This window comes from Paenibacillus amylolyticus (assembly GCF_047302515.1).
GTDB lineage: Bacteria > Bacillota > Bacilli > Paenibacillales > Paenibacillaceae > Paenibacillus > Paenibacillus amylolyticus_G.
In genome coordinates, this window is sequence record NZ_CP168019.1 from 4955993 (window position 1) to 5071335 (window position 115343).

At 46.5% G+C, this 115343-nt stretch carries 95 protein-coding genes, 3 rRNA genes, 1 pseudogene and 2 riboswitches (2 of these 101 running past the window's edge); of the genes and pseudogenes, 30 read left to right on the forward strand and 69 right to left on the reverse strand.

Annotated elements, in window-relative coordinates; all coding sequences use genetic code 11:
- The 4 genes from ACDJ59_RS21580 to ACDJ59_RS21595 form a co-directional block, all read right to left on the reverse strand.
- Window positions 1-1265, reverse strand: the 5' portion of a protein-coding gene (locus ACDJ59_RS21580; protein ID WP_413405654.1) for an ABC transporter ATP-binding protein. Its footprint begins 307 nt before the window's first position; the window shows 1265 of its 1572 coding nt (coding positions 1-1265); its start codon is at window positions 1263-1265; the stop codon falls past the left edge of the window.
- Entirely contained in the window at window positions 1266-1859 is a 594-nt protein-coding gene (locus ACDJ59_RS21585) for an ECF transporter S component (protein WP_036672660.1), read from the reverse strand.
- A gap of 352 nt (window positions 1860-2211) precedes the next feature.
- A riboswitch (TPP riboswitch) is annotated at window positions 2212-2322 on the reverse strand.
- 172 nt (window positions 2323-2494) lie between these two features.
- Window positions 2495-3163 carry a pectate lyase gene (locus tag ACDJ59_RS21590; protein ID WP_413405656.1) on the reverse strand — a complete coding sequence of 223 codons (669 nt, stop codon included), beginning with the start codon at window positions 3161-3163 and terminating at the stop codon, window positions 2495-2497.
- Between the two features lie 350 nt (window positions 3164-3513).
- A complete protein-coding gene (locus ACDJ59_RS21595; RefSeq protein ID WP_036606150.1) occupies window positions 3514-4389 on the reverse strand; it encodes a radical SAM/SPASM domain-containing protein in 876 nt (291 codons plus the stop codon).
- A gap of 217 nt (window positions 4390-4606) precedes the next feature.
- Window positions 4607-4709: riboswitch (TPP riboswitch) on the forward strand.
- Between the two features lie 158 nt (window positions 4710-4867).
- Here ACDJ59_RS21595 and ACDJ59_RS21600 point away from each other — a divergent pair.
- From ACDJ59_RS21600 to ACDJ59_RS21630, 7 genes are all read left to right on the forward strand, one after another.
- Window positions 4868-5632 carry an ABC transporter ATP-binding protein gene (locus ACDJ59_RS21600; protein WP_413405658.1) on the forward strand — a complete coding sequence of 255 codons (765 nt, stop codon included), beginning with the start codon at window positions 4868-4870 and terminating at the stop codon, window positions 5630-5632.
- On the forward strand, window positions 5622-6440 hold the full coding sequence (locus ACDJ59_RS21605; protein WP_413405660.1) for an ABC transporter permease: 819 nt from the start codon (window positions 5622-5624) through the stop codon (window positions 6438-6440). Before ACDJ59_RS21600 ends, ACDJ59_RS21605 begins: the two co-directional genes overlap by 11 nt.
- A 53-nt stretch (window positions 6441-6493) precedes the next feature.
- Window positions 6494-7567, forward strand: coding sequence for an ABC transporter substrate-binding protein (locus ACDJ59_RS21610; protein ID WP_413405662.1), 1074 nt, complete (start codon window positions 6494-6496; stop codon window positions 7565-7567).
- Window positions 7568-7733: 166 nt separating this feature from the next.
- Window positions 7734-8546, forward strand: coding sequence for a hydroxyethylthiazole kinase (gene thiM, locus ACDJ59_RS21615; RefSeq protein WP_413405664.1), 813 nt, complete (start codon window positions 7734-7736; stop codon window positions 8544-8546).
- Window positions 8543-9355, forward strand: a complete 813-nt coding sequence (thiD, locus tag ACDJ59_RS21620) for a bifunctional hydroxymethylpyrimidine kinase/phosphomethylpyrimidine kinase (RefSeq protein WP_047841697.1) — start codon at window positions 8543-8545, stop codon at window positions 9353-9355. Before thiM ends, thiD begins: the two co-directional genes overlap by 4 nt.
- Window positions 9355-10020: a thiamine phosphate synthase gene (gene thiE, locus ACDJ59_RS21625; protein ID WP_413405666.1), complete on the forward strand. Its 666-nt coding sequence runs from the start codon at window positions 9355-9357 to the stop codon at window positions 10018-10020. The genes thiD and thiE overlap by 1 nt, the downstream gene beginning before the upstream one ends.
- 320 nt (window positions 10021-10340) lie before the next feature.
- A complete protein-coding gene (locus ACDJ59_RS21630; protein ID WP_413405668.1) occupies window positions 10341-11084 on the forward strand; it encodes a MerR family transcriptional regulator in 744 nt (247 codons plus the stop codon).
- Between the two features lie 539 nt (window positions 11085-11623).
- Here ACDJ59_RS21630 and ACDJ59_RS21635 read toward each other — a convergent pair.
- The 9 genes from ACDJ59_RS21635 to ACDJ59_RS21675 form a co-directional block, all read right to left on the reverse strand.
- Window positions 11624-12106 carry a hypothetical protein gene (locus tag ACDJ59_RS21635; protein ID WP_413405670.1) on the reverse strand — a complete coding sequence of 161 codons (483 nt, stop codon included), beginning with the start codon at window positions 12104-12106 and terminating at the stop codon, window positions 11624-11626.
- Window positions 12107-12422: 316 nt separating this feature from the next.
- The gene (locus ACDJ59_RS21640) at window positions 12423-13079 is read right to left on the reverse strand and encodes a deoxynucleoside kinase (protein ID WP_036672670.1); all 657 of its coding nucleotides are present in this window, start codon (window positions 13077-13079) and stop codon (window positions 12423-12425) included.
- Window positions 13076-13699 (reverse strand): deoxynucleoside kinase, encoded by a 624-nt coding sequence (locus ACDJ59_RS21645; RefSeq protein WP_413405673.1) that lies wholly within the window; start codon window positions 13697-13699, stop codon window positions 13076-13078. The genes ACDJ59_RS21640 and ACDJ59_RS21645 overlap by 4 nt, the downstream gene beginning before the upstream one ends.
- A gap of 212 nt (window positions 13700-13911) precedes the next feature.
- Window positions 13912-14028: ribosomal RNA gene (gene rrf, locus ACDJ59_RS21650) — 5S ribosomal RNA — on the reverse strand.
- Window positions 14029-14107: 79 nt separating this feature from the next.
- Window positions 14108-17033, reverse strand: a 23S ribosomal RNA gene (locus ACDJ59_RS21655).
- 306 nt (window positions 17034-17339) lie between these two features.
- A 16S ribosomal RNA gene (locus ACDJ59_RS21660) occupies window positions 17340-18892 on the reverse strand.
- The 16S, 23S and 5S rRNA genes sit together here, the layout of an rRNA operon.
- A 702-nt stretch (window positions 18893-19594) precedes the next feature.
- Window positions 19595-20770, reverse strand: a complete 1176-nt coding sequence (locus ACDJ59_RS21665) for a YhgE/Pip domain-containing protein (protein WP_413405675.1) — start codon at window positions 20768-20770, stop codon at window positions 19595-19597.
- Between the two features lie 80 nt (window positions 20771-20850).
- Window positions 20851-21282: a MarR family winged helix-turn-helix transcriptional regulator gene (locus ACDJ59_RS21670; protein WP_413405677.1), complete on the reverse strand. Its 432-nt coding sequence runs from the start codon at window positions 21280-21282 to the stop codon at window positions 20851-20853.
- Between the two features lie 165 nt (window positions 21283-21447).
- Complete coding sequence (locus tag ACDJ59_RS21675; protein ID WP_074093608.1) at window positions 21448-21615, reverse strand: DUF3934 family protein; 168 nt, start codon at window positions 21613-21615, stop codon at window positions 21448-21450.
- Between the two features lie 312 nt (window positions 21616-21927).
- On the opposite strand from ACDJ59_RS21675, the gene licT reads away from it, so the two are divergent.
- The 3 genes from licT to ACDJ59_RS21690 all read left to right on the forward strand — a co-directional run bounded on the left by licT (window position 21928) and on the right by ACDJ59_RS21690 (window position 26320).
- On the forward strand, window positions 21928-22788 hold the full coding sequence (licT, locus tag ACDJ59_RS21680; protein ID WP_413405679.1) for a BglG family transcription antiterminator LicT: 861 nt from the start codon (window positions 21928-21930) through the stop codon (window positions 22786-22788).
- 184 nt (window positions 22789-22972) lie between these two features.
- Window positions 22973-24868: a beta-glucoside-specific PTS transporter subunit IIABC gene (locus tag ACDJ59_RS21685; RefSeq protein WP_413405681.1), complete on the forward strand. Its 1896-nt coding sequence runs from the start codon at window positions 22973-22975 to the stop codon at window positions 24866-24868.
- A gap of 42 nt (window positions 24869-24910) precedes the next feature.
- Entirely contained in the window at window positions 24911-26320 is a 1410-nt protein-coding gene (locus ACDJ59_RS21690; protein ID WP_074093605.1) for a glycoside hydrolase family 1 protein, read from the forward strand.
- 101 nt (window positions 26321-26421) lie between these two features.
- Here ACDJ59_RS21690 and ACDJ59_RS21695 read toward each other — a convergent pair whose 3' ends face one another.
- The 3 genes from ACDJ59_RS21695 to ACDJ59_RS21705 all read right to left on the reverse strand — a co-directional run bounded on the left by ACDJ59_RS21695 (window position 26422) and on the right by ACDJ59_RS21705 (window position 28837).
- Window positions 26422-27642 (reverse strand): MFS transporter, encoded by a 1221-nt coding sequence (locus tag ACDJ59_RS21695; RefSeq protein ID WP_413405684.1) that lies wholly within the window; start codon window positions 27640-27642, stop codon window positions 26422-26424.
- Window positions 27643-27674: 32 nt separating this feature from the next.
- On the reverse strand, window positions 27675-28274 hold the full coding sequence (locus ACDJ59_RS21700; protein WP_413409885.1) for a TetR/AcrR family transcriptional regulator: 600 nt from the start codon (window positions 28272-28274) through the stop codon (window positions 27675-27677).
- Between the two features lie 146 nt (window positions 28275-28420).
- On the reverse strand, window positions 28421-28837 hold the full coding sequence (locus ACDJ59_RS21705) for a VOC family protein (RefSeq protein WP_047840603.1): 417 nt from the start codon (window positions 28835-28837) through the stop codon (window positions 28421-28423).
- A 281-nt stretch (window positions 28838-29118) separates the two neighbouring features.
- Between ACDJ59_RS21705 and ACDJ59_RS21710 the strand changes: the two are divergent.
- A pseudogene (locus ACDJ59_RS21710) lies at window positions 29119-29876 on the forward strand (class I SAM-dependent methyltransferase).
- A gap of 110 nt (window positions 29877-29986) precedes the next feature.
- On the opposite strand, the gene ACDJ59_RS21715 reads toward ACDJ59_RS21710, so the two are convergent.
- Complete coding sequence (locus tag ACDJ59_RS21715; RefSeq protein WP_413405686.1) at window positions 29987-32074, reverse strand: penicillin-binding transpeptidase domain-containing protein; 2088 nt, start codon at window positions 32072-32074, stop codon at window positions 29987-29989.
- 177 nt (window positions 32075-32251) lie between these two features.
- Here ACDJ59_RS21715 and ACDJ59_RS21720 point away from each other — a divergent pair, with 177 nt between their 5' ends.
- Entirely contained in the window at window positions 32252-32656 is a 405-nt protein-coding gene (locus ACDJ59_RS21720; protein WP_047840578.1) for a CBS domain-containing protein, read from the forward strand.
- Window positions 32657-32757: 101 nt separating this feature from the next.
- On the opposite strand, the gene ACDJ59_RS21725 is transcribed toward ACDJ59_RS21720, so the two are convergent.
- The 3 genes from ACDJ59_RS21725 to ACDJ59_RS21735 are packed head-to-tail and all read right to left on the reverse strand — an operon-like array spanning window position 32758 to window position 34146.
- On the reverse strand, window positions 32758-33198 hold the full coding sequence (locus ACDJ59_RS21725) for a hypothetical protein (RefSeq protein ID WP_413405688.1): 441 nt from the start codon (window positions 33196-33198) through the stop codon (window positions 32758-32760).
- Window positions 33195-33644 carry an SMI1/KNR4 family protein gene (locus ACDJ59_RS21730; RefSeq protein WP_036605971.1) on the reverse strand — a complete coding sequence of 150 codons (450 nt, stop codon included), beginning with the start codon at window positions 33642-33644 and terminating at the stop codon, window positions 33195-33197. Before ACDJ59_RS21730 ends, ACDJ59_RS21725 begins: the two co-directional genes overlap by 4 nt.
- Before the next feature lie 25 nt (window positions 33645-33669).
- Entirely contained in the window at window positions 33670-34146 is a 477-nt protein-coding gene (locus tag ACDJ59_RS21735) for a GyrI-like domain-containing protein (RefSeq protein WP_413405691.1), read from the reverse strand.
- A 345-nt stretch (window positions 34147-34491) separates the two neighbouring features.
- Between ACDJ59_RS21735 and ACDJ59_RS21740 the strand changes: the two genes are divergently transcribed.
- The 3 genes from ACDJ59_RS21740 to ACDJ59_RS21750 all read left to right on the forward strand — a co-directional run bounded on the left by ACDJ59_RS21740 (window position 34492) and on the right by ACDJ59_RS21750 (window position 37196).
- Window positions 34492-35094, forward strand: a complete 603-nt coding sequence (locus tag ACDJ59_RS21740; RefSeq protein ID WP_413405694.1) for a hypothetical protein — start codon at window positions 34492-34494, stop codon at window positions 35092-35094.
- Between the two features lie 204 nt (window positions 35095-35298).
- On the forward strand, window positions 35299-36450 hold the full coding sequence (locus ACDJ59_RS21745; protein WP_413405696.1) for a CAP domain-containing protein: 1152 nt from the start codon (window positions 35299-35301) through the stop codon (window positions 36448-36450).
- Window positions 36402-37196, forward strand: a complete 795-nt coding sequence (locus tag ACDJ59_RS21750; protein ID WP_413405698.1) for an S-layer homology domain-containing protein — start codon at window positions 36402-36404, stop codon at window positions 37194-37196. The genes ACDJ59_RS21745 and ACDJ59_RS21750 overlap by 49 nt, the downstream gene beginning before the upstream one ends.
- Before the next feature lie 143 nt (window positions 37197-37339).
- Here the strand turns inward: ACDJ59_RS21750 and ACDJ59_RS21755 are convergent, their stop codons facing one another.
- The 6 genes from ACDJ59_RS21755 to ACDJ59_RS21780 all read right to left on the reverse strand — a co-directional run bounded on the left by ACDJ59_RS21755 (window position 37340) and on the right by ACDJ59_RS21780 (window position 41953).
- Window positions 37340-38326 carry a phosphotransferase enzyme family protein gene (locus ACDJ59_RS21755; RefSeq protein WP_413405700.1) on the reverse strand — a complete coding sequence of 329 codons (987 nt, stop codon included), beginning with the start codon at window positions 38324-38326 and terminating at the stop codon, window positions 37340-37342.
- Between the two features lie 408 nt (window positions 38327-38734).
- A complete protein-coding gene (locus ACDJ59_RS21760) occupies window positions 38735-39283 on the reverse strand; it encodes a hypothetical protein (protein ID WP_413405702.1) in 549 nt (182 codons plus the stop codon).
- Window positions 39284-39287: 4 nt separating this feature from the next.
- Window positions 39288-39611: a hypothetical protein gene (locus ACDJ59_RS21765; RefSeq protein WP_413405704.1), complete on the reverse strand. Its 324-nt coding sequence runs from the start codon at window positions 39609-39611 to the stop codon at window positions 39288-39290.
- A complete protein-coding gene (locus ACDJ59_RS21770; protein WP_413405706.1) occupies window positions 39608-40870 on the reverse strand; it encodes a glycosyltransferase family 39 protein in 1263 nt (420 codons plus the stop codon). The genes ACDJ59_RS21765 and ACDJ59_RS21770 overlap by 4 nt, the downstream gene beginning before the upstream one ends.
- 198 nt (window positions 40871-41068) lie before the next feature.
- A complete protein-coding gene (locus ACDJ59_RS21775; protein ID WP_413405708.1) occupies window positions 41069-41278 on the reverse strand; it encodes a helix-turn-helix domain-containing protein in 210 nt (69 codons plus the stop codon).
- Window positions 41279-41566: 288 nt separating this feature from the next.
- The gene (locus ACDJ59_RS21780; protein ID WP_413405710.1) at window positions 41567-41953 is read right to left on the reverse strand and encodes an iron chaperone; all 387 of its coding nucleotides are present in this window, start codon (window positions 41951-41953) and stop codon (window positions 41567-41569) included.
- Window positions 41954-42137: 184 nt separating this feature from the next.
- On the opposite strand from ACDJ59_RS21780, the gene ACDJ59_RS21785 reads away from it, so the two are divergent.
- Window positions 42138-42458 carry an ArsR/SmtB family transcription factor gene (locus ACDJ59_RS21785; RefSeq protein WP_036605985.1) on the forward strand — a complete coding sequence of 107 codons (321 nt, stop codon included), beginning with the start codon at window positions 42138-42140 and terminating at the stop codon, window positions 42456-42458.
- Window positions 42459-42557: 99 nt separating this feature from the next.
- Entirely contained in the window at window positions 42558-43640 is a 1083-nt protein-coding gene (locus tag ACDJ59_RS21790) for a saccharopine dehydrogenase (protein ID WP_413405712.1), read from the forward strand.
- Window positions 43641-43755: 115 nt separating this feature from the next.
- Here the strand turns inward: ACDJ59_RS21790 and ACDJ59_RS21795 are convergent, their stop codons facing one another.
- The gene (locus ACDJ59_RS21795; RefSeq protein WP_339197102.1) at window positions 43756-44418 is read right to left on the reverse strand and encodes a SprT family zinc-dependent metalloprotease; all 663 of its coding nucleotides are present in this window, start codon (window positions 44416-44418) and stop codon (window positions 43756-43758) included.
- 148 nt (window positions 44419-44566) lie between these two features.
- On the opposite strand from ACDJ59_RS21795, the gene ACDJ59_RS21800 reads away from it, so the two are divergent.
- Complete coding sequence (locus tag ACDJ59_RS21800) at window positions 44567-45322, forward strand: GNAT family N-acetyltransferase (RefSeq protein ID WP_413405714.1); 756 nt, start codon at window positions 44567-44569, stop codon at window positions 45320-45322.
- 185 nt (window positions 45323-45507) lie between these two features.
- Here the strand turns inward: ACDJ59_RS21800 and ACDJ59_RS21805 are convergent, their stop codons facing one another.
- The 4 genes from ACDJ59_RS21805 to ACDJ59_RS21820 all read right to left on the reverse strand — a co-directional run bounded on the left by ACDJ59_RS21805 (window position 45508) and on the right by ACDJ59_RS21820 (window position 50854).
- Window positions 45508-47886, reverse strand: a complete 2379-nt coding sequence (locus tag ACDJ59_RS21805; RefSeq protein ID WP_413405716.1) for a GH36-type glycosyl hydrolase domain-containing protein — start codon at window positions 47884-47886, stop codon at window positions 45508-45510.
- Between the two features lie 129 nt (window positions 47887-48015).
- Window positions 48016-48435, reverse strand: a complete 420-nt coding sequence (locus ACDJ59_RS21810) for an ester cyclase (protein WP_413405718.1) — start codon at window positions 48433-48435, stop codon at window positions 48016-48018.
- A 264-nt stretch (window positions 48436-48699) separates the two neighbouring features.
- Window positions 48700-49695, reverse strand: coding sequence for a hypothetical protein (locus ACDJ59_RS21815; protein WP_413405721.1), 996 nt, complete (start codon window positions 49693-49695; stop codon window positions 48700-48702).
- Between the two features lie 256 nt (window positions 49696-49951).
- Entirely contained in the window at window positions 49952-50854 is a 903-nt protein-coding gene (locus ACDJ59_RS21820; protein WP_413405723.1) for an SDR family oxidoreductase, read from the reverse strand.
- 351 nt (window positions 50855-51205) lie between these two features.
- Between ACDJ59_RS21820 and ACDJ59_RS21825 the strand changes: the two genes are divergently transcribed.
- Window positions 51206-52210: a MerR family transcriptional regulator gene (locus ACDJ59_RS21825; protein WP_413405725.1), complete on the forward strand. Its 1005-nt coding sequence runs from the start codon at window positions 51206-51208 to the stop codon at window positions 52208-52210.
- Between the two features lie 26 nt (window positions 52211-52236).
- Here ACDJ59_RS21825 and ACDJ59_RS21830 read toward each other — a convergent pair whose 3' ends face one another.
- The 5 genes from ACDJ59_RS21830 to ACDJ59_RS21850 all read right to left on the reverse strand — a co-directional run bounded on the left by ACDJ59_RS21830 (window position 52237) and on the right by ACDJ59_RS21850 (window position 59680).
- Complete coding sequence (locus tag ACDJ59_RS21830) at window positions 52237-53766, reverse strand: alpha/beta hydrolase family protein (protein WP_413405727.1); 1530 nt, start codon at window positions 53764-53766, stop codon at window positions 52237-52239.
- 182 nt (window positions 53767-53948) lie between these two features.
- On the reverse strand, window positions 53949-55328 hold the full coding sequence (locus ACDJ59_RS21835; RefSeq protein WP_413405729.1) for an amino acid permease: 1380 nt from the start codon (window positions 55326-55328) through the stop codon (window positions 53949-53951).
- Between the two features lie 333 nt (window positions 55329-55661).
- Complete coding sequence (locus ACDJ59_RS21840) at window positions 55662-57014, reverse strand: sensor histidine kinase (protein ID WP_413405731.1); 1353 nt, start codon at window positions 57012-57014, stop codon at window positions 55662-55664.
- On the reverse strand, window positions 57011-57685 hold the full coding sequence (locus ACDJ59_RS21845; protein ID WP_036605998.1) for a response regulator transcription factor: 675 nt from the start codon (window positions 57683-57685) through the stop codon (window positions 57011-57013). Before ACDJ59_RS21845 ends, ACDJ59_RS21840 begins: the two co-directional genes overlap by 4 nt.
- Window positions 57686-57739: 54 nt before the next feature.
- Window positions 57740-59680, reverse strand: a complete 1941-nt coding sequence (locus tag ACDJ59_RS21850) for a serine hydrolase domain-containing protein (protein ID WP_413405733.1) — start codon at window positions 59678-59680, stop codon at window positions 57740-57742.
- A 201-nt stretch (window positions 59681-59881) separates the two neighbouring features.
- Between ACDJ59_RS21850 and ACDJ59_RS21855 the strand changes: the two genes are divergently transcribed.
- Both ACDJ59_RS21855 and ACDJ59_RS21860 read left to right on the forward strand, forming a co-directional pair.
- The gene (locus tag ACDJ59_RS21855; RefSeq protein WP_413405735.1) at window positions 59882-60247 is read left to right on the forward strand and encodes a DUF6713 family protein; all 366 of its coding nucleotides are present in this window, start codon (window positions 59882-59884) and stop codon (window positions 60245-60247) included.
- Window positions 60248-60372: 125 nt separating this feature from the next.
- Window positions 60373-61311 (forward strand): DUF4003 family protein, encoded by a 939-nt coding sequence (locus tag ACDJ59_RS21860; protein ID WP_413409886.1) that lies wholly within the window; start codon window positions 60373-60375, stop codon window positions 61309-61311.
- A 127-nt stretch (window positions 61312-61438) separates the two neighbouring features.
- Here the strand turns inward: ACDJ59_RS21860 and ACDJ59_RS21865 are convergent, their stop codons facing one another.
- The 14 genes from ACDJ59_RS21865 to ACDJ59_RS21930 form a co-directional block, all read right to left on the reverse strand.
- A complete protein-coding gene (locus ACDJ59_RS21865) occupies window positions 61439-64789 on the reverse strand; it encodes an ATP-binding protein (protein WP_413405737.1) in 3351 nt (1116 codons plus the stop codon).
- Window positions 64790-64878: 89 nt separating this feature from the next.
- Entirely contained in the window at window positions 64879-65838 is a 960-nt protein-coding gene (locus ACDJ59_RS21870; RefSeq protein ID WP_413405739.1) for a substrate-binding periplasmic protein, read from the reverse strand.
- A 2-nt stretch (window positions 65839-65840) separates the two neighbouring features.
- On the reverse strand, window positions 65841-66056 hold the full coding sequence (locus tag ACDJ59_RS21875; protein WP_017690588.1) for a hypothetical protein: 216 nt from the start codon (window positions 66054-66056) through the stop codon (window positions 65841-65843).
- 48 nt (window positions 66057-66104) lie between these two features.
- Window positions 66105-66836, reverse strand: a complete 732-nt coding sequence (locus tag ACDJ59_RS21880; protein ID WP_413405742.1) for a hypothetical protein — start codon at window positions 66834-66836, stop codon at window positions 66105-66107.
- A gap of 37 nt (window positions 66837-66873) precedes the next feature.
- Complete coding sequence (locus ACDJ59_RS21885) at window positions 66874-67617, reverse strand: SDR family oxidoreductase (protein ID WP_413405744.1); 744 nt, start codon at window positions 67615-67617, stop codon at window positions 66874-66876.
- A complete protein-coding gene (locus ACDJ59_RS21890; protein ID WP_083684981.1) occupies window positions 67614-67919 on the reverse strand; it encodes a phosphopantetheine-binding protein in 306 nt (101 codons plus the stop codon). Before ACDJ59_RS21890 ends, ACDJ59_RS21885 begins: the two co-directional genes overlap by 4 nt.
- A 37-nt stretch (window positions 67920-67956) precedes the next feature.
- Window positions 67957-70419 (reverse strand): beta-ketoacyl synthase N-terminal-like domain-containing protein, encoded by a 2463-nt coding sequence (locus ACDJ59_RS21895; protein ID WP_413405746.1) that lies wholly within the window; start codon window positions 70417-70419, stop codon window positions 67957-67959.
- A 16-nt stretch (window positions 70420-70435) separates the two neighbouring features.
- Window positions 70436-71272 carry a GNAT family N-acetyltransferase gene (locus ACDJ59_RS21900; RefSeq protein WP_413405748.1) on the reverse strand — a complete coding sequence of 279 codons (837 nt, stop codon included), beginning with the start codon at window positions 71270-71272 and terminating at the stop codon, window positions 70436-70438.
- Window positions 71273-71279: 7 nt separating this feature from the next.
- Window positions 71280-72584 (reverse strand): dicarboxylate/amino acid:cation symporter, encoded by a 1305-nt coding sequence (locus ACDJ59_RS21905; protein ID WP_413405751.1) that lies wholly within the window; start codon window positions 72582-72584, stop codon window positions 71280-71282.
- A gap of 168 nt (window positions 72585-72752) precedes the next feature.
- The gene (locus ACDJ59_RS21910; RefSeq protein WP_413405753.1) at window positions 72753-73121 is read right to left on the reverse strand and encodes a hypothetical protein; all 369 of its coding nucleotides are present in this window, start codon (window positions 73119-73121) and stop codon (window positions 72753-72755) included.
- Between the two features lie 101 nt (window positions 73122-73222).
- Window positions 73223-76141: an NHLP bacteriocin export ABC transporter permease/ATPase subunit gene (locus ACDJ59_RS21915; RefSeq protein ID WP_413405755.1), complete on the reverse strand. Its 2919-nt coding sequence runs from the start codon at window positions 76139-76141 to the stop codon at window positions 73223-73225.
- 25 nt (window positions 76142-76166) lie between these two features.
- Window positions 76167-78323 carry an NHLP family bacteriocin export ABC transporter peptidase/permease/ATPase subunit gene (locus ACDJ59_RS21920; RefSeq protein ID WP_413405757.1) on the reverse strand — a complete coding sequence of 719 codons (2157 nt, stop codon included), beginning with the start codon at window positions 78321-78323 and terminating at the stop codon, window positions 76167-76169.
- Between the two features lie 43 nt (window positions 78324-78366).
- Window positions 78367-79326 carry an NHLP bacteriocin system secretion protein gene (locus ACDJ59_RS21925; RefSeq protein ID WP_413405759.1) on the reverse strand — a complete coding sequence of 320 codons (960 nt, stop codon included), beginning with the start codon at window positions 79324-79326 and terminating at the stop codon, window positions 78367-78369.
- Entirely contained in the window at window positions 79319-80539 is a 1221-nt protein-coding gene (locus ACDJ59_RS21930) for an ABC transporter substrate-binding protein (protein WP_413405761.1), read from the reverse strand. The genes ACDJ59_RS21925 and ACDJ59_RS21930 overlap by 8 nt, the downstream gene beginning before the upstream one ends.
- A 257-nt stretch (window positions 80540-80796) precedes the next feature.
- On the opposite strand from ACDJ59_RS21930, the gene ACDJ59_RS21935 reads away from it, so the two are divergent.
- Entirely contained in the window at window positions 80797-81516 is a 720-nt protein-coding gene (locus ACDJ59_RS21935; protein WP_413405763.1) for a response regulator transcription factor, read from the forward strand.
- 100 nt (window positions 81517-81616) lie between these two features.
- Here ACDJ59_RS21935 and ACDJ59_RS21940 read toward each other — a convergent pair whose 3' ends face one another.
- From ACDJ59_RS21940 to ACDJ59_RS21950, 3 genes are all read right to left on the reverse strand, one after another.
- Complete coding sequence (locus tag ACDJ59_RS21940) at window positions 81617-82606, reverse strand: phosphotransferase (protein WP_413405765.1); 990 nt, start codon at window positions 82604-82606, stop codon at window positions 81617-81619.
- A 132-nt stretch (window positions 82607-82738) separates the two neighbouring features.
- Window positions 82739-84463, reverse strand: a complete 1725-nt coding sequence (locus ACDJ59_RS21945) for a SulP family inorganic anion transporter (protein ID WP_413405767.1) — start codon at window positions 84461-84463, stop codon at window positions 82739-82741.
- 167 nt (window positions 84464-84630) lie between these two features.
- A complete protein-coding gene (locus ACDJ59_RS21950; protein WP_017690603.1) occupies window positions 84631-84960 on the reverse strand; it encodes an ArsR/SmtB family transcription factor in 330 nt (109 codons plus the stop codon).
- 123 nt (window positions 84961-85083) lie between these two features.
- Between ACDJ59_RS21950 and ACDJ59_RS21955 the strand changes: the two genes are divergently transcribed.
- Window positions 85084-85218 (forward strand): hypothetical protein, encoded by a 135-nt coding sequence (locus tag ACDJ59_RS21955; RefSeq protein WP_413405769.1) that lies wholly within the window; start codon window positions 85084-85086, stop codon window positions 85216-85218.
- 155 nt (window positions 85219-85373) lie between these two features.
- Here the strand turns inward: ACDJ59_RS21955 and ACDJ59_RS21960 are convergent, their stop codons facing one another.
- The 9 genes from ACDJ59_RS21960 to ACDJ59_RS22000 form a co-directional block, all read right to left on the reverse strand.
- The gene (locus ACDJ59_RS21960) at window positions 85374-86951 is read right to left on the reverse strand and encodes a glycoside hydrolase family 43 protein (RefSeq protein ID WP_413405771.1); all 1578 of its coding nucleotides are present in this window, start codon (window positions 86949-86951) and stop codon (window positions 85374-85376) included.
- Window positions 86948-87847, reverse strand: a complete 900-nt coding sequence (locus ACDJ59_RS21965) for a carbohydrate ABC transporter permease (RefSeq protein WP_017690606.1) — start codon at window positions 87845-87847, stop codon at window positions 86948-86950. The genes ACDJ59_RS21960 and ACDJ59_RS21965 overlap by 4 nt, the downstream gene beginning before the upstream one ends.
- A 15-nt stretch (window positions 87848-87862) precedes the next feature.
- Window positions 87863-88837 (reverse strand): ABC transporter permease, encoded by a 975-nt coding sequence (locus ACDJ59_RS21970; protein WP_036606005.1) that lies wholly within the window; start codon window positions 88835-88837, stop codon window positions 87863-87865.
- Between the two features lie 136 nt (window positions 88838-88973).
- The gene (locus ACDJ59_RS21975; protein WP_206537064.1) at window positions 88974-90647 is read right to left on the reverse strand and encodes an extracellular solute-binding protein; all 1674 of its coding nucleotides are present in this window, start codon (window positions 90645-90647) and stop codon (window positions 88974-88976) included.
- A 175-nt stretch (window positions 90648-90822) separates the two neighbouring features.
- Window positions 90823-92397, reverse strand: coding sequence for a response regulator transcription factor (locus tag ACDJ59_RS21980; protein WP_413405774.1), 1575 nt, complete (start codon window positions 92395-92397; stop codon window positions 90823-90825).
- 11 nt (window positions 92398-92408) lie between these two features.
- On the reverse strand, window positions 92409-94211 hold the full coding sequence (locus ACDJ59_RS21985; RefSeq protein ID WP_413405776.1) for a cache domain-containing sensor histidine kinase: 1803 nt from the start codon (window positions 94209-94211) through the stop codon (window positions 92409-92411).
- 200 nt (window positions 94212-94411) lie between these two features.
- Entirely contained in the window at window positions 94412-95260 is an 849-nt protein-coding gene (locus tag ACDJ59_RS21990) for a GNAT family N-acetyltransferase (protein ID WP_413405778.1), read from the reverse strand.
- A 210-nt stretch (window positions 95261-95470) separates the two neighbouring features.
- Window positions 95471-97651 (reverse strand): 1,3-beta-galactosyl-N-acetylhexosamine phosphorylase, encoded by a 2181-nt coding sequence (gene gnpA / locus ACDJ59_RS21995; protein ID WP_413405781.1) that lies wholly within the window; start codon window positions 97649-97651, stop codon window positions 95471-95473.
- A gap of 13 nt (window positions 97652-97664) precedes the next feature.
- On the reverse strand, window positions 97665-98684 hold the full coding sequence (locus ACDJ59_RS22000) for a glycoside hydrolase family 88/105 protein (protein ID WP_413405783.1): 1020 nt from the start codon (window positions 98682-98684) through the stop codon (window positions 97665-97667).
- Between the two features lie 171 nt (window positions 98685-98855).
- Between ACDJ59_RS22000 and ACDJ59_RS22005 the strand changes: the two genes are divergently transcribed.
- The 3 genes from ACDJ59_RS22005 (at window position 98856) to ACDJ59_RS22015 (ending at window position 104170) form a co-directional block, all read left to right on the forward strand.
- Window positions 98856-99803 carry a helix-turn-helix domain-containing protein gene (locus ACDJ59_RS22005; RefSeq protein ID WP_413405786.1) on the forward strand — a complete coding sequence of 316 codons (948 nt, stop codon included), beginning with the start codon at window positions 98856-98858 and terminating at the stop codon, window positions 99801-99803.
- 120 nt (window positions 99804-99923) lie between these two features.
- The gene (locus tag ACDJ59_RS22010; protein WP_413405788.1) at window positions 99924-103055 is read left to right on the forward strand and encodes an ATP-binding protein; all 3132 of its coding nucleotides are present in this window, start codon (window positions 99924-99926) and stop codon (window positions 103053-103055) included.
- The gene (locus ACDJ59_RS22015; RefSeq protein ID WP_413405790.1) at window positions 103052-104170 is read left to right on the forward strand and encodes a response regulator; all 1119 of its coding nucleotides are present in this window, start codon (window positions 103052-103054) and stop codon (window positions 104168-104170) included. Before ACDJ59_RS22010 ends, ACDJ59_RS22015 begins: the two co-directional genes overlap by 4 nt.
- A gap of 117 nt (window positions 104171-104287) precedes the next feature.
- Here ACDJ59_RS22015 and ACDJ59_RS22020 read toward each other — a convergent pair whose 3' ends face one another.
- The 3 genes from ACDJ59_RS22020 to ACDJ59_RS22030 form a co-directional block, all read right to left on the reverse strand.
- Window positions 104288-105469: a DUF4317 domain-containing protein gene (locus tag ACDJ59_RS22020; RefSeq protein WP_036668338.1), complete on the reverse strand. Its 1182-nt coding sequence runs from the start codon at window positions 105467-105469 to the stop codon at window positions 104288-104290.
- 222 nt (window positions 105470-105691) lie between these two features.
- Complete coding sequence (locus tag ACDJ59_RS22025) at window positions 105692-106399, reverse strand: DNA alkylation repair protein (RefSeq protein ID WP_413405792.1); 708 nt, start codon at window positions 106397-106399, stop codon at window positions 105692-105694.
- 331 nt (window positions 106400-106730) lie between these two features.
- Window positions 106731-106859: a hypothetical protein gene (locus tag ACDJ59_RS22030; protein WP_413405794.1), complete on the reverse strand. Its 129-nt coding sequence runs from the start codon at window positions 106857-106859 to the stop codon at window positions 106731-106733.
- Window positions 106860-106916: 57 nt separating this feature from the next.
- On the opposite strand from ACDJ59_RS22030, the gene ACDJ59_RS22035 reads away from it, so the two are divergent.
- Window positions 106917-108080 (forward strand): glycoside hydrolase family 27 protein, encoded by a 1164-nt coding sequence (locus ACDJ59_RS22035; protein WP_413405796.1) that lies wholly within the window; start codon window positions 106917-106919, stop codon window positions 108078-108080.
- A 206-nt stretch (window positions 108081-108286) separates the two neighbouring features.
- Here ACDJ59_RS22035 and ACDJ59_RS22040 read toward each other — a convergent pair whose 3' ends face one another.
- A complete protein-coding gene (locus ACDJ59_RS22040; RefSeq protein WP_413405798.1) occupies window positions 108287-109096 on the reverse strand; it encodes an AraC family transcriptional regulator in 810 nt (269 codons plus the stop codon).
- A gap of 81 nt (window positions 109097-109177) precedes the next feature.
- Here ACDJ59_RS22040 and ACDJ59_RS22045 point away from each other — a divergent pair, with 81 nt between their 5' ends.
- Window positions 109178-110713: a carboxylesterase/lipase family protein gene (locus tag ACDJ59_RS22045; protein ID WP_413405800.1), complete on the forward strand. Its 1536-nt coding sequence runs from the start codon at window positions 109178-109180 to the stop codon at window positions 110711-110713.
- Window positions 110714-110907: 194 nt separating this feature from the next.
- On the opposite strand, the gene ACDJ59_RS22050 is transcribed toward ACDJ59_RS22045, so the two are convergent.
- On the reverse strand, window positions 110908-112251 hold the full coding sequence (locus tag ACDJ59_RS22050; protein WP_413405802.1) for a histidine kinase dimerization/phospho-acceptor domain-containing protein: 1344 nt from the start codon (window positions 112249-112251) through the stop codon (window positions 110908-110910).
- Entirely contained in the window at window positions 112244-112936 is a 693-nt protein-coding gene (locus tag ACDJ59_RS22055) for a response regulator transcription factor (protein WP_100526352.1), read from the reverse strand. The genes ACDJ59_RS22050 and ACDJ59_RS22055 overlap by 8 nt, the downstream gene beginning before the upstream one ends.
- A 159-nt stretch (window positions 112937-113095) precedes the next feature.
- Here ACDJ59_RS22055 and ACDJ59_RS22060 point away from each other — a divergent pair, with 159 nt between their 5' ends.
- On the forward strand, window positions 113096-113857 hold the full coding sequence (locus ACDJ59_RS22060; protein WP_413405805.1) for a TVP38/TMEM64 family protein: 762 nt from the start codon (window positions 113096-113098) through the stop codon (window positions 113855-113857).
- A 44-nt stretch (window positions 113858-113901) separates the two neighbouring features.
- Window positions 113902-114480, forward strand: a complete 579-nt coding sequence (locus ACDJ59_RS22065; RefSeq protein WP_413405807.1) for a GNAT family N-acetyltransferase — start codon at window positions 113902-113904, stop codon at window positions 114478-114480.
- Between the two features lie 190 nt (window positions 114481-114670).
- Here the strand turns inward: ACDJ59_RS22065 and ACDJ59_RS22070 are convergent, their stop codons facing one another.
- A protein-coding gene (locus tag ACDJ59_RS22070; RefSeq protein ID WP_413405809.1) for a cobalamin-independent methionine synthase II family protein crosses the window boundary here: on the reverse strand, window positions 114671-115343 show its 3' portion. Its footprint extends 494 nt past the window's final position; the window shows 673 of its 1167 coding nt (coding positions 495-1167); its start codon lies beyond the right edge, outside the window; the stop codon is at window positions 114671-114673.

Sequence of the window (115343 nt, forward strand, 5' to 3'; positions counted from 1 at the left end):
TTCAACATATGATCAGTCCTGGCAAGTCTTTCTTCCGTTGTAAGCCTGCCCCCCAGCAATGAGAATTCCACTTCTTCCGCGACGGTGTTGGTCACAAATTGAAACTCCGGGTTCTGAAATACAAACGCAATTCGATCTGCAAGCTGCTCCGTTTTGCCAGAAGGCTGACCGTCCACCTCATAAAGACCTGTTGTTTTCAGAATATTCATCAGAGATAACAACAATGAACTCTTGCCAGCTCCATTGGCTCCGACAATACCAATCCAGTCTCCATGCCATACCTTGGCCTGCTCCACCTGAATGAAGGGTGTTTTCCCACGCCATCCGGTGAACTGTTGCAAGTCCAGTGCAGGCAGATAAGCGGGTGATACAGGTGATAAGGATGAGACGTGAGATATGGGGGATATACCCGTTGTATCGGATAAGCCAGACGATTGCTGTGCTTCCAAACTTGAGATGCCGTGGTCCACACACACTTGAAGCTCTCCAGAAGTACTTCCCTCTTCTTCCTTAGCTGCCTGCTCGTGCTCATCCCACACACCCGGATACCAGATTCCATAAGCCTTCAGCTTGCCCCGTTCATCTGTAAATACCTGCTGTGCTGGCCCATCTGCCACAATCTTTCCTTCAGTTGATAACACAATGATGCGATCGACCATATCCACAATCTTGTTTATTTTGTGTTCCACGATGATGATTGTTTTGTCACTGGCGATTCGTTTGACGGTATCCCACACCTGGGAAGTCCCCTCATCATCCAGCAGTGCAGTGGGTTCATCCAAAAACAATACCTCCGGGTCCATGGCAAGCATCGAAGCAATCGCAAGACGCTGCTTCATCCCCTGAGACATGGACTGGATTAATACACGATTCTGTTCAAAGGATAACCCCACTTGTTTCAGATAATATTCAATCAGAGCAGGCATCTCTTCACGCAGAATATTTCGGTTTTCCAGAACAAATGCGATCTCTTCATCCGTAAAGGACATACAGAACTGGGTATCCGGATCTTGAAAGACCACTCCTGCTTTGGCGGGAACCTGAATATCATCACATTTCATCGGAATCTCAACCGAACGTGGTATCAGACCGCTCAAAATTTGCAATAACGTCGATTTACCGGAGCCACTTGGGCCAAGCAGCAGCACTTTCTCTCCTTGACGCACAGAAAGAGACAAGCCTTGAAATACCAAGGCTTTCTCTCCCGGGAACTTGCATCTTAGATTTGTGACACTTACCGCTTGCGAATTCCCTTCCCCGTTCATCTAATCCAGCGCCTCATAATCTTGTTTGGATACCGGTCTGAGCGAACGCGTTACACCGGTTAGTTCCAATGCTTTGGCGAGATAATAAGCGAACACTCCTGCAATCAAGATGCTTCCGATGAAGCGGAATCCGATAAATAACGTATAGTTCCAGGCCGAGAGTGAATCAATATACCCGTACTGATAATCCAGCAAAAGCGAAGCCGCTGCGGCTCCTATGGCTGCAAGACAGGTGACAAACAGATTGGTTTTGCGATACAAAAATGCGGCGAAGAATATCTCGGCTCCCAATCCTTGCAACAGACCGTATACAAGTGTGGACATGCCCCATTCACTACCCAGAAAAGCACTTACCGTTGAAGCCGCAACTTCGGCAAGAATAGCCACGCCTGGTTTACGAATGATAACAAAAGCAAACGTGCCCGCCATAAACCACATGCCGTAGATCATCTGCTCCGCATGAACGCCAAATGGTTTCATCAGGTCATATGTAGGTCCCCATATCTTGTAAATCACCCCAAACACTACTGCGATCACGATGGTTACCAGAATATCCGTTAGTTTCAATCGCTTGTTGCCTGCTGTTGTTGCCATGTTCTCTACGTCCTTCCTTTGTTCCCTGTGGGGATTGTAAAAGTGTGTGTTCAAAAAGACTGGTTTTCAGTACCAAGATGATGGGATGAATTCCATATTCGATGCTGATGATGCCGTCAGGCATCCTTCGTAATCAAAAGCAGACTTTTTGAACAACCTCTAAAAATAAACGAAAAAGCCTCCCCGGTTCCGGGAAGGCCTTACGTACAGTGTACAATCCTCACAATGATGTATTGGATGGATGTCGAAAATACGGAATATCAACCAGCACCCCTCCGCCCTGGCAGATACACCACCACAGTTTATAGAGGTCTGTTGTTCATCCACGTTCATTCCCACAATTCACCCTTACATATCGCAAATCCATGTTCTCTACGCTGGCATTACCCAGATCAGATGTACGGTCAGCGGCACAAGGCCACTCTCTCAGCCCAACTTCATTGAGCTCCCGGTTCACTTATTTCATTGCTTCTAATGTACATCAGATGGGTATTTGTGGCAATGGTCTCTACAAAAATCAAAAGTTGGCATAGGGAAAGGCATCCCCCTGGATGCCTTTTGGACATACTTCACGATGTGAAATGGCTACCTTATCCGTACACGCCTTCAATCCGTATTCCAAGGTATCCCTGTTCTTAATATTGCGTGTTCCCAGACTGGCTCGTTTTCCCTGAAGCAAACCCCTTGAACAACGTTGGTACTTTGGAATAACGGGTATTCGTAATTTTCCCTTGTGATGTGCTGCTGTCTGTACGCAAAATCGAATCTTTCACATTGGAAATGTTGGAGTTATCCAGCGTCATGTTAACCGCGAAGGAAGTTCCACCATTTTGACGAACCAGCTTGCCAATATCGTCTGCACGGAAATTTTTGATGTTAATTGTTCCAGCTGCATTCATCTGGAACACTTTATCATAAGCCTTATACGCTGCCCCACCGGTAATGTTAACCGTTCCGGCAGACTTCAATGTCAGAGCATCCTCGCCTACGTCCTCCCAGACTACATTCGATATATTACAGTTACCATAACAGTGAACACCATCAGCAGCTGGTGATCCAATGTTTACGTTTTTGAGCGTGGCCCCTGCCTCCAGACGGAAGACTGGCTTCTGATTTTCTGCTTGAGATCCGTCGCCCAGTGTGGAAGGATTGGCTACAAATGTTTTACCTTGGCCGTCATAGGTCGTGCCCTTTGGAACCACAATGGTTGAATTTACAACGGTAGGTGCAGCCGCAGCCGGAACGGCACCAAATATAGAAGCAACCAAACCAGCGGACAGCAACAACGTCAACATTTTTTTCATAACTTTATTCCTCCCTTATTCTCTCGTTTTTTTGGTAGCATACAAGCCTCGGCTTGTATTGGAAGTTCGTCAGAGGTGCACCTCTGTCCGACCCACAACCTAATCCTACCAAATAAGGAAGGAAAATAGAATAATCATTAGATCAGATATATCATGACATCGCACAATCCCTGTCATATTGGCATTTTTTGCATGCCAGGTCCCTCAAACAATATGCTGATATCAACCTCTGGTATGCTCATTTGTAACGTATGTACCCCTCACTTTAATCCCCGGTAACAAAGAAAGACCACTACATTTGTCTCCAAATGTGTGATCTTGAATGTCTTCTGGCTTGCTGATATAAGATATCAGGCTCCAAATCTCTGACGATAACCGCACTTTCTACACAACTCTTCTACAGCTTCCCGCTTGGAGAAGCCATATACCAGATTGTTCGCTCGCTCACCCTCAATAATCTCCGAGAATGACTTCTCGTGCACATTACCCAGGTTAATCACACCCTCGCCATCGAGACAGCATGGAACCACCGTTCCATCTACAAGCACAGCTGCCTGACCGCGAAGTGCATGGCAGAAGCCTTTGCCGTCATCTTCAGGTGCATCCAGGCTTGGCCACTGGAACTCATGGTCCTGATTCAGGTATACATTCGGGGCAATTTTGACCCCGCTGCCTGGAACTACTTTTTCCTCAATGCGGAAGTCCAGATTGAATTCACGTTCCAATACTTCAAGGGTCTCCCGATTTCGATTCATCTGAGCATTTGTGAAGTTATCCTGCGTCAGATTCCACAACCGAAATGAGATGATGACATTGTGCTTAACGGCCTCGTGTACAAAGGACAAAATATGACGCAGGTATCCGTCACGGTCTGTTGAACCTTCATGCCCATCGAAGCTGTGCAGGGAGAAATTCATCTGCCGCAGCGCCGGTTTGCCAAGCAATTTATGCTGAGTCTTGGGCAGCAGTGTACCATTCGTTGTAATGTTCACCTTGAGTCCCTTCTCATGTGCGGAATCGAGCAACAGATCTATTTTGGGATGCAACAAGGGTTCACCTTTGACATGTAGATAAATATGATTGGTGTGTGGTTTAACTTGATCCAGTATATTGTTGAAGACTTCAGGGTCAATGAATCCTTTGGCACGCTGTGTCTGCGGACAGAAGCTGCATGCCAGATTGCAGATACTCGTGATCTCAATATATACTTTTTTGAACGTTTTCAACTCGGGTCCCCATTCTGCTTCGGAGGGAGAACAATCCCGCCTGCATTTGTGATCCGGCCAATATGCGCCACCACTATTATATCGGGTTAGGGAGCCCAGGTAAATTGTTCAGTTGTTCGGGTCTGACTCCAAGTTCATCTCAAGAATTCTATCATGCTGCCTCTTTACAGTTCATGTTCGAGTGATATATGCTGAACACACAACTGCATATCTTGAACTTTTGCACTAGGGGAGCCTTGCGGCTGAGACGAATATGACTATTCGGACCCTTTGAACCTGATCTGGACCATACCAGCGGAGGGAAGTGGAGCGGCCTTTTAGTAAGCGGAATTTTTTCATGTATGTGAAGATAAATTGCGGATTTAACTTACAGACCCACTCATTTCTCCGGAAATGGGTGGGTCTTTTTTGTTCCTTTTGCAGAGTATAGGATGCCGTTGTTATTCCAGCAGTCTGACATCAAGGGGGTGAGGATCAGATGAGAAACCATGTAACCATTGAGAACGTTAGCTTCGCTTTTCCTGAAAAAAAGGATTCACCCGTGCTCGCCAATGTGTCGCTTCAGGTCCAACAAGGAGAATTTGTCTCGCTCATTGGCTCCAGCGGATCAGGTAAAAGCACACTCTTCAAGCTGCTCGCAGGCTTGCATGAGCCAACCGTTGGCACCATCGATATAGCTGATGTACCACAAGGACAACGGCTCGGACGAGTCGCTTATATGCCGCAGAAAGATCTGCTGTTATCCTGGCGTACCGTCATGGAGAACTGCATGCTGCCTTCTGAGCTGGCACCAGGCCGACAGGACAAGGACAAGTTACGGGCCAACATCCTAGCTGGGTTGGCAAGGTTCGGCCTGTCGGGTTATGAACAGGCCTATCCAGATGAATTGTCCGGTGGCATGCGGCAGCGGGTGGCATTGCTTCGTACCTTGCTTACAGGCGGGCAGCTCATGTTGCTGGATGAACCCTTCGGTGCACTCGACGCTTTAACCAAACGAGAAATGCATCGCTGGTTGCTGGAGCTGTGGGAGGGCTTTGGCCAAACCGTGCTGTTCATTACACATGACATCGAAGAAGCCCTGCTGTTAAGTGACCGTATCATTCTGTTAACTCCTGGGGGACAAGGTCAGCAGTTGCGGGAGATGACAGTTCCTTTACCACGCCCAAGGCATTCGGACATGATCTACGAACTGGCTCTCGTGCAGATGAGGCAACAACTGGAGGAACAATTGCATGCAAAATGATAGAGCTGAGGTTAGCGTTTGGACGTGGTGTTCAAAGTGGTTTTCCCAATATGGTTTGTTTATTCTGCTCATGTTCTTATTACTGGCGATCTGGGAAGTGATTGTGCGTATGGGATGGGTGCCTTCCTTCATCATTCCTGCACCCACGGCCATCGCAGGCTCACTTGTTGAGCATCGTCATCTGCTGTTGACCATCCATCTGCCTGCTACCTTTATGGAGGTTGTTGTTGGTTTTGTCTTATCCATAGTGACTGGAATTACGCTAGCAACAGGCATGCATATGAACCGATCGATTGAAAAGGCCTTGTATCCCTTCATCGTGATCAGTCAGACCATACCGCTGATTGCTCTGTCCCCCGTATTTATCTTGTGGTTTGGTTACACGTTGTGGAGCAAAGTTGCGGTGGTGTTCTTAATCGCATTCTTCCCCATTGTGGTCAGTACCTACGATGGACTCCGCCAAGGCGATCCGGAGCAGCGTGAACTGCTGCTCACCATGGGCGCCAGCAAGTGGGATATTTTTCGCAAACTCCAGGTTCCACTGGCACTTCCCTCTTTTTTCTCGGGGCTAAAGATGTCTGTGGTGTACTGCGTGGTTGGGGCAACGATTGGCGAATGGCTCGGTGGCAGCAAAGGTCTAGGGTACTTCAGCCGTCGTATGTCCAGCAACATGAACACGGATGCGATGTTTGCAGCCATTTTGCTGTTATCCCTGCTTGGGATCGTTTTGTTTGTACTAATTGCCTGGCTGGAGAAACGGTTTAGCTTACGGCGTCATGGTCATGGAGGCAAAAGAAAAGTTGGATAATACTTAGACAGAAATTAGATGTAAACAAAACGATGAAATGAGGAACTTCATTTATGAATAACAAAGGTATATACTCCCTGCTTCCCATCGTGCTCATTAGCCTTTTGCTGATCGTCAGTGGATGCAGCACCACGAATACCAGCAAAAACACACCAACAACAGACTCTGCAACCAACGAACAACAAACTGACAAGTCTGCAACCGAGCCAGCATCAAACGCCAAAGATAAACTGTCCATCATGCTCGACTGGTACCCGAATGCAGTACATTCCTTCATCTACGTTGCTCAAGAAAAAGGATACTTTGCAGATCAAGGTCTCGATGTCGAAATTCAGATGCCTGCGGATACCAATGATTCACTCAAACTTGTTGCTGCCGAAAAAATTGATCTGGCTCTAAGCTACCAGCCCCAAATCTTGCTCGCACGTGGCGAGAACATTCCTGTACGTTCCATTGCTGCTGTTGTTCGCCACCCACTTGTGCATCTGTTGACCGAAGCAAATGGCAACGTGAGCTCACCCAAAGATCTTGAAGGAAAAACTGTTGGTTATTCCTCAATTCCTCTGTATGAAGCGATGGTGCGTACGATGATCAGCCACGATGGTGGAAACCCAGATAACATGAATCTGGTTGACGTTGGGTTCGATCTGATTCCTTCGCTGGCTTCCGGACAGGCAGATGCGGTTATGGGTGGTTTTATTAACCATGAACAATTGATTTTGGAGAAAGAAGGACATGCCATGAAATCGATTAACCCCGTCGATTATGGTGTGCCTGATTATTATGAATTGGTCCTGACCGCAAGTGAAGCTGGCATTGAAGCAAAAAAAGACCAACTTACCCGGTTCGTCAAAGCGGCCCAGGAAGGACAGAAATATGTAACGGAGCATCCAGAAGAAGCCTTGAATATTCTGCTCGCTCATGAGAATGAAACGTCTCCGCTTGACCCGGAGATCGAAACCAAAAGCCTGGCGATTCTGCTACCACTCATGAATGAAGAAGGCCAACCGTTTGGTCAGCAGGAAATGGAGTCGTGGGAAAATGTACGTACATGGCTCGTTGAACAGGATTTGATTCCTGAATCGGTGAAAGCCGAGGATGCTTTTATTCATCTGCAAGGAAAGTAAATGATTTAGATTTTACATTTCTGCTTTTCCCGCATTAATGCATCTGGCTGTTGTTAGACTCTGCGCCCCAACTCAACAAGGAGACTCATATCCTATTATTCTGCTGAGTGACCCTTCATACCGGTCTTTTACCGATGGGGTTACTTCAAAACAAGGAGGAATTTATATGTCTTATCTGGAACGTGTTCGTACGCAAAATCCGCTGGTACACAATATCACCAACCTTGTCGTGGCTCCCTTCACAGCCAATGGCCTGCTTGCACTAGGTGCGTCCCCTTTTATGGCCTATGCTCATGAAGAGGTCGCTGATGTCGCCAAGATGTCAGGAGCTGTAGTACTCAACATTGGTACTCTCGATGACAAAGTCGTTCAGGCAATCCGTCTGGCAGGCCAATCGGCTAATGCGCATCACGTGCCTGTGGTGCTTGATCCGGTTGGAGCTGGCGCAACCACATATCGCACGGAAACCGTGCAAATGCTCGTTCGTGAACTTCGTCTCACAGTACTGCGCGGCAATGTGGCGGAGGTCGCCAATGTCATCGGTGAGAGTTGGAGTATCAAAGGTGTGGATGCAGGATCAGGTGAGGGCGACCGAATCGGCATTGCGGAGCGGGCAGCGCATAAACTTGGCTGTGTCGTGGTCATTACCGGAAAAGAAGATATCATTACTGATGGACAATCCACATTCCTCACGAGTAATGGTCATGCCCTGCTCACTCAGGTCACAGGTGCTGGCTGTCTGCTCAGTTCGGTGATTGGTGCTTTTACAGCCATAGCGGAATCAGGAGCCGATCTTATAGGCAGTATTGTTGAAGCGCTCGCGTTTTATGGTGTAGCAGCTGAACTGGCGGCAGAGCGGACAGCTCATCAGGGGCCGGGCAGCTTCCAGATTGAATTGTTGAATCAATTGGCACAAGTAACACCAGACCTCTTGGCAGAACGCGCACAGATCCGTCAGATCCGTGGAGGTGCAGTATGAGTATTGCTCAAGCGCTAACCATTGCAGGCTCCGATAACGGGGGCGGCGCAGGCATTCAGGCCGATTTGAAAACATTCCAAGAACTTGGTGTATACGGCATGACCGTTATCACCGCTATTGCTGCCCAAAATACAACAGGTGTGCAGGGCGTTTTTCCCATCCCTTACGATGGCATTGCCCAGCAATTGGACTCGACCGGCGAAGACTTTCAACCAACCGCAACGAAGACCGGCATGTTATATAGTGCCGAGATTATTCGTCTAGTGGCTGAGAAATGGCAGCAATACCGTTGGTCAAATCTGGTCATCGACCCTGTGATGGTAGCCAAAGGTGGCGCCCCCCTTCTCCAGCAGGAAGCTGTAAAGGCGTTGGTTACGGATCTGTTGCCCCATGCCCTGATCACAACACCCAATATTCCGGAAGCGGAACTGCTTACCGGGATGTCTATCACCAATCTGAGCCAGCGGGAAGAAGCCGCAAGACGGATTGTACAGATGGGCTCGACGTATGCTTTGGTCAAAGGTGGTCATGATGAAGGAAGTGGCATGATCGTGGATGTGCTCTACGATGGGCAGTCTTTTCATTATCTGGAGAATGTTCGTGTGGTAACACGTCATACACACGGAACAGGCTGTACATACTCTGCTGCCATCACCGCAGAGTTAGCCAAGGGTTCACCTGTTCTGGCTGCCGTTACGACCGCGCGAGCATTCATTCAGGCAGCCATCGAAGATGAGCTGGGGATTGGGGCCGGACATGGGCCGACAAATCATTTTGCGTATCAGCGCAGACAGCGGGGTGAGCAGTGATGCGCCCTTGGGATGCAGAAGCGGTACGACGCGCAATGCAGGTGTATTTGGTGATGGGCAGCGTCAATATAACGCAAGACCCGGTGGAAGTGCTGCGCCAGGCCATTGCTGGCGGCATTACGCTGTTCCAGTTCCGTGAAAAGGGAACTGGCGCCCTGGCTCACGAAGCTCGCATAACGCTTGCGATGCGGCTTCGCGAGGTGTGCAGCCAGCACGGGGTCCCGTTCATCGTGAACGATGATGTGGAGCTGGCTGTAGCGGTGGAGGCCGACGGCGTGCATGTCGGCCAGGAGGATGCGGACGCGTTGCTAGTACGCGCCCGCATTGGAGATGGGCGGATGCTTGGCGTATCCGCCCACTCTGTGGATGAGGCGCGCCGTGCCGTGCAGGCGGGCGCCGACTATCTTGGCGTCGGGCCCATGTACCCGACGCGCTCCAAAGCGGATGCCCACGCTGTGCTGGGCCCCGCAGGGGTGGCGGAACTGCGCGCCGCATGCATCGCAGTTCCGATTGTGGGTATCGGCGGCATTACGCCCGATACCACGGCCGCCGTGATGGCGGCTGGAGCCGACGGCGTAGCCGTCATCTCCGCCATCGCGGGCGCGGCCGACGTGCGCGCAGCGGCTGCGCAGTTCGCTGCGGCAGTGCGCGGGATGCAGGCGTAGCCCTGCTCTCCCTGCACTGCCAGCCCCGTGGGCTGCACCGAACATGGTGCAGCCACAACCATTCGACCTCCTCTCCATAACAGAGGAGCCTCAAAACACCCCCGCGGCGCGGCAGCCACCCATGTCTTCGACTTAGAAGCGCATCCGCTACCCTACAGTGACTGAATGACACAATAATTTCATCACATCTATTCACATCCAGTCATCAATCCATGATCAAGATGCAGCTTCTATGCTCGCATCTTGTTTTTTTCATTTTCAACGGTTGACTCTCACGTAACGTGACACTGTACAATCGGTGTTGTAAGGAGGTTTCACACATGGCCATGAAGGTAAAAGAAGTTACCGAGCTTGCCTCGATCAGTGTGCGCACACTGCATCACTATGATGAGATCGGACTATTAACCCCGGACGAAGTGACTTCTGCCGGGTATCGATTATATTCAGATGCCAACCTGGAACGGTTGCAGCAGATTTTGTTTTTCAAGGAACTCGACTTCTCTCTGAAGGAGATCAAAAACATTATAACCGACCCCTCCTTCAATCCAGAAGAAGCACTAAACATGCATCGACTTATTCTATTGGAGAAGCGACAACGCTTGGACCAAATGATTGCTACCATTGATAGAACGGTTTTACACGTGAGAGGAGAAATTAAAATGACGGCCAAAGAACAATTCGAAGGATTTGATTTTAGCCAGAATCCGTATGAACAAGAAGCGCGGGAACGTTGGGGAGACCATGCCGTCGATCACGCAAATCAGAAGCTGCACAGTAAATCAACCACAGATCAGAAGGCTCTATCCGATCAAATGAACGAAATCTACAAACATCTGGCTTCACTTCGTCACATAGAACCAGCATCTGAGGAGGCACAGGCAGGCATCAAAGAGTGGTTCACTTGGCTAAACCAAATGGGAAGCTACTCACCTGAAGCCTTTAGAGGACTTGGTCAGATGTACGTGGACGATGAACGCTTCACGCGTAATATTGATCAGTTTGGCGATGGTTTGGCAGTATTTATGAGAGATGCTATGGCTGTATTTGCTGACCAAAACAAATAATATAGCCCTGTCTTCAACCACATACAGTATTATTCAACTCTCATTGCCGTCAGATGTGGACTGTAAACGATAGTCTGGAAGTTACCCCCTTTCCTGTAAAAAATATTCTCGTCATCAGCTTTATTCGCTGTAAATGACCATTCGGATATTTAAACCTACCTCCTGGGGTGACCCTATCTTTCTTGTAATTAACATTTACTCGGGTTATGTGGTAAGTAATTTAAATCGATCCGAATTGTTGCAAAAGTTATGAGCAATATCCCACCCCCTACCTGGTGAATACACAAAAGGGACGTACACCCTCAGGCGTATCGTCCCTTTTATGTATGCAAGTAACTCAGCCGCAATGTGAACATGCCTAACTGCTGCTCACTCTGAGTACTTTATAAATATCTTCTAAAGTTAATGCTCGTTACTACGTTTTTATTCTGCTCCCAGTCCTTCGATATAACCTTTTCACAAGTGCTTAGGATGATGAGCATTAAGTTTCTTCTGTCAAACGTTCTTCATTTTGCTGCCAGCGTCCACCGTCTATCCGATTAAGCTCTTGGCGCATGATCCGATGAAGATGCATCCGTAGCTAGACTCGTTCTCGCCATCCGGCCAGGAATCTGCCATGCAGACACAATCGCAAGCGCAATAAATAACAAATCAATCGGTTGGCTGAAATACTCCTGGAAGGTTTCCACAAACGCACTGATCATCTCGCTATCAAACACAAGTTCCATCACGCTTACATCACCAAACAGTTCGGAAGTAAAATATACCACCGTCAGATATTTCCCCAGCAAAATGCCGACGAGTGCAAACAGTACGGCAATAATCTTATGTACCGTTGCAATTTGTTTATTGGAGAACAACACAACTGCGTAACCCGTGAGCGCTCCAATCAAAATCGCAATTAATCCCACCTCATACTCGGTCATTGCAGCAATAGCTGCCCATACGATGCCTCCCAGAATGGCTGCAATTAAGCCACCAATAATCGGCATACCGATTTTAACTCCTTGTTTCTCTTCCACGTTGTCTTTCCCTCCTGAGTCATGCATATGCTTCTTTTCCAGAATTCACCTTTCCTATGAAACCACAAAAAGACCTATTATTCAACATTTTTCTACTTTTGGTGACCATGTATTTATATAATAGAAAGCATCCATTTCCTTATTCGCTCGAATATATCATTTTAGTTTTGTCTACAACCATCTCATAATCATTCCCTTGGCACATAAAAAAACATCCCTCCAACAGCATAATAGCCGTATAAGGGATGTTGTCCATATCTGTATCATAGATATAACCAATGTAACCCAGAAAATACATTGGAAAACTCGCTCTATCTTACCTTTGCACTTCCTTGGAAGGCTGAATGACAGCTGCAATCTGTGCCAAAATGGCATCCACCGATGCCGGATCATGCACATCATACTCATCAATGTTCAGACGCAGCACAGGGCAAGCTGTAAACTGATCAATCCACACGGAATAGCGCTCGTGCATATGCTCCCAGTACGAACGATCCGTCTGAATCTCCATCTCACGTCCGCGTTCCGTAATACGGTTTAAAATCGAAGGCAGACTGCCTTCCAGATAGATCAGCACATCTGGATGTGGGAAATACGGTGTCATTACCATTGCTTCAAATAAACTGCTGTATGTCTCGAAATCAGTAGCAGACATGGTTCCTTGATCTGCATGCATTTGTGCAAAAATGCCCGTATCTTCATAGATGGAACGATCCTGTACGAATCCCCCACCTAGTTCAAAAATCTTTTTCTGTTCCTTGAAGCGCTCTGCCAGAAAATAAATCTGCAGATGGAAGCTCCAACGCTCGAAGTCATGATAGAACTTCTCCAAATATGGATTATGATCAACTTGTTCCAGAGAAGTCTTGAAATTCAAACGCTGTGCAAGCGCAGCCGTTAACGTGGATTTACCCACTCCAACCGTACCTGCTACCGTAATTAATGCATTCGTTGGAATGCCATAGTTATTCATATGATATACTCCTTTACCTGATTAACAATTTGCCTGAAGTGTTCAGGATGTTCCACAAAGTCGAGTTGCTCTGCATTAACCTTAATGATTGCTGGCGGATTTGAGCTATTTGCCAGATAGTCCATGCCTGTTTTGTAATCGGTGATCAGTTGTTCCATATATGCCGGGTCCATATCCTGCTCAAATGAGCGTCCACGCTTGTTAATGCGGTACATCAACGTATCGAGTTCAGCTTCAATATAGAGCACCAGGTTGGGCTTTGGCAGATCATCTGTTAACAGATGATAGATTTGACGATATTTATCCCGTTTCGTTCCCTTTAAGGTACGATCGGCAAAAATCATATTTTTATAGATATGATAGTCTGAAATGACTGGGGTATTCTGCTCTACATAATGAACGCCCGTGTCTTCCAGTTGTTTAAACCGATTACACAGAAAAAACATTTCCAATTGGAAACTCCACTCGTCGATATCCTGATAAAAGGAAGCCAGAAATGGATTCTCTTCTACGATTTCTTTAACTAACGGAAGATTCAATTCATGGGAAAGCATCGTTGCCAGCGTTGTTTTCCCCGCTCCGATCGGACCTTCCACGGCAATAAACGGGGCTGATTTCATCGTGTTCACTGTTCCTCCTCGTACTTATGCGTGTTTCCGTTTTCTATATAGACCTCACCTATTGTATCACAGCTTTAAGGATTGGAACGCCAGTATTTTATGTATATAACAAGTTAAATCTGAACTAAGGATTACATTAAATGAATTACATTAAATGAATTACATTAAAATAAAAAAGACACACTCGATATCATCAAGTGTGTCTTCCTATTGCTTGGCGGCGTCCTACTCTCCCAGGACCCTGCGGTCCAAGTACCATCGGCGCTAGAGGGCTTAACGGTCGTGTTCGGGATGGGTACGTGTGGAACCCCTCCGCCATCGCCACCAAACGCATAGCTTAGCTTACATTTCAGAGATCGTTCTCTGAAAACTAGATTCGAAACGAAACATGCGAATTACAACTTGCTATTGGATAAGCCCTCGACCGATTAGTACTGGTCAGCTCCATGCATTGCTGCACTTCCACCCCCAGCCTATCTACCTCGTCGTCTTCAAGGGGTCTTACATACTGGGAAATCTCATCTTGAGGGGGGCTTCACGCTTAGATGCTTTCAGCGTTTATCCCGTCCGTACATAGCTACCCAGCGGTGCTCCTGGCGGAACAACTGGTACACCAGCGGTACGTCCATCCCGGTCCTCTCGTACTAAGGACAGCTCCTCTCAAATTTCCTACGCCCACGACAGATAGGGACCGAACTGTCTCACGACGTTCTGAACCCAGCTCGCGTACCGCTTTAATGGGCGAACAGCCCAACCCTTGGGACCTACTTCAGCCCCAGGATGCGATGAGCCGACATCGAGGTGCCAAACCTCCCCGTCGATGTGGACTCTTGGGGGAGATAAGCCTGTTATCCCCAGGGTAGCTTTTATCCGTTGAGCGATGGCCCTTCCATGCGGTACCACCGGATCACTAAGCCCGACTTTCGTCCCTGCTCGACTTGTAGGTCTCGCAGTCAAGCTCCCTTATGCCTTTGCACTCTTCGAATGATTTCCAACCATTCTGAGGGAACCTTTGGGCGCCTCCGTTACTCTTTAGGAGGCGACCGCCCCAGTCAAACTGCCCACCTGACACTGTCCCCGCACCGGATTACGGTACCAGGTTAGAACCTAGATACGATCAGGGTGGTATCCCAACGTTGCCTCCACACAAGCTGGCGCTCATGCTTCAAAGGCTCCCACCTATCCTGTACAGATCGTACCCAAATTCAATATCAAGCTGCAGTAAAGCTCCATGGGGTCTTTCCGTCTTGTCGCGGGTAACCTGCATCTTCACAGGTATTAAAATTTCACCGGATCTCTCGTTGAGACAGCGCCCAAGTCGTTACGCCATTCGTGCGGGTCAGAATTTACCTGACAAGGAATTTCGCTACCTTAGGACCGTTATAGTTACGGCCGCCGTTTACTGGGGCTTCGGTTCACAGCTTCGGATTGCTCCTAACCACTCCCCTTAACCTTCCAGCACCGGGCAGGCGTCAGCCCGTATACTTCGCCTTACGGCTTCGCACAGACCTGTGTTTTTGCTAAACAGTCGCTTGGGCCTTTTCACTGCGGCCCCCTCGTGCTATTCACACTACCGGGGCACCCCTTCTCCCGAAGTTACGGGGTCATTTTGCCGAGTTCCTTAACGAGAGTTCTTCCGCGCGCCTTAGAATACTCTTCTCGCCTACCTGTGTCGGTTTGCGGTACGGGCACCTTCACCTGGCTAGAGGCTTTTCTTGGCAGTGTGAGATCATGACCTTCGCTACTATAATTTTCGCTCCCCATCACAGCTCAGCCTTACAATGTGCGGATTTGCCTACACATCAGCCTCACTGCTTAGACGGACATCCATCAGTCCGCGTCACTACCCTACTGCGTCCCCCCATTGCTCATAACGGCTTACGGTGGTACAGGAATTTCGACCTGTTGTCCTTCGACTACGCCTTTCGGCCTCGCCTTAGGTCCCGACTTACCCTGAGCGGACGAGCCTTCCTCAGGAACCCTTAGGCTTTCGGCGGATCAGATTCTCACTGATCTTTTCGTTACTCATACCGGCATTCTCACTTGTATAATGTCCAGCGCTCCTTACGGTACACCTTCAACCCTTATACAACGCTCCCCTACCCCTGATGCAAAGCATCAAGCCATAGCTTCGGTGGTGTGTTTAGCCCCGTTACATTTTCGGCGCAGAGTCACTCGACCAGTGAGCTATTACGCACTCTTTCAATGGTGGCTGCTTCTAAGCCAACATCCTGGTTGTCTGTGCAACTCCACATCCTTTCCCACTTAACACACACTTGGGGACCTTAGCTGATGGTCTGGGCTGTTTCCCTTTTGACAATGGATCTTAGCACTCACTGTCTGACTCCCGGAAGTAAGTCTATGGCATTCGGAGTTTGACTGAGCTTGGTAACCCTTGCGGGCCCCGCACCCAATCAGTGCTCTACCTCCACGACTCTGTTTTCCGAGGCTAGCCCTAAAGCTATTTCGGGGAGAACCAGCTATCTCCGAGTTCGATTGGAATTTCTCCGCTACCCCCACCTCATCCCCGCATTTTTCAACATGCGTGGGTTCGGGCCTCCAGTGCGTGTTACCGCACCTTCACCCTGGACAGGGGTAGATCACCCGGTTTCGGGTCTACGTCCACGTACTAAGTCGCCCTATTCAGACTCGCTTTCGCTGCGGCTCCGGCTCTTCACCTTAACCTTGCACGGGAACGTAACTCGCCGGTTCATTCTACAAAAGGCACGCCATCACCCCTAAAACGGGCTCTGACTTTTTGTAAGCACACGGTTTCAGGTTCTATTTCACTCCCCTTCCGGGGTGCTTTTCACCTTTCCCTCACGGTACTGCTTCACTATCGGTCGCTAGGAAGTATTTAGCCTTGGCAGATGGTCCTGCCGGATTCATACGGGGTTTCACGTGCCCCGCACTACTCGGGATCCGTCTCGGAGGGAACCAACTTTCAACTACAGGGCTTTTACCTTCTTTGGCGGGCCTTTCCAGACCTCTTCGCTTAACCGGTTCCTTTGTAACTCCATGTGAGACGTCCCACAACCCCAAAGAGCAAGCTCTTTGGTTTGGGCTTCTCCGCGTTCGCTCGCCGCTACTGACGGAATCACTATTGTTTTCTCTTCCTCAGGGTACTTAGATGTTTCAGTTCCCCTGGTATGCCTCTGCATAACCTATGTATTCAGTTATGAGTAACTGGAAATTACCCCAGCTGGGTTTCCCCATTCGGACACCCCCGGATCAAAGCTTGCTTACAGCTCCCCGAGGCAGTTTCGTTGTTCGCCACGTCCTTCATCGGCTCCTAGCGCCTAGGCATCCTCCGTGTGCTCTTAGTAGCTTAACCTCGTGCTCCGGTTTCGACTGCTCGCTTCCCTTGTTTTGCTTGCGCAAAGCCAAAAGTCGCTCCCATTCGATACCATCGTACGTGCAATCTACCGTTTTTATTGAAACTTGTTTAACACAAGTTCAGCTAAAAAGGAATGTTCTAATTCGCGTTTGTTTCGTTTCGATATCTAGTTTTCAAAGAACAAGCTCCATGCAAAAGCAAGCTGTTTGAGAGTTTGAGCTCTCAAAACTGAGCAACGAGTGAGTGTTTTGCAGCTAAGCTGCTTATTTGAATGTTTCCGTTGCAGGAAACGATTCTCCATAGAAAGGAGGTGATCCAGCCGCACCTTCCGATACGGCTACCTTGTTACGACTTCACCCCAATCATCTATCCCACCTTCGGCGGCTGGCTCCTTGCGGTTACCCCACCGACTTCGGGTGTTATAAACTCTCGTGGTGTGACGGGCGGTGTGTACAAGACCCGGGAACGTATTCACCGCGGCATGCTGATCCGCGATTACTAGCAATTCCGACTTCATGCAGGCGAGTTGCAGCCTGCAATCCGAACTGAGACCGGCTTTGTTGGGATTGGCTCCATCTCGCGATTTCGCAGCCCGTTGTACCGGCCATTGTAGTACGTGTGTAGCCCAGGTCATAAGGGGCATGATGATTTGACGTCATCCCCACCTTCCTCCGGTTTGTCACCGGCAGTCTATCTAGAGTGCCCACCCGAAGTGCTGGCAACTAAATATAAGGGTTGCGCTCGTTGCGGGACTTAACCCAACATCTCACGACACGAGCTGACGACAACCATGCACCACCTGTCTCCTCTGTCCCGAAGGAAAGATACATCTCTGCATCGATCAGAGGGATGTCAAGACCTGGTAAGGTTCTTCGCGTTGCTTCGAATTAAACCACATACTCCACTGCTTGTGCGGGTCCCCGTCAATTCCTTTGAGTTTCAGTCTTGCGACCGTACTCCCCAGGCGGAGTGCTTAATGTGTTAACTTCGGCACCAAGGGTATCGAAACCCCTAACACCTAGCACTCATCGTTTACGGCGTGGACTACCAGGGTATCTAATCCTGTTTGCTCCCCACGCTTTCGCGCCTCAGCGTCAGTTACAGCCCAGAGAGTCGCCTTCGCCACTGGTGTTCCTCCACATATCTACGCATTTCACCGCTACACGTGGAATTCCACTCTCCTCTTCTGCACTCAAGTCACCCAGTTTCCAGTGCGATCCGGGGTTGAGCCCCGGGATTAAACACCAGACTTAAATGACCGCCTGCGCGCGCTTTACGCCCAATAATTCCGGACAACGCTTGCCCCCTACGTATTACCGCGGCTGCTGGCACGTAGTTAGCCGGGGCTTTCTTCTCAGGTACCGTCACCTTGAGAGCAGTTACTCTCCCAAGCGTTCTTCCCTGGCAACAGAGCTTTACGATCCGAAAACCTTCATCACTCACGCGGCATTGCTCCGTCAGGCTTTCGCCCATTGCGGAAGATTCCCTACTGCTGCCTCCCGTAGGAGTCTGGGCCGTGTCTCAGTCCCAGTGTGGCCGATCACCCTCTCAGGTCGGCTACGCATCGTCGCCTTGGTGAGCCGTTACCTCACCAACTAGCTAATGCGCCGCAGGCCCATCCCCAAGTGACAGATTGCTCCGTCTTTCCAGTTCTCTTCAGGCGAAGAAAACAATTATTCGGTATTAGCTACCGTTTCCGGTAGTTGTCCCAAACTTGAGGGCAGGTTGCCTACGTGTTACTCACCCGTCCGCCGCTAACTATCAGAGAAGCAAGCTTCTCTTCAAGTCCGCTCGACTTGCATGTATTAGGCATGCCGCCAGCGTTCGTCCTGAGCCAGGATCAAACTCTCCAATAAAGTATTGAAAAGAGCGATAAGCTCATTTTGAATCTGACGAGATTAAAAATCTCATTTGTGCTCCAGTCGATCCAAGCCAAGGCTTGTTTCAAACTTTTGCGTTCATTCTGCAAGCAGAATGTTTACTCACTCGTTGTTCAGTTTTCAAAGATCAAACTTATTTCGTTACCGAATGTCGTTCTCTTCAGCAACTCTTATATAATATCATGTCCGAACCAACTTTGCAAGCTCTTTTTTCAAGTTTCTTTCGAAGCTTATTTCATTCGCTTGCCGCACCAGTGTTAAACCATGTTTTCTTGGCCGGATTAATAATATATCACGTATAGATATTAATTACAATACTTAATTTAATAAAATTCATTTACCACAAATCAACTACCTTTACTGTGTTGCTCTCCTCTATCCCAGAGTAAAGTTTATTATAGCTTAAATGACATTCTTTCCATTCATACATCGCAATACATGTCTAATTGATTTTAAACTTATTAGCCTACATCTCCTCTCATATAATTTAGCTTCATTAATATGCTCAATTTAAGTTGTCCTTTTATCAAGGTCATGCAAGATTACTGGGGGCACTGTAAGTTACCACGAGTATAAGTAGAAGTATTATAGAAGATACACAAAAAAAGTGATGCACGCATATAACCATACGTGAACCACTTTCTTGTGTGTTATTACATTATAAATAGAAGGAAACTCTTAATGTTGTGCCTGTGCTGATGCTGGAGGCGTCATCGTCATTTGTCCATTACCTGCTTTTTGCATGCCAACTCGCAGCAACGTAATTGCCCATGTAATAATCGAGATCAACAGAAGATGAACCATGTATCCCCCCACTGCTTCTCCACTATAGATCAAACGCATAAATCCCTGTACCCCATTTGAAGCGGGCAGAAAGTTACCGATATAACGGTAGAATGGCGCCAGCATCTCGGCTGGAATGATATTTCCTGCTGTCATCAACTGGAGTGGAACCATCGCTACATTAAATAGAGGGCCTGCATTGCCAAACAGGGCAAAACTCATTTGTGTAAAACAGATACAAGCCAGACTCACCAGCACATGATACACATACAAAGCGCCGAAGGAGCTCGCAACATCTGTGAACTGAAGAGCTACTGTATCCACAATTAGGGGAACAATCAAAGCTATACACAATAACAGCAATTGCCGTCCCCAGAAGATTTCCCATTTGGAATGGGTACGCTTCATGATATTCGACGTAATATTAAACTGAATATTCATAGTCATCGAAGCAATATAGGTGATAAAACCCAGAATCATGGGCAGCATCGATGTTGCAAAATCACTCACGCTGTTCGTTTTATTAATTTCAGCCTTCACAGGCCCTTCATTCATCTTTGCCATCGCTTGTCCAATAGCTGCACTCAGTTCATCGCTGTTTATACTATCGTTATTGAGTGTCACTTGAACCTTGGATTCCAGAATCCCTTGACCCATTTGTGCAGTCATTCCGGTCGCAGCATGTTCCACAATGGATTTGGCTACATCGGCATTTCCCTGATTGATATAAAAGGGTAAGCTCGCCTCTGTGCCTCCTGCAATCTGGTCAGTGAATCCTTCCGGAATAACAATAACCATCGCATAGTTACCTGCATTCATCTGTTGCTCAGCTTCCTCGGCAGAACCCAGTACATTGACATGGAAAGGCGCGAGCGTTTCAATCTGCTTCTGCACCTCTTTTCCCTGTGTCCCGTCTTCGTTCACCAGAGCAACTTGAAGTTGATCCACTCTCTCCGTGGCTTGATGATAACCCGTCATCCAGATCACAACAAATAACAGCGGAACAATCAATGCAAAAACCAATCCTATTTTTGTCTGTGGCACTTTAAGAAAATCTTTGAAACTTTTCATTCGTTCACGACTCCCGTTAGTTAAAATTAAAATAATTGCACTACATATATATGCACATGCACATATTTGGCCAAAAAAATTTATTTCATCTTTTCATAGATGCGATTCATCACATTCATGAATGCTTCAAGCTCTTCAGGAGAACATTCGGCGAGTGCCTCTTGCTCTTGCTGTTTTGCTTTTGGTGTCAGATCGTTATTCATTTCCAGTCCTTCCGCAGTCAAACAAAGCAATACCGCTCTGCGGTCCTGTGGATCTTCTTCTCTTGTCACCAGACCTTTGCGAATCAACTTGTCTATAATTTTGCCTACAGTTGTCTGGTCCCGCACTGTTAATTCAGCCAGTTTTTTCTGTGATATATGGCTTCCAGCCTTGCTCAATTCATTCAGAACTGCAAATTGTTCCGGAGTAATATCCTGTTCACTCAGATTTCTGGTTGTTGTTTTTTTGTATGCCAGATACGTCCGTGACAGAATCTGTCCAAGTGGATTTTTATCCATATTAACAGGCATGCTGATGCTCCTTTCTCTATATAGTAGCACTACCATCTAATTTGCGTAAGCTCTATATTATTACCATATTTACATCACTGTCAATTTAATTTTTTATCTTTTCAAGCAAAAAGAGACCCACCCGTTAGTCAGGCAGCTCTCTCCTCTGGCATCGTCAAGCCATACTTACTCGGGCTTGCCACTTGAAGTTTCGGTATCGTCCTTCTTCTTTGTGCCTTTACTTTTATAAGGCTTCGGTGCACTTTTCGCCCGGTTAGCAGCGGCTTGCCAACGGTTCCAGCCTTTTTTACCCGTACCACGGCCGGTGCCGCCTTTTCCTTTTGCATTGCTCATGTTATCACTCCAATAATCCTGTATATGCTTAAAAATGACCGTCCTCGGTAACTTATTATGCAACCCAGCCCATCTAATTCACTTCCAGCATTTCTTATTATACCAAAAATCCACGTCTTTACGTCCATTTCCATAAATCATTGTATTGTTATTCTGTTATGAAAGCGGTATAGTGGACATAATTGAAAGAGGAAGCTGCGTCTTCTTCGGGATTGTTACTGGTAAGCAGGCGATACCCAAACCAAGGCTGTCTATTAAGCCTTAGTTTGGGTTTTTTGTTTTTATTACGACCAATTGAGGTGAAACACATATATGATCATCCGTCAGATTTTTAACAACAATGTCATCCGGGCTAAGAACCAGGTTGGTCACGAATTTGTTGTCATTGGCAACGGTCTTGGCTTCAAAAAGAAAAACGGACAGCCTGTGGATGAGGATAAAATCGAAAAAACCTTTGTGCTGAAATCGGATAAAATACCGCAAAAACTAATCGATCTGATTGGGGAAACGTCTGTTGAATATTTGAAGTTAGCAGACGAAATTGTGGGCCATGCCAAACAGGAAATGGGCGATATTTTTAGTGATAATATCTATATATCATTGATCGATCATATTCAGTTTGCCATTACCCGGTACCGTAAATCCGTCGGGCTGAAAAATTCCCTTTTGTGGCAGATCAAGAAGTTTTACAAGAAGGAGTTTGGGATTGGCATGAACGCGGTGGAGCTGATCCAGGAACAATTCGGCATCCAAATGGATGAACATGAGGCCAGCTTTATTGCGATGCATTTTGTAAACGCTCGTCAAGATGCTCAAGGCATGAAACAAACCGTTGAAATCACTGAAATTATTGATGATATCTTCAACATTGTGACCAACCATCACCACATCGCCTTGGATGAAAATTCATTTAATTATTCCCGGTTTATTACCCATCTTCAATATTTTGTGCAGAGAATGTTGAGTAATGAACAGGAGCAATTTGCTTCAGGAGATAACTTTCTGTATGAGCAAGTGAAAGACAAATACAGCAACGCTTTTGAGTGCACACAGCGGATCAATCAGTACCTTGAGGAAAGGTTTGAAAGTGCCCTGTCCATTGATGAAAAGGTGTACTTGACGATCCATATTCAACGTGTCACTTCCCGTAACGAGTTGCTGGACACGGAATAAAAAAAGCTTGCAAACGATTTCGGCGTCATATATAGTAGGTCTCACAACTTAACGACAAGGATTGTTACTGCTAAAGCAGGCGATACCTAAATGATTGGCAACAGGTCATCTTTCCGATGATCATAGCCATTCGTTTAGGTATTTTTTTGTTTTCAGGCAATCTTACCAACAAAGGAGAATGAACATGGATCATAAAAAAATGGGGGATGACATCGTTCGTCTCGTCGGCGGAGAAGCCAATATCAACGGTCTTGTCCACTGTGCGACCCGGCTGAGATTCGACCTGAAAGATTCGAAAAAGGCCGAACGCGAAACGCTTGAAAAACACGATGGCATTATTACCGTTGTCGAAAGCGGCGGCCAGTTCCAGGTGGTCATCGGTAGTAACGTGGCTCATGTATATGCGGAGATTATGAAAAACCGGGATTTCGGAGGAGATTCCTCCTCATCGGCTGAGTCCACAGGGGAAAAAACCTCGCTAATATCCAAAGTTTTTGAAATTATATCCGGAAGTTTCTCGCCGTTAATCCCGGCTATGGCAGGATCAGGTATGCTAAAAGCTTTGCTGACTGTCCTGACCATGCTCGGATGGATGTCGGATACAAGTGACACATACTTGATTTTATCCGCTGCCGGCAACGCTGTATTTTATTTCTTGCCCATCTTCCTTGGCATCACACTGGGTATGAAGCTGAAAGCCAATCCTTATGTAGCTGGCGTAATTGGTGCCGCTCTGATGGAACCGAGCTTCACCGGGCTGATGGATAAGGGCTCAGATGTATCGTTCCTGGGTATCCCGGTTGTCATGATGAATTATTCAGCCAGCGTATTCCCAATCTTCATATCGATCAGCATCTACGCTGTTCTCGATAAGTTACTCAAGAAAATCATTTTGAAAGACCTGCAATTGTTCCTTGTACCAATGATTGCTTTGATGATTATGGTTCCTCTGTCCGCAATGGCCTTTGGACCATTTGGCACCACGGTAGGTGACTGGATCTCCTCCGGCGTAACTTGGCTCATTGGTGTCAGCGGTATATTATCAGGGGTTGTACTGGGTGGATTCATGACCTTCATGGTTGTGTTCGGACTCCACTGGGGCTTTACTCCAATCACGATACAGAATATCGGGGTTGGCGGCGATCCAATTGAAGCCATGGCTGCTGCAGCTGTATTTGCACAAATCGGTGTAGCCTTCGGTATTTTCCTGAAAGCCAAAAAGAACAAAACCCTGCGTACTCTTGCTGGCTCAACCAGCCTTACAGGTTTACTTGCAGGAGTCACTGAACCAATTGTATATGGTCTGATCCTGCGTTATAAACGTGTGATTCCTATCGTGGTTATCGCAGGTGCGATCGGCGGTGCCATCAATGGTCACTTTGGTGTTAAAATGACTGCTTATGTGTTCCACAATATATTTGCCATTCCTGTCTATACACCAACGGTTGTCTACGTAATTGCGATTGCCTGCTCCTTTGCGGTAGCTGCGGTATTAACCGTGATGTTCGGTTATGAAAGCAAAACCAAAGATACAGTTTCCGAGACAAACGAATCTGTCTCCACATCGGCTGAAAGTACACCAGCAGAACTTCCTGTCGTACTTGAGACTAAAACAACGGAGATCAAGAAAGAACAAATTTATAGCCCACTCACAGGTACGGCCGTAGCACTAAGTACCATTAACGACCCCGCCTTTTCGACTGGTGCTATGGGCAAAGGTTTGGCGATTGTCCCTGAGATTGGAGAAGTTGTCGCTCCGGTAGATGGTGTTATCACTTCCCTCTTCCCGACAGGACATGCCATTGGATTAACCACAAACGCAGGAACGGAAATCCTGATTCATGTTGGCATCAACACAGTAGCGCTAAAGGGAAAACACTTCTCTCCTGTCGTTCAAGAAGGTGATATCGTAAGACAGGGCGATCTGTTGATCCAGTTTGACATCGATAAGATCAAGGAAGCCGGATACGAAACCGTAACACCTGTCATTGTCACTCTAACGCAACAAGAAGTGGATGTGTTCGAAACAACTCAGGCACAGGTACAGAAAAATGATGTCCTGCTGACTCTCGTAGTCTGACCCAACTTATATTATACGAATTCAATTTAGGAGGAACTAACTATGAAACATACTCAACTGAAACCATTTCCTAAAGATTTTTTCTGGGGAGGTTCAACCTCTGCCTATCAGATTGAGGGAGCCTGGAATGAAGATGGTAAAGGCCCTTCTGTCATCGACATGGGGAATCATGTGGAAGGCGTAACCGACTTCAAGGTAACCAGTGATCACTATCATATGTACAAAGAAGATGTGGCGTTGCTCGCCGAAATGGGCTTCAAAGCCTACCGTTTCTCCATCGCATGGACACGCATCTATCCGCAAGGAGCGGGTGAGGTGAATCCGAAGGGACTCGCCTTTTACGATTCTCTCATTAATGAGTTAATTAAATACGGTATTGAACCCATTGTGACGATGTATCACTTCGATCTTCCTTATGCGCTTGAAGAAAAAGGCGGCTGGTCTAACCGAGCAACGATTGATGCTTTTGAACAATATGCCAAGACCCTATATGAGAACTACGGAGATCGGGTTAAATATTGGCTGACCATCAACGAACAAAATATGCTAATCCTGCATCCTGGCTCTCTGGGTACACTGGATACAACACTAGTTGATCCGCAAAAAACACTATATCAGCAAAATCACCACATGCTGGTTGCTCAAGCTAAAGCTATGGTACTGTGTCATGAAATGCTGCCTGAAGCCAAGATTGGCCCAGCTCCTAATATCGGTGTAATTTACCCGGCGAGCTCCAAACCAGAAGACACACTCGCGGCTGATAACTATGCTGCCATTCGTAACTGGCTCTATCTCGATATGGCGGTATATGGACGTTATAATCATATTGCCTGGAGTTATCTCGAAGAGAAAGGATATACGCCTGTCATTGAAGACGGAGATATGGACATCCTGGCTCAAGGAAACCCTGACTTTATTGCGTTTAACTACTACACTTCCCAAACGGTTGGTGAAAGTCTAAACGATGGTAATGACTTCTCCCATACAGGAGACCAGCATGAAATCGTAGGTGAACCGGGCGCATATAGAGGATCTGTGAATCCCAATCTGCAAAAAACGGAGTTTGGCTGGGAAATTGATCCCGTGGGCTTCCGCTCTACCCTGCGCCAGATCTACTCTCGTTATCATCTGCCATTGATTGTAACGGAAAACGGTCTGGGTGCTTTTGATAAACTAGAGGAAGGCGACGTGGTTAACGATCCATATCGTATTGAATTCTTCAATAAACATATCGAACAGATTCAACTGGCGATTACAGACGGCGTGGATGTATTTGGCTTCTGCCCTTGGTCTGCGATTGACCTGGTCAGCACACATCAAGGGTCGAGCAAACGTTATGGATTCATCTATGTGGATCGTGAGGAATTCGATATTAAGGAATTGAGACGTATCCGCAAACAAAGTTTCCACTGGTATCAAAAACTGATTGAAACGAATGGAGAAATTCGTTAATACACGTACTATTAAAAAAGTCGACTGCACATGAAACATGTGTAGTCGACTTTTTTGGTGTTGATGCATTGATGTGGAAGCTTTCTTTTCCAATTATAAAATTACATTTCAGCCTTCGGTTGTTTTACCGCTTTGGCCCCTCTAATTACCCGTAGGGATAAAAGGAAACAGATCGCCAGAACGGCAGCTGCTGAAACATAAGGATAGTTAATATTCACATCGAACAATGCTCCAGCTACGATTGGACCTGCGATATTCCCCAAGCTGGTGTACGCCGAGTTCAGTCCGGCCACAAAGCCCTGTTGTTCTTGTGCCAGTTTGGACATCTGTGTACTGATCGCTGGACGTAAAATATCCATACCCAGAAAGACGATAAACGTTACGACAAGAATCATCCAGTACGTACTTACAAACAAGGTCAACAGTACAAATACGGCTACAAATAACAGACAGACTGAAATGACCATCTTTTCACCAAATCGATTGAGCAACCAACCGATCAGGGATACTTGCACAACCGCACCCGCGATGGAGCCAAATGTAATAATAAATGCAATGTCTTTGGTCGTGAAGCCAAACTTGTGATCCACAAATAGTGAAAATACCGTCTCATAGTTCGCCAGACCAAATGCCATAACAAACACAATAATCAAGCTGAAAAAGTACGGTTCACGGTACGAATTCAGCAATTGGGATACCATACCCGGAGCTTTGACCTTCGTTAAACCAGGGATAGGTTTACTTTGTTCTCCTGTACTTCGTGCAGATTCCGGCAGAATAATTAATGTAATGATGGATGCCAGCAAACCGGCAATCCCAGCGGCGTAGAACGGAATTCGAATGCCAAAGTCCGCAATGTATCCACCAATTCCCGGACCGATGATAAATCCGGTTGTAATGGCTGCATTAATCAAGCCCATACCTTTACCGCGTTCTTCCTCTGTTGTAATATCTGCGGTGTAAGCCATAACTGCCGGGAAGATCATCGCCGCACCAATACCACCAAGCATCCGCGCTGCGAAGAGCAAGACTGGTGCATTGACCGCACCAAACATAAACTCGGATACGGCAAAGATCAGCATGCCGCCAACGATAATTTTTTTACGTCCCCAAGTATCCGACCAACGACCCGCAAGCGGGGAGAACAGAAACTGGGTGAAGGAAAAAGCCGCTACCAGCAATCCAACCGTGAATCCGGTGATATGCAGTAGATCCATATACGCAGGCATGATCGGTACAACCAGACCAATACCCGTAAAAACGAGAAAAATATTAAACATTAACAGCAGCAGTGCGCCCCTGTTCCGTGTTAGTAATGCCATGATTCCATCCTCCGTAGTTGTCAAAATGTTGCTTAAGCTTTATCGTTTGCAATCCCGTGCAAGAATACACTAGCGGCCTGACGATATAGAGCGAGAGCCTGATCAGGCTCCATCCCCCGTGACATCTGACTAAGACCAATAATGGTACTCTCCAATATGAGCGCAAGATTATCTACATTGTCTGCTTTGAACTCACCGCTCTCAATGCCTTGCTCTATCATTTGTTTATTAAATTGAATATGCCGCTCAAACATTAAGGAGATCCGCTCCTCAATATCATTTTCTTTCTTTTCCCCTGTGAAGAACTCATCAGCTGCCTTCGTCAGCGGGTGATTCATATCGTCCAGAACTAATTGTTCCGCCAAACCATAAATTTTCTCCGTGGAGGTGTGATAGAGATGTTCTTTGGCCGCCCAGCTCTCTTCCCACTCCCGATCCCACTCATCGATTAGATAGAGGAACAGACCTTCCTTACTTTTAAAATGGTAATATATATTGCCTTTGCTGCTGCCCGTCGCAGCTACAATATCCTCAATGGACGTTGCTTTATAACCTTTTTGTACAAAAAGGGCTTTGGAAGCATCCGCAAGTTTCTTCTTGGTCTGCTCGGTTTGAAGTTGCTTTTTATTCATATTCATTCCATTTCACTCCGTCCCATGCATACTGAACATTCGTTCTGTATTTTAACAGATGCACCCAATATAAGCAATGAAAAAGGTACGAATGACAAAAAGAACCTTCCTATTAATCTAGGAAGGCTCTAGTTATTTTCATTTTATTACTCTGAAGGAAAAGCGCTGAGATCCATATAGGAAACTTCCCACAGGTGATCATCCAGATCCTGAAAACTCCATCCGTACATAAATCCGTGATCCTGTGGTTCGTTGGATGGCTTCCCTCCTGCATCGAGGGCAGCTTGTACAATCACATCCACCTGCTCACGGCTATCTACAGACAGGGCAACGATGACTTCGGTTGTATCGGCAGCATTGGAGATTTTTTTCGAAATGAAGGATTGGAAACGTTCCTCCACCAGAAGCATGGCGTAAATATTTTCCCCGATGATCATACAAGTAGCAGACTCGTCTGTAAAATTGGCGTCAAACTCAAATCCCACCTTGGTAAAAAACTCAACGGATTTCTTCAAATCTTGAACAGGTAAATTGACAAAAATCTGCTTAGCACGAATAGCCACCATCGATCACCTCGAACTCATAGAATAGATTCCACCTCAAAATAACACCTCGCGTATACGCTGTCAATTGAATATAATTAGTGATATTCCAACTTGTGAGGTGACATGGATGTTGCTCCGAATGGTTCGAAGTAATTAGTCGTCGGGCTGGGTCAAAACGCGTACCAGCTATCAAGGGATACGTCTGTCCAATTTGATCCTATTCGACCATATACACGAGAACGATTTGGCACAACTCTCTTGTCCTGTTCAAACAAACTCACATTGGAGGAAATATGAAAATGAAAAACAAAATAAATTATGCTGATTTTTATGAACGCGTAGGCCGGACGAATGGCTGGAACTTCAGCTCCATGAACCTTGTCTCGGAGAACATCGGATGGAACTTCTATGATGAAGTTGTTCGCCATACGCGAACGTCCGATCTGTTGCTGGATATTGGAACAGGTGGTGGAGAAGCTATTCTTTCCATTGCGGAAGATGCCTTATTACTGGTGGGAATTGATCTCGCTCAAGGAATGATTGAGACCGCACAGCATAATCTTCAGACTACGGGCGGTCATTCCAATGTACGCTTTCTTCATATGGACGCAGAAAAACTGGCTTTTCTCCTGATCAGTTCTTTAATGTAGTATCTTCCAGACACTCTGTATTCTCTGCTTCAGAAGTATTTAGGGTTCTTGCTCAGGGTGGGATATTTCTAACCCAGCAGGTCAGCGAACATGATAAATCCAACCTTTCAGAAGCTTTTGGCCGTGGACAGAGCCTTGGCATTCAACCTGGTACATTGATGGAACGATACAAGCATGAACTTCAAATAGCAGGTTTCCGTGACATTCAGACCCGTGAATATAATGTGGTGGAGCATTACGCTACACCCGAAGATTTGATGTTTCTCCTAACCCATGCACCCATCATTCCCGATTTCGGAAAGGTAGACACTGACTTCGAGCGTTTCCAGCAGTTTGTGAATGAACATCACGACGAGAAGGGCATTCATACCAACTCGGCACGCTTCATGATTACTGCTCGGAAATAAATGATCCCATATTGAATAAAATGAAACAATAAAGACCCGGTCACATGTGAGAACCAAAACATGGTGACCGGGTCTTTATATTATGCTTTCGAGGCTATATTAAATCGGATTTACTGCGTAATCTCCAACTTTTCCAAAAAAGGTTTTAATTTATCCACGACATAATGGCTTCCACCTCGGCCGTTCACCTCTTCAATTACAGCGGATAACAGGAAGGTCGGAGAATCGGTATCAAACACTACGAAAAATCCATTTTCCTGCCCCTTCTCTCCCTTTTTTGCTTTCAGCTCCGCAGTTCCCGTCTTGCCCGCGAGTCCTCCAGGAATTGAATTCAAGGTGTGGGCCGTACCTCCCTGCCGGGAAACAACTTCTCCCAAAGCATCCTTAACCGTATTTGCGGCTTCCGGAGTAATAATTACCTCAGGGTCAGTGCTTTCTTTTCCCTCGATCAGAACAGGTTTCACCAGTTTCCCTTCATTAATAAAAGGTGTAAATGACGACGCCAGATGAATTGGGGACATTAACATCTCCCCTTGCCCGTAGGACGTATCAGCGAGTAACACCTCAGACGACAGATCCAGATGTGCTTCATTGGCATATTGGCTTGACTTCAGATACAATTCATCCAGTCCAAAGTTATCGCCAAAACCAAATTTCTGGATCCCATCAATAAACTTGGCGCTGCCCATCTCGATCGCTTCCATGGCAAAGTAAATATTGTCCGAGTACACCAGAGCATCGACCATATTAACCGGGGATAAACTCTTCACACGCTTAACATAATAACCGCCCCAACTATCATCTTTACGCCATTGCAAGCCAGAGATATCATGGGTTTTGTCTGCTGTGGTCACCTTCTCCACCAGTCCCGCTGCGGCTGTAATCGCTTTGAAGGTTGATCCTGGTGCATACCGGGTAGTGACTCTGTTGATAAAAGGAAGCTTCTCATTCGCCGAATAAGCATCCCATTCTGCCTGAGTAAGTCCTGTAACCATCTTGTTCGGGTTATAGGAAGGCGCACTGACTAACGCCAGCAGGTTTCCGTCCGTCGGATCCATCAGAACCATTGCACCGGCATCTCCACCACTGGATAATGTCTGATACAATTTCTTTTGTTGTTTGGAGCTAATCGTCAGCTGAACATTCTGTCCATCTACAGCATCCTTACGAATAAGCTCAGAACGGGAGTTACCGGATTCATCTGTGATTTCAATCAGACCACCACGTTCACCACGCAGCTGCTTCTCCATGGACTGCTCCAAACCCGCTTTGCCAATCCAATCTTCTGCGCGATAATATCCTTCCGTATCCTTATCCAGATCTTCCTTAGTGGCTTTGCGCACGTATCCAATCAGGTGTGCAGCCGCATTGCCGAGTGGATAATAGCGGATTTCCTTGCTTTGCATCGTAACCCCGCTTAAAGATTCTGGTACGTCAAACTCCTCCGTTGAACCAATCGGGACAAAATACTCCGGCTTCACCCATGTCTGCGCAAGCGCCTTCTGAATGGCATCTTCCGAAACCTGATAATGGCTCGCGATTCGGGCAATCATCTGGTCCGGGTTATCACCAAGTTTCTCAGGTACAATGCCCCATTCATTCATCGTACCCTTGGTAGCGAGCGGCAAACCATCACGATCCACAATGTCTCCACGATCCGGGAACAGTGTCCTCACTCGTACCTTACTGCCCTTAACCATGTCATTCAGGATCAGTGAAGGCTGCCAGTTAATTTGCCAGTTTTTCCCGCCGTCCTCAAGCTCGTGCCGGACCAGTTTCAATGTATGCGTCTCACTGACTTCACCTAAAAAAGTTGTCAGTTGCAGGTTGTAATCCACCTCATACATATCCGGGTTTTGTTTCTCTGCATCGGTCTTACTGCCATCGGAAGTCGTTTCGGCAACATCCACAGGTTTAACCGCCACCTTGACGGTGGATACTTCCATACCCGAATAGATCGCATTGTATTTCTCAACAAATTGTTCCTTGTTCATGCCCGACTCTTGCAGCGAAGCAGGTGTCATCAAGGTGTACAACTGGTCAAATTCTTTTTTTTGCAGATGCTCTATGTATTGATTCACGGTAGTCTGGGGTTTGGCCTCTGCTTCTTTGTTATTCTGCATGTATAGATACATTCCGATTCCACCTGCAAACAAGATGGGCAGCAGTCCGTACATTAATTTACGTTTGGATTTCATGGTTACATCACCTCTAATATACACTATAGATTTCCAGAGCCATTTAAACAATGAAACAAATCTGACGAATTTATCATTAAAAATAGCCGAAAGCTCACATAATATGTTTAAATAAGGAGAGTGAGATTACATACTAAAGCTTTTTTGCTATGCAAAAGGCTGAAAAGGAGCCCGATGATGGAAATCAGCTATTTTTTACTCCCCAAAGCCGAAGTGGCCTATATCAAGTCTACCGCTTCCATGAAAGATGCTATTGAGCAATTGGAATCGCAACACTACACCGCCATTCCCGTGATTGACCAGGATGGAAAATATGTTGCTACCCTGTCCGAAGGCGATTTGTTATGGAAAATGCGAAATACACCCGGATTGACTTTTGATACGATGGATCAGGTTCAGGTCCATGAGATTAACAATCGGGTATATAATGAATGTGTATTCATTGAGGCTGAAATGGAGGATATGCTGACACTTGCAGCAGACCAAAATTTTGTGCCCGTGGTGGATGTCGATCGTGTCTTCCTCGGTATTATCCGTCGTAAGGATATTATTGAATACTATACGCGTAACATTTCGGATTAGATGAAGCCAAACATCCCGTAATAATCGAAAGGGTACTCCTGTGGTCATATTTTGGCCAAACCGGGGTGCCCTTTTTGTTTCATGGTCTGGTCGGAATCATTCTACTTGCGCTTAGCCCGCTCATCAATGTAATAACTCAACACGTCCCTCGGGCTTCCCTGAAATGCACGCTCTCTGCCGAACTCATACGCCTGATGCAAATACGAATACGCCTCGTCATGCTGTTCAAGTCTCATGCAGATCATGCCGAGATCGATCAACGGACTCGTACTTCTATCCGAACTCCGCGTACTTAACGATATCTCAGCCCACGGCTTCGCCAGTCCATACTGCTTCAGATCGATATGTGCATTCGCATGACAGGATGCAATCCAGCTTGCAATCTCCCATTCCATCTTCGGCTCGGGCAACATGCCCCATGCCTGATCATAATAGACAAGTGCTTGTTCATGCTGCTGCGTCTCATCCAGCACATTACCGGCTTCTACCGTTTCTACAATTTGTCGCTCCAGTTCGGCATGTTCCGGTGTCAGATCTTTCATTGCACCGTCTCCTCCTCCAGGACGAAATACCACTCCAGAAAAGCATTGAAATCAGCCCACTGCGGCTCACTCTCGCCATTAAGAAACCGTTCAATCGATTCACCCAGTTCCACCAGTACCACTTCTCCCGTCTGACGGTTGTAGAAAAATCCACCTTCACCTTCAAAACTGTCCAGTGGAATATACGCCTCGGGAAGTCCCAGTGTAAGCTGTGCTACATCCATGTCTTCCATATATACGGTGTTCTCCATAAACCAGCAGATCTGATACAACTCCTGATGCCTGCTGTAGAAAGTTGGTCCATCCTCTGCATGTAGATAAAATTGTGCAAAATCCGATTGAAGATCAATACCAAGCTTCCGCAATGCTTCTTCGTAGGCTGCTGGAACATCTTCATGCCACCAGCCTTGCTCCTGACAATGATCAATCACTTTATTGGATAACATCGCAGACCTCCTAATTCAATTTTGCTCACACAGATTTTACAGGTATCCAGACTTGGGGAGGTGTGCCATCACCTTTGTACACTTCAAGTTCTGGAATCCCTGCATGCTGATATGAAGTGGAAGGAAACCACTCTGTCATAATATAGTGCCACAACCGTTGTATCGCTTCCGGCTCTAGTTCATCAGCTTCAAATACGACCCAATGGGACGCAGGAAGTTCGATGGACACCAAACCTTCAGGCACATCACCTGAGTAAGAGGTAGCAATCCAATACTCCATTTGATTATCCTTCAGCTCTCTCTGATCTACACAGATGCCCACCAGACCGGGAATAGCTCCGTTATTGAACCCGTTTAAACGTTCCTCAATGCCGTCTGCCAAAGCATCCTGCCACATCTTAGGAATTTCTATTAAATTCTCACCATCCACACAAGAGAACGTTCGTTTGATGCCCACAAAGGTAAGAGACTGTTGTTCGATCACATGTTCATTCACATTCATTAGATGGACTCCTCTCCGAGAGCGATATGGGGCACGGTTCTCCATGACCCATTCATGAAAACATTGTCCCATACATGATATATACCTCCGATATGTCCTACAGTTACTGTATCAAAAGAGCAGAACGATTGGAAATAGCGCCGGTGCTCCTGTTCATATGAAAGTAGCAGGAACAGAAGTAGACGTGCGATTCATGACTTAAAAGAATATTTACCTACCATTCGTTCCTGCTCGATGTTGGGAGATAGACATACTGGGTTCTTCCCGCCCTTCATTTCCTTATTCTGGTGCAACTTTCTCCCTACTCGTTCGTCTAACTACTGACCAACAACTAAGGAGATGACTATGCGAATAACTTGCAGCCCCGGTTTCCCAGGAAGCATGATTGGATCGATTGATCTTCAGCCATTGAAGTATTACAGCGCACCATCCATGAACAGCAAGATCACAGATTATGTTGACCCCGAACTCATTACCATCCCCTATGTAGAAGATCCGGAATTCGGATTACACTTCGACGCCATGAAGGTTATGAACGGAACTTATAAAGATGAAATGCATGTGAGCTATGATGTAGAGTTTACGATTGATGTAGATAAACAAGGATATATTACGCAATTTGAACATACGTTCCAGCTAGAACGTTATCTGGATCTGGTTCGCACACAGTCCTATAAAGTAATCAAGACAAACTGGCGCGGACAAACATTTCACGTGATGACGTACAGTTACCTGGAGGAAGTCATTCATCCGAAAAATGTTCTTTTTAAATGTAACCTCGCAGAAGACGTTTTTGTGGTAGGTGAACTTGTCTCCAATCGCTCAGATGAAAGTGCAACTGAGCACGGTATCAGGGATCTGCATTTCCGTGCATTAATCTCGGCACGAGATGACTTGTACCCATTAGATTATATGTGTGAGCCTGATTTCGACCTGAGTCTCGACTAAAAAGTAGATACATATGTAGAAAGAGCATAAGCTGTCCCCAATCAGCGGGGTGGCCTGTGCTCTTTTTTTAACAAATGAACCACCGACCCCCTAACTTAAACACCTTCCTTCACACGCTTGGCCTTATGCTACTCATGCCTGGTCCTAAGCAAAATCAGCAGGGCGATCTTGTTCTTGATCCTACCTTGAATCGTCAAGCCCAGCATGGGGCTGTTGTGGTCTCCACGGGTGGATACCTGTCCCACTCTCCGAAACAGCCAGGAGATATGCCAAAAGGATTTCTTTGACATCGGTTCAAAGTCTGCCAGCAGCTCCAATCTGTATGTTACCAGCAGTGCCAACAATAACATCCTGACAAAAAGCATTCAGGCCTACATGAATGATTCAGATGCCTCCAATATTGATCGACTCGGTCATCGGCGCTGGATTTTGAGTCCACAACTGCAACGAATCGGATTTGGACTCGCCACTCGTAGTGAAGCAGGCAAGACATATGATCAGTACTATAGTGCCATGCAGGTATTTGATAAAAGCAGAACGGGGGGAACTTCGTTCAACTACAGCCTGTTCCCGAATCAGGGAGCTTTTCCAATCGAAGCCTTTGGCAGTACACAGGCCTGGTCTGTTCAACTGAATACAGATGTATTTGCGAAGCCATCACTGTCTGAGGTACAGGTCGAGATGACCAGGACTTCCGATCAACGTACATGGACCTTTAATGCCAAGAATCAGAACAGTGGCTTTCCAACCGGTTATTACAACGTGGACCCTGCGGATAAACAATGGTTTAATCAGGCCTATTTCAATGTAGAGACAGGTGGATATGGATATGGTTACGCCATCATATTCCGTCCCGACGATGTGCAATTGTTAAAAAACGGCGATACGTTCAACATTCGAATTACAGGTCTGCAAAAGAAAAACGGTACAGCAGCGGAAATCTCATACTCCACACGTTTCTTCCATGTGGACGGTGTTCAAGATACAACGCTTACCCGCATAACGCCAGGACAACCAAACCTGAAAGTCCGAGTAGGAGAACAGATTGATCTGCCTTCAATCACTGCCGTGAATGATAACGGAACATCCTATGTTCCACAGTCTAACGTTTCCTTCACCACGACGTCAGATCGCATCGCCATCAAGGATGGAAAAGTCATTGGACTTCAGAACGGTAAAGCTGAAATTCGGATTCGTTTTGAAGGGAAAGAAGCGTTTGTCTCTGTTACGGTAACGGGAATTCCCCAATTAACTGTGTCCATACACATTGGGCGAAAGATGCCATTCAATGGGCCGTTCAACAGGAGATGGTCAGTGGATACGAGGATGGAACGTTCAAACCCAACAATCAGGTGAGTGAAGCCGAATTCCTCTCCATGTTATTTAAGCTGTATGCGAATTCCCATGTCATTCAGAGCATCGATGCTGTAGAGGGACAAGCTATCAAAGGAGACATCTGGAGTGATCGTTATTATACCTATGCTTCCGCGTTGAATCTGAAACTGGATGCCAGCAAACAGAATCCGAAGCTGCGCAATCATGCCTTGAACCGAACAGAAGTAGCCGTAATCGTGGCGGGGCTTGGCGGTAAAAATTATACCCAGGATGAAGATGCCATCCGGTATCTGCTGAACATGGGATACTCTTCAGGCAAAACCGCAGCTACGGTGCAAGGTTATGCGGGACAAGAATCCTTGACCCGGGCAGAGGCCGTTGTTTTTCTCCAGAACCTGAAGGAAAAAGGCTTCGAACTTTGGAGCAGACCGAAGAATGCCACTGAAGCTACCGAGAATGAAAAGAACGGCGGACTACCGGATCAGACCATGAAAGCAGTATACTCCGCCGATCACACACTGGTCCTTCAAGGTACGTTCCCGGCGTATGCCAACCAGACGATGCCAATTAAAATTCATGGTCCTTCGCCTGCTGTAGAGCACATCCAGACGCAACAGGTTACAACAGATGCCTATGGCAATTTTAAACTAACGCTAAGTAACCTTGATGTAAAGGAACTTAACCTCTATGTGGACGTGCGCGAAGATTATTCCTACTGGATCAGTGTAGAAGCAGGGCGTACTGCAATAAGTGATTATACCGAGTAACATGTAAAAACCAGCTTAGGAATTCTACATTGAATTCCCAGCTGGTTTGTTTGTTATGAGGACTGATTCTGGTATGAGACATGACATACGTTCCAATGTTCAGTGTTCAATTATTGGTGGATATAACTTTTTAAGTGTAGACTTTAAATCGGATGACCGAATTGCTCTGCCTTTTCTGTCATTATCCTCGCTAACCTCGCTCTTAGTCCGCTCATCCACTCCGGCTCATGTGACCACTGCTCTGCAACAGATCGAAGCATACGCACATAGCCGTACAAGTTGGCAAAACGGCGACAAGCGGGGAACATACTCTCCAGATCATAACGTTCTCCCGCCTTGGACCAATACCCGTTCAGGAACAATTGTTTCTTCTGCTCCCATTGTTCAGGCTCGATCTCCTCACGTAAACTATCCAGACTCTGTTCCACGTCCATTGCGTACCAGTGATACATCGAGTCATCAAAATCAATGGCATAACAAGACTGGCTACCTTCGTCATAGAAGACATTGTCCAGTTCAAAATCGTAGTGGATGAGACCGAAATTTTGCTGGGTTATCGGCCAAGTCGCAAAATACGTTTGAAGAAACTCCACCTCATTCAAAGCAGCCGTTTCACCAGGAAAACCCTTCAGGATCTCCTGCATCCAATCCAAAACATCCGTATAGGTCCAACGTTTCTCCTTCTGCTCAGGCATGAATGCGCGTGATAGATGATGCAGCTCACCCAATGCCTGACCATAGCTGTACAGGATGGAGTCATTTAAATTGATGCTTCCTAACTGCGATCCGGGGACTCGCTTGAATACGGAAGCATAGTACGTTCCCCATGGGGTGTAAGCCTCTACGAGTTCTGTCCCTGAATGAGAAGGTACAGCCTCCATGGCTCCATACTGATTCGTTCGAAGATAACGTAGGAAATCCAATTCCGCGCTAAGGTTGATTTGATTTTTTTCCTCTACCGGGGCAAAACGAAGTAATCTCACTTCTCCCTGATCTCTGAACGGATACATGGCATTGGAGGATATACGATAATACTGAAACATATCCAGCGACTCAGGATCATAACTCCAATTATTTAAAATCATCTCGGCAAGATCATTATGTTGAAATAAATATTTTAATTTTAACATGGGCATTTCTCCTTTTTGATCGTTTTATGGGCATTGCTTGTAGCCATTGAATACCTATTTTTGCGCGCAAAAAGCCGCAGGCTATGCCTGCGGCTTTTAAAAATTCTGAGTGTATGAGAATTTGCACAAGCAAATAATCCTCGCATACGCCAGAAAAATTGAGCAGTTATATCCCTATATATCGGCAGATCTCAGATCGACTGAGAAACTGGATGTGTCCCACGCTGCATTTGAATGATCTGCCGGAATTATTCAGTTTATGCTTACCTTCATTGTAGTAGTGATAGAACATACCATCTTAGACCGTCGTTTCATGACGCTCACTCCCTTCAAAAAAACCAGTTGTTACCATAATAGCCGATAAGCCAAATGTAAGCAATTACAAAATGACGATAATCTCATCATTTTTTACTGGACAACCATCACACGTTCCACCGTCTCGGTGTTGTCCTTATACCACACCATCACGATGTTTTCTTTTTGAAGATCAGACACTTGAATGGACCAATTCGCACGTGGGCTGGAATTGCCCGAACCCGGCGTTCCCATGCCTTCAGTGATAGCAACATCATCACCTATATTCAATTTCATCTCCATTCCGGTATCCTTCCACTCCATGCTTGGAGATGAGGTATCTTGCACCTCAAGTAACGCCAGCGTAACTGTGTTTCCATTCACGGAGATGACTCTACCAGTAATGTCGGCATTCATCATCCCCTGCGTCATGCCAGGACTGCCTGTTCGATCATTCATGCCCGCGGTGCCTCTTCCACCTCTCGGTGTTCCTCCATTCATGCCCAGTCCGCCACCATTCGGCATACCGCCACCGTTCATGCCTTGTGCAGAACCGGTCTTGGTAATATTCTGGGCGGTTATCACATCACAGGCCGTAAGCATAACCGAGCACACTAGCAAAAGGAGTATTGTAACCGATGTAAAATATTTATTTTTTCGCATATGATCACCTTTTTCTCAGGGAATATCTCTCCAAGGTACCTTTACGATGGAATATGAAGTCATACGTATCTTTGAAACCCATATAGGACAGCACAACCAACAACGGATATACAGGGTAGATGTATCTGGACTTAATCTCCCACAGAATATAAAATCCGATAAATCCAAGAATGACCAGGATTAAGGAAACTTCATCATATCGTTTACGACGAAGTCCACCGACCAACCGGATGAAAATAAAACAGTACATCAAGAAATTCATCACATATACAATCCAGAGCAAACCTGTCCGATAAGCCGAATCCCCTTGCAACACTTCTGTTATCACATTGGTATAACTGTAGGAGCCTGCGATTCCGCCTCCCCTTCCTCTTCCGGCACCCAAGGAACTTTCATTGCCGATTCCGTATCGGTCCATCTGGTATGTCCCTTCGGTCCAGGTCCATATGATCTTTTGTAATACATCTGCACCAAGTCACTCGCACTTGCTTCAGACAGCTTGTTTCCAATCTCTTGTTTGAACAACTCTGCGCTCTCAGCCTTACTGTAGTTGGCCTGCCGCTGATAGATCTGATAACTCTCCATATTGTCCCAGAAACCAAAACGCTCCAGATTAATCCCCATATCCAGCCACATATAGACCGGTTCAGCATTCTCTCCGACGGGTTCGCTCACAGCACCAGAGGATTGAAGAACCGCATTCTGAGTCCAGGTTGGCACATTAAACAACATAGCCAGCACAGCGATGGAAATGATGACTTTCTTCATTCCGATGCTCCGCATATTCAGCAGGATATATATGATGGCAGCGATTAGCACGATCACGCCGATGCTTCGGAAGTAATTGCCCATCGCGAGAAAAACGGCGGCAATGACGATTGTTTTCCAAGACTTTTCATGCACAAAACGAATGATAAAGTATAAACAAGATGTCAGAAATGCTGTGGCAATTACATCATTATAGATCAGGTTGTTCAGGAACAAGGAAGGCAGGTACGTTGCTGCAAAGACCAACACACCGTAATCACGTTCCGTGGATCTATCATTCACTTGTTTATAAATAAGATAAATCATGAACGTCGTTAATGTTGAAAACAAAATATTAAATAGTTTGATGACCAGATAGTTATCCGGGAACAGGTACAGCAGCGTTTTCAGGTACAACACGATCGAATAGTTAAACGGGAACATGTGCAGATAACCACCCGTTTCAAACGACGAGTAGTCCTTATCGTACAGCATGTTCATGGCGAGTGAGAGTACGGTCTGTGAATCATCGGTGGGCACTCTCGGAAATACAAAAATGATGATGATCTGAATGACGAGAGAACATAACAGCACAATCGGAATGACAACCTTTGGGCTGTATTTGTTCAGTTTCAGACACAGAGCATATAACCCGACACCTGAACCAAGTAGCAAAAGAATGACCGGGAGAAATATACTCCACTGCTGCATGCCCAAAATGGGATTGTCCCCATACAAGGCGTAGTTGTACTGTGCCCGAACCAATAAGGACGAAGCAATAAACACCGCAACAAACACGAGCAAAATGAGATAAAACGACTTATGCAGCACCTTAGACATGCAAAAACTCCTTTTCGATTACAGGATTCCGTGAGTATTATAATGGCTCTGGCTGAAAAATCGCTGAAAGGGAGTAACGCTTGCGATCGGTGCGGATCAGTATGTGTATACAAACAGAAAAAGACCGTCCCTTCGATAAGGTAACGATCTATATGTCCAATTTTTTAAAAGTATAGGGCCTTAGCTAATTGTTGAAGATCACTTCTCGTCCTTAATAAACTCAATGATATCCTGGATCTCACAATCCAAAGCCTCACATATTCGATTCAGCGTATTGAACTTCACACCATCGGTTTCTTCATTATACAATTTGGCAATCCCATTTCTATGTAATCCGGTTAGTCGGGATAAATCAGCAATATTAATTCTTTTCTCACCCATAATACGAGATAAATGAACCTTGATCATACGAATTCCCCTCCAAACTAAAATGCACACTGTGATGTTGACAAGGAATGCCTTATTCTGTCCAATACACACAAATAGACCGCTCCCCTCGCAAAAGGATGCGGTCTATTGTTGGATCATCTTTCTAAGCGGAGCCCACCGCCCTTAAAAGTGGCTATTGCTCTGAGGATACGATACATTTCTTTATACATGTTTCATGTATATGATTGGCTCATGTTGCTGTTCAAAATCAGCGATATCCGCTTCAATCTTGCCCAACTGAGCTGTGAGATCCGTTTTTACCATTTACTACTTCTTCTGCTTCTTCTCCCGAGCTTTTTCTACATTTTCTTTCACCCGAAACTCCACAATCCGGCGGATCAGATCCTCCGGCAATGGCTGATCCAGCGGAAACTGGACAGACCCCTTCCCCCCTTTATACTTGGAGAGTTCCTCCTGGAAAGCTTGAATTCCCCTGGGAGCAGGGTAAAACCCAATATGATGCTGGTAAGCGGCAAAATGAACCAAATTCCCATGCTGTGCATACGTAGGCATCTGGTAACTGATCTTCTCTTCGGCGTTCGGAGCCGCTTCACGAATAATCTGTCTTATTGCCTGTAATCTCACCTGTACATCAGGTGCAAACTCCGAGATATATTCATCTACCAGCACCGAATAATGGTTACTCTCAGCCATCTTGGACTCCTTCCACCACGGATACATCAATGGATTCGTGGTACGGGCATATTTGCTTATATTGTACTTCAAATGGACAAGCGGAACAGCTATTTTCCTGCAACTTGGAATGTTAAATTTGATTTTTAAGTGAACTAAGCCTTATAATACGTTTAAACAATTAAACATTATAACGGAGTGAGCCATGAACGAATCGATGGGTAACCAAAAAGTTATTGATATTTTCGAGAATCTAAGTCCTTATCTTCAAGGTTTGGGAGATCCCGTTCGCCAGCGAATCATATCGCTGCTCATTGATCAAGAGAGCATGAACGTATCGCAGATTGCAGAGCATGTCCCCATGTCACGCCCTACGGTCTCTCATCACTTGAAAATATTGCGTCAATCCGGGCTGTTATCGGTTCAGAAAAAAGGTACGGAGATGTATTACAAGCTGGAGTTCAACGATGCGATCGAATTAATCAAACAGCTCGTTCATCTCGTGGAAGTGGAATGTCAGAGCTAGCGCATACCGCGCTGGTTTACTGCATTCCTTTTCTTCACTCCTATATGTTCAATAGTTTAAACATATAAGTACATAAACATATCAACGGAGGTTTATCGAATGAATAGAAAAAGAGTTCTCATCGCTGGAGGTTATGGTGCTGTAGGGGCACAGCTTGCCCGCATTTTGCATGACAGGCATCCTGATCTGGAATTGGTACTGGGAGGCCGTTCTGCAGGTAAAGCAGCACCTTTTCCATCCAATCGTGTCCAAACGGTTGTTGTTGATACCTATGCAGACGATCCACTGATTCACGCAGGTGAAAATATATCATTAATCATTAATGCAGTGAACGATCTGGATGATCGGCTACTAGTATCGGCAGTGCGGAGAAAAATTCCACTTATCGATGTAACACGCTGGACTGAGGTGTTCAATCAAGCGATCCGTACAGTAGAACAGGAGGAACTTCATGCCCCTGTAGTGCTGTCCTCTGGATGGATGGCAGGAACAGCTTCTCTATTTGCCATGATACTCTCTAACTCGCTGCAACATGTCGAATTAAACATTCATGCCTTGTACTCGCTGCGAGATAAAGCCGGGCCTGACTCAGCAGCCTTTATGGATCGAATGAGTATTCCTTTTCAGGTCACCGAATCCAACACGAACCGACTCGTCTACCCCATGACAGATCCGATTAAAGTTCATTTCCCGAACGGGTATACGACCCCATGTTACAGACTGGACACACCTGATCACGTCACTTTGCCTCATACCAGCCATATTGATTCCGCCAGTTTCCGTATCTCATTCGATAGTAAGGTATCTACATATGCTCTCGCCGGATTGGTCAAAACCGGAGTATGGAAGATGATCAGTGGTGAACGTTTCCAGCCATTCCGGCGGAAATTGCTCTATAATCCGGGAACCGGGAGTGCACATCATCTGGTCATTCAATTGAAAGGGCTGGATGCGAAAGGTAATCAGGTTGAACGAACGATGACGGTCTCTGACCCACTCGGTCAGACCCACATGACTGCACTCGGCGCTGCGGTGCAAGCCGAGAAGATACTGATGATGCCAATGGACAAACCTATGGCTCCAGGCATCTATTATTCTGAGCATCTGTTTGATGATCGAATGGACATGGATGCGGTTACTCATTTTTTCACACAATACGGCGTTCAAGTAACCCACTCCTGATCCAGACATAACAAAAAATCCGCGAAGCCGCTCACTGCAAACAGTGGGACCATCGCGGATTTTACGAATTATAATGGAGGGATCTATCGTATCAAGTACAAACTTGGGTCTGGAATTATAGTGTCATAGCCCGACCATTTCGCATCAGGTAATCTTCTTTTGTTTTGTAATCCGGCATGATGCTGCCGATCCGTCGCCAGAAAGAGCGATCATGATTCATGTGGTGAATATGGCACAGTTCATGAATGATGACATAATCCATCACTTCCAGTGGCGCCATCGCCAGACGATAATTGAACGTAAGTTTTTTGTCCCAGCTGCAACTGCCCCACTTGGTGGGAGAATCTACGATCTCTACTGACTTCGGCTTCACCTTCAACTCCTGCTGATAGCGACCGATGCGCTCCCCAATCATGCGTTTACACTCGGCAAAATAAAACTTCTTCAGATTCGCTCGTAGCTCCTCTTCTGTAAGCCCCTCTACAGGAATTAATTCATGCAGTGCATGCTCCTTGCCAAAAAGCAAAAACTTCCCCTTGCCCTCATCTTCGTATTCCTTGGCTTGAGGACCGTCAAGCGCCCGCTGCATGAGAGCGGATTTCTTCAAAATCACATCCCCGTGCTGCTCCACAAGTTGCCGGATCATGTCTTCACTGGTACCATTGGGTGCTTTGATTGTTACCATATAAGGCAAGTCCATCGTGATGGAAACTTTCTTGCGTTTGCCGTATTGGATATGACAGTTAATGCTGTGATTATTTAATTCTATAGTTAACATAACGCGCTCCGCTTCTGAAATTATTCATTCAATCAAATTGTATACCATCTCCAACCATAATGCATACTGTTCAACGATATTTATGTTCATATTGTATTTTTATACATTATTATGTATTATTATTTAATAATAAAATCGGAGGTTGGATATGACTCATTCCATAGATTCAGAACACAAAACCATTGAAGAACTATCGCTTAACCACTGGCAGCCCTTGTCCACCTTATTATATGACGGCTGGGTACTGCGTTTCGCCAAAGGATATACTAAACGTGCCAACTCCGTTCAACCTATCCATTACTCCACTCTGGATGTGCATGAAAAGATTGAGGAATGTGAGCGCATCTATGCTTCCAATCAGTTAAATACCATATTCAAAATCACACCGTTTATTCAACCGGATCATCTCGACCAACTTTTGCAAGACAAAGGGTATGGCGTTGTCGATCTGACCCGTATCCAGACTCGGAGTCTGGAAGAGATCAAAGAGCCTGTGCACCAATCTGTACAGATCGACGAACAGTTGACCACAACATGGCTGGATCACTTTTGCCGGTTGAATCAGGTGAATGATCTGCAACGGGGAACGACGGAATTAATGTTGGACAATATCCGGACAAAGGTAGGTTTCATCTCGCTGTTGATCGACGGGCAAGTTGTCGCTTGTGGGTTTGGTGTCATCGAACGTGGCTACATTGGATTATATGACATCATAACAGATGCTAACTTCCGGAATCGGGGACTTGCTGAACAGATGATCTTGCATCTATTGCATTGGGCAAAAAAACAAGGTGCTACCTCCAGTTACCTGCAAGTCGTTGCGAATAATGTACCTGCGTTAAAGCTCTACGCGAAGCTGGGTTATTCAGAGATTTATAGCTATTGGTACAGAGTCAAAGAATAGAGTGTTTGCTAATCAAGCTTAGCTTGTGGATTCTTTTATCATATTCAGTCTGACAAACAGATTAATTCAAAACAACATCTTGAAAGCAAAACTGCCCTCCTCCTATGAAGGAAAGGCAGTTTTTAATTTTTCTTAGTGATTGTCCAAAACTCTTCACACCGTTTATCAGCTACTCCGTACTCTTTCTACAAAGGCAGTTTCACCAGCACCTCATATTTCACGCCAGCCTGTATATTCTTGATGATGTCGCCTGCAATCCGTTGACCGTCAACATACACCTCAATTTGCTGGACAGTTGCATCCTTCTTCATATTTACATGCAGCTCAGCCCCGCGAAACAACCGCGTAACTGATGCCTTGTTCCAATCTTCTGGCAACTGCGGACGAACCTGAAGCCCTTGTGCATGACCCTGCAATCCAAACAATCCGTCGATCAGACAACGATACACCCAAGGCACCGTGCCGGTATTGAATAGATGGCTAGAGCGCCCAGCTGTACGTGGGAATTGCCGATAAGCTCCGCGATAATAATTCGGGATAAATACAGGTAGCTGACCTCGCTGGAGAATATCCTCGCCATCAGGGCCCGGAATCATTTTACGCAACAGACGATACGCCTTCTCCTTCTCGCCCACCAGGTACAACGCATAAATATAGAACGCCGCCGCGTGATTGTACACTGCACCATTCTCTGCACTTCCCGGATGTTTCTGCGTAACACGGCCTACATCTTCCCGCATCGCGGTGAAAGACGGCGCGAGTTTCTCGACACCATATGGCGTCTCCAATTGCTCCTCTACCGCACGAATTAACTTCTCCTGTTTATCTTGATCCGCAGCACCGCTCATAAGTGCCCAGCTCTGAGGATTGATATAGATGCGCCCTTCCACGTCTTTGCTTACACCAAACACTACGTTATCATCTGTAATTCCGCGGGCATACCAGTCCCCATCCCAAAGATACTCATTGGCTACCGCATTGGTCTGTGTGGCTTCCTGACGGAATTCCGCTGCAACCTCGCCATGCCCTGCCTGTTCACCAATATCTGCCCACACATTGAACGCATATGCCGACGCAATGGTTAACCAGCCGGATACCCCTTTGCCTTTGTACCCCACCATGTTCATCGGATCACACCAGTCACCCTGATTGATATAGTTCAACCCACGCGCATCACGCTCATGGATCAACCAGCGCATCGCAAGATTCATATGCTCCAGTACGGAAACCTTTTGTTCACTGTCTGTAAAAGCAACCTGTTCCTCCAAAATGCTATAGTCATTCGTTTCATCCAAATAGGTCTTCATACAGACTGGAAGCCAGATACAGTGATCGGTATGAGGAACCTGGTTAATATATTTCAGTTCTGCGTCCGGGTGCAAAATAATGCCGTCTGGCATCGCGCCGCTTATATGCTGCTGAGACAAGGCTGTCAAGAACGCAGCTCGTGCAATCTGCGGCTGAATGTAGCTCATACCCATGTTATCTTGCAAATAATTCCGCGTCTGCGGATCGGTTGTCAGACGATTGGTTTTGCCATGATAGTACATCTGGCGAGGTAGCCAGTGATTCACGACATTATCTAACCAGCTGTCCGGTGTCTCAATCTGGATGTTCCCTTGCCCTTCCGCAATATACTCAGCATACTCCTGTTCGGCTGCGACGAAACCATCCTGTCCATCCTTATTCTGCTTCACAAAATAATGCTGACGAATGCCCTCAATCTCTGTCTCATCATGAGCCGGACCAAAGATAAATCGATACGCCTGCTCCGCTCCCGCTTCCAGTTCGACTCTATATTGCAATACAGCTACAGGTGTCTCGTAGCGTGCATCTCCACCAGCCAGTGTCTCCGACTGCAGGGCCGAAGGATTATGTAGTCCGCCTTCGCCTTCAAAAGTCTCATGATTTACTTCCCAGCCAGTCGGTTGGTGATCTGCAAGCAGATAGGTTTTGTCGCTGTAATTTTTGATTTTGCTATAATCCTGATATTTCTGATACGGCGTAATCGCCGAGCAGACAATGCCCTGCAAATCTTCCACATATGAACCGGATTGGTTCATCCAGGACATATAACCGACCGTATAATACGGGTAGATACTCAGCTTGCGTTTTCCCGAAGACAGATTGGTTACCTTCACACGCCATAGCTCCATGACATCTTCCTTCGGCAGGCGCAGGGACATCTCGATGCAAATGTCGTCCTGAATCACTTTCCAGTGAATATCGTGTTTACCGACAGCGAACGTATAGCTATCCGCCTGCTTGCGAACCGGTTCATACGGGGCTGAGAAAATTTCGCCACTTATTTCATCTTTAATGTAGACAAACCGTCCCGGATGGTGGGCATAGTATGGCTGCTCCGGTTGCATAAACGTCTTCGCTTCCAGGTTGGGCGCGTACGAGTATTTGGCAGGTTCGGGCTGCATGAATTGGGCCACCGCGTACCCCCGGCAATTCACATGAATCATCATCTTTTCATTCCAAAGGAATCCGGATGCCTTCGGTAAACTTGTCGGGCTTGTTAGTTCAACATATTGATTATCTTCCGTTGCTTTAATCATCACTGAACCTCACTTTCAGATTATGGAGTTAAAAGACAGAAAACGTTTTAGGTAACTTGTATACAACTTTGTCCATTATAACACGGGAACGCTTACAAAAAACTGAAAACTAAAAAAGAGCTGAGAAACTCAGCTCCGATTATGTTCCAATTGTTTCTCGATGCCCATCCTGTCGATCTGTATCCAATACTCTGCAATTTGTTCGTTTTCCACTCGGTATACCGCACTGGCAATTTCAATCACCGGGAGGTTGGTTGGGCTGTATCCGTCCACTTCGCCAACATGGGTACCCGTTTGTCTCCAGCGCACATAAACTTTATCACCTTCCGTCAGCAACTCCAGAATTTCGAGTGAAAACTCCCCGTATGCTTCAATCATCTCTCGCACATGATCCGCATAATCGGAAGGTGTTCGGGTGACCGTGACCTCAGCTTCGGATATTACTTGATGAGCCAGTACTTGTTCCGCCATCACGATGCTTGCATAATCGGGATTCCGCCCTGATCGGACTTCTTCAAAAAAGGTTCTGACAATCTGTTCTGCTGTCATACGCCAATCCAGCCTCCTCAATTATTCTTCTGTTATATATATATAAATATGTAGTAACTCTTGTATTTTAACATGGTCCCCCCGCTACGGAATTACAACTGTTCTATTGTTCTACAGGACTTATAACCTACCCTCTCACCTGTGCCACGCTAGGCAGTTATGCCATTCTGGACCCGAAACCAGAGCAGAAGTAACTTAGTTACACAGGAATCCCCTTTGCTTTCTAACAAGCAAAGGGGATTTTTTGTCTATTATTAGATGACTTCAAGCCATCGATTTAACCTGTTGTAATCTGGTAATAAAAGAAGAAATAAATGCTTTTTCTTTCATGAGATTCTCTTGTAATCTCTCACTTATTTTACTGAGTGTACTTGCATCACGCGTTATATTGTACTTCAGAACTATATTTCTCAATTTAAAGTAGTCCTGTTTCAGAACAGCGCTTAACTCCATAAAAGTTGCATCTGGCTCAATGATTAATTTCTCCATTAAATAAGATAAACGTAACTCCATAAGTAGCTTATGTTCATACAAAAGATGAAAGACTCGTGAATCCAATGCTTCTCCAACTAGGGCTGCCTGCTCAATGTCGGTAAAGATGCGTTGAATGGCTTGCATTCCAAAATCGTATTTCTGATCTCTCACTAAGTCATATGTCTCGCTTGAGTTAAGATAGTTTTCCATCGCCGTTATAATCTGCTCCACATGAATTGCATAATTGATATTCTGGATAGGCTTGAGAAATCGCACTTCTGTCCAAAAACTGTACTCATTAGACATGGTCCAGTAGCCTTTCTCAAGTTCATCCAGGCTACACACGGTTTGTATGAATTTACCATCATCAAGATTATCAGCAATGTATATCAAATTTTGATCCAGGTCATACCCGTACACCAATAATTCATGCATGAGATGTTCTTTTTGATAATAGTCTGTACACGCAATGTAGTATCTATCTGCATAAATATATAGATAATACCCCATATCTATCGCTTCCGTAATCACTTGCTTAAGTGATGTTCCCCATTTGCTAATCACAATTTCTTGTGGCAGGTTGTAAAAGGAAATTCCCGGACAGGTACTTAGCAGAAACTGATGAGAATCAAACGAAAAAATTCCCCATCCATGTGCATACCTGATTTGTATAAAGTTATTGAAAATCCATGGCCATAAATCTTCGTGCATAACGGATGTTAATGTCCCATATGATGTGTACGTGCTTATGACAGGGTCACCTAGTTTAAGTACATTCTTGGCCATTACAGAATTCCTCCTTCGATTCCTAGGCATAGTATATTGATCTGAACAGATTCATTGTATAAGCAACGCACTCTCAGATCTGGGAGCGAAGATCATGTTCTTGAATATATTACCATGTACCTTTTCCGTTTTATATAAGAACGCTTTCATATATAAAAATATTTTATTTCTCTCATCTTAATGACAAAAAAGAGGATACCGCCCCCAATATGGAGACCGTGTCCTCTGATACCCTGATCGGATTACCTAAGACTATCTACGGACTAACCGTACCGCCATTTGCATTCAGTGTCTCACCGCTCACATAGCTGGATTCCTGGCTTGCCAGGAACACAAATGCCGGAGCCATCTCGGCAGGTTGTCCTGCCCGACCAAGCGGTGTGTTGGAGCCAAAATCGGCAAGCTTCTCGACTGGTTGTCCACCCACGACCTGGAGCGGTGTCCATACCGGTCCTGGTGCAACAACGTTGACACGTATCCCTTTGCTACCCACCTGTTGGGCCAATGCTTTACTAAACGTATTGATCGATGCCTTCGTTGTTGCATAATCCAGCAGGATTGGCGAAGGTTTGTACGCCTGAATCGATGATGTGTTGATAATGGAGCTGCCCGGCTTCATGTGTTTCACAGCTGCTTTGCAGAGCCAGAACATGGAATAGACATTTGTTTTGAACGTTGCATCGAACTGCTCGGTGGTCAGATCCGCAATCTGCTCAACAAACTGCTGTTTGCCTGCGACGTTAGCAAGGATATCAATCCCGCCAAGCTCTTTTACCGCAGATTCAATGAGTTCTTCACAGTATTTCTCATCCTTCAGGTCACCTGGCATCGTAATTGCTTTGCGACCGGCTTCCTCAATCAGCTTCACAACTTCCTGCGCATCTGCTTCCTCTTCCGGCAGGTATGCCAGAACAACATCTGCACCTTCACGGGCAAAAGCAATTGCTGCCGCTCGGCCAATTCCACTGTCAGCTCCGGTCACAACCGCTTTACGTCCTGTTAAACGTCCGCTGCCTTTATAACTTTTCTCACCCGCATCGGGAACAGGTGTCATCTCACGCTGGAGCCCCGGCTCATCCTGTTGCTGTCTCCACTCCGATGTAGCCTTCGGATATTGTGTCGTTGGATCTTGCATGGTGTGCTGGTCTTGATTAGCCATGTTCAATTTCCTCCTTGGTTATTTACATTGATCACTACGATCACAGAATAACCTTCCGATCGCTGTTATCCCCAGATTTTTTTCTCTCCCTTATATAAGGGGAAAATCTGGGGATAGCCTATGCTTCCGATGTAGCTTTCTTGCAGAAAGCTTTTAGGCGAGCACTCCGTTTCTTCAGGTTATTTCTGTGCTCTTCGTTATCATGTAAATGTTAAATTTATTATCAGAAGTTGTTTTCATAAATGTAGCACTCTTTCCTTTGTAACCGAGATGGGTGGAATTTAAACTAAGCCCGCCAGAATTCCATGACAGTCGTCTAACATTGAATCTCCAGTGACAGGAGGTTGTATAATGAATCATGAGGTGATCTCGTTGAATGCAAACAAAGAACCCTATTCCATCGGTGAAGCAGCCAAACTGATCGGCTCCACGGTGAAAACGATCCGTTATTATGATGAGATTGAACTGTTACAACCCTCCAGTCATACGGAAGGTGGGCATCGACTCTATACAACGCAAGACCTGTGGCAACTCGAACTCATTACAACACTACGTTATCTTAATTTCAGCATACCGGATATTCGAAAACTCATGTCGGGTGAACTGGCGGTAGCACAGGCACTGGATCTACAGATTGAAGCGTTGGAAACCCAGATCGGCACGATGAATTCCATGCTCTCCGTTTTGCAGCAAGCGAGGCAACATGAAGAAGAAACTTCACTGCGCTCGGAGCAGTCTCTTACCTACATCTCCAGTCTGGTAGAATCCCTGACGGCCAATGCGAGCAGGCGAAAACAATTTGTTGCTGCCAAGGTGGATGAATCCCATCTGCTGGACAGCATTCCGCAGGAGTGGAGAGTGTCGTTTCTGCACTTTTTCGATAAATACATGATGAAAGATACCAAACTGACGGCTCAGCAAACACTGGCCTGGAAGGAAATTCAGGAACTGATCAATGATCCGGCCTATTGGGCCGATCTGGCTCAGCTGGAGGTTCCATTCTTCATTATGGCGAATCAGCCACAAGTTGAAGCAGACGTCTGGGTGAAGAAAATGGAAGCAATTCGCATTCGCACTACCGAAGCGCTGGACAAGCGTTGGGCAATCGATAGCCCTGCTGTGCAAAGCATGGTGTGGGACTTTGTGTTGATGTATGCAAGTGTCGAGCATGCCGAAACACCTGAAGTATTTTTTCGCAAACAGGCCCGATATATGCTGGACTCTGTGACGGATCGTATTTTGCGTTTTAACAAGCTGTGCAAGGTGATGAATCCCGAATGGAGCCAGATTGTAGATGGCATTAACCTGTTGCAGGAGGGCATGCGGTTACGTTTAAAACAAATGGAAGCAGACTGAATTTCAGTCTGCTTCCATTTATACGTTTAGCCTTTTTTCAACGAATAGGATTCATGTTCTCCCACTTCCGTGTCCAAATGAAGCGATTGCCCTTTCAAGTAGTGGTTGAAAAAATCAATCGTTGTATCGTTAACCAACTGTTGTGTCCCCCGCGCATCTACACCCTGTGTCCATTCGAGCAGTGGAGAGATCAGGTAGAGGTCGGAGAAACTCAGATGTTTGGTGTTGGTCAGCTCCATCCAGAAGTTCCCTCCTGCGGTTACCGGCTCATAGCGCTCGTACACTTCCTCGTAATATTTCTCGGCTTCCGGACGGGTCGTGCCCATCGCAGCAATTTCCTCGTCACTCATCACACTTGTGCCTGCAACGGTTGAGTCTGCACTCATCATCAGGAACGGCTTGCCCACGCCTTCCGTAGGGATACGTTTCTCGCCAAACAATACACCGTCCATATTCATGCCTGCTTTCACACGTGGATCATCCATTAACATCTGTACTGTCGTTGCTCCGCCAAATGAATGCCCAAACATGCCGATATTGTCCAGATCCATACGTCCGGTAAAGCGTCCGCTCGGATCTCCCTTACCCAACTTCTCTACCTCATCCAGTATAAACTGTGCATCCTTCACCCATGTCTCATTCAACTTGTCCATGTAACTGAATTGCAGCTGTTCAAAGCCTTCTTTTCCTTCCGATTCAAACTGCGCCACACGTCCATCCGGGAATACGGACACCAGACTGCTATACGTGTGATTAATGCCCACAACGATGTATCCTTGACTCACCAGCTGCTCGACCTGGAACGTATTCTGATTTTCATACCCATGCAGACCATGAGAGAAGAGAACAACCGGATACTTGGCTTCGGCCTCAGACAACTGAGCTTCCTGTATCGCATGTGTTTTGACCTGACTCAGACTGGAAAATAAAAGCTTTGGCAGTTTCAGCACTTCATTGAAGGCTGTCGCATAGATATCCGGTTTATTAACATAAGGAGCTGTTGCGCCCTCTGCGTCTGGATTCGTTGGGTACCAGATCTGTACCATCAGCTCCCGTTGATCACCGGCAGAACTCGTCAGCAATTCCTCTCGGCTGTTATCTGTCCAATCGTAGGATACCGTTCCGATTCCATAAGGACCTGCTGGCTTGGCAAACGAAAATACCGGGAACAGCAGCGGCAAGCCAATGCTTACAATAGCGTATCCCAACACCAGGAGAGACGTTGCAATGATTCGAACACGTCCGAATTTCCCTGCCACAGTCGATGTGGAAGATGGCGCCTCGAAACATTTACTATTCAGCGAAGTTGCACCTGACTTTTGCTGGCGTCTTGCCTTTGTAAATAACACAACCAGTGGAACCAACGTGAGCAGATACGCCGGAATCATCGGCCAACGAAGTCCTTCGACCACACCATGGATGATCAGCAGCACACCTGATATGGCAAATCCACCCCATACCATTTTCCGAAAATGTTGACTCTGTTTCCCAATCCCGATTACCCCCACTAACATAAGCAGGTTAAAAATAAGATAAATCCATTCTACTGTCCTCATATACTTAAAGCCTCCCTTTCTACCTCCAATCTTAAAACCTCCAGTTACAGGAGATTCAAGTATGAATTTTGCGGATAAAAAAATGCACTCCTTGAATGACGCTGAATCACCCGCAGGTTCTCCATTGTATTCAAGGAATGCACGTATGAAATTACGATATAAGTTGATTTTTGAATATTGGACTAGCGATCTTCGCCGCCATCTATCCGTTGTCTTTTGCCAATGCCAAATGCGAAATATCCAGCCACCACGATTGCCATAAACGTAGCTCCAACAACCAGAGGCAAGCGCGTATCCGGGTTAAACGCCATACCGATAATGACGAGAATCAGATACACAATAATGATGTAATTGCTGATCGGGAACCATTTGGATTTGAAGTTATGATCCGCCATCTCGTTGCCCCAACGCTTTCTGAATCGGAACTGGCTGAACGCCAGCGCGAACCATGGGACCATGCCCGGAAGAACACTTGCACTGTAGATGTACAGGAACAGCTTGGAGTCCGGCATCAGGTAGTTCAGCACAACCCCAATCAGCAGCAAGGAGATTGTAATGACGATACTGTTGCGGGGAACCCCGCCTTTGGACAGCTTTTTGAAAAAGGCAGGTGCCTGCCCGTTCTCAGCCAGTGTGTATAACATCCGTCCTGCACTGTAGATCCCGCTGTTACATCCCGACATGGCCGCCGTGAGCACCACAAAGTTAATGATCCCCGCTGCAGCAACAATACCAACTTTGGCAAAGGTGAGCACAAACGGGCTGCCCGTCTCGCCTACTTCGCTCCAAGGGTACAAGGTTACGATAACAAATATGGCACCAACGTAGAAAATAAGAATACGCCACACGATATTTTTGATCGCTTTACGCAAAGTGTGTTTCGGATTCTCCGCTTCGCCTGCTGTAATACCGACCATCTCCACCCCTTGATACGCAGCCGTTACGATACACAATGCGAAGAGGAAACCTTTGATGCCTCCAGGGAAGAAGCCACCATGACTGAACAGATTCGACAGTCCGATTGGCTCTCCCCCGTTCCCCAAGCCGAAGAAGATGAGCCCGGTTCCGATCACGATCATCGCAACAATAGCCGTCACTTTGATCATCGCAAACCAGAATTCAAATTCCCCATAGAACTTCACCGCCGCCAGATTCGCTGCTGCAATGATCAGCACCCCAGCAAGTGCAGGCAGCCACTGTGGAATATCCGGGAACCAATACCCTACATAGATACCAATCGCCGTAACTTCCGCCATACCCACGGTAACCCATAGGAACCAGTAGCTCCAGGCGGTCAGAAATCCGGCAAGCGGACTAATATATTTGTGAGCAAATGTCGCAAACGAACCCGTGACCGGCTCCTGAATCAACATTTCACCCATAATGCGCATGACAAAAAAGATAACGATACCAGCCAATAAATAAGCCAGCAGCACGGATGGTCCTGCCCATTTGATCGTACTTGCCGATCCCATGAACAAACCAACGCCGATTGTACCTCCGAGTGCAATCAGCTCTACATGGCGGGGCTTTAGCCCTCTAGATAGTTGCTTTGATTCCAAACGATTCTCCCCTTTTCTTGTGTACAGCTTCCTGATGTAATCTTTAATTTTCACATTCACATTAACGCAATGCAGAATTACTTCACCAAATTGTACGAGATGTGCCTCAGAAATACAACAAGGAATGTGAGGAAGATCAGCTAAACAGGACTTTTACATGAAAAAGGTGCCTCTCCTCATGCCCTCACCTGACATGATTAGGATAACCCTTGATGATTTATTGCAATCAGAATAATCCTGATTTTTATCGCCACTGGAATAGGGATCTAAAAATCCATACAAAAAAGAGCTACCAGAAAAATATCTTTGGCAGCTCTACATCCATTTTTGTAATCATCCGGAAGGCAAATGAACCATCACCGTTGTCCCCACGCCCATCTGACTTTTCATTTCGACAGTTCCGTGATGAAGCATCACGATTTTTTTGACGATGGCGAGGCCCAGACCGTTACCGCTAATGCTACGATCACGTGACAGGTCTGTTTTATAAAACCGTTCGAAAACATAATCCAGTTGCTCCGGCGCTATTCCAATGCCCGAATCCGTTATCGTGAAAATGATTCCATCTACCGACTGGCTCGTGCGTATTTCGATACGCCCGCCCACGGGAGTAAACTTAATGCTGTTGCCTAGTAAATTCATCCACACTTGGTTAAGCTGGTCCTGATCTGCCCTTATTTTGATACCGTCCGCCAATTCTAAATGAACTGGAATGCCTTTGGCTGACCATTGAGGCTCGCAAGTCACCACCACTTGCCTGATTTGCTCATCAAGATTATAGGTGGTTGTCTCGAACGGATGATGATCGGAATCCAGAGACGCAAGCTCCAGCAGATTATCACTAAGTCTGGATAGTCGTCCACTCTCCGTAATAATGATATCGAGGTAATAGTTACGATCAGCCTCCGCAACCAGGCTGCTGTTTTTCAACGCCATGGCAAAACCGGAAATAGAGGTCAGCGGCGTTTGAATCTCGTGAGATACATTGGAAACAAAATCCTGTCTCATCTGTTCCAGCTGTTTAAGCTCACTCGCCATTTCATTGAAACTCTGCGTCAATGCTCCCATTTCGTCCACACGTTTTGTTTGGATCTCCACATTAAAATCACCCTTTGCCAGTCGTTTGGTTGCCCGCGTCAATACCTGGATCGGCTTTACCAAATACCTTGCAGCAATAAGGATACAAAAACTTCCGATCAACAGTGCAAACAAAAGCACCAGCAAAATCATCCGATTAATGATATTTTCATTCTGCGGAGAATACTGCATAAACATGGCTTGTGGTTCCCCTTTGTATGGAAAAGGAAGACCTATGAACGTCTGCTCCACTTCTCCGGGAGAACGATAGATCTGACCCTGCAACACCATTTGAACCACTTCTGGTGCAATTTCAACGGTCTCTGTATGGTCTAAGTCATAAAAGGTTACGTTACCCGAAACGTCATATAGATGAATGGGATAGGTGGACACTTTAACCATACTTTTGATGAAAGCATCCCTATCCTCAGGTTGCGTTTGCTCATATAGACGGATCAGTTCCTCCCCTACAGAAATCATGTCATTCTGACCGATATGATTTACTTCTTTTTTGAAGAAGAAGATCCCCATGAAGAAAGAGGTCAGCAAGCTGAAAACAATGACGACCAGAAACGTGCAAATAATACGAACATATAAGGTTTTGATCATGTGATGACTAACCGGTAGCCCAGACTACGAGCCGTTTCAATCTGAAAATGATGTGCATCACCTGCGAATTTTTCCCTTAATCGCTTAATATGAACATCAACTGTCCGGTCATCCCCTTCATAGTCACTTCCCCAGATCTTAATGATTAATTGTTCCCGGGTGAAAATCTGCCCAGGCTGGTTTGCCAGCATGAACAGCAATTCAAACTCTTTTAAAGGCAAATTGATTGTTTCCTCTCCACGAATCACTTGAAAGCTGCGTCGATTCAGCATAATGCCCCCTAGTTGAATGGTCTGGGAAGAGACAATCAGGTAACGTTTCAGCAAAGCTTTCACTCGCATCACAAGTTCCAGCGGATCAAAGGGCTTCGTTAAATAATCGTCTGTTCCCAACTGAAATCCCTTCACTTTCTGAGCCGATTCCCCTTTTACCGTGACCATTAGCAATGGCATATTCAGATCCATACGCCGGATCTCCCTGCATAATTCCCAACCATCCAATCGCGGCATCATAATATCAAGGATAACCAGATCAATTGGGGATTTCCCCACAATCTCCAGTGCTTCCGCACCGTCCTTGGCTACCACAATCTCGAATCCTTCATTCCGCAAAAACAAGGTAATCAGCTCACGAATATGCACATCGTCATCCACAACTAGGATTTTGGTCATATCAAATGCATACCTCCGATATCTATCTTGTTCTTCCTATCTGGGCGCAGGTTTTCAACCAAAATGCCATCCCAGCAGGTTCCAATGATAGAAAAATAAACTCAAGATCACTGCTGCTACCATTACGAACGTATAGTGCACACGCTTCAGTAACGTCCAATATTGGTTTTTCCATGCCAGGACGCTCATGATGAATATTGCCGCAGTCAACCCTACAAGGATAACCGGCATAAACAGATAGAGACGTAAAGATACTGGAATATGGCTAAGCCGATCAATCAAATCCATGTTCATCACCAGAAGTGTTGCACCCAAGGTTAGCAATGCCCACACGGACGTAACGGCTGACAGTCGAACTGCCCATTTCTGTGCTTTTGGCATCACTCTGATTTCGCGTCTGCGATAAACAAATCCATGCAATACAGTGATGAACAGAACAACCGAAATGCCGAGCAAGAGGAGCCAGAACTTCGATTGGTTCATTAACGGTGCAGGTTCCAGCGGCATTGGGTTTAATATATCCAGAAACAGATACGTGACCTTGCCCTCTGCATCGGTGCGGAACCCCATCTGATGTGTCCCTCCGACCTCCTGGAATAAATTCACGCCAATCGGAGTATACACTTGCTGATCTGCACCACTTCCAATAAACAGTCGGTTATCCGAAAACTCAATATTGATTTGAGTCAGAAAACTGAAAAACTTATCGATCTTCGTGTGATTACGACGGGTAAATTGATAAGAGCCTGCATATTTTTCCAGAGACTCCCCTAATTCAATAGAAGTTTCATTAGGCTGCTCAGTTGCATGTACAGGATAGTATCGGTCAAAAAAGGCTTGCGCCAACCCTTCTGCTGCCGTTCCGCCTTCCCCTCCACTATAAGAAACAAAGATGCCCACTTTTTTGTCCGGTACAAGATAAAGCGCTGTATTAAACAGCTCATCGGCCCCTCCATGAGAGATCACACGCAGTCCATTCATATTCAACTCGTAAAAGCCCAGATCCATGGCGGGTAAACGTTCATCAAACTGGAATGCCGGAGAATGCATGAGCTTGGCTGTTTCCGGCTTGAGTATTTGTTTATCTTCATATCGCCCGTCTTGAAGATGGGCAATCATAAAATGAGCCATATCGTTTGCCGACACGCTCCCTGATCCCGCAGGACGAAATCCTCCCTCATACGTTGGCCGTTTGGTTACAAACTCGCCGTTAGCTCGGGCGTATCCAAGGGCGGCATAAGGTTCCAGAGACGCTGGAACAGGCTCCTCTACCGTAGCATAATTCATGCCCAGCGGATCAAATATATTTTTCTGTATATAGTCATTGTAGGCAACACCGCTCACTTCTTCGACGATAAGTCCCGCGAGTGAGGCGCCATAATTGGAATACGACAGCATCTCTCCTGGTGGCTTAACCCTTGCAGGCATATGTTTTGCCATCGTTTCAGCAATAGAGACGGGAAGTTTCCCCGGATCGGTAGTAATCTGATAACCAACACCGCCTTCCTCGAACCCTGCGGTATGGGTCATGAGATGGCGCAACGTAATCGGTTCCTCATAGGTTTTCGGTATTTTCACCGTTTTTAGATAGGTGTTGATATCTGTATCGAGATCAAGCTTGCCCGCCTCAACCAATTGCATCACGGCGGTCCATGTGAACAGCTTTGTTGTTGAAGCAATTCGAAATAAGCTGGTTTCGGGATCAACGGGTTTATTTTCTTCGATGTTCGAATGTCCGTACCCTTTGGAGAGCAGGATCTTCCCATCCTTCACAATCGAAATGACTGCGCCTGGAATCTGTAAAGATCGCATTTGCACATCCATCATCCCATCCATGAATGCCGTTAACTGATCAGTATCCTCCAGATTAGCTACCACTCCTTGCTCCAATTTACCCGAATTTAATCCCTGATTGGATACTGCTGCCGATAGTGGCATGGTCCCTAATCCAGTTGCCCCTAATATCATGCCTAGCAATAACACCAGTAAAATCATTTTCCCAAAAATCTTTCTTATCAACGATGACATGACTTTCCCCCACCACTCCGCATATTTTTTAATACCTGTTCCTTACGCTTTCTTTCGAGAGCATATCAAGCACGTATGAACGGAGCGTGAATCTTTTTTTCATATTTTGCCAAATTAAATTACCTTTAGTAAGATAGGAACAGATTGAATAGGAAAAGGAGACTTTACATGCCTGACTTTTTACTGGTTTTATTTTTGTTTAACCTGTCTCTCTTTCTGCTTCACGAAATGGATGCCATCAGGCGGTCCGAGTGGAAATTGTTTATGGTGTTAAAAGATATGGAAGATGATAAAGCCTATAGGTATTTCACTTGGATTCACCTTCCAATGTATACCATCATCCTCTCTCTTCTTTTTAGTTCATATCAGACTATTACATTTTGGGTGCTGGATATCTTTTTCATCATACATACCGTATTACACTTCTTTTTCGAAAAACATCCTCGAAATGAATTTAAAAACGGGTTCTCCAGATCATTGATTTACCCTATGGGAATAACCGCTTTAATTCATTTGATATTCCTAATCATCTAATCTGTTTACATCGACGGAATGAAGGAAGCTGGAAGGGTATTGTTGAATAACAGTGAATATGGAGGTGTGCCTATGCGCAGCATCATGCAGAACGAGTTGAATTATTTGTTTCCAACACCCAGATCATCAAGAAGTCGTTCAAATGGCAACACGCGATGATGCACCGTCTGGCTGCCCTGCTCTATGCAGCGGAGAATAAAACAGCCGATGGGGAAGCTATTCGTCAAAGCCATGAGTTGATTAAGCAAAACACAAAACTCTTCTCTGCATTCAGAGGTAATTCGGCCATTAGCATTGCTGCCATGCTCTCCCTTACAACGGATGCAGAGACGAAGCTGGCAGATACCTTGCATGTCTATGACTTGATGAAAGAGATCAAATTTCGCAACTCCGATTATCTGGTTATTGCCGCCTATCAGATCGCTACTCAGACATCACCTGACCAGTTTCAACCTACGGTGGAGCGGGCCAAATCATTTTATGACGGCATGAAAGCAGAGCATCGTTTCCTCACTGGACAGGACGACTACATTTTCGCTGCCATGTTAGCCCTTTCCGACCTCAACGTAGATACTGGTGTGGCACGTATGGAACAACTCTACGGGGAATTAAAACCAGAGTTCTCTTCCAGAAATAGTGTGCAGGCGTTAACACAGGTCCTGGTTCTTGGAGATGATCCCCCGGATGCAGGTGCTCGTGTGATTGCTTTAAATGAAGCTTTTCGCAAAAGGAATCTTCGAATGGACAAAACGTATACGTTAGCCTCTCTCGGGATACTTTCTCTACTGCCTTCGGACAGAGACTCATTAGTGGATGAAGTCGCGGAAACAAATGACTGGTTACGGACTCAAAAAGGCTTCGGTGCCTGGTCAATCGACAAACAGGAGTTGCTCCTGTTCTCGTCTGCTCTGGTAGCCATTCAACATGTGGAGAATCTGCGGAACGGTGTTCTGACCACAACCATCTCAACCAGTATCACAAATATTATCATCGCCCAGCAGGCCGCCATGGCCGCAACTGCCGCAGCATCAGCTGCTGCCGCTTCTTCATCATCATCGAATTAACACTTAGAACTGACTCCCAAAGTGTCCCAAACATAATAAAAAACGAGTACCGGGGTGAACCCTGAGTACTCGTTTTCCTGTGGAACTCAATCATTTCCGCCTTAATCATCGAGATGCTTGTCTTTCCCTAATCCAGAACATACAGAGGCAGCGTGAAATAAAAAGAACTCCCTTTTCTGACTTCACTTTCTACGTGTATGTTTCCATCATGATACTGAATAATTTCCTTCGCAATCGCAAGTCCAATTCCACTGCCCTGAACCACATGACGATCATGTTTCTCACGGAAAAAGCGATCAAATACAAATGGCAGTGACTCTTCCATAATACCCGCTCCATTGTCCTCCACACGGATGGTAAGTCGTCCTGGAGAATCACCGTCATTTTCCCATTCCTCAATGGAACAATGAAGACGAATCATTCCACCTGCACCTGTATGCTGAATCGCGTTAAACACCAGATTGGTTAACACCTGAGTAATTCGATCCATATCAATCACGACTTGATAATCACTTCGCTGAGCAGTCGTAATGTTCATCTGAAACTCGTAGCTCATGTCAGCACGTGCGATGTCCAGCCTGAATTTGTCCTGAATGGTATCCATTAAATCCTGCAAGCTCATCATGATAAAGATCATTTCAGACTTGCCCGACTCCAGTCGGGACAACTCGAATAGATCGTGAATGAGACGATTTAGCCCCAGCGCCTTCACTAAGACCATTTGCAGATATACTTTTTGATCATCTTCATTATCCACCAATCCGGATACAATTGCCTCCACATAACCCTGAATCGCAGTCATCGGTGTGCGCAGTTCATGCGATATATCGCTCAACAATCGTCTGCGTGACAATTCCAGACGGCCCATATCTTTATTTTTCTGCTCCAGCTCTACTGTACGATCCTGAATACGATACTCCAGGTTGGTATTTAACTCGGATAACTGCTGATTCAACTCTTCAAGCTGCTGTGCGTTCAGACTCAGCTCCTGAGCAGACCTTTTTAACAACAACAGTGTGCGTACACGGCTTATGAGTTCATTACGTCCAATCGGTTTTGATATATAATCATTGGCTCCGGCGGCAAAACAGGCTGTAATTGTATCATCTCGATTACTTGCTGTCATAATTAGAATAGGTAACTCAATCAGACTGTAACGCTCCCTGATCAATCCGCATAGTTCATATCCAGACATGCCGACCATCATCATATCCGTGATCACCAGATCAAAATTCTGCAACTCATTCATACGCACGAGTGCTTCAGTGCCACTGTTCGCAATTTCAAACACACATGCCAGTGGTGCAAGCTGCTGAATCACCACCTGCAGGTTAACGGGCTCATCGTCCACAATTAATACACGATAAGGTTGGATCTCCGATTCTTTCGCGGAACTGACTTCCCTACTAAGAGCATGTGAACTTGCTTTCTTAGCTTCTGCAACAGAACGAAGGGTGCTAGCGCCGTTCTGAATGGATTCATTGTTTTGCTTATCCGGTAGCGCAGTTGGAACATTCTTCTTATGCTGCCTGATGGTGAACGAGAAAAGGGAGCCTTGATTCACTTTCGACTGTACTTTAATCTCTCCTCCATGCAGCTCGACAAGTTGCTTGGTGATTTTCAGTCCAAGTCCGGCACCCGTGTTATCAATGGATTCCAGCTTTTCAAATGGATTGAAAATCATTGCAAATTTATCCTCCGGTATGCCAATCCCTGTATCCTCTACCTGAATTTCCACATCACCCTGCACAATCTGTGCACGAATCACAATATGACCCGATGGTGTGTACTTGATCGCATTGCCGACCAGATTAAACAAAATTTGCTGCATTCGATTCTCATCTGCTTCGATCGGTGGAAAATGGGGATCAATTCGATTGTATAATAGGAGATCCCTGCCAGTAATGAGCGGTTTAACCACGGTGAGGACCACCTGAACCAATTGGTGCAGATTTATTTTGGTTCGATTCAGACGTACATCGTTATTTTTCAGAAGTGCATAATCCAGAATATCGTTAATCAGAAAAGACATACGTTGACCACTTGAAACGATCATGTTCAGATGCATTCGCTGATTATCTTCCAACCGGTCATCCATGCTGTGTAGCAACGACTGCGTAAGCCCGATAATTCCGTTGAGCGGTGTACGAAGCTCGTGGGAGGTATTGGCCAGAAACTCATCTTTTACCCGATCCAATTCAAGCAGGCGCGAAGATAAACGTTCATTGGTTTTCATGGCATTGGAAAATTTGGTGGATACAATAATCGACAGACAAAGAATGAGAAAGAGAAGACCATATGAGAAATAGATTCCTGTTTGAATTATACCGTTATTCATTAGAATATCATTCACTACGGTAATGAAGAATACGATGGTACCTGCCAGCATCCAGTGTGCCCCAGCAAGTTTTTTCATGGCAGCTCGGACCACATTTTGAATGATCACAATCCCGATCAGAATCACGTATGCCTGCATGAACAACGCAAACTTCGTGTATACCTGTGCAGGTGTGAACAGGATAAATAAAGTGAACAGCAACCCTGGAATCCAAAATATATCACGTAATCGTTTGGACACCTCGTTGGGGAAAATGGAGTAACAAAAAAGCAGAGCAAGTGGAGAGCTGCCCAAGAAGCCTAAATACTCAACTTTAAGGAATGTATCACCACTCATGCCCGGAATAAGCTCTGATAAAATGTACTGGGAATCAGAACTATTCTTCATGGCCAGCAGAATGCAGATCAGACCAAAATACAGAGACTCCCGATTTTTGCGTAGCAGTGTGTACAACAGGATATGGTAGAGCCCCATAATCAACATGCAGCCAATAATCATGCTCTCGGATACCATTTTGTATTTCATGGATTGATTCAATTGATTATATTCACCGATCGTTAGAGAGCCAAACAGACCCGCTTTTCGATGTGTATAGTTCGAAACTTGAATGATAATATCAGCTTGGGTCTGCCCTGCCTCCATTCGGATTAGAGCAGGCACCTTATATGAAGAAGATTCCTTTAACGTTCGTCCGACAATCCCACTTTCGGATACAAGTTTGCCATTAATCCACAATCGGTGTGCGGAAGTTATCCCTGAGGTTAGTAATCCCAGCTCTATATCTTGCTCAGGTAAATCCACCACCAGACGATACGTGGCAAATCCCGTATTATCCAGCTTATGCCCACTGATTTCATAATTCCCCCATGATTCTGGAACATTAACGTAACTTACCGGACCCGTTCGTTCACTGGCAAAATCCTTGGGCTCCAGAAATTGTTTCCAATAGAATGCCCACTCGCCATCTAACCGACTTCCTTCTCCAGAGGACAGAGCTTCACTGGTTATCGTTAAACGCCCATCCTGAACTTCTGCATTCATCTGATTAGAAGGTAATTCGAACAAGATCAGTACCGTGAAAATCAGAAAAAATAGCATAACAGGGATGATGTAATACAGGAAAGAAGTACGTTTATTCATGAGATTCCCACCACTGTGTCCCCTCTTTTTAACTGAATAAAAAACCGAACCATCGGGTTCATGCATGTATCATAGCACAACCCTATTGTTCAGATGCCATAGTTTTCAAGCCAGCGCTGAATGTTCTTCTCCTGCATGTGAAGATACGTATTGATCCACTGGTGGAGATGCATGCGGCGCGGATCAACGGCGATGGCAATATCGTCATCCTGATCCTCCAGCTGCACATATTGAAGATCAAGGGAGTAGGCTGGATTCTGATCCAAATAACGTGAAATTTCAAAAGCATCATAGACTGCAGCGATCACTTCACCTTGCCGTACATGATCAAACAATTCGGAAGTATTCTTGTAGGCAATCTGTTTTTGCGTGGGGAAGAGCTCACGAGTGAAACCTACGTAAGACGTCCCTTGCACAATGCCGATCTGTGTTCCACGTTGCTGAAGCAGCGTTAGCACATCGGGAAATTCGTTTTTTTTGCCAAGCTCCGCAAGTTGAAGGCGGTTAATCAGCAATGCTTGTTTGAAATGCAGATACGCATTGGAGAACAGTACTCGCTTCGCCCGCTCCAGGGTGATACTCAATTTGGATATGCCGACATCCACCTCCCCGGAAGACACCTGATCAATCACTTCATCGAAAGAATCCGCTGTTCGGATATACTCCGGTTTCACCCCAAGTTTAAGAGCGATGTCGTTGGCAAGCTCAACATCGCTCCCGCGCAGCAACCCTTCTTCATCGGTGTAAAAGAACGGATAACGTTCCTCTACCTTCAATCCAATCCTCAGCTTGCCCCTGCTCAAAATATCCCGAATATCTTGCGGATATCCTTCTAATTCTTCCGCAGTATAAACTCTTGGCTCCCTTCCCTTAGCTGCCTTAGCTGCTGTGATGTCCGTTTCTGCTGCCCGAGACTGAGCCGTTTCAGTCTGCGGACTTGCTATGGTTGATACAGCGTCTCGGGATACGCTTGTACAGGATGAGAGGATAAGTCCTATGGTTAACATGAAAAACAGCAAGATGCACAGCCGGCCGTAACTTCTGATCATGGTTAGCCCCCTTCTCCTGCAAGTGGAAGCTGCGTTTTGCGAAAACAAGCTGCACATACGCTCATCTCGTACACTGCAATTCGAATGTGGCAGACTTTGCAACGTGCAATTGAAACGGTTGCCAGTCCACCGACAACCTCTTCCAGTTCTTCTTCCAGCAGTTCATCGGACTGGCGGTTCTCCTGCTCCGCATCGTTTCCATTCTGTTGATATCCCATCTTCTGCCTCTTTCGAGGATTACTTAAGCCGTATGATCTCAGACCATATCAGAGAACAGACGGAATACCGTAACCCCACGTTATATTTTGACCACTCATTCCCTGACCATAATCAAGCAACAGACCTAGACCTTGTACAAGCTCTTCCAATTCAGGCACAGAAGGTTTTAAGGTGAACATATCATGGATCTTCCTGCGACTTCGTCCGGCATTTATGTGGTTTTCCATACGGTAGTAACCAAACGTTAACGTATTGACCGAGACTCGAAAAGGCGTCATCTCTTTGGCGAAGCTTTTGACATATGCCTGGGCACCCTGGTTATACACCGGTGAAGAAGGAAATCCACTATAGTGCATCATATCTGCAAGTATGGGTACGATCATCTGCCCACTCTGTTTACGCGCCATAAAATGACCTGCTGCACGGGTATATAGAAAGAGTTCACTTAACTGACGATGGCTGGTTAGAGCAAAAGCCGCCGGATCACTTTGGAGCTCAGACAGTTCATCCACCCAGCTACTGCCATGAATATAGAAGTCGAGCCCCTGCATATGCTCCGCAGATGCTGACAGTACGGATTCAATTCCCTTCATTCCCAGGTCCGGCGCAACAATAGTCAGGCAGTTCTTCTGGTCGTGCACAGACAGATCGGAATGAAACTGCTCTGCTTGTTCTGATGTGGCGAAGCTTGCTGTAATCTGCAAGCCACGATGTAACAAATATACAACCATCATCTGCATAGCTGTACTCTCTGCATGATGCACATACGCCGTTTTCATCAGCTTCCCTCCCTCTGATTCCAATTCAAGTTTGCCCTTAACGCAAAAAGCCGCCATCCAGTTTTAATGTCTGACCGGTATGATAACGTGCCGCTGGTCCTGCGAGATATATCACCGCTTCAGCCACCTCTTCCGCATATCCTTGCCTTCCGATCAGGGTGTGGCGCAGAAAATCATTCAGCTTCTCTTGCGACACCTCCCCCGTCATCTCGGTATCAATCATACCTGGTGCGATGGCACTAACCTGAATATTGTGTGTGGCATACTGACGGGCATACAACTTCGTCAGCCCCATCAAAGCCCCTTTGGAAGCTGCATAATTGCTTTGACCTTCCCGCCCATATATACCGCTCACCGACACCAGGTTGATAATGCTTCCACTGTCCTGAAGAACCATGTAGCTGACCGCTTCCTGTGAGCAATAACAGGCACCAACATAATTGGTGTCCAGCACCTCATTCCACTGTTGCTCTTCCATCCGCAGTGCCATCTGGTCGCTCGATCTTCCGGCATTATTGATCAGGACATCCACACGGCCAAATGTATCAAATACCTCTTTCATCACATCCGCTACAAAAGCATGGTCCGCAACAGAGCCCTTGAACAACCGCATCCGTCCGCCTGCTGCACTCACCGCTTCTGTTAGTCGGTCCGCTGCAGCGTCATCCCTGACATAAATGCCTGCCACAATGGCTCCCTCTGCAATGAATCTCAGCGCTATGGCCCGCCCTATGCCCCGTGTTACCCCCGTAACCACAACGACGTGATCACGAAAGGTCATTGGCCTCGCGTTCCTTTGGTCTTTCTGGCCATAATCAGTTCGGCAATAGATTGCACATTTTTCAGATGAATCTGTAACTCTGTCGCGGGAAGGTCCTCGACCATCACGCCATATACTTCTTCCATTCCAACCATAACCTCGAACGCCTCAACAGAGTCCAGTCCCAGTTCTTCACCGAACAAAATCATGTCATCCGTAATTTCCTCTGCGGTGATGTCCTCCAGTTTGAGCCGATCAATTAACAACGTTTGTTTGATTGTCTGTTTGATCTCATCCATCTCTACCTCGTAATTCACTGTCATATGTGTAAGCCTCCTATTTTTTTTCAATTAACACGGTTCACTCAGCGACGCTACTGACGATTGCCGCAGAATAACTGCCATTAACGGTAGAACTGATGGTCAAAATATGGCGGTATGCAGAAGAGCGCTCAGGCAGGCCCAGATGGGTGTAGGTACCTTTGGCAAGTTCATGCATGGCTCCCGGGCTTACAAGCTCTGCAGCCGCCGCGAGATGTAACATCGAACTGTACGATTCTCCATAGCCAGCCCATGCATTAAGGTTGATGATCGGCACGGATGGTACGGCCACCACAGCTTCCCCGATCGAGGATACAGCGACCTGCTCCATCTCCAGTTCACCAGGACGTCCTACTGAGTTGAGCAAAATCAGATCCATTTGCCCCATGCTGATTTCAGCTTCATGGAGTGCATCGGTAACTGCCCGGATCAACGCCTCGCTCTGTCTCGAAGCGTCCTGTGCTGCACCAGAAGCAACACCGAGTCCACTCAATTCCGCATAGATCCCGGATCGCGTCTGATCAGCTTCTTCCAGGTCACTGAGGACCATACAGACACTGCCTTCCGTCATCTCGTAACGGCTGTCCTGCAATCCTTTGGCCCGGTCGATATCCTCCGCAAGCTGGGATCGTTCATCTCCAGCACCAATCAGACAAGACGTCAGGGCTCCCTCTCGGATCTTGCCCGTTGCATACAATGCGGCAGTCAATCCCTCATTGCCTCCTGTGCTGAAGGAGCTATTGAATCCCTTAAATTGCAATTTCTCAGCCGTCTGACCAGCAATGGAATTAATGACCGTATGCGGGAAATAGATCGTACTTGCATACTCCGGGCCTTTGACAAATACAGATTCCAGGAAGTTCGAAATACTGCTCGTGCTTCCTCGTGCTGTACCGTAGATAAAGCCCGTATGTTCCCGCTGAGACTCGCCCAGCGCTGCATCCTCCATCGCTGCAAGGACTGCACCAATCGTATTCTGTGTGAGCTGGTTCATTCTGCGCTCATATTTGCTCTTATCGTAATCTTTTAAGGAGAAGAAGGACGTTTCCGTTACCTGTTTGGTATCCTTACCGAAAGCCCCAAGTACATTCCCCTTACGGATATCCCCTTTGCTGACGGCACCTACTCCAGTAATGACAACACGTCGTCTGGGGACTGCCTCGCCCGGATGCCCTGCAAGTGAATTCTCACGTTCAGGGTTCTGCACGCCCGAATACCGCTCTTCTTCGATTCCATTTGTACGCAGCACAAGCGAAACATTGTGTCCTCCGAAGCCCGAATTGTTGCAGATCATATATTCCGGGCGCATCGGACGCATCGAATGTTGAATGATATCAACATCCTCGCAGCCTTCGCGAGCTTCTTCAAAATGAAGCGTAGCGGGAACGTATCCTTGCCTGATAGCGTAGAGCGAGGTAACCAGCTCCAATGCAGCCGAAGTACCTAGTGTATGACCGAAATAGGCTTTGCTTGAGCTGATAGGAATCGACAGATTAGGCCCGAAACTCCCCTGCAGACCACTAATTTCAGCACGATCATTCGCCTGTGTTCCAGTCCCGTGTGCGTTTACGTATTCAATATCTGTTTTGGATACTCCGGCAAGGCTGATCGCCATCTCCACTGCTCGTTGTATGCCTGCACCTTCCGGGTGAGAAGCCGTCATATGATGGGCATCATTGCTCAATCCATAGGCACATAATTCAGCATAGATCGTAGCACCACGTTCAAGTGCCGCGTCCAGTCTCTCCAGGACCACAAAGGCAGCACCTTCTCCCAGATTCAATCCGTATTGGGTGCTGAAGGGTGAAGAGGGACGTGAATTAAGTGCACGAAGTACATTAAATCCGGCATATACACTATGCGACAATGGATCAGATCCACCAGCGAGCATCACATCGGCATACCCCCAGCGAATAAGATCACTTGCATAGCCTATGGCATTGCCACTCGCAGCACATGCCGTATTTAATGTTGCTACCGGACCTTCCACGCCTAGTGCTCTCGCTGCATCATCGCCCTGCTGATAAAATGGATACCGGGACGTATGATCGACGTCCAGCTCAGACAGGCTCCACTGTTCTTCCAAAGATAGAACTCCACCGTTACACGTACCCAGCGTGAGACCGATCCGCGCAGGAAGAACGGATGGCTTTCCGCCTGTTCCTTTTGACCTGTCGTGATGCTTCATGTTATCCGGATGTGCTATTGAAAGGCCGCTATCGATTAACGCTTTCCTCGCAGCAGCGATGGCATACCGTGCACATAAGTCCATGGATAGCTCCGCTGTGCCTGCAAGTACTCCTTCACGGATGGAATCCTCCAACTGACCTGCAAGTGAACTCTGTAACTTATCCGTGTCGAAGCGGGTTACTTCCCGAATTCCGGTCTCAGCAGCAAGCATACGCTCATATACCATCTGCGGATGATCGCCGAGTGCGCATAATACGCCCATTCCTGTAATCACGATACGATCCTTCGTGTTGGTATTCTCTCTGTCGCTCATATTCGTCCTCCTCTCCTTATCCCAATCGGATATAACTGCTTCGCTTCTCACTCGTCTTCCAGGAATACGGTGCAAGCCACTGCCGGGAAAGCTTCATCATGATTGGTGTACTTTGGTTAACTGTGAACATCGCGTGGGGGATGCCTGCTTCCGTTTGAACCCGGATGGATCTGCCCAGCATCTGAAAAGCCAGACCGAACTGTTGATATTCCGGCGCAATATACAGTGCATCATACAAGATCGTGTCCTCGTCCAGTCGATACGTCATCGACCAACCCTGAATTCCTTGTGCGGATTGAATACCGAAGCTGTTGCTTAGTTCCAAGGGAGCAAATGTTTTGAACGGAGACAAAAATGAAGGGAAATCAAGCTCTCCTGTTTCAATGGATTGTCTAAGTTGCCCCTCTTCCTGATCTGCCCATAGAAATAACTCCAGCCCATTGGGGATAGCTCGTTCCCTTAACCAGGTCGCCTCAGCAATTCCGCTTCCAAGATGGATATGGAAAACGACTGATTCACATTGCGGCTGTATCCAGCCTTCCTTATGCAATAAAGCTTCGATCGTATCTGTCGAAGACTTGTCAGAGTAATAGCTCAGAGAGAGCATAGCCATTTCTTTCTCCTTACATAAAGTTCGTGCTTCCTGGAGCAACGATGTAGCGATTTTTTGCCTGCGCCATGGCTTCGATACGAAGATACACTGTAAGACTGCATGCCCGTATCCACCCCGCTGCTCAAGCACAAGCAGGCCCACGGGGGCACCTTGCGATTCTGCTCCGATTAATATGAACCGTTCAGATTCCATTGGATCATTCAAGCTCTGCTCCACTTGTTTGTATAACCACTGAAACATGAACGATTTATACTTCAACCTGTCCTGGAGTGTTAGCCGTTTGATAGTGATCATAGTTATCCTTTCTGGCTGACAATAGTGAAGTGGTTAGACATTGTATGGATACATTCGCAGCCGTAATGATAGGATCAATAATTGGATTCATAGCCAGAAGCAGAATGATGGTGACCTCGGAAGGCAGACCGAGCATCTCCGCAATAACCGCGATCATGCCAATAGAAACAACACCCGGGGAGCCTGCACCAGCAATGGATATCACCACCGCCCCTGCAAGCACCACGATCCACTGCGACAACGTAAAGTCAAAATCATACAATTGGACAGTAAAGGTAATGCCAAGCGTATACACAAGCACCATACTGTAACGGCACATGATCATGCCCAGGGGTAAGACCAATTGAACGATACGCGGATCTTGCTGAAGCTTCATACTCAGTGCCTCCATACAGGTTGGAACGGTGGCGATACTATTCCGTGTACCGAATGCCAGAATTAACGCATCCTTCAATGCAGACAGGACGACCCGGACAGGCTTCCGCAATGTTACAGCCATTATCACAATAGATAGTACAATCAGAATCACGCTGGAAATGTAAAACATCATGATCAACTTCATCATGGCAGGTAGAATATCCAAATTTAGTGTCGCGAACTGCCCTGCCATCATACAGAAGAGTGCAAAAGGCAATGCGTACATGGACCAGGAGATCACCTTTTGAAACGCTCCAAACAATACATCAGCAATCTTCAGCACGTCATCTCCCTGCGGTGTCCGCATCATGCCGACTGCCACCCCAACGATCACGGAAAAAAACAAGATTTGCAGCGTATTGTTTTCCGTCAGCGCTGTGAATATATTGGATGGAATCATGTTAAGCAAAAACGAAAATACCCCCTGCGACTTCTCTTCGATGGACAGGGCACTGTTATCGGCGCTCAGATCGTATACAATAGCCCCAAGTACATGTTTGGATTCTTCTGGCAGCCCTGCACCCGGACGACCGATTCCACCAAGACTGAGACCCAACAGACCACAGAATATCAACGCTATGGTATATACCATGCACATGTGAACGATCATCTTCATCGCTCCGCTCTGGATAAACAGACTGCCGATGCTAGAGATGATGGCGGTCATCATAATGGGAATGACACACATCTTCAAAAAGGACAGATACAGATCGCCAAAACGTGATACGGCATGAGCCAACTCAGGAACGTATAATCCTGCCGCAATTCCAGATACCATACAGAGCACAATCATCCAGAATGATTTGATCCATTTCAATGAGAAAGCTGTCTTCCTTGACACGCAGGCACCTCTTGTTCGTCATTGTAGCCATGGTGACTGCTGCACTGAATTCCTGATCAGACAGCGGACTTTTCGGCTCGTGTTAAGCAATTTGGAGTGCGATCCTACCTGGGTAGGGGATCGCACTCCAATTCATTCAATGTTTTTTAATATAAGTATGGATAAGAACTATTTCGCGTAAGAATTACCAACATTCTCTCCAACACGGATGGCTGCTCTTGCAGCATCCTCGGCAATACTACCCACGCCATTGAAGAAATCAGTTGCTCCGTCTTTGCTACCACCAGCCACAGATTCCAGCTCGGTTTCTGTCAACTCATCCGCCTCGCCGCGTGCTTCTGGCAATACAATCGTTGCGTGGTAACCTGTTCCATCCACTACATTGATTTTGAACTCACGTGGTACTTCTTGACCTGTTTCTTGTTGAATTGCTGCGTAGATGTCGCTTACAGCCAATGCGCGGAATGCTGCATCCGAACTTGCCTTAGTCATAACTGCGTTTACCGTTTCTTGAATCTGCTCTTCTGTCCAACTCATGTAATGATTCCTCCAATAGATCGATTTGGTTTCTTACCTTATTCAGCATAACAGCCCAGTTTCAAGCAACGCTCAAGGTTACTTCAAGTTTAGTTCAAATCTTAGGCCAGCTGACGGCTGGCCAGTTCCGCGAAGAGCCCGTTCTGCTCCATCAGCTCCTGATAGGTGCCAGACTGAATGATTCTTCCTTTATCAAATACATAGATATGATCCGCCTGCGTAATCGTACTGAGCCGGTGTGCAATCACAATTCGTGTCACCTGAAGCTTGCTTAGGCTTTCGCTCACAATACGCTGTGTCCGGTTGTCCAATGCACTCGTGGCTTCGTCAAAAAAGAGAATTTTCGGCCGTTTGGCAATCGCTCTGGCAATCATTAATCGCTGCCGTTGTCCACCAGACAGGGTACCTCCACCTTCAGAAATTACGGTGTGCATTCCCATGGGCATGCTGCGGATGTCATCATCGAATCCAGCCATGGTTGCGGCCTCCCAAGCATCCTGAATCGTCAGATTCGACGTTCCTGTGATGTTCGTGAAAATATCACCGGACATCAGTTTGCTATTTTGCAACACCACGCCGAACTGACTGCGAAGCAAGCTGATATCGAGGGAACGCAGATCCTGACCATCGAAATAAATAGAGCCGCTCTGAGGTTGTTCGAAACCCAGTAACAGTCGCATCAACGTAGACTTTCCACAGCCTGATGCCCCGACAAAGGCTACATATTGTCCTGATTTGATATCCATCGACAGGTCGTTCAACACAAGTGCCTGATCCTCTTCATACCGGAACTGGATATGGCGAATCTCGATCGCTCCACTCACCTCACCCGGATCTTCCAACTGATCATGGATTTCAGGTAACGTTTTGAGAATGGGTTTGGCTCGTTCATATAATGGAACAATGTTCACCACGGATAATAGTGCTGTAGCCATACCGAGCATGGCCATAAGGAAGCTGGTAAATGCAGCGAAAAAGGCGATAAACTGTCCTGCCGACATTTCTGAACGGGTAGATACCACCAGGTAGAACAGCACCATTGATGTCAGCAATGGGAAAAAGGCTTGAAATACACTGGAGAAGCTATCCAGCATCCGAACTTTATAGGACCACTTTTTCTGCTCCGCAAATGCCCTAGCCCACAAGAAGAAAGCCCGGTTCTCGGCTGCTGCCATCCGAAATTTGCTCATTCCGTTCAATAGCTGAAGTACTGTTCCGGCAATCTGTCCCTGAAGCTCCAACAATCGGCGCTGGTAACGTACCTGTAGCAGGCCAAACGCAAAGGTAAATGACATGGAGATGAGGACAAGACCACCCGCCACCAATGCAAGAACAGGACTATACCGGAACAATAATGCAAATTGAAAAATGGAGAACACACCTGTTAGCAGCGAACTGATTACTGCACCGGATAACAGCTGCCGAATCGCATTGATGCTTCCCGCTCTGGAAGCCAAATCCCCGGCTGAATAGTTTCGGAAGAACGAAACCGGCAAATTCAGCAATCGATCCCAGATGGCAGCCTGAACCGCATTCTCCACGCGTCCTTCCATACGCAGCGCGGCAAGTGAACCTGCGAGTCGGAACAAGGCAATCGATAACACGACCGCGATGAGGATAAAGGCCATCTGTACCAATGGCCCTCGATAAGACTCCGGTATAATGGTATCCACCAGAATACCGCTGGCGAGCGGGACCATAATGCCCAGTAATCCAGCCAGTGCCCCCATCAAAATCACCATCACGAGATCCCGACGAACCGAGTGGTGAGCACCATACTGAAGCAGGTCTTTGATGCCAAGCTCACGGGCAGGAAAAGGCCGGTAAAACATGTACGCCATCGGCTGTATGGTAGCCGCCATTTCATCATTAACGAACCCATTTCCCCCGTGCAATGGATTCTCCCAGCGATAAGAATTGGCCCCTGCTGGGATTAATGCAATTGGCTCGCCTGATGTCTCCAGGTATCCAACAAGCGGTCCATTGTCCGCTTCCCACCATTCCCCTTTAAGTGCGACCTGGCGGGAACGCACACCGGAAGCTTCCGCCATCTCCTGGACAGGCGAACGCTTCGATTGGCTTTTTAATTTCCGTGTAACAGGCTTCAGCACGATACCAGCATAGTCCCCAACGATCTTGCCTACGGGGTAAAGAGGATCGGTAGAATAAAAGGAGACAACTTGCTGCTCATCCGGCCCGGTAACGGCAATCAGTTTTTTGAGCGCATGGTCCATTAAGGAATCATCATGCTCCGTACGCTGTTGCAAGCGTTCCTGTTCCTGCAAGCGTTCCTTGGCAACCACAACTGCAAGCCTGCTGGCGATTAATTGATGGAAGGCATATAACCCGTGAAGTGACGGATCTGTGGGTAACCAGGACTGTGTTGCTCTTACATCGACGACAGCCGCTTGTTGCGTTTCCAGCCAGCCCGAGGACGTTACGGGTATGTAACAAGCATCTTCTGTAGTAACGGGATGTTCTTTCCCCCAGAGTACCATGCCATCCTGTACTTTGATCCATACGGTACGCATCGGCCTCCAGGTCTGATCAGGTATCAGATTCTGATCTTCCCCAGGTTCCAACAGTGTAAATTCAAGTGGTGAATTCCGTACATTCAGTGCTGCCGACCAGCTACCAACCCACTGATCTACCCTGGATGCCAGCCACTCGTTATCCCACTGGTCGTTTACTCTTCGGTTCAGGAGTAACTCCTTATCTATCCGGAATACTTTGGTACCGACAGACGCTGTTAACAACAAGCCCATTCGCTCCACCATCTGACCATTGTCAAAGCCGAACAAGAGCGCTCCCTCATCCAGACTGAACATATAACGGCGTTTATGTCTTGTTCCGGCGTTCTCTCCTTCCATGACTACAGCGAATACATCCACGTAACCGGAAGCCACGTACCACACACTGTTCTCATCCGTGATCAGAATAGGGTTATTTCCTTCCACATCATGAATCGTTCCAACCTTTGTAAAAAATGACTCCATTTTCGGCCTGATCGGCTCTGCCACGCTTTCACCCCCTTCTGCATCCCTGTTACTGACTCTGAATAAGACGGGTGTAATATCCGTTTTGCTCCATCAAAAACGTATGCGTTCCCCGTTCAATTATCTTCCCGCGTTCCAGTACAATGATCTCATCGGCATCCCGGATTGTACTCAAACGGTGAGCCACCGTAATACAGGTCAGACCTCTGCGCCGAAGACTGTCATCGACCAATTTCTCTGTTGCCGGATCAAGTGCACTCGTCGCCTCATCCAGGATCAAAATCGACGGATTGCCTGAAAGGGCTCTGGCTATTTCCAGCCGCTGCCGCTGTCCTCCGCTGAAGTTACCGCCATTCTCCGAAATCATGTGGTCATACCCACCGCTACGTTCTGCGATATGGTCATGAATGACGGCATCTTTGGCTGCACGAACGATATCCGTCTCTGGAATCGTTGCATCCCAGAATGTAATATTTTCCTTGATCGTGCCTTCAAGCAGTACAATCTCCTGATCCACAACGGCCAGGGAATTGCCCATCCGATGCCTGGAGATCTCATCCCGACGCAGATCATCAAATCGAATCTCACCTTCCCACGGTTCATATATTCCGGCAATCAGCTTTGCAATCGTGGATTTTCCGCTGCCCGAACCGCCAACCAGAGCCACCTTCATGCCTGGCTGAATAGACAGATTAAACTGGTCAATTAACGGTGCCTCCAGCTTGCTGTATCCGTATGTCAGATTACTGATCTGTACCTGACCGGATAACTTGGCACTGTCCTTCTGTTCGTCTGCTTGATCCAGATCCGATTGAATCTGACGATCCACCGGATATTGCAACACGTCATCCAAACGTTTCATGCTGCCTCCTGCTTCCTGAATCGTTCCTGCCAGCATGACCATCTCATTCACAGGCTGACTGAAGCTTGCCGCAAGACTTTGAAAAGCAACCAACGAACCAATGGTCAACGCCCCGTCCATGACTTGAAAACCGCCAAAAAATAACACGGCAACAGCCCCCAGACTGGTCAACAGTGTGGGAACAGACATCAGAAACTGATTTGATACGCCAAATTGCTGATTGGATTGCAACAGTTTTGCCTGATAACCTGACCATTTGACGAAAAAATCAGACTCAGAGCTATTGGACTTCAACGTCTCAATAACCTGAAGTCCATTCATGGAGACACCCTGCATTTTGCCGCTTTCCTGCAACAGCCGCAGATTCTGATCGTTGCGCTTACGCGTGATGAATTGCATGAATATAACATTAAGCAGGGATACCCCTACCGTAACTACAGCTAGCAATACACTGTACTGCAACATCAGGAGCAGATAAAACAGAATCATGACACAATTCAGTGCAGCGACTGCCAGCTGTCCAGACAAAAGCTGCGCGACCCGATCATTGATGGCCACCCTTGATGCGATGTCTCCACTATGCCGTTGGGAAAAAAATTCAATCGGCAACCGGAGTACATGCCAGAAAAAACGACTGGATGAGCTTAAAGCCAGTTTCATCTCCAGTCTGAGCAAGTAGTAGCGCTGCAGCCAAATCAGCAATGCACGAAGCAGCGCCGTTATTCCCATACCAACCAGAAGCGGAAATAACCAATTGTTCAGATGTCCCAGCAACACCTGATCAATAAAGATTTTGCTGAACACCGGAATGACCAAACCGGGCAGAACCAGAAACAATCCTGCTATAATCGCATAGACCAGTGCCTTCTCCGAACCTTTGATTCGACTGGAGAGAGAGCTAAGCAGATTTGACGTTTTGCCTTGTGGGACATAACCCTGTGCAGGCTTCATCGTCAGTACAACACCAGTGAACGACTGATCCAATTCCTCAAAGGTAATCTCCCGCGGGCCCGTAACCGGATCATTGAGGAACACCCGATCCTTCTGAATGCCCTCCAATACCAGAAAGTGATTGAAGTTCCAGTGGATAATGACCGGCCATGGCATGTTTCTCAGATCCTCGGGATTTTTACGGTACCCTTTGGCTTCCATTCCATATTGCCTTGCTGCCTTGAGAATATTGTTCGCTTTACTGCCATCACGGGACACGCCACAGGATATCCGAAGCTCCTCCAGTGGAATGAAACTTTTGTAATAGGAAAGTACGATCGACAGTGAGGCAGCTCCGCATTCTACAGCTTCCATTTGTAATACCGTCGGCGTTTTCACTCTTCTTCGGGCCACTACTCCATCATCCTCCCTATGCCTGTTCGACTATATTGACTCCTCATTTGAAATAGGGAATGACGGTTGCAATCGGTCGCTGCGAATGAACCGTAATGGTTCCATCCACCGTCATTCCGCTATTCAGACGCACAGGCGGACCTTGTTTCGTTGTCCAGTTATACCCACTCGACAACTCCGAGTTAGGCGAGAGATTCACTCGCACTTCCAGCGAGAGACCTTGCGAGGCCATCTGCTCCACAAGACCCTCGTTACCCAATGTAGACTGTAACTCCTGTACCGTTACGGGGAATTCAGATACCGAAACGACCTGCCCGATCATAGAGCCATATTCTTCACGATTGACGGTACTTGGCGAGACACGGACTTCCATGCCCGGAAGTAACTGCTTGCCTTGATTTACGGGCACATACATAACCCCTATTAATTCATCCGTCTGAGACCCGTAGGTCTCCATCCGGAACATCTCCGCTCCTTCACCCACATACATTCCATTCTTAACCAACACCTCGGTGACCTTTCCGGTGTAAGGACTGACTACTTGAGTCTGGTACTCATAGTTCAGTAACTGTTGCTCCTGCTGCTGTTTTAACTTGCCCAGCTCCGCAACACGTCCTGACTTGCCTTGAGATGAGGCACTTTGCAGATTGGTGATAGCAAGCTTCGTTTGCCTGATTTGGTCAAGCAATGCCGGTTGCTCGATCCGACCAATCACCTCTCCTTGCTGAACCGTATCATTCTCCACTACTGCAATATCGGAGATTGCGCCTTCTGAAGAGGTGTGTACCGTTTTTAGGCCGCCCGGTCGAATCAATACACCCTGTCCTTCTGCCCTCGTGGTCATGGTGCCAAAGATTCCCCAATACAGCGCAGCTGCCAGAATTAAACCTGCTCCGATGAGCATCAACCAGCCGCGGGGAGAGGTGACACGTACCAGATTATCCAGCTGTTCAGGAGAAGACAGCCGCTCAAGGGCTACTTTTCGAAAAACCTGTTTATTCATCCTGACCTCCCCCTTTCGCTGAATCTCGTGATGAATCTGAAACGAGCGTCTCATTCAGGGTCTGAAATTTGCCCTGCTGTAACTTCTTCATCACAATGCTCATTCCCTGAACATCACCTTGGGTATCAAAAAAGTGTTCCCCCGTAACCCCCTCCCAAGATGTAAGGTCGGACAAAGCTTCTGCTATCGCTCTCGGACTTCGTGAACCTGCTTCATCTATACCCGCAGCGAGTAATTTCAGTGAATCATATGCCTGTGCTGCCCATTTGTCCGGTGCCTTACCATAGTGTTCAATGTAGGTTGATCGAAAATCTTGATTGAGGGTCGATTGTCCCTGATCATCGTATACGGAAGCCACGATTGTGCCTTCTACGGACCCGCCGCCTTGTGCAAACTCAGCCGAATCAAGTGCATCTCCCCCAATGATAGGAGTATCCATACCCGCCGCACGAATCGCTTTGACAAATGTAATTCCCTCGTCCGCTCTTGTCGCGATCATGATAAGATCTGTGTCCAGTGTCTCCCATTTATTCGCAATCCGCATCATGTCGGCTCCGTCCTTATAACCGGATACGCGGTCAACCACATTCTGTCCGGATAGGGTAGCCTGACGTTCAAATGCATTCGCGAGCCCTCTACCATACTCGTCATCGGTATAGTAAATTGCGATATTCTCATGTTTCGTGCCCGCAGCATACAGGGCAAGGGATTGCCCGATCTGATTATCATTTGGTATATTTCTAAAAATATAAGGACTGCTCACATCGGTCAGTTTGGGCGAGGTCGATGCCGGAGACAACAGTACAATGCCCGCATTGGCATATATGCGTGAAGCCGGTACGGTTACGGAAGAACCCCGATGCCCAATGACCGCGCTGACGGAGGGATTATCGGCAAATTGCTGCGCAATGGCCATGCCCTTTGTCGTGGAAGCGCCATCGTCCATCTCCAGCAATTTAATTTTTTCCCCTCCCAAAACACCCTCTTTGTTAATCTGCTCCAGCGCCAACTGCAGCCCTTCACGGAATTGTTCATTCTGCTTCTCAAAAGGCCATACAGCTCCCACGATAACTTCATTTGATGAGCTTCCAAGCGTCTTTTCTCTGATCTGGTCTGGCGCAGTGTCAGATGAACACCCACTGATTACCAGTGCACCAAGCAGTGCCACACTCCACAACACCCATTTCAGGCGATTCCCCCCACTACCATTCACTAGACCTATCTCCCTCCAGAGCTCAACCTTGGAACGCCCAAGTTTTAATATCATTAATTATAGAAGCAGCCGAATCTTGAAGACCATAAATTGAAATTCAAGTTAACCTCAATTTCATATCAAATTTTGTGTATCCAATCGACTTATCCCGGTCCACATGCGATACTTGAAACAGAATACATCGAGGACTTTCGACGAACGATTGGAAGGATACGGACTTTGACCAAAGCGATATACATAAGGAGAATGAACGCCCTATGTCTTTGAAAAACACGATTTTGATTGTCGATGATGATCATGAAATCAATGAATTGTTAACGATGTCTTTGAAAAGGGAAGGTTTTCAGACCGTATCTGCATACAATGGCGTGGAGGCACTTCGAGCTGCACAGGAGCATTCACCTGATCTTGTACTCCTAGATGTGCTGTTGCCTGGGATGGATGGTTTTCAGATCTGTAGCGAGATTCGCAAAACGAGTAATGTGCCTATTTTATTCATAAGTTGCAAAGACGAAGCTACCGACAAAGTCATCGGACTTGGGCTGGGAGGGGACGACTTTATCTCCAAACCATTTAGTCCAATTGAGCTGATTGCACGAGTCAAGGCTCACATTCGGAGAAACAACATGCCACAGAAACAAGAGGAACAGGTGGATGAAACGCTGGTATTTGATCAACTACTCATCGACCCAGCCACCCATCGTGTACTCGTCGGTGACAAACCCATTGCTTTGTCGGCCAAGGAATTCAAATTATTGTTCCATCTTGCGAAGAACCCTAACCGCGTATACAAAAATGAACAGCTTTTCTCGCTGCTCTGGGATGATGTGCATATGGGCGATACGCATACAGTTATGGTACATATCTATAATCTGCGGAAGAAGCTGGAACAAAACCCGGCCAAGCCACACTATATCCGTACAATTCGGGGTGTCGGGTACAAATTCAATGACAAGCCTGCTGAATTTGCAGAGTAAACGTATTACAGCACACAAGCATGTACGTTCATTCAAACTAAAAAAGCCGCCAGAATGGCGGCATGATGATGGTAACTATATTCTCTTTTTCATTGAATGATTAACTAACGATATCTGCTTCCCGGAACTCTTCCACGAAACTATCCAGCCAATCCGAACCATAGTCCAGCGCACCCATATCACTCTCAATAAAAGCAACATCTAGTCCCATCACCCAGAATCGGCGAGCAACAATAAAGAGATCAACCGCCTGCTCATCTTCGACAGAGAAACTTCTGACTGAACGATATCCTGCCATTAGCGCATCCCATAATGCTGCTTTTCGCTCATCAGACTGCCTTTTTCGAACTTTCACTTGAGCTAAATCATAGGCACGCCAGCCTTTAGCTGCCCACTCGAAGTCATAATGGATGAACTGATGTTCCTGTTGAAACGCATTGTTATTCCCATGCATATCGCCATGGCACAGACCAAAGTCCAGGTCTTGTCTGGAAGTGGCAACGATGCGTTCTTTTAACGTTGTGGCAAACGTATGGAGAAATGCTGCTGCTTCATTGTTCTCACCGATATAATGGATAATTCGCTCAAGGGGTTCGTCAATAAGTAACTTCAGATCCAGCTCATATCGTGGCAGCTCCATGTTCACCTGATCCATAGCCTCATGCAATTCAGCGGCAGATTGGCCAAAGGCGTAACAAGACTCCTCATCCTCCAGATTGTTCTCCGTACCCTCAATATACCGAAACATTACAGCAACCCGTTTGCCTTCCGCAGCCTCCAACACCGTATATCCCGTATGATCTTTCTTCTCGATGTATTCTCCAATGTCGGTATGTTCCGCAGAACCTAGAACGTTCTTCAGTTGAGACAATAACGAAAGCTCATACTGAACATCTGCCTCCGTAATTTCTGTGCGGTAGATACGGAGAATATACATGCCACTGGACGTGCGAACCCGGTAGGTATCATTCAATCCTCTAAGCCAAAACAAACAATCTTCCCATGTTCCAATGTCATATTGATTCCTCAATGCAGACTCCAGGTACCTGGGGTTAAGCACTGAACGTAAAGCAGTCGGTTGAATGGACATATGGTTGCTCCTTCGGTTTAATATGATTATTTCTCATCTGATGAACGATGTAATCCTTTCACCTATCAACCTATAACATAGTATATTTTTCGTTTATTTTCCAGAATATATATTTTGATAAACAAATACTCTTTAGACTCCTATAGCTCCTTCTCTCGACAATGCAGCACATTCACGAAAGGCAAAATGTTTGCACCCCCTACATTTCTGAACATCCAGATACACTAATGCATAATTGATGGCTTCACCCGTGTGCTCAAACATATGATCCGAACCAATGCGTTCAATCAAACCTGTTCTCTTCAGCAGCTCCAGAGGTTGCGCCTGAATGCCTGAAAGTAAAATCCTACCCCCGGATCTCTCCATATGTTTGACAACACGGGCCAGATTGGATTCACCTGTTGTATCCATAAAAGGCACCTTGCCCATGCGCAACAGCAGAGTGCCTGGTCGCCGATGAATCGAATCCATGACCGACTTCTCGAACATATCCGCTGCGCCGAAGAAAAGTGGCCCTTCAATTGTATAGAGGCTTATTTGCGGACAGTCATGTCCTTCCCGAACCATGTGGGCCATGACTTTCTCATGTTTATGATCAGGATCGGGTAGTACTTTGGCAACCTTCAACATCTCACTCATCCGTTTAACAAATAAAAGGACCGCCAGAATTAACCCAACCTCTACAGCCGTTGTTAAACTTGTAAATACGGTCAGCAAAAACGTAATCAGCAGAACGAGTGAATCACTCGTTTTGGTTTTCATGACATGTATGAAGGATCTCCGTTCACTCATATTCCAAGCAACCAGCATGAGAACGGGAGCCATACTGGCAAGAGGAATGTGGGATGCATATGGCGCAAAGAGAACAAGTACCAGCAAAACCACTACACCGTGAATCACGCCAGACCATGGCGATACTGCGCCGGATTTGATATTTGTTGCTGTGCGTGCAATCGCTCCTGTTGCAGGAATACCACCAAAAAACGGCGTCACCATATTAGCAATCCCCTGCCCAATCAACTCTCGATTGCTGTTATGCCGACTTCCGGTCATGCCATCGGCAACAACTGCGGATAGCAGCGATTCAATTCCACCCAGCATGGCGATGACAAGAGCGGGTTGCAGCAAGTTCACAATACGCTCCCAAGTGATCTCTGGCACATGAAACTGAGGCAAAGAGTTAGGTATGGCGCCAAAGGACGAACCAATTGTAGCCACCTGCACTTCAAAAAAGAACGCCGCGACTACCGTCGAAAGAACCAGCCCCACCAGTGATGCAGGCACCTTTGGTGCAAACTTGGGCACAAGCAGAAGAACAGCCAGACAGATTCCAGCTGTAAGCACACTGTATATATTAATCGTCGAGATATGCATCCCGATTTCTTTCATATTGGACCAGAAATCCTCGTGTTTCTCGATGCCTCGAAGTCCCAGAAAGTTCGTTATTTGTCCGCTAAAAATAATGACGGCGATCCCTGCCGTAAAACCGATAGTCACCGGCTTTGGAATAAACTTAATTAATGCCCCGAGCTTGAATACGCCCATTAGTACAAGCATCAAACCGGCCATCATTCCGGCGATCAGCAGATTCTCATATCCATACTGCATCACAATGGCAAATAGGATCGGAATGAATGCCCCCGTTGGCCCGCCAATCTGGAACTTGGACCCACCCAGCAAGGAAATGAGAATCCCTGCGATTACTGTGGTATACAATCCATACTCCGGTTTGACCCCGGAAGCGATGGCAAAGGCCATACCGAGTGGAATCGCAATGATACCTACAATCAGTCCTGATAACAGATCTTTGCGAAAAGCGGCAGCATTGTACCCTGCATATCTCCCCATCCATTTCATGTACAAAAACCTTCTTTTCTTCATATATTTGAATATTTGAATATATTTAAAAGACTACTCCCCTGCATACGTCCTGTCAATCGGATTACGCACAATTCCAGCAAGGAACCTAACACAAAAAAACAAGAACCTCCGGAGCTTACACCCAGTTGCTCTTGTTTATTGTGTCAGGACTCTTTACGAATATCTTCCAGCATGGAAATGGCATCAACCAGATGATTGTCAAAAATCTGTTTGGTGACTGCCAACAGGTCCTTAATCAGCGGATCACGCAGCGAATAGGTGACGGTTGTCCCTTCTTTGATTCCGTGGACAACGTTTTTGCTGCGCAATACAGCCAGTTGCTGTGAAACGGCAGAGCCTTCCGATCCCAGAATGCTTTGCAGTTCATTCACATTCTTGGCTCCTTCACTGAGCAGCTCCAGAATCTGAATCCGCATCGGGTGTGCCAACGCTTTGAAAAAATCCGCTTTAAACTGTTGTATGCTCTGATTCATACGCTATGCCCCTTCAATCGAACTTTTGAAGATGCAAATATCATAACATAGAACGGGTACCATGCTTTACTCTAACCATAAACGGTTTGATGGAAAAATTAAGATTGATCACCTTGTGTGGATATGGTGCTGGATAATCCGGTCATATTCGATTACGAGACCCGCGACCCTATGCTCGCTGTGGAAGGGTATGATGTCATCCGGCGGATCTGGGCAGCTGACAAACCGTTGGACGGAAGCCAGGGATGCTCAGCGTAAAATGGTTAACATCATAAAAAGCTCAGCACATGAAGCTGGACAATAGACTGTAACGCCTCCCCATAGCCCTTTGGCAAAAAGAACGAAAAAAAGCTCAATCCCTGGACTACCGCCACCGGATTGAGCTTTCTTGCTGTTATTCTGTCATCTAAATATTATTTATATGAACCATATTCAAACCAGTCAAAGTCCGCTACCTGATCGGAAGAAGTACCGTTGCTGCTGCTAAACATTCCGATACAACAGCCAACAAAGCCGCCGGCTACTTCGGTGCTCAGGCTGCTTGTATCCACCTGTTCCGCGACCAGATGATACTGACTTCCATCCGTGCTGTAATAGAAGTTTAGTTGCTGACCTGTCGCAGCCAGTTTGATATACACTCGCGATACATCACCCTCCAGCGCGATTTGCGCAATGTGGCTATCCTGACCATCTATAACGGTCACCACACGCAGCACCTGCTGTTTATCCGCCAGAGCACGCTCAATCCGTACGTGATACTGATCGTTCTGAATGACGACAAGACCAGCCGTTTCGTTGGCATTCCCGGGCACAAATTCCATCGCTGTAGCTGCGACATAATCCATATGCCTTTGACGCAGACAAACAAAGCTGGAATTTTCTTTTTCCTTCAATGTTTGCGGTTTCAGCTTCAGCCGGAGGTATCCTTTTCGTTCGGTTAATGAATAGAGATCCTCCTGAGGATTGCGCAGGAACATCCATTGCAAGCCCAGTTTATCACTGTCAAAATGGTCAAAACGCAGTTGCGGCTCTACCGGAACAGGCTTCAAATCCAACGTGCCCTGCTCCTCCAGGATTCCGCGGCCCTCATTGACAACAGGCCATCCGTCCTCCCAAACGACAGAAGCAAGGAACGTCTCCCGCCCCAGGTTGCTATAGCTCCCTCCATATGGACGCGAAGCAAGCATGACCATGAACCATTGACCGTTCGCAGCCTGCACCAAGTCGGCATGTCCTACATTAACAACAGGGTAACGTTTACCCAAATGGCGATGTGTAATGATTGGATTATTCGGATTCCCGACGTATCCTTCGGTCAAACTTTTGCTACGAGCAATGGTCACGGCATGGTTTGGCCCTGTGCCTCCCTCTGCAATCAATAAATAGTAATATTCATCGATCTTATACAGATGCGGGCCTTCCGGCCAGATGACATCCACCATCGCCCCGCGCCACAGAACGTAACTGTCTCCCACCAGCTTCATACTGCCCAGATCCAACTCCCGCAGCCACACTTCCCAGTTCCCATTGTAACGAACTCCCTCGGAGCAAGGACGTGTACCAAGGTAATACGCTTTGCCATCATCGAAGAAAATTGTAGGGTCTATGCCTTCTGCGCCTTCAATAAAATAAGGATCAGACCATGGCCCAGCCGGGTCGGTAGCGGTTACAACAAAATTGCCGCCATGTGATACATTGGTTGTAATCATATAGAAGGTGCCTTCATGATACCGAAGCGTTGGAGCGAATATCCCCTGTGAATGGCCTGCTCCCTGAAGATTTAATTGCGAAGGGCGGTCCAGCACATTGCCAATCTGTTTCCAATTCACTAGATCACGGCTCTGAAAGATCGGAACGCCAGGAAAATAGGCAAAAGTTGATGTCACCAGATAAAAATCTTCACCCACCCGGCATACGGACGGATCTGGATAAAACCCGGGCATAATCGGATTGTTAAACGTGCATTGTTCGCTTTGAGTTGCATTATTCATTCTTTTACCCCTCCAATGGTTAGTCCAGTCACAAAGTATTTTTGCAAGAACGGATACAGTAAAACAATCGGCATTGCCGTCACAACCGTGATTGCTGCCCGAATGGATACAGGCGTCACCATGTTGGTTACATTTTTGAATGAATCCACGTTGACGGTTCCCCCCTGTGAGGTCGCAGAGGATAACAATTTCATCAGCTCATACTGCAAGGTGGTCAAATTCCGATTTCCCGCCGTGTACAACATGGAGTCAAACCAGGAGTTCCACTGACCTACAGCAATAAACAGTGCAACCGTAGCCAGAACCGGTTTGGATAGGGGAAGCACGATACGCATGAAAATCCGAAAATCTCCGGCTCCATCCATCTTCGCGGATTCAATCAATCCCTCCGACAGTCCCTGAATGTAGGTACGAATGACGATCATGTTGAACACCCCGATCAACCCGGGAATAATGTATACCCAGAAGCTGTTCAGCAGCCCCACTTGTTTGATCAGCATGTATCCCGGAATTAAGCCGCCGCTGAAATACATCGTCATGACAAACAGCGTCGTGACCAATTTGTTAAACATATACTCCTTGCGGCTCAGTACATAGGCCAGCATGGCTGTACAGAACAGCTGTACAACCGTTCCCACCACGGTTCTGGCGACCGAAACAAATGCGGCTTGTGTCAGATTCGGGTTTTGGAATACGGAGACGTAATTTTGCAGCGTCCATTCCCTCGGCCAGAGATAGATCCCCCCGCGGATCGTATCCAGCCCGTTATTGAAAGATACGGCAATGGTGTTTAAAAAAGGATATAACGTAACAACCATGACAAGCAACATAAATATGCCATTGGTGATGGAAAAAATAGAGTCTCCCAAGCTTCGTTTTCTACTAAATCGTTTCACAGCTCTGCCTCCTTATCATATCAATCGCTCTTCACCAAGAGACTTGGCAATCCCATTGGCGATAAATATGAGCACCAGACTGACCACACTTTTGAAAATGCCTGCTGCGGTGGCAAGTGAGTAGTTGCCGAGATTAATCCCGTATTTCAAAACAAAAATGTCGATCGTCTCGGATACATCCTGCACAAGTCCGTTCCCCAGCAAGTATTGAATCTCAAAACCTGCGTTCAGTACGTTACCAACGTTGATGATAAGCAGGATAATGATCGTTGGTTTGATGCTTGGAAGCGTGACATTAAACATTTTACGAAACCGTCCGGCTCCGTCGATGGAAGCTGCCTCGTACAGGCTCGGATTAATCGACGCCATGGCCGCCAGATAAATAATCGTGCCCCAGCCAATTTCCTTCCACATGCTGGACAGACCTACAATCCCCCAGAAGTATTTGGGTTCGGCAAAAAAATTGATCGGTGCATCAATCAGGCCCAATTTCGTCAACAGCACATTCACTATTCCTGTTTCCGTTGATAATACATTCGCAACAATACCCGTTACGATGATCCACGACAGGAAATGTGGAAGGTAGGAAACCGTCTGTACCACGCGTTTGAACAATACCATTCGCAGTTCATTCAATAACAGCGCCAGACCAATTGAGCCGACAAATCCCAGAAACAGACTGATCAGGCTCATCGCCAGCGTATTGCGAATGACACGTAAAAATGTAGGGTCTGTGAATAACGTTCGAAAATGATCCACTCCCACCCAATCCTGCTCCATAAAACCAATGCCCGGTCTATAATTCTGAAACGCCATCAACCAGCCCCATAATGGTCCATACGCAAAAATAGCGATAAACGCAATAAACGGAAATGACATCCACATTAATTGTCGCTGACTTTTCATTCTGGACAGGTTGTACCCGATCCAGCTTGTTCCCGCTGGGATATGGCTGGTTTTTAACGAAGGCTGCAGCTCCTTTTTGGCCATGTTTTTTCTCTCCTTGCTTACGAGTTTATCTATATCACCCAGTCTGGGTGAATCGATTCCATTCCTATCCAATCTCCCAATCTAGCGTGTAAGAAAGGCTACGGGGTTCCCCATAGCCTTTCTGTGTGACAGGCCTTTATCCCCACAGTTCCATACGTCTGCGGACTTCTTCCGTCAGCGCATCTTCATACGCTTTAATATCTGCACTTTCCTTGAGCGTGGCTTGATATTCTTCCCAAGCCTTATCAAATTCGGCTGGTGAAGTCATAATCACTTTGGGCAGCCATTTGCGTTTTACATCGTCCATTTTCTGTCTGGCGATGGTCTCCGGTTTATTCGGTTCGAAATTATAGGTATAGATTGGGAACCACGGTTCATTTTCCTCCGCAGGCTCAAGGAAGTCGGTAAACTTCGTATATCCGTAAGCCTTCAGCACTTTTTTGTCGATGTCATTCAATGTGGCAAGGTACTCCTCCGGCTGCTCCTTAGGGTCAAGGGCATTCTTCCCGTCAGCGGTCATGCCTTCATGATGCGGGAAATAGACCAACGGGCTTCCCGTGTTCGCCAGTACCCAGTCCGGATCTTTGGAATTCGCACGTTGCTCTTCATTCCTGGAGAACACACCTTTGTCATCGACTTGGTAATCCACGCCTTCCTGTCCCCAGGTTCTCAATACCTCCATCTCAGGGTCCAACAAATCATTAATATATTGAAGTGCTCCCTCGATATCCTCGCAGCTCTTTGTAATGGCCAGGCCACCATTCACGTTAAGGATTGGATTGTTCTGATAACGCCCTTTAACATCCTCGGAGAGTGTAATGGACAACGGTACATAGGTTTTGTCATACAATTTTTGCTTCACGAGTGATGCCTCGGCGTCAAGGAACTGCCATCCTTGATCCACCATGCCCAGCACACGTCCGGTTGAAATTTTGGAGATATATTGATCATAGTTTGCTGTAAAGGTTTCGTTATCAACCAGGCCTTGATGATATACCTCATTGATCTTCTTGAAATATGCTTTCGCTTCCGGAATGGTATTATAGTTTTTGGCCGTCAGTGTTTCTTTATCAACGATGGCTGCGCCTTCGTTCGGATAACCAGCCATGAAGAGCGGAGGGTTCTCCAGTGCGAAATAACGCCAGTCATAGGAGATAATTTCAAACCCAATTGTGGGCTGACCATCAACGGTCGGGTGAGCTGCTTTATACCGTTCAATCAAGTCGAAGTATTGGTCAAGCGTTTTGATTGTCGGATAATTATCCCACTCCAGTACGGCCTTCTGAATCCAGAACGCTTCTCCGTCATGGGATACTTTCATCGACTTTTCTTGTATATTGCCGAATTGAGGAATGAAGTAGATATGTCCATCCGTCGTATTTTTCATCTTCTTCCAGTCTTCGCCCAGGTAATTTTTGATGTTGGGATATTTATCGATGTAATCCTCAAGTGGTACTAACGCTCCTGCTGCTACCAGTTGCTGAGTACCATCACTCCCATCGATAAAATCGGGATATTCGCCGCCTGCAATGAGTACACCAATCCGCTCTTTTGCCGTTTGGCCCGTAAGCCAGTCCATCGTGACTCTGACGCCTGTTTTCTCCTCAATAGCCTTTAACACCCGATTATCGTCAGGCGCAATTTTTCCCGGTACGGCAAAAAATGCGGAAAATTGTTTCAATTCCCTTCCATCTGCTGTCTTTTCCCCTTTCGAGGACGATCCCGGTGTACATCCAGTGAGTGCAATGACCAGTATTAAAGCGAGCAGAGCACTATACTTGATTCTTTTTCTAACATCCTTTTTCATCATGACCCCTCCATCGATTATATTGACAGAAGCTTTTTGGAAAGCGCTTTCCAAAGGCTGACTTAAAATTATCATGCTTCCATGCCCCTCTCAACGGGATAAACTATAGATGGAATCCCACTAATTCCAGCATCTGCGAAAAAAAATATCCCGCCGCTCCGTCAAGGAGTGCAGGATGTTAATCAAGAGAGTACGCAGCATGGGCACTTTTACGATATTGTGCAGGAGTCTCCCCCATGAGTTTCTCGAACCGGCTAATAAAGTAATCGGAATCCCGATATCCCACCATTGTTGCGATTTCGTATACTCTTTGATCTGTTCTGCGCAACAGCCGGGCGGCTTCCTCAATACGCAATTGATTCAAATAATCACTGAAGCTGATCGAGAAATGCTTTTTGAAAATCTGACCCAGATATGCACTATTCATGTAAAACTGCTCCCCGAGCAATTTCAGGCTGATATTTTCTCTGTAATGCTCGTGAATGAAGGCCTCAATTTTGGCTAATACGCCCATCGCATTTGACTTTTGCTGCTCCTTCAGTTTCTCTGCGCACATGAGCGAGAATTCGCATAAATGTTCAATGTTTTCCTCCATGGATAACATCGCGTAGTTCACCTTCAGAAAAGTCGATTCCATCAACCCCGAATCTGGAGTAACCGTATCGTTATTCACGAGATCCAGCAATGTGTATGCCAAATAATGCAAGTGGATGCGGACCATACCAGGCTCGATTCGCTCATCCAGAAAAAATTGAAAAATGGCCTTTGCATGACTGTATAACTCATCCGTCTGCTGTTCCTCAATAGACTTGACTAGCCCATCAAATAATTGTTTTTCGAACTGTCCCGGCCGATTAACAAATAAGGTCGTATCCATAAGTTCGAAGTAATAAATGGGCCTGCAAGTGGTGAAGAAACGTAAGCTTTTCATTATGCCGCAGGATTGATAAGACTCGTGCAGCGCCTCCAACTCATGTACTTCCTTCCCGACATAACAAGCAATAGCCGCCTCTTGACCATGGCTCAGATCGGCATGTAATCGGGTCAAATATTGCTCCAAGGTCACTGCCTCACGGTTCACCATCAGGTCCGTAACCATAAGCAGAACCGCATTTTTATCACCTGTGAAGGGTTTCAAAATTTGTCCCGGCAAGGGCTTGCCCACCCATGCCTCAACCCGAGCGCACCAATCCGTTCCCTGATCTGGACCGGCTTCCGCCTCAATCAGGATGCAACGCAGTATGCCGACATCTTGATAGTGGGGCTGCAGACTCGTAACAGCATCCTCCTCAGCCACCCCAAGCAAGATTGACTGCATATGCTGAGCCATAATAATTCGATCTTTTTTTTGCTGATATCGCTTCTCTTCCGTCCGCGCATTAAATGCGACCCTGAACTCCTCAAGCACCTGAACCAGTTCGGTCTTCACAATAGGCTTGAGAATGTAGTCATCCACCTGGTATTTAATCGCCTGCTTGGCATATCCGAACTCATAGAATCCACTTAGAAGAATCAGCTTGATGTCACCGCTATATTGCTCGTACAAGGTTTTTGCAAGCTGCAATCCGTCCATTTCCGGCATCTTAATGTCGGAAATCACCAGATCGGGCTGCATAGCGCGTATGCACTCCAATGCCTGCATGCCATTGGAAGCCTGACCGCAAATCTGAAACCCGTAAGACTCCCAATCAATTAACAATAGAAGTCCTTGGCGAATAAATGGCTCATCGTCCACAATCAGCACGTTGATCATATCCTCGCTCCTTATTCTTGAGATGCCTGCATAAGAGGAATTTGAATGCCAATCGTTGTTCCCTTCCCCTTTTCACTGAATATGTGCACCTGAACGAAATCATCAAAATACATCCGCAGCCGAATATATGCATTCATCATACCAATGCTGCTAAGCTCGCTCATCCGATCCATACTCGGGTCTTGCATCATTTTGCGGAGCGAGGCCAGCTTGTCCTGATCCATACCGACTCCGGTATCTCGAATGGAAATGTACAGTTCATTACTTCGAATCTCGAATAATACCTCCACGACCCCATCATTCGACGTCCCCTCAATGCCATGGATACAAGCATTCTCCACAAAGGTGAGAACGGTTAGCTTGGGTATCATCATGGCAGCAATAGATTCGTCTGTGATCCGGATTGCAAATTGCAGCTTTTCACCAAAGCGATACTGCTGGATACTCAGATAACTCTCCACAAAATTGATTTCCTCTGCGATTGTAATCAGATCATCGCCCCAATTGATCGTCTGACGTAACAGCAGTGCCAATCTATGAATGACATCGGAGGTTTCAAGTTCATCCTTGATCAAACTCCGCATACGGATCGTTTCAAGCGTGTTGAACATGAAATGGGGATTCACCTGACTCTGAAGGGCTTTCAGCTCCGCCTGCTTCTTGGAGAGCTCAAGGGCTTGCCGCTCCACCTGACCCTTAAATACAATCTCAATCAGGTTCTTGATCTTGATGACCATCATGTTATAACTATGGGTCAGGCTACCGATCTCGTCCTTGCCCACAGGTCCCGATATCACCTCAAATTTCTCATGCTTCACTTGGTCCAGGTGCTTTGCTATCCGATTAACTCTGATGACCAGTGATCTGGATATCAACCAGATTAGCAGTGTCGGCACCAACAGATTAAGAATGATTAGTAAAGTCAAATTAAGCTTGGAATTAATGATCTCCGACAGAACGTCCAATTTCTCCGTACTGACGACAATCTGCCAATCCTCGGATACGACAGGAATCGATTGCATGGATTGAACAGGGTCAATTGGACTGTTTGCAATCAGATTAAATGGCTTGCGCATCTGATTCATTTTTGAATCGTTCGAGAAAATGACCCTGCCATCCGAAACGACATACACCTTCCCATTGGCTCCCTCGTTTTTAAGCGATTTGTTGATGAAAGCGTAGTCCAGATCAACCTTTAACACCTTTTCAACCTGCTGCTCCCCAAAGTAATCCAGCTTACGAATAATGCTTACTTTACGTCCTCCCTGACTTTGCGACATCTCCGCCTGCTGTTTGTCAAAATACGAATAGATCATGATATGGTCGCTCGTGTTCATCAGCGCTTGATACCAATCACTTTTCTTCACCTCATCATCCAGCTTAATAAAGTTTCCTCCATTGACGAAGGTATCATTGCCAACATAAAACGTAATTTGATTCACCTGCTGGTAGCTGTAATAGTACCTGACCAGATTGTTGTTGCTAAGCATATCATAGTAGGCAGAGTAATAGTCTTCCTGATCGCGATACTTGAACTCCATGAACCGGTTCAGCGTTCCATCGGTATAGAGAAAATTGGACACATACAAGCTATTGTCTATACTGTTCCGCAGGTTGAACTTGATCCTTTGCTGCATTTCATTGAATCGGCTATGCTCCTTCTCTTCAATGTTACCTTTGATGCTTAGGTAAAACACGGTATTTGTGACCAGGACCGGGACCAGCACACAAAAAATGAACAATATGTACAACTTGGTTTTGAGACTCCAATCATCCAGGAACTGAATACGCTTACAGTATGTCTTGCGGCTCATGTTATGTCTTTGTCTCCTCTAACCATGTCATATATCAACATTATTATAACGAGTACAGGAAGGGTTGGATACTGCAATCCAGGATTTCCGGGAAGCCTTTCATTCAACCTCCCGATTGACTGGTCCAACAGGACAGACACTAACTCCCCACGTATTTTCGTATGAACCCGATCTGATCCTACGTCGAAACGGCGATCACGTTATAATTTCAAGAGCATTTCGTACTGGCCCACATGATATGCAAAACCTGATTTGACCAAGAGAAAATCTTGCATCGGTTTCAGATGAGACTCCACATTGAGGACACTGATTCTAGGAGATTCTGTGCGTTGGACCATCTCTGTCAGGATGCTGCTTGCAATACCTTTGCCCCGGTAATTTTGGTTCACTGCAAGCTGTGGAACATCACCTGTTTTTTGATCTATAATGCCATAGCCAACAATGCTTTGATCCTGACGTGCAACCACATAGATAAAAGCTTCCGGTAAAGCGTAGATGGAATCAATTGAATTTTGCCAGGAGGGCTCCACATCCCAAAATTCCTTGAACTGCTCCAGATCGATTCTCTCCACACATTCGACCATGCAGGTCGTTTGCGGTATGAATTGATCTTTTTGCAGCTGGAAACATGAAAATTCCCTTTGAATTTTGAAGTTTTGTTTACTGTACAGCTGAACTGCAGATTCGTTGGATTGGATGACCTCCAGCAAATATTGCTCTACATTTTTTTCTTTTAACAGCTTTTGAATATTCAAGAGCAGATTGCTTGTAATGCCTTGCCGCCTGCAATCTTTTACAACGCCTGTACCAAGGTCATATGCAGTTGTCTTTCCATTCCAGCTTCGAAGTCCATTGATAACAAATCCGACCATTCTCTCATCTTTAAAGGCTCCCATAGATATTTCGGGGTGATACCCCCTTCGTTGGAGCATTTGCTGAAACTTCCAAAAAGGCAAATCCATTTTAACCTGGTAGTCGGAGAATGCATCCACAAACGCCTCGTGAAGTGTCTCCATGCTTATCTTGTCCAACATTTTATAACTGTACATTAGGGCACTCTCTCCTTTAAAAAGATGAAAACAATAATATATTAGGGCTCATGATCCCTATCCTTATTTAAATATTCTACTAAATAGTGTTAACACTATACAGTAATATCCGTACGATAAAATCTTCTTCCTTCGAAGTTTTCAGACACGCCCTAATAACTAAAATAGACCGCTTCCTGGTTAAGGAATACGGTCTATTGAATCATTATTCTATGGGGATACCGATTTTGTTAAACCAATTTTGGTGACCACCGTATCATACGGCTCCATTTCCACGGTCTGTTTTCCATGCTCTGTATTGATCGTCGTGGACTGAACCTGATCGCTATTATTGATCACAACCAATATGTTGCTCTCAGGGTAGTACGCGCACTCGGTATACAAGTTATCCGTGATGTACTTTGTTTCATGGAATTCATTACCTGCAAATCGAATCAAATTCAGAAGTATTCTTGTATTTTCCCAGCTGAATTCGAAGGAAGGCAGGTAGATCCCTTTTCCTTTTCCAAAAGCATGTGTGGACAGTGTGATCTGACCATCCGTTTCACTCACTACAGCTGCTGATCCATCAGTAAGATAAATGTTATTTTTCGGAAGTATGCTGGCCCCCTCAGGCACCAAACCATACTCATCATTAACCTCATACGACCATTTTCCATGAACAACTCTGGCGCCTGTATCCTCATCCACCCCAAGCACATGAGCCATTCTAAAAAAGCTGTCGTACCCGTCCATTGCCGAAGGCTGGTTAATGCCAATAAAGGTACCACCCTCATACACCCATTGTGTCAATAAGTCCACAGACTTGTGGTCACTCCAATGCTCTCCACCGCTCCATGCTGAACCTGCAGAGCCGGCATTGATGACGACATCTACATCCTTCAATGCGCCCTGACGAATATCATCAAAATCAATAAACTGCACGTCAACAGGCAACCCGGCTAATGCCTCATTCACATGAATCAGATCATGCATATGCGTTTCATGAAAATGACCGGACAAGGTCCACGATCTTAACTTGCCCCAGCTATGCAGAACGGCTACCTTTGTTTTGATCTGATACGGTTTTCCCTCTTGATGCAGCTCTTTCATTTCCCTGAATTCATGGGCGATCTTCTCGATATAATCCACAAAGTCCGGGTAAGGCTCAACCAGATGCAAATATCCACCCAGTCCAATCCGGTCTATCGACTCACGCAGCAGCGCACGCCGGATATTAATCCAATATTTCTTGGCATCCAGGGTAGGGTCGCCTCCTTCTTTGAAGGTAGGAAGCCCGCCTAAGCCAACTGGGAACAAGTAGGGATGCAAGCGAATCTCATGGGTATCAGCCTTAACGCCTGAGCACATTCTTGCCTCATAACCGGAGAACACACATTTGATCATGCCGTCGAATCCAAATTCCTGAAAGCGGTCATTGTACGGCTCCATGCCCACCCAGCTGTCATCATAGAAGACATACGCCAGCTTGTCATGATTGTGGACAATATCAATTAACTTTTTACCGAATTCAATCACAAAATCATTGATAAATGCCATCCAGTCCAGTTTGCGCTGATCCGCAGGCATATGAGTGACCTGATATTTACCGCCATTTACAAAGTCTTCGGCGGAGAGTGAATACCCAACTTTTTGAGCAAACAGATCCAGTGCTCTCGAACTTACTGTGAAATCGTATGAACCCCAATCCGAGAACAGATGGCGATTCCGTTCATCACTGCCCCAGATCCAGGCGAAGTTATAAAATAGGGACGTAAAACGTACAACCGTTGTTTCCGGGTGGTCTTGGCACCACTTTTCCATCCAATCCAGCAGATAGGTTTGGGTGTCTGTATAGATCGGGTCAATCTGCATCAGATGCTCTTTGTCCCAATTATTCGTTGTATGATTGTACATGGAAATCTCTTCCCATATCCGATAGACCATGAAACTCACCGTGTATTTATGCCAAGGAGCAACGCCAGTAATGACAACATTGCCAGATTCCCTTTCATAATTCCACTGTCCTCTAGGTACCTCTTCCCCAGTCGTTCGGTCATACACCTGCCAATATTTAAACGCTTCTTTGGAATCATTCACCCTGAATTGTTCAGCAAAGAAGTCCTCCATCAGATAGATGGATACATAATCTTGGACAGCGACCTTGGGATTGGTAATGAGAAAACATTGCTGCAGTTTATCCAGATTACGGGATGCCCACTCATTATGATCCCGAATAATGCAAATGGTTGAATAGATGCCGTATCCGGCATTGATAATCTCATCGGACAATTTTGTACCGTCACTGTCACGGATCACATCGGCACCCCAGCGGTTGGCAAGTTCCAGCGTCAGTGCTTCATAACCGGATTCTCCCGGTAGTGTAAAGGAGCCTTTGGTTAATTTGGACAATTGGGTTCCCTCCCTATCTCAACATATCGGACAGAAAAGCGAGTGCCAGGCCCTGACCCCAGCCCTGAATCCAGTCTTTTGGAATATTGCGATAACCATCCCGATCCTTCATCACCGCCGTACCGCCAGATACACCAAGCACACGTCCATCTTCGCTAATGTTGTTCAGGATGCCTTCCAGTGCCTTTTGCACGTATTTGGTATGCAGTGGATTGCCGTTATTGATCATGGCTGCTGCAATACCCGCGGAAGCGGACACCTCTTCATACGAATCTTCGTCATCCAGAACCGTACGCCACAAGCCGTTCTCGGTCTGCACCAGCTTGAGAGCCGCCAATTGATCGCGAAGGGCACATTCTACATCCATACACTGCGGATACAGATACCAGTCTTTCAATTGCGGTTTCACTTGAGACATCGTATAGGCTCCCCAAGCGTTTGCTCTCCCCCAGTAAAATCCGGACATGTGATCCTTGTTGATATTATTATAACCGTGATACCACAGACTGCTGCTCGGATCTTGCAGGTATTTGATATGCCAGTAATACTGATTCAGCGCATCCTGGATCATGGCTTCGTCTTTTAATTTGCTACCTACGCGGAGCAGGAAAAATGCCGCCATAAACAAGGTATCCGCCCAAGCCTGTTCCGGAAAATCATTGGAAACGGATACCGTATGCTGAAGCACATTGTCTCCAAAGCGAAGCGCATGATTCTGGAGATAATCAACTTTGCTGAGGACAATATCCCAATATTTCTGATCCCCGGTTTCTTCATATAAAGTGATGAGCACATGGCCCATGGCACATGTATTAACCGTCCAACTTGGCAGACCTAGCTCGATATATTCGTCTGCCCATTTCACCAGCCTGTCCAGAATCTCTTGGTTGCCTGTCGTTTGATAGGCTCTGGATACACCATAATAAGCGACACCGCCGGGCCAATCCCAAGTCAGATCCATATCCAGTGTTTTCTTGGTAACGTTCTCGATTACATGTAGAATCTGTTCCCTGTCATATTTCACTTGAAGCATTATTATTCCCCTCTCCCTGTGCACACGCCCCCAAGTGCGCCCTGAGAGGTGTCCGTCCATTTTTGTAAACGCTTTACTTATTCCATTGTACGCAGTAAAATAGTCTCAATCTAAGCATATTCATAACAAAACTGCGCAATTTCAATCATTTATACATAGGAGTCCTCGAAAATGTCCAAACCGAAGAAACCTGTCATTGAATATCGTCACTACAGCCTTCCCATTGATTTCCCTGTCCTGTTACTCAGTGGAGACCGCTGGAGAATATCCGATATCAAGAGTGAGCATCTTCATTTCCATAACCACATGGAGATTGGCATCTGTTATTCCGATGGAGGAATCATGGAGATTAAGGGAGAATCTGTGCCTTTTCGGGCAGGCGACATCACGTTCATTCCCCGATACCTTCCGCATACCACATACAGTTCACCTAATAACGCCAGCCTGTGGGCTTATATCTTTTTTTCACCGGAAGAACTCTTCCGTCATTCGCTCAAAACAGCACAAACTCACATTGAACCGAATTTATGGGCTATTCAAGGAAGCAATTGTATTCTGAATAAGGAACAGTATCCCAAAATTCACACACTCGCAACATCAGTGGTAGAAGAGATAAAGCAGCAGTCTCCCTATTATCGGGAGAGCGCATACGGCTTGTTGATGTCTCTATATATCGAACTGCTTCGCATGCATGCGAGCAGCGAGCGCTTGTCATCTCAGGATCAGGAGCGGGAACGAGACCTCCAAGGTGACTTGGTCATCTCACCCGTGCTGGAGTTTATCACCAAAAACTATATGATGCCTGTTACCATCGATCACCTCGCTGATCTGTGTCATCTGAGTACAACGCATTTTCGCCGCAAGTTCCATGAAATTATGGGAACCACACCGCTTGATTTTCTGAATAGTACCCGGATTGAAGAAGCCTGCAAGCGATTAAAAAGCACGGAGGCCTCCATTCTGTCTATCTCTGAGCAAGTCGGCTTCCGATCCATCTCCAGCTTTAACCGCTGCTTCTCCAAACTGATGGGCGAATCGCCTAAAGCCTGGCGCAAAGGCGCTCATACAGAAGCACAGTCTGCAAAAGCGTCGATATTGGAATTCACGGGGTGGGTATGAAGGAATTTGTCGAAATGTGATTGCGCCCCCCAGAGATATTCGCTACAATGCCGATAGAATACAAGAGATTTTGTCCGAAGCTACCAAAGGATTGAACAATCTCTAAAGGAGCAGCATTTCGTGTTATTAAAAATTTCAGGCGTTGTCCTGACCGTTGTACTTGCCATTACCGTACTGCTGCTGTCAACGATCAGAGAACCACAATCTGCTGCGCTTCATGCTCGTCAGGGTGTTCTGGACCTCTCGGCCTGGAACCCTGAACAAGACGAGCGGATCAAGCTGGACGGGGAGTGGGAATTTTACTGGGAGCGATTGCTTCCTGACGAATCTGCAACATCGAATCAGGCCGGTCCAACGAAAGCACCCGACACTTATGCAACCGTTCCCGGCTCCTGGAATCGACTTAAAGTGGATGGCGAACGACTGCCAACCCACGGCTTCGCCACGTATCGACTGGTGCTGCGTAATGCACCTGTTGAAGGAACGCTGGCGATCAAAAAAATGAACATTCGTTTTGCCAGCGAGATCTACATCAATGGCAACAAGCTGCTGGAAGACGGGCATGCCGTGGCAAAATCCGCAGGTTACCGACCAGGCAACTCCCCCCAGATTGGCTTTTTCCCCTATCATGGCGGTGACATTGAGATTTTGATCCGGGTGGCTAATTACGATTACACGGACTCTGGCATTCCGGGTCCACTCTTTTTCGGCGAACAAGCAGCCATGCTGAAAAAACATCAATTCAACACAGCTATCGAATTTGGCACGCTTGCTGTACTGGGCACCATTTCGATCATATTCCTCGTCAGTTACTTGGGGTCTGCACTCTACCGAAACAGGGACGATTCCCTACTCCTGATTGGTCTAATCTGTCTGTTATATGCACTCTATAACGGCATGATTAGCGAACGTGTATTATCCATGGCGGGCACGGAAATTTCCTTTAGCACACTCTATAAATTAAAAGATTTCTGCTCCGTGGCATGTCTGGGTCTGTTAACCTTTTACTTCTACCGATTCAAAACAGGCATCCTGTCCGGTTTGCTCACGGCGGTGATCCTGATCATCTTCGGAGCATACCTATGCATGGTCGCGCTCCTGCCTATTTCCATCTATGGGCTGGCTGCACCTTACGTCGTCGTTATGTACACTTTAATGCTGTTCTGGTTGTTGTATCAATGTGCAAAACAGTTCCTAACCAGTGAGAAGGGCGAACGGCTGTCTACTTTCTTGTGGTATGCGGCTCTCTTAAGCATCGTGCTGTACTGTCTGGACATTAATCTCTTCTCGATCTCGCTCAAGGAAAACATGAATATCGGGCAGGCTTCCATTGTCCTGTTCAGCATCCTGATGCTGTTTCTAGCGGTGCTTCGGTTCTTCGAGGCCTATCGTACGGTCCGCACTCTCAAAGATCAGTTGCTCTTGCTGGACAAGGTGAAGGACGACTTCCTGTCCAATACTTCTCATGAGCTCAAAACACCGCTGAATGCGATTGTCAACATCAGTGAAAGCCTGCTTAAAGGCGCAGAAGGTCCCCTAACCGATGAGCAAGCGCACAATCTGGCGATCGTGACGGGAAGTGGCAGACGATTAACCTATCTGGTGGATGAATTGCTGGATTATTCGAAAATGAAACATGGCGACATCCCGCTCCACCGGTCTTCGACCGATCTGTACTCGTTTGTCGAATCGGTCATGCGTATGCACTCCTTCCTGCTTGGCGCGAAAAAGGTGGAGCTTATCAACCGCATCCCGGCGCATTTCCCGCCGATCTATGCAGACGGCAACCGACTGATTCAGATTTTGCATAATCTGATCGGTAATGCCGTTAAGTTCACGGAACGTGGCACGGTAAGCATCAAAGCTGCGGTTGTGCAAGGCAAAGCGGAAATACGCATTGTGGATACCGGCCGTGGTATCGGTACGGACAAGCTGGAACATATCTTCCTGCCGTTCGAGCAGGAAGCAGATACGGGGCCAGTCGTTGCTGGAGGCACCGGTCTAGGACTGAGCATTACGCGCAAGCTGGTCGAGATGCACGGCGGAACCATTCATGCGGAATCTGCACCCGGCATGGGTGCTACGTTCATCCTGACCTTTCCGCTGGCAGAGAAAAAAGGAGAGAAACGTTCCAACGTCATGCCACTTACCATCGCTCCTACAGGTCCTGGTAATCGGCTACTCCGGTTCGAAGAACCAACGATTGTACAGGGGAATAAAGACGAATGGATCATCGTTGTGGATGACGACTCAGCTAATTTGCAGACGATTGTTAATCTCTTGAAGCTGGAAGGATACAGTTATGCGGTCACTTCACGCTCACCTTCGGTACTGGATCTGCTGGACAAGCTACCTGCCGTGCATCTCGTCATTGCTGATATCATGATGCCCGACATGTCGGGTTACGAATTACTGGAACGAATCAGAGAGCGCTACTCCCCATCCGAGCTACCCGTGCTCATGCTGACGGCGAGTAATAAAGCCCATCAATTGAAGCTGGCCTTGGAGAAAGGTGCCAATGATTTCGTATCCAAGCCGTTCGAATCGGAGGAACTACTGGCACGGATCGGCGGTTTGACTCGGATGAAAACATCCGTGCAAGCTGCGCGAGATGCGGAAATATCTTTTTTGCGATCACAGATGAACCCGCACTTTCTGTATAACGCTCTGAACGCCATTGCCGAATTATGCGTGGATGCGCCAAATCGGGCAGAACAATTGATTTTGCAATTATCGAGTTACTTACGGCGGAGTGTGCACTTTAAACATCTGGACTCAAAAACCAGCCTGATGAACGAACTGGAGATGATCGAAGCATACGTAGCGATTGAGCAAGCCCGCTTTGGCTCAAGGTTGGAGGTCATTATCGATGTGGATGCGGATGTGAACCGGAACATGGACATTCCACCGCTCACGTTACAGCCCCTGATTGAAAATGCGATTCGGCACGGCCTGATGTCCAGCATTCGTGGTGGTCGCGTTATGTTGTCTATCCGCAATCTGAATGATACGGAAACACGTTTCACCATCGAGGACAACGGAATCGGCATAACCAAGCAACGGATGGACGAAATTCGGCAATCCACGGACGGCAGTAACGGCGTTGGACTATGGAATATCTCCAGCCGGTTGAATCTGCTGTATGGCAGACACCTTCAGATGGAAAGTCTGGACGGCGAGGGAACGCGGATTACATTTGATCTTCCAAATCAACGTCTAAGCACAGTTGGGAACGGGGGTTATGAAACATGATGAAAGTCATCATCGTAGATGATGAGGATTTGTCGCTCAAGCGACTGAATCGCATTTTGACAGAAAGCGGAGAAGTCGAGGTATCTCGTACGTTTCATGACCCGGAGGAAGCCTGTGAATATGCGGCAGAGAATAGCTTCGATGCGGCATTTCTGGACATTACGATGCCTCGCATCTCGGGTATGCAACTCATTGGTGAATTGCGTAAGCATCACCCTTCGCTCCCCATCGTGCTGGTGACCGGATATGAGGAATATGCGGTGCAGGCCTTCGACAAAGAAGTCATTGATTACGTCATCAAGCCAGTCACGGCAGAGCGACTGAACCGCAGCATCAAGCGGTTGCAGGAAAAGCTTCACAAGTCCGTGACAACACCTGAACCAACGGTGCCTGGACCCAAACTGAATGTTCGTCTGTTCGGTGAATTCACTGTGTTTGGCGGTGCCGGAGCAGACAGTCCCATCAAGCTTAGAACGCCCAAAACCGAAGAGTTACTTGCATTCTTGCTGTATGCCAAATCAACCACCCGCGATGCTTTGGCCGATACGTTATGGAAGGACCTCAGTCCGCAGAAAGCCTGGACCAACATCAATTCCACACTGTACTACGTGCGACGTGCCATCGGTGATAACAGTGACGTGCCGATCATTCTCAAGGACCGAAATGGTATCCGTATCGACCGGGAAGCGATTAACTGTGATCTGTACGAGTTCGAGACTTTGTTCCGGCAGATGCGTCAGGCATCGGCACATCGCCCCGAGCTCTTCGAGCGGATGGACACGTTGTATACGGGTGAACTTCTGAAAGGAAGGCATTATGAGTGGGCTTTCGCGTGGTCCAGACAGCTGGAGCTGGATTTTATCATGACGATGGAGACCGCTGCCCACTATCATGCGAAGGAAGACGAGCCGCTACGGGCGCTGTATTATTTTGAACGAATTCTCCAGATTGATTCGATTCGGGAAGATATTCATCGCGAGATCATCCTGTTGTATCTGTCGCTTGGACGAAGAACCGAAGCGCAGCGACAGTATCTGGTGCTGGAGGAATTGCTCAAAGAGGAGCTTGGCTCCAGTCCGGCAGCAGATATCAAACAACTGTTGCGACAATCATGAAAATATCAAGAAAACCCAAGCTTTGGCATAATGCCTAGGCTTGGGCTTTTTTTCAACATAAATGGACGTTTATTCGTCCATAACTGATGATTTTACATCATCATTGTCTAGAATCAATTACTCATTTATAAGTTTTTCTGTATTAAGGGTAAAGCCTTCAATCACGACATCTTCGTCCACTTCAATCATGATGCAACGTCTGCCTTGATAGTTCACCTGTTTCACATATCTCAGGTCTTGCGGGCTAACCGAAATCGTAGCAACCTTGGTTTCAATCTTAATGGACTTGGACGTGAACTTCGGCATAACACTAGTCGCCTTCATTTCATAATTCTTGTTGTCAACGATCGTTTCAAAGGCACGTTCTACTTTCTCCGTTGTCAGATCCTCTATACCGCTTGCGGTCAGTACACGTTCCAGATCTTTATAATCCAGCTTCGGAGGTTCTTCCTCATGGGACTCTTCGTTAATCTCGATGACTCGGTTGATCTCCTCGTATACATGTGCAATGGTGGCTGAATCGAGCTGTTCACCGGCCACTTCCTTAACGATATCTTCGAAGATCGCCCGTTCTTCCAGTGCGGTTACGGATCTTTCTCCATTCAATACATTTTCAACAAAATGCGGATCCGGGAAATTGGATTTCCCTGTACAATATAGTACACGATTCACATCGGAGTAGTTGTCCGTCACGCTAGGGTACAGGAACCCTTGCTCTGGTGTGCTTAATTTGATAATCGGATCTACTATGATGTTGTATTTGAATTCTCTCTCCACGTAATCAAACAAGAGCGTTTTCCGCTGTTTCTCCGTGGAATTCACGCTGCACAGAATGAACGGATGGGCGAACACCTCATTCTTCTCACTCTCTTCCGTGGCTTCGTTTCTAGCCTTAGTCGGCAGATAATACTGTCCACGCACAAACGTAGCTACCATATCCCGCTCAAACTTCGTATCCACCAACATTCGATCCACGAGCAGCAACATCAGATCCTGCCATTCATCCGGATCACCTGTTACCAGAGCCTGGTGAAGCAATACCTGCGCCGGGTCCTCCGCCGCTTCCTGGAACTTCAATTCGAATAACTTCTGATCCAAATCACCTGTCAGCAATTTTTTGAAATTGCCCATGTACAGCTCCTGCTTCTCTCTGTCCACCAGTTCGAACGGGTGACGCTCCCAGTGATAGACCTCATTCGTTTCCTTCGTAATATACACGTTGAGAATATCGTAAATATTCAGTAGATCGTGATCGAGTTTAAATTGCTTGCGTATATGCGCGACTTCTTTTTTATTCATATTGGATTCGGCAACTCCTTAGATATGTTTCTGGCTTTATTAGTATAAAGGATCGACAGAAAATTTGTTGACTAAGTTGTAGCTTGACGGTTACTAGATTTCAGTTACCCAAGTACGTGATATTCACAACAACACAAAAAGGGAGACACTCTCTACGTTCATACGAGCACCTCCTGCATGTGTTACATCTCCTGATGTTCTAGTCTATTACAGCGATTCCCATTAACATCTTACATATTTACGCTTGAACCCCGTCCGCCCTTTTTCCACTGCCTTTTGGATATTCTCAGAGGCATTCAGCAGCTTGCTCTTGGGCATGTCCTTGTTCACTTCGACAGGTCCCACAGCCTGAGCTGTCTCCACCGCCTGATCGTGCAACGGTTGATAGGATGTTGCAACGGTATACAGGAAGTTGTTCATCGAATATTTCGTTCGTTCCGGAGATTCGTGAATCGTCTTTTTCACCTGTTCCAGCATCTCCATCAGTTTATTCTCCGAAAATTCAGCATCCTTTCGACTGCCGAGCAACCAACAGTAACAGCTCCATCCTGCTGACATTTTCAATTCATCCCCACTCGCGATCCACTTATCCGAAACTTCTTGAGCAATATCCGTCTCCGCCAGCGTGACGGCAACGATGAAGTCAGAGATCATGTAAAAATAAGCAGCGTCAATCCAACGGTCAAAATCAGCTTTCGTCATCGCTTGAGGATCGGCAATCACGCCCGCAAAGTACATCGCATCATAATTCCCCGTTGCATATAGTTGCTCTGCCAAAGGTTGATCCTTTTTGATCTGCTTCGCCATTGGTTTCATCGCCCCGGTTGCCACGCCAAATAGCGGTTCATGAGCACCATTGGAGATATAGATTTTTTTCGTTCGTTCTTTGCCCAGCGCTTCAAGCTCCTGCATCACTTCATCTAGATTCATTTCGTGACACTCCCAATCCTATAAATTATTTATCTGATCAAATCAAACAGACACTTATGTTTAACGAAAAACCGGATAGGTAAATCGCTCATTATCCGATTCAAACCATTCTGCCATTTGCATAATCATTCCGGCGAAATTATTACCTTTCGTATGGGGGACTCCTCACTGGAGTATTTTTCCTAATAAAACTGAAGACTATTCAAATTCCCCTGTGGCTCTGATAACCTGTTCGGGCATTATACACCGATCATAACATCTATACCCTTGTTTCGCACAGACTCCTGAAAAGATAGATATAATTTCTTCGCAGACAGACATTTTTCCTTTCTTATGCTTCTACCGGCAACTTCTGATACCTGCCGAGAGCCGGATTGGAAGAGATAATTCCCCCTGCACAGCAGAGCAACATATGTCCATGTCCAAGCAACGTTAAGCTATGGCAGGATACGTCACTCATCGTTTATGTTCAGTTTAGTGTTGTTAACAAAACCGAGATGAGGAAGGATGTGAGAGCATGAGCAACAATCAAGTGTTAGGCTTTGCCCCTGCCCTGGGCTGGAATTCGTGGAATACCTTTACGTGGGATATTAACGAACAATTAATTCGGGATGTCGCTGATGTGTTTGTATCGGAAGGTTATCTGGCCGCTGGTTACGAGTATATTGTCATTGATGATTGCTGGAGCCTGAAGGAACGTGATGCGAGCGGCAATATGGTGGCTGACCCGGATAAATTCCCGAGTGGAATGAGAGCGCTTTCCGATTATATCCATAGCAAAGGACTAAAGTTCGGCATGTATTCATGCGTAGGTACACATACATGTGCCGGGTATCCAGGCAGCTTCGAGCATGAATTCCAGGATGCTGCCCTTTTTGCCGAATGGGGCGTTGATTATTTGAAGTATGATTACTGCTTCAAGCCGCGCCATATCTCAGGAGAGCTGCTGTACAAACGGATGAGCCTTGCGCTCAAAAACTGCGGACGCGATATCCTGTTCTCCGCCTGCAACTGGGGAGCCGACGACGTATACGATTGGATTCGGGAATCGGGCGCTCATATGTACCGCTCCACCGGCGATATCCGCGACAATTGGGATTCAGTGAAGGAACTTGCCCTGTCCCAATTGGGAAAACAAAGCTACACCGGCTCCTTCTGCCATAATGACATGGATATGCTAATCGTTGGTATGTACGGTGGAAGCAACAATGATTATATTGGCAGCATCGGCGGATGCAACGACATCGAATATAAAACCCACTTCTCCCTCTGGTCCATGATGGGTTCCCCATTAATGATCGGATGCGACGTGCGCAAGGCCAACCAGATCACAAAGGATATTCTCCTGAATCCTGACCTGATCGCTATCAATCAGGATGTAGAAGCGCGCGGAGCTTACCGCATTAAACCAGAGCCGCAATGGTTTCACACAGACGATGTATTTATGCTGGTGAAGGTTCTCACAGATGGAGATCTAGCTATTGGTTTCTTCAACCTGAGCGACAGCCAGCGGGAATTGTCTTTGCAATTTTGGGATATGGGTCTGCCTTACGCTGCCGGTTATGCCCTGTCCCTGTATGACTGCTGGGAACATAAAGAGATTGGCGTATTCCGTGAACGCTTCGCTCCCGTTGTCGCAGCACATGATTGTTTAGTTGTGCGTGCCAAACTGGTGAAATAAATGGCTCAACATCGCCTGTGCACCTCCTGTCAGGTTCCGCTCTCTTCAGACGATGTGGGCATCTACCTCAAATTGATCTCGCGCTCTGCCCAACAATTTCTGTGTATCGATTGTATAGGAGTGAAGTTGAACTGTGGACGCGAGCCTATTGAGAAGCTGATCCATTATTTCCGAGAGTCCGGGAACTGCGCCCTGTTCCGTTAACGTTATGCCTTGGTCCCGTGCAGCATCATGTACGATGTTGGCGTGTGTGAAGTTGCTTTCTTAAATACTTTGGAAAAATATAACGGATCATTGTAGCCGACAGAATAAGCTACCGATTGAATCGGCAGGCCCGACGTCTTCAGCAGTTCACAGGCGCGCTCGATTCGGCAGGATGTAATATACTCCAAAACAGACTTGCCGGTTGCTGCCTTAAACAGACGAAACAAATAGCTGCGCTCCAGATTAACTGCCTTTACGATCTCGGTGACGGTCAATGTTGGCTTCCAGTAGTTCTGCTCGATGTACTTTCTCGCCAGCCAGACATAATCCTTGGCGTCCACCTGCGGCTCCTTCGGATAATGCTCCATATAGTAGGAGAGCAGCAGACGCAAACGTGCATCCGCCCGCAGTAATTCATAGGATGATGCACCCGCGTTCCAGGCAAGGTGGAAAAAAGGCTGCAGTGTCTCCGGCGAGACCGTCACCACGGGTTGTACCTCTGAGAGCTGTGTCAGTCCCAGCAATCGCCCGGCATCCTCACCGCTAAACTCCACCCAGACATACTCCCATGGATCTTGCGGGTCTGGATAATAGTAAATCTCTTTTTGCGGAAATATGATAAAGCTTTCCCCCGTAACGAGCCGAAAAACGCGGCCGCCCGTCTCCAGCGTCCCTTGACCGCGGATAATATAGTGCAGCGCATAAACGTCACGTACACCTGGCCCCCATTGGTGAGCGTTGGCCGGCTTGTGACCACCGCTGATAAAATACAAATTACTGGCTCTACTGCTCTCATGCCAAATCGGATTCAACCTTGATTCCCCCTTTCTAATGCCACGTTGATCAGATGTTCGGTAACGCTTACACGTTAAATCCAGAGAGGAGAATGTTATATGCTTAGAATGGTTACGGTAGAACATGGACAAGTGCAAGGACTGCCCGCGGCGGACCCGCGGATTACCAGCTTCAAGGGAATTCCTTTTGCCGCACCTCCCGTAGGTGAGAACCGCTGGCGCGCTCCGCAGCCGCAGTCGAGTTGGGAAGGTGTACTGCAAGCATTTGATTTTGCCCCCATCTCCATCCAAGCCCCAACGGTCATCGATGATAACAATATCTATACCCGTGAATGGGCCGTTGATCCCGACCTGCCCATGAACGAGGATTGTCTGTATCTGAATGTCTGGACACCAGCCAAACGCACGGACGAGAAGCTGCCTGTTTTTGTCTGGTATTTTGGCGGGGGCCTGCAAGTCGGCCATACGGCCGAAATGGAATTTGATGGCGAGCGAATCGCTCGTAGAGGTATTGTCGTTGTGACAATTAATTATCGGCTGAATGCCTTTGGCTTCCTGTGTCATCCTGAGATTAGTGCCGAATCCCCCCATGCACCTGCCAACTTCGGGCATCTCGATCAGCAAGCAGGTACCCAATGGGTCAAACGTAACATTGCCGCCTTTGGCGGTGATCCAGAACAGATCACTATCGGCGGACAGTCGGCAGGCGGAGGAAGTGTACTCAGCCAGATGACCTCTCCGCAAAATAAAGGTTTGTTCCAACGAGCCGTCATCATGAGCGGTATAGCTACCGAGTTGTACCCGAAGGTCCGCGTGCCTTCTGTCCGTTCCACACTAAGGGATGCAGAGCAAGCAGGGGTTGAATTTTTCGGCTTCCTGGGCGTATCTTCCCTGGCTGAGACGAGACAACTGGATGCTGAATATCTCCGTGACAAAGCACTCGAATACAAAAGCTTCTGGGGAACCGTCATCGACGAACAATTCTGCGCAGGCGATCCGTTTACTCGTTTTGTTCAGCAGGAGCGTGAGGCGATACCCGTAATGCTGGGGCATACGTCTTCCGAATTTTGGACCCGTCCCGCCGCAGCCAATCTGGAAGAACTGAAGCAGATGGCTGTGGAGTTGTTTGGCGAGGATGCTCCTGCCTTTTTACAGCTATGTGAGGCTGATACCGGCCAAATCGAACATGCTCTGCAACAAGCATCGGTCCGCATGATCCAACATGCCATTCTGCTCGCCATCCGCGCGAACAGCGGTCATCCGTCTGAAACGCCTCTCTACTATTATAACTTCGACGCCGAGATTCCGGGCTGGGATCAGCCAGGCACTTTTCACTCCGTCGATCTGTGGTTCTTCTTCGAAACACTTGCCAAATGCTGGCGGCCTTTCACAGGCAAGCATTATGATCTGGCTCGCCAGATGTGTAATTATTTATCCAATTTTATTGCTACAGGTAATCCTAACGGTCCGGACTCCACCGGAAAGCTAATGCCTCATTGGACTCCTTGTACTACGGAACAGCCGTATCTCATGGAATTTGGCGATCAGGCTCAATTACAGAAGGCTGAGCCCGGACCGATGCTTGCGTTTCTAATTGAACAATATTTCAAGAAACAGAATGCACCTGTTGTTTAAAACATGAGGCTTGCCCTCTCGCGGTATATGTAAGAGCCATGCTGTCGCATGGCTCTTTTTGTATAGTGTGAATGGTAGATCGATGTTCTTTCCTCTATGCCTATTTAGCAAGTTACCACACTACAGAAGTCTATGGTAACAATTAGGCAGCCAAAGGAATCCCACGAACATTCAGCATCATTCCAAGAGATTCGTTATATATGAGTCTGTGTTGGTTTGTTGAAGATGACAGGTAGCATAATCTGTAGTGAAAAGATATCCTTTTCCTGCGACACCGTCAACGTCCCGTTATGCTGCTGGATCATTTTCTGACAACTAACGAGCCCAATTTCGTTGCTATCTTTCTTTCTGCCAACATGTTTAATCTTATTCTCCACCGCAAGAATGACCCATTGTTGCTTCAAAGAAATCTGGATATGAACGGGATGCCCTGGATCGGCGTATTTTCGAATATTTGAAAATATGTTATCCATTACGCGACGCATAGCGACCAGATTGATTTCCAGCAAAAACTCCTCATGATGTGCATCTGTCTGAACCTGCACATCTATATCCTCCAAAACCACTAATTGCTCATCTATGAGTTGATCGATAAGCGCTCTGCCCTCATACATTTCAAATTCTACTTCCTCTTCTTCAGCGGCGGAGGATACCGTAAAATATTCGAATAGTTTGTCCGACAGCACTTTGATCTGATAGGCCTTCTCCCGGCTATTATGAATATACTGCAACAGATCCTCATGTGTCTTATATTTGTTAAGCTCTATGATATCCATATATCCTAATAGAATCGTGAGTGGCGTTCGCAAATCATGGGAAATCGCCGTGATCAGTTCACGGTTGGCTATCCTCACCCTCTCCTCGCTGCCGAGCCGCTCCACAAATGATTTCCTCATCTCATCAATACTCTGGGCCAGAGATGACAGTTCATCCTTTCCCGATATCGTAATCGAATAGTCCAAATTTCCACCTTCGAGTATTTTGATCTCTTGTTCAAGCACGCCAATATAAGATGTTTTCTTATTAATCATCAGTAGAAAGGAAACAATGAACACAATGGCCGCTATGAAAACACCAATAATCAGAATGAGGTTGTAATATTGATACTCATAAAAGCTAACCAAGTATATCTGGGCATCCTGATCCGCAAAATGGATAGTGGTGATGGGTATTTTTGATGGCACGAATTGAGTTAACAACTCTTCATTAATGGCAGGATCAATCTCCGTGTTGGAGGAAAATATCAATTTGTCTTTTGCAAAAATATACAGATTTAAGTAGCGCTCATGTCTTATCCAAGCAGACAATTGCTCATGATCACGGGTTGACACGTTCTGGTTATCCACAAATGCTTCGAATCGATCGAGCGCATCTTGCTGCCTGTTCTCTACAAAAGTGGATTTGCTTAAATAACTATCCAATACAGTCTCGCCAACAACTTGTAAAATAACGAGTGCACTTATGGAAATGACCAAAGAAATGACAACCGCCAGAACCAGTTTAATCTTCAGCTTTTTTCCGATTAATAATCTATTCAATTTTGTACCCCTTCCCCCACACGGTCTTCACATATTTAGGGTTCTGCGGGTCATCCTCCAGTTTGCCTCTCAAATTACGAATATGAACCATCACCGTGTTATTACACGTATAAAAGTAGGGTTGCCCCCAAACACTCTCATATATGTTTTCTGCCGAGAATACCTTTCGTCGTTTCTTAACCAACAACAGCAAAATCTGGTATTCAATTTCAGTCAGAGCAATTTCCTTCTCTCCAACAAACACGGCTTTTGAATCCTGATGGACGGTAAGATCCTTAACGATAATTTGGTCCTGTTCTTCGGTCTTCTCCTTGCCCCGATATACATAATACCTCCGCAGTAGAGCCTTCACCCTCGAAACAAGTTCTGTATAGGAAAAGGGTTTGGACAAAAAGTCATCACTGCCTGAGGAAAATGCCAATTGTTTGTCAGAATCCTGCGTTTTCGCCGTGAGAAACAGGATCGGTGCGCTTGTTTTTTCACGAATCTCCAGACACGCCTTCAGCCCTGATTTATTGGGCATCATCATATCCAAAATAATGAGATCCGTCTCTTCGTTCACTTTATCAATCGCATCTTGACCATCTATCGCTTCAATCACTTCATAATTCTCACTCTCTAACAAAATCCTTACAATTTCACGAATTTCACTGTTATCATCAGCAATTAGAATTTTCTTGCTCATCTGATCCCTCCGTCTAATTTCAGTATAATATGCGCTATTAGCGACTACCAGCAAATACAATCGACTTAAGAATTCTTCAGAAGTTATGTAGGTATCTCTTAATAATTTCGTCTTATACTGTAAATATGTAGAAGTTATTACACAAAGGGGTCGTCAGGAATGCCACAAACTTCGAAAAAAGTAATGATTAACATATTGTTGGGTCTGTTCATCATGTTGTCCATTGGTCTACTGGTGTATTATTCTCCTGCCATTATTAAAATCATGTCTTCCATGGACAATTTCAGAGCGTATATTCATTCAACAGGCCATTGGGGTCCGGTCATGTTTATTTTATTCCAGATTCTTCAGATCGTGGTTGCACCCATTCCAGGAGAAGTGGTACAGATTGCAGGCGGTTATATCTATGGGGTTACACTTGGGTCCTTGTATACTACAATAGGTTTGATTATAGGCTCAGCGATTGCCTTTTATTTCACCCGTTTTATCGGTCGCGCTTATATTTCACGGCTAATGCACAAGAAAAATAATAAGTGGATGTCGTTAATTCATGATGAGAAGAAGTTCTCCGCTTTTTTATTTATCTTTTTCGTGATTCCTGGCTTGCCCAAAGACATGCTTGTATTTGTCGCCGCACTTACATCGATTAGTTCGTTTAGGTTCTTCACGATCCTTATCGTCGGTCGTCTGCCGTGGATCATCGCATCTACCGTTGTAGGGTCCACAATTCATATGCAACAATACACCATCGCCATTATTATTTCCGTTATCGCTGTAACCGGGTTTGTACTCGGTTATATCTATAGGGAGAAATTGGTGGGATTGTTCTCCCGGTCAGACAGTACCAAAACCAAACCCAAGGCTATACCCAGTTATAGTACGAATAGGGAGTCTCGTAAAATAAAAAGAGATACAACATGAACATTGCCAATCTATTGATATGAAAACCGGAGGTATATCATCTTATGCAAATACTTAAAACCAATCGATTAATCCTGAGAAATTTCACCGTAACGGACGCAGCCGGACTGTTGGAATACACAGCAAATCCCAGAGTGAATTGTTTTATGGATCAACGAATTTCAACATTGGAGGATGCGGCAGCAGAGGTCGCAAAAAGAAGCAGTGACGATTCCCACATCGCGGTCTGCCTGAAGGACAGTAACGAGCTGATCGGTGAGCTGTTTGGTATGAGAGAAGATCGGGATTCCGATACGGATAAGGATTCGAATTCAGATACGTATAGTATTGGTTGGAATTTTAATGGCAGATATGAAGGGAAAGGGTATGCCAGTGAGAGCGCCAATGCTTTCATCGAAAATCTCTTTATGGAACAGGGAATAAGAAGATTGTACGCTTATGTCGAGGATGACAACTTCCGTTCTCAGAAACTGTGTGAGAAGCTGGGCATGCGTCGGGAAGGTCTTTTTATGGAGTTCATTTCATTTGTCAAAAATGAGGACGGCACACCGAAATACGAGAATACGTATCAATATGCTTTGTTGAAAAAGGAATGGCTGGCACAGCGTGAATCGCAGAAATAAAGAATGACAGCCCCATCATTAGTTTAAAAAAGTTATAGAAATGAGAACGTACGTATACGTACGTTCCACAACAAATACGGCGGCTTCTCACTGGATAGATTCCAGAGGAAAAGTCGCCGTTTCATTATCGTGTATAACACTATTGATCGAGCAATGTATTTATAAGGTCACAATACATTCAGCTTGAATTCTAGACGGTGCTGCCCCAATATTGCTTTGCAATCTTCTGCCCTTGATCAATCTTCGCCCATTGCTGAGCCTCGCTTAATTCGTTACCTCCATCACAAGATGCAAAGCCGCATTGGTGAGACAGCAACAGCCGATCTTTATCGATGATTTTGGAAGCTTCGTCCAGCAAACGGACAACGCGCGCTTCATCATCGAGTGTACTCGTTTTGGATGACAACAGACCCAGTACAATTTCCGTTTCGGGTCTGTCCTTGAACACTTCCAGAGCTTCAATTGAACCCGCACGATCATCATCCCACTCCAGGAAGAAACGGTCATACTTCAATTGCTTCAGGAACAGATTCGCAATTTTGGCATACGATCCACCACCCATGTTGCGGGAATCATAATTGCCGCGGCAGTTATGTGTCCACATTTTCAAGCCAAGGCTATGCCCAAAGTCAATCACAGTATTATTAATATCAATGAATTCGGTAGCGAGACCCTTTACTTCATCTTGATTAATATTTTCCCCTGTAAACGGAGAGTTCGGGTTGTCGTCTGCAAACAGTTCCCACAAGCAATCATCGAATTGCAGAATTTTTCCGCCCACTGCAGCGAATTCCTCCACGAATTCCTTATACGCGATCACAAGACCCTCTTTGAGCTCCTGTATGTTTTGATATACAGAATCC

What these genes read in the sequence shown, in the direction of transcription:
- ACDJ59_RS21725 (WP_413405688.1), bottom strand. Translation starts at nt 33,198, where the DNA reads ATGAAAGATCTGACACCGGAACATGCCGAACTGGAGCGACAAATTGTA.
- ACDJ59_RS21870 (WP_413405739.1), bottom strand. Translation starts at nt 65,838, where the DNA reads ATGATCAGAAGTTACGGCCGGCTGTGCATCTTGCTGTTTTTCATGTTA.
- ACDJ59_RS21770 (WP_413405706.1), bottom strand. Translation starts at nt 40,870, where the DNA reads ATGTCTAAGGTGCTGCATAAGTCGTTTTATCTCATTTTGCTCGTGTTT.
- ACDJ59_RS21585 (WP_036672660.1), bottom strand. Translation starts at nt 1,859, where the DNA reads ATGGCAACAACAGCAGGCAACAAGCGATTGAAACTAACGGATATTCTG.
- ACDJ59_RS21665 (WP_413405675.1), bottom strand. Translation starts at nt 20,770, where the DNA reads ATGAAAAGTTTCAAAGATTTTCTTAAAGTGCCACAGACAAAAATAGGA.
- ACDJ59_RS21790 (WP_413405712.1), top strand. Translation starts at nt 42,558, where the DNA reads ATGAATAGAAAAAGAGTTCTCATCGCTGGAGGTTATGGTGCTGTAGGG.
- ACDJ59_RS22000 (WP_413405783.1), bottom strand. Translation starts at nt 98,684, where the DNA reads ATGCTTCAAGTGAAATATGACAGGGAACAGATTCTACATGTAATCGAG.
- ACDJ59_RS21730 (WP_036605971.1), bottom strand. Translation starts at nt 33,644, where the DNA reads ATGTTATCCAATAAAGTGATTGATCATTGTCAGGAGCAAGGCTGGTGG.
- ACDJ59_RS21640 (WP_036672670.1), bottom strand. Translation starts at nt 13,079, where the DNA reads ATGAATAACTATGGCATTCCAACGAATGCATTAATTACGGTAGCAGGT.
- ACDJ59_RS21880 (WP_413405742.1), bottom strand. Translation starts at nt 66,836, where the DNA reads ATGAAAACGGCGTATGTGCATCATGCAGAGAGTACAGCTATGCAGATG.
- ACDJ59_RS21895 (WP_413405746.1), bottom strand. Translation starts at nt 70,419, where the DNA reads ATGAGCGACAGAGAGAATACCAACACGAAGGATCGTATCGTGATTACA.
- ACDJ59_RS21590 (WP_413405656.1), bottom strand. Translation starts at nt 3,163, where the DNA reads ATGAAAAAAATGTTGACGTTGTTGCTGTCCGCTGGTTTGGTTGCTTCT.
- ACDJ59_RS21980 (WP_413405774.1), bottom strand. Translation starts at nt 92,397, where the DNA reads ATGATCAACGTGCTGATTGTGGACGATGAGCCATTTATTCGCCAAGGA.
- ACDJ59_RS21715 (WP_413405686.1), bottom strand. Translation starts at nt 32,074, where the DNA reads ATGAAATCCAAACGTAAATTAATGTACGGACTGCTGCCCATCTTGTTT.
- ACDJ59_RS21830 (WP_413405727.1), bottom strand. Translation starts at nt 53,766, where the DNA reads ATGAGGACAGTAGAATGGATTTATCTTATTTTTAACCTGCTTATGTTA.
- ACDJ59_RS21960 (WP_413405771.1), bottom strand. Translation starts at nt 86,951, where the DNA reads ATGAATAATGCAACTCAAAGCGAACAATGCACGTTTAACAATCCGATT.
- ACDJ59_RS21670 (WP_413405677.1), bottom strand. Translation starts at nt 21,282, where the DNA reads ATGCCTGTTAATATGGATAAAAATCCACTTGGACAGATTCTGTCACGG.
- ACDJ59_RS21815 (WP_413405721.1), bottom strand. Translation starts at nt 49,695, where the DNA reads ATGGCCAAGAATGTACTTAAACTAGGTGACCCTGTCATAAGCACGTAC.
- ACDJ59_RS21845 (WP_036605998.1), bottom strand. Translation starts at nt 57,685, where the DNA reads ATGACCAAAATCCTAGTTGTGGATGACGATGTGCATATTCGTGAGCTG.
- ACDJ59_RS21940 (WP_413405765.1), bottom strand. Translation starts at nt 82,606, where the DNA reads ATGTCCATTCAACCGACTGCTTTACGTTCAGTGCTTAACCCCAGGTAC.
- ACDJ59_RS21890 (WP_083684981.1), bottom strand. Translation starts at nt 67,919, where the DNA reads ATGACAGTGAATTACGAGGTAGAGATGGATGAGATCAAACAGACAATC.
- ACDJ59_RS21645 (WP_413405673.1), bottom strand. Translation starts at nt 13,699, where the DNA reads ATGAAATCAGCCCCGTTTATTGCCGTGGAAGGTCCGATCGGAGCGGGG.
- ACDJ59_RS21755 (WP_413405700.1), bottom strand. Translation starts at nt 38,326, where the DNA reads ATGTTAAAATTAAAATATTTATTTCAACATAATGATCTTGCCGAGATG.
- ACDJ59_RS21810 (WP_413405718.1), bottom strand. Translation starts at nt 48,435, where the DNA reads ATGACAGCAGAACAGATTGTCAGAACCTTTTTTGAAGAAGTCCGATCA.
- ACDJ59_RS21795 (WP_339197102.1), bottom strand. Translation starts at nt 44,418, where the DNA reads ATGTTAACTATAGAATTAAATAATCACAGCATTAACTGTCATATCCAA.
- ACDJ59_RS21630 (WP_413405668.1), top strand. Translation starts at nt 10,341, where the DNA reads ATGGCCATGAAGGTAAAAGAAGTTACCGAGCTTGCCTCGATCAGTGTG.
- ACDJ59_RS21825 (WP_413405725.1), top strand. Translation starts at nt 51,206, where the DNA reads ATGAATCATGAGGTGATCTCGTTGAATGCAAACAAAGAACCCTATTCC.
- ACDJ59_RS21955 (WP_413405769.1), top strand. Translation starts at nt 85,084, where the DNA reads ATGGTGCTGGATAATCCGGTCATATTCGATTACGAGACCCGCGACCCT.
- licT (WP_413405679.1), top strand. Translation starts at nt 21,928, where the DNA reads ATGATCATCCGTCAGATTTTTAACAACAATGTCATCCGGGCTAAGAAC.
- ACDJ59_RS21695 (WP_413405684.1), bottom strand. Translation starts at nt 27,642, where the DNA reads ATGGCATTACTAACACGGAACAGGGGCGCACTGCTGCTGTTAATGTTT.
- ACDJ59_RS22065 (WP_413405807.1), top strand. Translation starts at nt 113,902, where the DNA reads ATGCAAATACTTAAAACCAATCGATTAATCCTGAGAAATTTCACCGTA.
- ACDJ59_RS21885 (WP_413405744.1), bottom strand. Translation starts at nt 67,617, where the DNA reads ATGACCTTTCGTGATCACGTCGTTGTGGTTACGGGGGTAACACGGGGC.
- ACDJ59_RS21840 (WP_413405731.1), bottom strand. Translation starts at nt 57,014, where the DNA reads ATGATCAAAACCTTATATGTTCGTATTATTTGCACGTTTCTGGTCGTC.
- ACDJ59_RS21775 (WP_413405708.1), bottom strand. Translation starts at nt 41,278, where the DNA reads ATGATCAAGGTTCATTTATCTCGTATTATGGGTGAGAAAAGAATTAAT.
- ACDJ59_RS21935 (WP_413405763.1), top strand. Translation starts at nt 80,797, where the DNA reads ATGTCTTTGAAAAACACGATTTTGATTGTCGATGATGATCATGAAATC.
- ACDJ59_RS22030 (WP_413405794.1), bottom strand. Translation starts at nt 106,859, where the DNA reads ATGAGTGACGTATCCTGCCATAGCTTAACGTTGCTTGGACATGGACAT.
- ACDJ59_RS21865 (WP_413405737.1), bottom strand. Translation starts at nt 64,789, where the DNA reads ATGAATAAACGTACTTCTTTCCTGTATTACATCATCCCTGTTATGCTA.
- ACDJ59_RS21750 (WP_413405698.1), top strand. Translation starts at nt 36,402, where the DNA reads ATGGTCAGTGGATACGAGGATGGAACGTTCAAACCCAACAATCAGGTG.
- ACDJ59_RS21690 (WP_074093605.1), top strand. Translation starts at nt 24,911, where the DNA reads ATGAAACATACTCAACTGAAACCATTTCCTAAAGATTTTTTCTGGGGA.
- ACDJ59_RS21745 (WP_413405696.1), top strand. Translation starts at nt 35,299, where the DNA reads ATGGGGCTGTTGTGGTCTCCACGGGTGGATACCTGTCCCACTCTCCGA.
- ACDJ59_RS21675 (WP_074093608.1), bottom strand. Translation starts at nt 21,615, where the DNA reads ATGAGCAATGCAAAAGGAAAAGGCGGCACCGGCCGTGGTACGGGTAAA.
- ACDJ59_RS21850 (WP_413405733.1), bottom strand. Translation starts at nt 59,680, where the DNA reads ATGATTTTACTGGTGTTATTGCTAGGCATGATATTAGGGGCAACTGGA.
- thiE (WP_413405666.1), top strand. Translation starts at nt 9,355, where the DNA reads ATGCGCCCTTGGGATGCAGAAGCGGTACGACGCGCAATGCAGGTGTAT.
- ACDJ59_RS21820 (WP_413405723.1), bottom strand. Translation starts at nt 50,854, where the DNA reads ATGGCTAATCAAGACCAGCACACCATGCAAGATCCAACGACACAATAT.
- ACDJ59_RS21950 (WP_017690603.1), bottom strand. Translation starts at nt 84,960, where the DNA reads ATGAATCAGAGCATACAACAGTTTAAAGCGGATTTTTTCAAAGCGTTG.
- ACDJ59_RS21800 (WP_413405714.1), top strand. Translation starts at nt 44,567, where the DNA reads ATGACTCATTCCATAGATTCAGAACACAAAACCATTGAAGAACTATCG.
- ACDJ59_RS21875 (WP_017690588.1), bottom strand. Translation starts at nt 66,056, where the DNA reads ATGGGATATCAACAGAATGGAAACGATGCGGAGCAGGAGAACCGCCAG.
- ACDJ59_RS21855 (WP_413405735.1), top strand. Translation starts at nt 59,882, where the DNA reads ATGCCTGACTTTTTACTGGTTTTATTTTTGTTTAACCTGTCTCTCTTT.
- ACDJ59_RS21925 (WP_413405759.1), bottom strand. Translation starts at nt 79,326, where the DNA reads ATGAATAAACAGGTTTTTCGAAAAGTAGCCCTTGAGCGGCTGTCTTCT.
- ACDJ59_RS22060 (WP_413405805.1), top strand. Translation starts at nt 113,096, where the DNA reads ATGCCACAAACTTCGAAAAAAGTAATGATTAACATATTGTTGGGTCTG.
- ACDJ59_RS21945 (WP_413405767.1), bottom strand. Translation starts at nt 84,463, where the DNA reads ATGAAATGGATGGGGAGATATGCAGGGTACAATGCTGCCGCTTTTCGC.
- ACDJ59_RS21605 (WP_413405660.1), top strand. Translation starts at nt 5,622, where the DNA reads ATGCAAAATGATAGAGCTGAGGTTAGCGTTTGGACGTGGTGTTCAAAG.
- thiM (WP_413405664.1), top strand. Translation starts at nt 7,734, where the DNA reads ATGTCTTATCTGGAACGTGTTCGTACGCAAAATCCGCTGGTACACAAT.
- ACDJ59_RS22045 (WP_413405800.1), top strand. Translation starts at nt 109,178, where the DNA reads ATGCTTAGAATGGTTACGGTAGAACATGGACAAGTGCAAGGACTGCCC.
- ACDJ59_RS21610 (WP_413405662.1), top strand. Translation starts at nt 6,494, where the DNA reads ATGAATAACAAAGGTATATACTCCCTGCTTCCCATCGTGCTCATTAGC.
- ACDJ59_RS21975 (WP_206537064.1), bottom strand. Translation starts at nt 90,647, where the DNA reads ATGATGAAAAAGGATGTTAGAAAAAGAATCAAGTATAGTGCTCTGCTC.
- ACDJ59_RS21910 (WP_413405753.1), bottom strand. Translation starts at nt 73,121, where the DNA reads ATGAGTTGGACAGAAGAGCAGATTCAAGAAACGGTAAACGCAGTTATG.
- ACDJ59_RS21970 (WP_036606005.1), bottom strand. Translation starts at nt 88,837, where the DNA reads ATGGCCAAAAAGGAGCTGCAGCCTTCGTTAAAAACCAGCCATATCCCA.
- ACDJ59_RS21685 (WP_413405681.1), top strand. Translation starts at nt 22,973, where the DNA reads ATGGATCATAAAAAAATGGGGGATGACATCGTTCGTCTCGTCGGCGGA.
- ACDJ59_RS21700 (WP_413409885.1), bottom strand. Translation starts at nt 28,274, where the DNA reads ATGAATAAAAAGCAACTTCAAACCGAGCAGACCAAGAAGAAACTTGCG.
- ACDJ59_RS21780 (WP_413405710.1), bottom strand. Translation starts at nt 41,953, where the DNA reads ATGGCTGAGAGTAACCATTATTCGGTGCTGGTAGATGAATATATCTCG.
- ACDJ59_RS22015 (WP_413405790.1), top strand. Translation starts at nt 103,052, where the DNA reads ATGATGAAAGTCATCATCGTAGATGATGAGGATTTGTCGCTCAAGCGA.
- ACDJ59_RS22025 (WP_413405792.1), bottom strand. Translation starts at nt 106,399, where the DNA reads ATGAATCTAGATGAAGTGATGCAGGAGCTTGAAGCGCTGGGCAAAGAA.
- ACDJ59_RS21985 (WP_413405776.1), bottom strand. Translation starts at nt 94,211, where the DNA reads ATGAGCCGCAAGACATACTGTAAGCGTATTCAGTTCCTGGATGATTGG.
- ACDJ59_RS21600 (WP_413405658.1), top strand. Translation starts at nt 4,868, where the DNA reads ATGAGAAACCATGTAACCATTGAGAACGTTAGCTTCGCTTTTCCTGAA.
- thiD (WP_047841697.1), top strand. Translation starts at nt 8,543, where the DNA reads ATGAGTATTGCTCAAGCGCTAACCATTGCAGGCTCCGATAACGGGGGC.
- ACDJ59_RS22005 (WP_413405786.1), top strand. Translation starts at nt 98,856, where the DNA reads ATGTCCAAACCGAAGAAACCTGTCATTGAATATCGTCACTACAGCCTT.
- ACDJ59_RS21735 (WP_413405691.1), bottom strand. Translation starts at nt 34,146, where the DNA reads ATGAATGTGAATGAACATGTGATCGAACAACAGTCTCTTACCTTTGTG.
- ACDJ59_RS21740 (WP_413405694.1), top strand. Translation starts at nt 34,492, where the DNA reads ATGCGAATAACTTGCAGCCCCGGTTTCCCAGGAAGCATGATTGGATCG.
- ACDJ59_RS22035 (WP_413405796.1), top strand. Translation starts at nt 106,917, where the DNA reads ATGAGCAACAATCAAGTGTTAGGCTTTGCCCCTGCCCTGGGCTGGAAT.
- ACDJ59_RS21785 (WP_036605985.1), top strand. Translation starts at nt 42,138, where the DNA reads ATGAACGAATCGATGGGTAACCAAAAAGTTATTGATATTTTCGAGAAT.
- ACDJ59_RS22020 (WP_036668338.1), bottom strand. Translation starts at nt 105,469, where the DNA reads ATGAATAAAAAAGAAGTCGCGCATATACGCAAGCAATTTAAACTCGAT.
- ACDJ59_RS21900 (WP_413405748.1), bottom strand. Translation starts at nt 71,272, where the DNA reads ATGTTTCAGTGGTTATACAAACAAGTGGAGCAGAGCTTGAATGATCCA.
- ACDJ59_RS22055 (WP_100526352.1), bottom strand. Translation starts at nt 112,936, where the DNA reads ATGAGCAAGAAAATTCTAATTGCTGATGATAACAGTGAAATTCGTGAA.
- ACDJ59_RS21720 (WP_047840578.1), top strand. Translation starts at nt 32,252, where the DNA reads ATGGAAATCAGCTATTTTTTACTCCCCAAAGCCGAAGTGGCCTATATC.
- ACDJ59_RS21805 (WP_413405716.1), bottom strand. Translation starts at nt 47,886, where the DNA reads ATGATTAAAGCAACGGAAGATAATCAATATGTTGAACTAACAAGCCCG.
- ACDJ59_RS21990 (WP_413405778.1), bottom strand. Translation starts at nt 95,260, where the DNA reads ATGTACAGTTATAAAATGTTGGACAAGATAAGCATGGAGACACTTCAC.
- ACDJ59_RS21760 (WP_413405702.1), bottom strand. Translation starts at nt 39,283, where the DNA reads ATGCGAAAAAATAAATATTTTACATCGGTTACAATACTCCTTTTGCTA.